Below are 111,370 nucleotides of genomic sequence, written 5' to 3'. Positions count from 1 at the left end.
CGCTGTCGGCTCACTCATTTTTGCGAAACGCCTAAAACAACAGCCCGCAATCCGCCCGGTTGCAACGCGTAAGATGTTCGAAATTTACCGGGCGGCTCGCGCCGTTCCGCTATGAAACCACCCGGTTAATACGAAAGGTGATGGCATTGAACACGTGCCGTTGCGTTACGCTTCATAGCGGTAGACGCGAGGCTTCCGGTTCGAGCAACCCAAAATTGGAAGTTGGTGATGCTCAGTCCATGGACGCGATCGCTGTGCGGGCTTGGGTTAGAAATTTTGGAATGGCTTCGTAGGGATCTTCTTTTTCTTCGTACTCGAGGACCACGTAGCCGCTGAACTGGGCATCTTTCAGAATTTGCAGCAATCGCGGTAAGTCGGCGGGCGTGGGTTTTCCGTTGACGTTCGTCATCACTTTCAGCTGCGCCGTGATTGCATAGGGAGCGATTCGGGCCAGTTCCGCATAGGGATCAGGTGTGGGTTCGAGGTTCGCCGAATCCCATGTCACGCCCAACCAGGGCGAATCGATCTGGCCCAGAATGCGGACGAGATGGTCGATGTTTTTGAGGATGTCGTGGTTTTCCAAACCCAACATCACGCCACGTTTTTCTGCGTACGGCAACGCGATCTCAAGGTTCGCGACGACGTTCTCAATCACTTGCTCCTCCGTCGCCTGTTTGGGTTTGCCGCTACTGGCGAACACTCGCACCGCGGGCGCTCCGAGGTCGGCGAAGTGGTCGATCCATGAGCGGAAGTGGCCCGATGCGGAGCGTCCTTCCTCGCTTTGGGGCTCATACGCAAAACTATTTCCCATCGCCCCGCCGGAGATGTCGATTCCGAGTACGTGGGCACGACGCTTCACCTTATTGAGATACGATTTATCAAGCGGTGCGGGAAAAAAATAAGACGTCAACTCGGCGGCTTCCACTCCGAGATCGGCGCAGTAATCGAGAAAGCCCAGCATGTCCATTTTCCCGGACGTGCGTTTGCCTTTCCACCACTGCATGTGGGGCCTCAACGAATACGCGCTGAGCGAAATCCCCTTGATTCGCGGATTGATTCGTCGAAAGCGTTCGTTTGCATGGATCGGTAGAGCAACACCCGCCGTCATCGCGGCGGCAAACGTTTGGAGGAGATGGCGTCGAGAGAGAGGAATCATGGATCGAGGCGGGGGTGGCAGGTGGGCGAGGGCGCGAAGATGACACTGCCGATCATCTTAACTCAGCTGACGGATGGAAGTGGTTGGTGTCGGCGCGAAAGTGATTGCGCGACGCTCGGTAATTCAATCGATGGATGCCCCTGCTGAACTCGAAGCGACGAGTGGTACAGCGTTTGCGTCCGATGACACGGTATTTGTTATTTTTCGCGGTGATCTTTGTTAGGGCCGCGAACTTCAAGCCGCACGCGAGATAAGCGGATCCTGAAAAGAGGAATGGAACGATGAAGGACACGTTTGAAAAATGGACAGCTGCTTCCACGGAAGAAATTTTGATCGTGGTAATGTCGGCTGCCGTGATCTATTTCGTGATTTTGGCGTACACGCGTATGACTGGACTGCGAAGCTTTTCAAAGATGTCGGCGTCGGATTTCGCGATGACGATCGCCGTAGGATCGCTGTTTGCGTCCACCATTTCGTCGCCAACCCCAACGCTCTCCCTCGGGATCGTGTCTCTGTCATGCCTGTTTGCGGGACAATGGGCGCTCGCGCTTTTGCGCCGCCGGTTCGGATGGTTCAATCGGTTGATAGACAATGAGCCGCTGCTGCTGATGGCGGGCGGTCAGATGATTGACGAGAACCTACGCAAAGCGAATGTGACGCGTGAGGATGTGTACGGCAAATTGCGTGAAGCGAACGCATTCAACCGCAACCAAATTCTCGCTGTCGTCTTCGAAACGACCGGAGATATTTCGGTGCTACACAGTACCCTGGAAGACGCGGAGATAGACCGTGAATTCGTTCAGGGGGTGATCGATCACCAGCGATTGTTCATGGATCGATAGTTGCATCCGGCACGTCGATTCGGTCCAAGCAAAACGGCGAAAGCGGTGAGCCGTTGAAGACAACGTTTTGTGCTAACGGGAACTGATGCGACCGGCTTTCTAGGAAATGCATGAAATATCCCGCGGTATTCGGGAATACAACTAGATCGCCGCGTGAGATCCCGTGCGGGAAATGGAGGCGACGAAGTTGGATGAGTTCCGATTCAGTGCAGTAGGCACCGACGAGGTAACCGGCGATCGGTTGACGTTGGGTCGATTCGCGGGGTTCCGTTTGCGGTAAGACGATGGGGTCGACGAGGAAATCGTCGCTACCCGTTCGGCACTGGGTGCGATTCATTGATAGTCCGTTGAACCAGTCGCCGGTGTGATGACGTTTGGTGAATTCAACCCGGGCAATCGTCATCCCACAACCAGCGAGGCTGCTACGTCCTGGTTCGCACCTCAACTGTAACGTTCGATCGCGGAGTGCTGCGGCTATCGAGATTCCCTCCCGTGAGTCCGCGTCGAGAATCTCTGCGAACCATTGCTCTCGAACGGGTGATTGGTAGTACGGGTACGTGTTGCGTTCGCCGTGAATACCTTCTGCGGTTCGATGTAATCCTAGCCCGTGGTTTCGATACGTGATCGGCGAGGTGTTTCCCAACAACGCCTCGCGATGTGTTGACCAGAATTCGTTCCACTGACGCTCATCTTCGAGATAGCTGATTGGCAACCCGCCACCGATGTCGAGGAACCAAATGTCGTGGCCGCACGAGCGTAGGTAATCGACGATGGGAAGACACTGCTGGATCGCGGAAACGCGTTGATCGGCACAATACCCGTCGAGATGGAAATGAATGCCACGAACACGAATCCGCTCAGCCTCAGGAGATTCGCGAAGGGTGTCCGCGACCATGGTAATCTCATCGACGTCAAAGCCGAACCGCGAATGAAGCTTGTTGCCGTCGTGACGGAAACCGCTCAAACGTAGAGCCACTTCCACGGGCGTGTCGGTTGACGATGCGATGTGAATGACTTGCTTCAGTTCGTCGAAGTTGTCGATCGCCATCGTCGCACCCTGTTTAACGCAAAGTTGGATGAGCGAGGATGACTTGATCGCGGCGGTGCAAATGATGTTCTCAGGGGGGACCCCAAGATCGAGTGTTTGTCGGCATTCTTGTTCGCTGGCGACATCAATGCCGGCGCTGATCTGATTGGCCGCTTCCACAAAGGTAAGGCACTTGTTCGCCTTTCGAGCGAAGAACGCTTGGAACCAAATTCCTCGATCAGCGGCGACGTCGTTGAGAAGGTGAACGTTTCGAGTTAGCGGCGCAGGTGATACGACATGGAGCGGAGACCCGTAGCGCTCGACTAGGTCGCGGACCTCGATTGTGTGGTCGTTCAGTACGTCGACCATCCACGGTTCCAAACACGCGTCCAAGCGTGGCATGCCCTCGCACCAGCGACGCAATTCATTGATTTTTGCGTCCTGGATCGAAGTCGAGGACTGTTCGACAATGCTCATGCCAATATCTCTACGCCGTGGATTCGTTTGATAACCGATTCAGCCCAGCGTTGTGGGTGATCGTGAAGGGTTCGGCTGAGTGTATCATTTCCGAGCACACAACCTTCAGTGGCTCGGCCCATAATCGCTAATCCCTCGGTCACCCCGGTCGAGTTTCTCAAAGGACGTCCTGCGGCATCGACTTCGATGGCCGCGGTGCCGTGCAAACGACCGATTGTTTTTTCGTCCAGCAGAGATTGGAGGGGGCCGAGAGTCGTGCACTCCTGCGGAGACGGCAGTACGGCGTTGATAGCAACGTCGACCGGTTGGGTAGCAATGCCATTGACGAGCAAGCACTTTGGTCCCGCTTCATCGTCAGTCGTCTCGTTCGATTGCAACTGCATTGATCCGGCGAGGTAATGAAGGTCAATGAGCCCGGCGTCCACCAACGCTAGGATGCGTCCCACGTTTTCAGCGGGCGGACCGAACGCAATCCGTTCCATCTCGGCGGCAATCTTACGAAAGTTTGGCCACGCTTCCGAGGACAATCCGCCGTAATTGATGCAGCGGACGAGTGCGGGGTAGAGGTTTCGCCACGCGGCTCCCAACGCCCATGCGATGTCGGGTGCCGATTGGCCTGTTGCAACAGCAAAGGATTGTTTCATCGTCTCGAGTGCGACGCTGGAGTTCATCGGCGATTGACACCAGCGATCAAACCAAGTCGCGACGTCGTCCTGTGACGTGAGCGGTGTTCCCGAGCAAAGGTTGACCGCCGTGGCCGCCGCGTCCGTAAATACGGGCCACAGCTGTTCTTTGAAGGCTTGACCCGTAATGGGGCGAGTGATCGCGTCTAAGGATTGTTTGCCGTGCATCCAGATTTCATTGAGTGCTTGCGGTGGCGCAAACAACGATTCATCGGGCTTGGCCAACATCGGCCGACCGCTACGTGAGACAGGATAAAGGCACTTGGGTTCACGTCCGCTAGCATGGTAGGTCCACGCATTTCCAGCGCGGTGGAACTCTCCACCTCGGCCTTCGGTGAGGGCGAGGGCCGTGTCGATCCAGGTCAGGCCGAAACCTCGCACGGCAACGTCGGAACCTGGCGGAACGCAATGCTCGGTAAGATTTCGTTCCACCGGAAACGTCGGAATGAATGCGGGCTTGGTCGTTTCGGTTTGCTTTTCCGTATCGGTTGCTTCATCTTGCCAGTGACCGTGGCCCACGGTCAAAACGATATCGTCGAAATTGAACAGGGTACGGCCGGTTCGAATCTGCCATGAGTCCGTCAATCTTCCGACGCACGAGACCGCTTCACGGAGAACGTTTACGGTTGCCACGCGTTGGAGTTGCTCGACGACGCGCTGGAAGCAATCATTCAAGTATCTTCCTACCAAGCCGCGGCTGACATAGCCCTCCGGTTGATCAGCGGCGTGACCGTGTTCTTTGAGCCAATCAACGAGATTCAGTCGCGGCGAGTCGGATGGGCATGGCCGCGTCCAGGCGTCGATCTGTTTCGCGGCAAAATTCATTCGCAAAAAGTCCGGTTGGCTGGGGGCGTAGACGTTGCCTGCGCCAGGAAACTCGGACGGTTCAAAGATCACGATGGAGATCGCGGGCAAAGCGACGCTTTGTTGCAGTTGGTCCGCTAGCGACTGTAAACAATACAGGCCACGAGGTCCGCAACCGACGATGCCGATGCGGTAGTCGCGACTGGAACGAACATGATTCACCGGGTTATCGGGTATTGCCGGTTCAGTGTCCTGGGGGGGAGTGAGTTGAGAACTTGTCATCATGCGGCACCATGGAGAGACAAAGCTGGGGCGGACATCTTTGCCAGGACAACGTCCGGGGTGACACCAAGAGCTGACTCGACCCAGTGGTCGTTGAAGACGGTATCGAGGTAACGGGTCCCCGAGTCATGCAAGATCGCGACGCATCGTTTTCCTCGCAGTTCCGATTCCATCGATCGGATGACTTCGAGCACTCCGCCGGCGGAGCCACCGACCAGCATCGCCTCTCGTGATGCGGCCCGGCGGCAACCTACCACGCAATCGATGTCGGATACCCTGACGACGTCGTCAAAAGTTTGGTCGCGAGCTAGAGCCGGCAAATGCCCCGCGCCGATTCCTGGGATCAAACGTTTCCCGGGCGAACCGCCGAACAACACGCTGCCATTGGCGTCGACGGCGATCACCTTGGTGCTGCGATGGTGGTGTTGCAAATAGTCTCGGCATCCCTGGGCCGTTCCCGTGCTGCTGGTTGCGATAAAGAGATAGTCGAGGTCACCGCCGGTCGCCGCATCGATTTCGCGGATGGTTCCCTCGTAGTGTGCGATCGGGTTTTGGCGATTGGCGTACTGGTTCGGCCAATAGCTGTTGGGGATCTTGCGTAAGAGCTCTTGAACACGTTCGAGACGTGCGGCGAGGTAGCTTCCGTTGACGGGCTTCTCGATACGAATCACTTTGGCACCGAGTGCACGCATGATCGCGAGGTTTTGTGGCTGGGCGTGCGGATCAACAACACAAATGAATTTGAGTCCATGAAAGCGGCATGCTTGCGCCAATCCGATGCCCATGTTCCCTGATGAAGATTCCACCACGGTGTGACCGCGACGAACATCACCGGTATTGAGAGCGTGAACGAGCATTTGCAAGGCCGGTCGATCTTTGGCGCTGCCGCCGGGATTTGCCGCCTCGAGTTTCGCGTGCAGTTCGATGGATGAATCGTCGAGATAGCGTCGGAGACGAACCAGGGGCGTTTCACCGACACATTCCAAAATCCCGTCAGCGCTGGCGACTTGGTGACGATTATGGTCGCGGTGCGCAAACGCAATGAGCGAGTCGAATTGGTTTGTAGTGCTAGTTGTTGCAATCATTTGATGTTCATCCCGCCCAAACCGCGGCAATCATTTTTCGAGTTTATCTTTGGCATCATTCGTTTTGTCGCAGTCATGGCTGATGAGAATCAATTTCTTGGTTCAGGCATTTCTGAGATATTCCCACAATGGTGTCGTGGGTGAGTTCAATGCGTATGACCTGTTGGGTTCAGGCCCCGCGGTCATGGGAGTACCGCGGATCGCAAACGTCGTGCCAGAGGCCGTATGGGCGGGAGGGAGAATGAATTTGAAGATGTTCTCAGAGCACGCCGACGAGGCGAGGGGCAGCGATGATCGGCGTTTGATCATTACGAGATCGATCTGGTCGGAATGGTGTCAATCGAAATGACTTGCGGAATGGGGCGGCATGGACGTGGCGCTGCCGTTTGCTTGTTTGGCTGCATCGCCACAGGTCGAACTTGTGAGAGATCGGGTGACGAGATACACTACAGGCATGAAATCGCCCCTCCTCGCGTTGCTGTTGATCGTCAATCTTTTGGCGTGTCCGGTGCGTTGTCTTTCGTGTCAAACGAATGCAACGGCGGGAGAGGAGTCTGCGCCGGTCGCGTGTGCGTGCTGTTCCCATTGCGAAGAGGTACCCGCGTCGGATCTGCCCGAGCCCTGTGGCGAGGAGTGCAATTGTCAAGATTGCATCTGTGAGGGCGCTGTCGTCGAGACGGACATCGAATTGCCCGAATCCGACTTGGTAGTCGAATGGGTATTGCCGACGCTTGTGGATCACGATGTATCGGCTCGGTATGTTGACTTTGCCTCATTACGTTCGTCCCGATCTGACGGGCAACGCGTCTCGGGGCGCGACGTGCGCATCGCGCACCAGTCTTGGCTGATTTGAGCCGGCAAAACGTATGGAATCATTAACGGGCGCTGATGAATAGCCCGTTCGTGTTCCTTTCTTTCGTTTGTTGTTTTGTTCTTGTTTGACTAGCCCCGTCGTTTGATGCTGCGCGCGATGGTCGTGTGTGGACGGACGGATTTGGTTTCGAAGGTTTCTATCAAAAGGATGGAATGCATGTTGAGTTTGACCCGAAGTGGTATCTGTTTGTGCGCCGCTGTGTTGATTGCGGTTTTGTCCCTGAACGCGGCCGCATCCGGTGCCGAACGTGATCGCAATCACATCGTCATGACGGTGGGTGAAATGTGTGGTGGGTGTGTGAAGAAGATCACCACGCGTTTTGAGGACGTCGAAGGTGTCGCAAAAGTCGAATGTAGCATCGAAAAGAAATCCGTGACCGTGTTCCCCGAGCAATCCGTTCGGCTGAGTCCGAAATCAGTTTGGGAGGTTATGGAAGGAATCGGCAAAACGCCGAAGAAGATGGTCTGCGCCGAAGGCACGTTTACGTCCAAGCCCAAGGTATAGGCGAAATCGCAGATGCTACTTCCCTGGGATTACGGCGTACGTAACTTGGCTCGTCGGCCGGTTCGGACTGCATTGACTCTCGTCGCGTTGGCGACGGTGGTGATGTTGGTGTTCGTCGTCGTGGGGTTCATTCGTGGATTAGAACGATCGTTGGCTGTGAGCGGTGATGAAAACGTGGTGTTGGTCTACTCGGTGAACTCGGAAGAGAACATCGAGAACTCGTCGATCGCCGCCCGCAGTCCGTCGTTGTTGACGGCGAGTGTGGAAGGAACGGTCAAACGTTTCGGAGTAACGCACGTATCGCCCGAGTTGTACTTGGGGACACGAGTCAAAACCGAGTCAGGGGAAGGCGGATTGGGATTGGTGCGCGGCGTGACTTTGTCGGCGCCGTTGGTTCGTCGTTCGGTCCAGATCGTGGAAGGCGACTGGCCTAGCGATGGCGAGGTCCTTGTCGGCCGATTAGCGGCGGCAAAACTCGGCAGTTCCGATGAATCGGTGAGGATCGGAAAGACGCTCGAGTTCGAAGGACGCCAATGGACAGTCAGTGGCCGGTTTGCGGCCGGCGGTGCCGCTTATGAATCGGAGATTTGGTGTCGGCTAGGTGATTTTCAGACAGCGACCAAGCGACAAGATCTGAGTCTGGTCGCGATGTTGTTGTCGCCGAGCGGATCGGCCGCCGAGGTGGCACTTTTTTGCAAGGAGCGAACCGATCTCGAACTGCGTGCGATCCGAGAAACCGACTACTACGGTTCGCTGCAGCGGCACTACAGACCCGTCCGATTGTTGGCTTGGTTTGTGGTTGTGCTGGTTTCGGCGGCCGGGATTTTTGCCGGATTGAACATGATGTATGGGGCGGTCGCCGGTCGCGTCCGCGAGATCGCAACTTTGCAAGCGATCGGATTTCGCAGGCGTGCGATCCTGATCAGTTTGATTCAAGAGGGAGTCTTGTTGGCAGCGGCTGCGTCGTTGTTGTCGGGGGTGATTTCACTCACGGTGCTCAACGGAATGGCGGTGCGATTCACGATGGGGGCGTTTACTCTACGGATCGATAGCGCCGCGATCCTGATCGGTTGCGGCGTCGGATTGTTATTAGGTGTCGTGGGTGCGTTGCCCCCGGCGTTGAAAGCGTTGCGAGCTGAAGTCGCAACCAGTTTGAAAGCAGTTTAGTGAAGGCTTCGTATCCAAGACGAAGCGTTTTGTTTTGAAATGTTAGTTACTTAAATTCCAAGGAGAATTGAAATGAAGATTTGCAGTTTGATGTTGATGGGGTTGAGTGTTCTGTTCACGGGATGCGGATCGTCTGAGGTGACCACAGTGACTCTTGATGAGTCCAGTTCGCCGGCGACGCAGTATCTCGCTGAGAGTGAACCTGCCGACGCGATACCCGTTGGCGAGGCGCGGGAAGCGACCGAAGACGGCCAAGACGTCACCTTGGTCGGTTTGATCGGCGGATCGAGTGAGCCGTTCGTCGAGGGGATTGCCGCGTTCACGATCGTCGACCCCAAGGTCCCGTTTTGTGCTGCCGACGAAGGGTGTCCGACTCCGTGGGACTACTGCTGCACGCAAGATCAAGTCAAAGACAACATCGCGACGGTCAAAATTGTGGACGAGTCGGGAAATCCAGTCGCCCAAGATGCTCGCAAAATGTTGTCGGTGAAAGAATTGTCAACAGTCGTGGTCAAAGGCACTGCGAAGCGTGACGACCAGGGCAACCTCACCGTTGCGGCGAATCAAGTCTTCGTTCGCAGTGAATGAGGATCGGTGTGAGAGCCACGCACTCGGCGAACTCATGCGTTTTCGTCAAACGGGCTCCTCGCACGATTCATGAATTGTCCACGCTTCACTCATTGCGGTTTGTCACCATGTCGCCTCCTCTCGATCTCAGCCGATTGGCACTCGATCGCTCGCCTCCAAGCGAGTCGACGTCGGTAAAGCCGCGCCCAAAGCGTTGGCTGACCCGATACGTTGTACCGTTGGGGATCCTGCTCGGATTCATCGCTTTGTTGGGAGCGGCGGCTGGACGACGGTTGATTCCGGCGAAATCAGTAACGGTTGTGCCGGTCGTCGTGAAGCGTGGAACGGTTCAACAAGCCGGTACGACGTTGTTCCAGTCCCCGGGATGGATTGAACCTCGGCCGACGGCGATCAGTGTCGCGGCCTTGGCCCCGGGGGTGATTGAGGAATTGCTGGTCGTCGAAGGACAGCAGGTCGCCAAGGGGCAACCGATCGCTCGGCTAATTTCGATCGACGCCGAACTGATGGTCGAGCAAGCCCGCAATTCGTTGGCGATTCGGGAAGGAGAACTTCGGCGTGCCAACGCGGAGCTCAACGCTGCCAAGATTCGATTCGAGAACCCGGTTCATTTAGAAGTCCAGCGGGCGGATGCGCAAAGCACGCTGGCAAAAGCTCAGACCGAGTTGGCTAAGTTGCCGTACCTGATCGAAGCGGCCGAGGCCGAAACCGAATACACCCGCAACAGCTTTGAGGGCAAGCAATCGGCAAAGGGAGCGATCTCGGGACGTATTATCGCTCGCGCCGAGAGCGACCACGCCGCATCTGTGGCAACGTTGCAGGAACTCAAACAGCGGCGACCCAATTTGGAACGTGAAGTTGCCGCACTCAGCGACAAAGTCAACGCGCTCAATCGACAATTGGAACTCCTGGTCGAAGAAACGCGGCAAGTGGAAGAGGCCAAAGCCAAGGTCCAGTCGGCCGAAGCATTACGTGATGAGGCTCGCTTGCAATTACGCCAAGCCGAATTGGCGTTAGAGCGAAATGTCGTCCGCGCCCCGATCGACGGACGGATCTTACGACTGGTCGCGTCGCCCGGGACTCGTGTGATGGGACTCGATTCGAATGCGGGGCAGAGTTCCAGCACGGTTGTCGAAATGTATGATCCCGAGCGGCTGCAGGTACGCGCCGATGTGCGGCTTGAAGACGTGCCGATGGTGACGCGTGGGCAGCCTGTTGAGATCGAGACGGCGTCCTCGGCAGTAGCCATCCGCGGCCGTGTGTTGCAAACCACGAGTTCAGCCAATATTCAAAAAAACACTCTCGAAGTGAAGGTGGAGTTGATCGACCCGCCACCGACGGTCAGCCCTGAAATGCTGGTGACGGCAACCTTTTTAGCGCCGGTGGTTGAACAAACCAGCGATGAGGAGACCGAAACCGAGCGGATGTTTGTTCCCAATCAGCTGGTTCAATCCGATGGTTCAGGCACGTTCATTTGGATCGTGGACGCAGAGAACATCGCCCGACAAAACCGGGTCACTCTGGGTGGCGAGAACGGTGATGGGTTGGTGGAAATCGCATCGGGGTTGAGGGTAACAGACAAATTGATCGCCAGCGGTACGGAGGGTCTGACTCCAGGGACCGTCGTTCAGGTATCCGGCGACGACCAAATCATAGGGATGAATTAAATGGCATTGGTAGAACTACGCGGCGTGAGCAAGAGCTTTAGCAAGGGCGACGAAACCATCACTCCGCTCGACAACGTCGACATGGATATCGAAAGCGGCGAGTTTGTGTCGTTGATGGGACCGAGCGGCACCGGCAAAAGCACGCTGCTCAACTTGGTCAGCGGTATCGACCGGGTGGACTCCGGAACGATTACCGTGGCCGGAACCGAAGTCACGAAACTCTCGCGAAGCCGATTGGCGGATTGGCGAGCGGCAAACTTGGGATACATCTTTCAAACACATAATCTCATTCCGGTTTTGACGGCTTACGAAAATGTCGAACTCCCGACGCTGTTGCTCAAACTCTCTTCGGCGCAGCGTCGACAACGTGTGGAGTTAGCGTTGGAAGCGGTAGGGCTAAGTGATCGCGCCGACCATTACCCCAGACAGCTCTCGGGTGGACAAGAACAACGTGTCGGCATTGCACGTGCCATTGTGGCTCACCCCAAAGTCGTCGTGGCCGATGAACCAACCGGGAGCCTCGATACGGAGACCAGTGAGCAAGTTCAGGTGCTGTTGCAACGTCTGAACAAGGAGCTCGACATCACCATGTTGATAGTCACTCATGATACGGACGTAGCACAAATCGCATCGCGACAATTGGTGCTCGACCGTGGCAAATTCTTGGAGAAGGGAGACGAAGGTTCGATGTCTTCTCAACCGCAACCTACCCCACACCTCTTTCAACAATGATTGCTTACGTCCTCAAGACACTTTGGCGTCACCGCACGCGGACGCTGCTGACCGTTACCGGCGCGGCAGTAGCGATGTTCGTGTTTTGTTTCGTTGGCTCGGTGCAAGAGGGATTGCATCGGTTGACCAATGGTGCGGACGCGGACCGAAGTTTGATCGTGTTTCAGGAAAATCGTTTTTGTCCGACGAGCAGCCGTTTGCCCGAAGACTACTCACGGAAGATTAAAGAGGTTCCGGGAGTTCGCGATGTGATGCCCATTCAAGTTTGGACCAACAATTGTCGGGCGAGTCTAGACATCGTCGTCTTTAACGGCGCCGACCCGGAACAGATCCAAAGATCCAGGCCGATCAAGTTGACCAGTGGCGATTGGAGTCAGTTTAAGTCACAGCGTGATGCTGCGATCGTGGGACGCAACGTCGCCCAACGACGTGGTTTGAAGACCGGGGATCAATTTTCGATCGGTGAGATTTCGGTGAAGGTGGCGGGGGTTTTTGAGTCAACCGTTCCTTCCGAAGAGAATTTGATCTACACGAGTCTCGCTTTTCTGCAGTACACCCGCGGCCTCGACGCGGCGGGATTGGTCACTCAGCATGAGGTGATGCTGACCGACGATGCCGAGCCCGACCGGGTCGCGGCGGAGATTGACGAGATGTTGCGGTCCGGATCCGTTGCCACGAAGACGCGGCGAAAAGGTGCTTTTCAAGCCAGCACGCTCTCTGACCTGGTTGATCTGATCGGATTTGCCCATTGGCTCGGTTACGCTTGCGTCGGGCTCGTCCTGTCGCTTGTCGCAACGACTACGGTGATGAGCGTTCAGGATCGGATCAAAGAGTACGCGGTGTTGCAAACAATCGGTGTTCGCCCGGCGAGAGCAATGCGATTGGTGCTGGCCGAAAGTACGCTGCTTTGTCTGGTTGGCGGAGTCGCAGGCACGATGCTCGCTCTGGCGGCGTTGGGGATCGGTGGTTTTGCGATTGGAGCGGAAGGTGCCACGATCGCGTTTCGACCTTCGCTAGGGTTGGCGGTTTCCGGGACGATCGTCTCTCTCATCGTCGGTGTCGCCGCGGGTTTGGCGCCGGCGATCCAAGCCGCAACGGTCCCGATCGTGAACTCGCTGCGGCAAGCCTAGCGATCTTGCTGAAGACCGGACGAAATACGGACGCAGAAGTCCTTTGTCAGCATTCAAACTTGGGGGGGCGACCGGAAGCTCACCCCGTTTGGCGCGGCTTCTTAGCGGCAGGCCGCGAGCCCCTCCGGTTCTAAGCAGGTAGGCGGGAATCATTGGGCTAAATCCGATGAGCCATTTGGGCGTTAGCCTGGCCTGCCAAATCTCTGGACTGCCAAAGCGTTGCGAAGACGTGGAAAGACAACGCCGCGCCAGTATTGCTTCCATTCCTAGTCGCGATAGCGACGGCAGGCGAAAGCCCCGGACGCGAGTCCGGGGTCAACGCCCCCCCGCATACACCAAGTCGCGAAGCGATGACAGATGCCGCTTCCGGTGGTTCATTCGTGCGCACACCCGTGTTTTGTGTCGTCGCGTTGCGACTTGATTCGCTTTGTATTCCCAAACCATGGACCCACGTCCGTGGCTATCACATGTTGTCACGATCGTGACTAACCATTCGGGAAACTCTGGAGCCAGCTAAGCAGGTATGCAGGAATCATCTGGCGAAACTGCCGCGAACTGTAGGCCGGACCGAGGCTTTGCGAGTTCCGGCATTCACTTGCTCAGTCGTGCCGGAACTGCGTCGCTTAGGCTCCTTGGTCCGGCCTACGCCGAACCGATCACGATCAGCGGAATTGTCGTTATACCGAATCACTTCTATGTACCTGCTTAATAACCCGCTCGCCTCGGATAGACGAGGAATTCGCATCTGACGCAGCAAGTCGTTGCAGACTTCTGTTATTTTAATCCGCACATTCTGAGTACGAGAACGGCGGCGAGTCCACCCAGGCCCATGCAAAGCGATTGCACTGTAAACGTTTTTAGCAAAACCGACGGAGGCGCGTGATGCAATCGATTCAACAACCAGAAGAAGCTGGAGTTGACGTGAAAGACGCAGAACGAACCGCTGCCAATCAAAGCGGCCGTCATCTCCGGTGAAATGCCGAGTGAGGACATCAGTGGCGCGACGATCGAAGCCGTCGTGATCATGGACACCGTGATCGAACCGGTGGTGGTTGTGAAAATCGATGCCAGCACGAAGGGGAAGAGAAAACCGAACGCTCCCAAATCACTCGCGTAAGCCGAAATCGTTTCAGTCACTCCTGAGTTTTTGATGATGTGTCCAAACGCACCGCCGGCGCCGGTGATCATGATGACCAAAGCTGCTTTCTCGATCGCCCGCTCGGCCACGTTGGATATGTTGCTCATGCGAAAGTTGCGACCATACTGAGCCAAGGCGAGAATGACGCCGATTGAAAGTGCAACCAGTGGCGTGCCGAGGAACTTCATCGTGATGGATGCGGGGCCGGCATTGTCTGTGCCGATAAAGGAGCTGATCGCGATCAATACCAGCGGCACGAAGATGGGCAGCATCGCCAGCCATGTGGAGCCGGACGTTTGTTTGGGGCGATCATCGTTTTCGGCGAGAGCATTATCGTTCGAACTCGCGAACTGATTGCGAAGCTCACGGTCGTACGGCAGTTCGATCCTTCGACAATAAAACATCGCCCAAGCCAAGCCGCCGGCCATCGCGGAAAAAGCGACGAAAAAATTGATCAGGATGATGCGTCCGAGTTGACCTTCCAGAATCCCCGCGACGGCCAGTGGACCGGGCGTCGGCGGCATCAACGCGTGAGTGGCCGTCAGACCGGTGGCGAGAGACAAGCCCACGCCGAGTATGTTTTGTTTGCTTTTCGCCGCGAGTGCCTCCGTTACCGTTTGCATCATGATGTACGCGACGTCAACAAAAACCGGAATCGAGATGATGTATCCGGTGAGGCCCATCGCGTAGGGAAGGCGTTTTTCGCCTGCCAGTTTGAGCGTCGATTTCGCAATTCGTTCCGCACCTCCGGTCTCGTTGGCGATCTCGCCGATCATCGCTCCGAGAACCATGATGACGCCAATCCACTGCAGCGTTTTCGCGAATCCTTCCATTAACAGATCGACGGATTCGAGTCCGCCGAGCCCGCTGCCGATTCCGTAGAGCAGTCCAACGGCCAGTAGCGCCAGGAACGGGTGGACGTTCCAGCGACTGATCGAGAGGAGCAGCAACACGACGCATGAAAACAGAATGAAGAGTTGCATTGACGGATGGGGTGACCAAATGGGAAGTGAATCTTGAGGTTGGTTGTGGGGGCAGTGCCATGATGATATCGCGATGACCTCGTCCCGTTTGGGACGTTGTATCTTGGGAGGCGGTTGTCTATAGACGTGCGGCGATTGTCGACGTTCGTGTTTTGTCGGGTCCAGGTGTTTAGCGGGCTGGAACCGGAGGGCTCCCCGGATGTTTTGATGCTGACGCTCCATTAGCAGGAATTTCGAAGGATGATTTTGATAGCAGAGATCCGTGGAGGCTATGATCTCTGAACCGTTCGACGCACGCGGATTTGAGAATCCTCACCCCACCGTGCCAGTGGCGATATGATGGTGCGTGTCAGTGAGCGATCGCGTTTGTATTGAGACGTTTGCTGACCCGTGCGTCCAACACTGACTCAAATTCAATTCCCTCCCCACAGACCAATCAGTTTAAAAACATTCCCATGAGATTCGTTTTTGCAGCTCTGTTGTGCATGATCGCGTCTTTCGCGGCGGCGGATCAACGAAACTTCGTTTTCATTCTTGTCGATGATCTTGGGTACAAAGACCTGGGTTACAACGGCAGCACGTTCTACGAAACGCCGAACGTGGATGCGTTGGCTGCGTCGGGAATGCGTTTTGACCAAGGGTATGCTGCTTGTCGCGTGTGCAGTCCGTCGCGGGCGAGCATCATGACGGGGAAGGCTACGGCCCGGCACGGAATCACCGATTGGATCGGGGCGGCTCACGGCATGAAATGGAATCGCAACGATCATGTCCTGCCGGCGGAATATGTTCATCAGCTCGATCACGAAGAGGTTACCGTCGCCGAAGCGATGCGTGATGCGGGCTACACCACGTTCTTTGCTGGGAAGTGGCATTTGGGAAGCGAAGGCTCGTGGCCGGAAGATCATGGTTTCATGATCAACAAGGGTGGTTGGGACAAAGGCTCTCCGGCGGGCGGCTATTTTGCCCCGTGGGTCAACCCGCGACTGGAGAACGGTCCCGACGGCGAACTGTTGACCTTGCGATTAGCCAACGAGACCGCGGCGTTCATCGAATCGAATCGCGAGAAACCGTTTTTTGCTTTCCTCTCGTTTTACACCGTTCATGGGCCGATCCAGACGACCGAGCAGCTTTGTCAAAAGTATCGCGACAAGGCAAAAGCGATGGGGCTGGCTGGCGAAGCTTCACGTTTCAAATTTGACCGGCGACTCCCCGTTCGTCAGGTGCAAGACAATCCCATCTATGCGGGCATGGTGGAGTCGATGGACACCGCGGTCGGGATCGTGATGGACAAATTGAAAGAGACCGGACTCGATAAAAATACAGTCGTCATCTTCACGTCCGACAACGGCGGGGTTTCATCCGGCGACGCTTTCTCGACCAGTTTGCTGCCGCTTCGTGGTGGCAAGGGACGTCAATGGGAAGGTGGAATCCGCGAACCTTACATCATCCACGTTCCCGGAATGACGTCGGCGGGTGCGTCATCGAATGTCCCGGTGATCGGGATGGATTTCTATCCCACGATCCTAGAACTGGCGAGCCTTCCCCCGATGCCGAATCAGCATGTCGATGGTGTGAGTCTGGTGCCGGTTTTGGAAGGGAATTCCATACCCGCTCGCGATTTGTACTGGCACTATCCGCACTACGGCAACCAAGGCGGAGAACCGTCGTCCATCATCCGTAACGGTGACTGGAAATTGATCTATTACCACGAGGATGGCCGCAACGAACTTTATCATTTGAGCGAAGACCTTGGCGAGCAGAATGACGTGGCATCCGTCCATCCGGAAAAAGTGACAGAGCTTCGCAAGCGTTTAGACCACTGGTTGGCTGACGCGGGCGCTAAGTTTCCGAAACCCGATCCGCGATTCACTCAAGAGAAGTTCGACGCAAAGATTGAGAAAGCCAAAACTCGTCAAATGGAAGGTCTTGAGCGGCAGCATAAGCAGTTCCTCGACAACGACTGGGAGCCATCGGGCAAACCGGGGTGGTGGGGAAGTGCGGTCGATTGACGCTTGACATGCAGACCCATCAAAGACACGCCGCTCGATAGGTTTAATGGCTGCATCCAAAACGGAAAACTTCTTGTTGACGCATCTGTGACTTCGGTCATTGGCTTGTTGAGTCCGTTCATCGTGGCGGACGATCTCAACACGCCAGGATTGCTCAACGCTCGAACCAAAAGAATCTCTTGGGTCATCAAGTTGCGACCGATTCGCTATGCGAAGTCGTTGGGTTGATTGCCCAGCATCGATCGCGTTTTTGCAGATTTTTGCGTTCATTGCTGAGCTACCACGACGATGTTGATGACCTGTTGCACGACGTCAGGTTGCAGGCGAGCGAATTCGAGATCGGGACCAAAGGTGAACTGACGAACTCGCTGCCTGAAGACACGCCCCGCAAAGATTCGGAACAGCATTACGCGCTGTAGCACAAACGACCAAGTCAACAGACTTGCGTTTTGACTCGGAAATCGTTGGGGCCGAGAGTACCGCTTAAGTCTATATGCTTTGAGTGCTTTCATAGTGGCGGATTCGCTGCTGCAATCGGCCTCCAAGGGGCATGGAATTTTTGTTCGGTTCGACTAATGTTAACATTTTGCAACGCGGTTCATTGCGACCGGGAACACCCATGCATCCAAATCAAACACATACGACATGAAAAATTCGCTGCTACTGATTCCTCTATTTATGCTCCTTTGCGCCCCGTCCGCGATTGCGCAAGAGACAGGGTTTCCGTTTGTTCTGCCGAAGGAGAAACCAGACCGGCCGATGAGTGCGGCAATGCTGCGCAACTACACGCAGTGGTCTGCTCCGCGTCCTGAAGACAACGAGCTTTATACGCAGTTCAAGTACACCAAGCTCAAAGGGTTTGATTATCGCAACCACGATGGCACGGTCTCGAGACGTGATCCTTCAAAGGTGATTTTCGCCAACGGCAAGTACTACGTTTGGTACACCAAGCGAGACACGCCGACGCCGCCGAAAGGAGCTGATGCGTCGACCGATACCATCCCGTCGAGTGATTGGGACCTGTGCGACATCTGGTACGCAACCAGCGTCGACGGATTCACTTGGGAAGAACAAGGCATCGCTATCCCGCGGCCACCGAAGCCGAATGTCGGTTGGCGATCGGTGTCAACGACCGACATTTTGGAGTGGAAGGGAAAATACTACCTCTACTATCAAGGGTTCATGGAGGCGAGTGGAAAACGTGGTGACGATTGTCCCGTTGCGGTTTCCTATTCGGATTCGCCAGACGGACCGTGGACACCACACAATCAGATCGTGATCCCAAACGGAGCACCCGGAGAATGGGATCAGTATTCCATTCATGACCCGTATCCGCTCGTCTATAAGGGAAAGATCTACCTCTACTACAAGTCTGACTTTGATGGTGACCCGCAGTTGGTGCGGATGCAGGGACTCGCGATCGCCGACGACCCGCTCGGTCCGTTCGAGAAGCATCCACTCAACCCCGTCATCAATTCAGGGCATGAGACGACGTTGTTTCCGTTCAAGGAAGGAATTGCTGCTCTCGTGATTCGGGATGGAAACGAACATTCGACGGTTCAGTACGCGGAAGACGGCGTGAACTTTGAGATCGCGTCGATCACGGCGATGATGCCCAACGCAGGTGGCCCATTCATTCCGGATGCGTTTACGGACACGAAATATGGTCGTGGAATCACGTGGGGGATTTCACATTTCACCAACGCGACCACGTGGGACAAGAACCACGCCGTCCTCACGCGTTTCGATTGCGACTTGAGTTTGGATTTAAACGACCCGGTGATGAAGCGGACAGGACTCTATCAAAGTCCTGAGGTGCATTATCAGCAAGGTCTCGGAAAAGCTCAGCTCAAACGGATTGAAGAAGCCAACCGGAAGCTAAGAGAACAATAGCCGTTGCGGGCCAGACGCATTTGTTTGCGTCGGGAAGAAGTGGGAACGTCCAGTGTGTCTGGCAAACTTCAGGAAATGAAATGAATCGGATCGGACTACTCGGAATCGGAATCGCATTGTTCGTGACATCAAGTGTTGTTGCGGATCAACCGGTGATGCATGTGTCTACACCTGATGCAAATCCAAACCGAACGGTGATTGTTGTTGAGCCCCAAACGACCCGCGCGATTCAGGGCATTTCCGAGGTCGAACGCAAACGCTATTTCAACCTCTGCGATCCCGGAACCGGTTTTGAACAACGCGTCAAGGACGATGCGATGTACGACTATCTGGTGAAGGAACTTGGTGTCTCGTTCGGGCGACGTTTGGGAGTAGTGAAGCATCCGGCGATGTCATTGAGGGAAGATCCCGACCGCCCTGGGTTTCCCGATATCACGCCGTTGAAAACAGCGAAGGTGGACAAGCCATCGCAGCGAATGTTGGAAGACTTTGGGCCGAACCTCAACGTGGCGGCACACGGACACCACAACGCGTTCCCTGAATACATGGGGCGATTCGAAACGAAAGATTCGGTCAGCGATCCCAAGCACGCTCAGTTTCTACCGCAGAACATCGAAGCGGCGGCGCTATTGTCCGCAGCGGTTTTGCGGTTTGACTTTAACGACTTCGACCGACCGAAGTTCTACGAGCCGGTGAACGAACCGCATTGGTCGTTTCCAAAAACTCAGCATCTGGCCGATTGGCATCTCGAGACGATGCGGATGGTTCATCGTGCCACGCCGGGAGTGAAAGTGGGGGGGCCCTGCCTTCCGGTTTGTTACTTCTATCGTGGCGACTACAAAAGCTTCGATGGTCTCAAAGGCTTCATCGAACGAACCGATGCGCAGTTGGATTTTTATTCGTTCCACACGTATGACTATCTGCGTTGGCGCGACGGCGAGTTTAAAGGCCGTATCCAGTCCGGTTTGCCCCTCGAAGGGACGCTCGACCTCGTGCAGAACTACACGGTGAATGCTTTTGGAAAAGAAGTGGATATCGTGATCAGTGAACAGGGCGGCTACATCGGCAGCGACCCGAAGGGTGAGTACGACGGCGAATACGTGGCGGCAGAGATTCTGGCCGAGCGTTATCCCGACGCAGACCCCGAGTCATGGGACTACGAGCTAAAGAAACGTTCGATCGTTAGTTTCGGGCATGTCAGCAGTATCGTCGCGAACACGCTGACGTTTTTGGAACACCCGCACTGTGTTCAAAAAACGGTCCCGTTCCTGCTTCCAAACACATGGAGTTGGGGGCCGAAGTATTACGCGCAGCTCTATGTTGCCAAAGACTATGTCGACGAAACACAGTGGGTCGAATCGGACATGACGATGTATTTCAAACTGTTCCGCGGTGTCGCCGGACGACGCGTGAAGGCGTTGTGCAGCGATCCCGATCTGCAGACGCGGGCCTTTGTCGATGGCAGCAAGCTGTTTCTCGCGATCAACAATCAGAGTTTCCAACCGGAGTCGGTTGATCTCAGAGGAATCAAGAGTGATCAAGTTGTGTTGCGTCGATTCGGACGCAATCCCGACTTCACCTGTTCGTATGCCGAAGAAACCATCGCTACACCGACCAGTCTTGCATTGGCTGGACGCGAGACGGTCGTGATTGTCGCCGATAGCGGCCAACCGATTGAGCCAAATCGCATGGTGAATGAAGTGGTTTGCTATGGTGACAAAGTCACGCAGTCGGTGCAGGATGCGACCTTCGTGGTGGGTGTCCCACAAGACAAACCGATCGACTACGCCCAATTGCGGATCGGCCTGACCCGATCACCTGAGTCGATTCGAACGCCAGTTGTTCGATTTAACGGCGAAGTGATAGACGTGGCGCTGGAGGATAGTGCGGAGCGTTTTTTGGATCGCGAATATGCGACGACGAAGTTGATCCCACTCGATCCTGCGAAGGTCAAAGCGGAAAACACGATTTCGGTATCGTTCCCAGACGGAAATGACGGTGCCGTCGGCAGCGTGGTGATTCGAGCGGCCGTCGTTGAGTCATTGTCGGCTGGTTCGTGGTCAAAATCCGCTGTCGCTCCCGACCGATCCAAGACCGCCGGCAGCTGAACTGCGATTAACAGACTCAAACAGTCGTTCGCAACGGAACGAATTTCAAATACGCCTCGTGAACCAGAAAGTTGCCAGTAGGCAAGAATCGATACCGAAAAGGACGCTCCCCATGACACGCGTGATGATGATGTTTTTCGTAGCCTTGACGATGGCGCTAGCGGTCCCAGCGATCGCTGCGGAACCGTCGAGTGAATACAGGGAGTCGTTCAACGACGGCTGGTTGTTCCACAACGGAGAGGCTCCTGGTGCTGAGGCGTCCGACTTTGATGATTCTCAATGGCGACCCCAGGATCTGCCTCATGATTGGGCGATCGAGGGCCCGTTTGATATCAAGTACAACGCTCGCTGCGGCGGGTTGCCGTTTCACGGAACGGGCTGGTATCGAAAAACGTTTGACACCCCGGCGGGTTCCAAAGGGAAAGCGGTCTTGGTCACGTTCGATGGTGCGATGTACGACGCACACGTTTGGGTGAACGGACAGTTTGTTGGAAACCGACCTTACGGCTACATCGAATTCCAATTCGACATCAGCAAATACCTCAATGATGAGGGCGCAAACACGATCGCGGTCAGGCTGACGCCGGAAGATCTCTCTTCGCGATGGTATCCGGGGGCTGGGATTTACCGGAACGTTTGGATCGACGTTCGCAATCCGGTTCGTGTGGATCAGTGGGGCACTTTCGTGACGACTCCACAGGTAACCGATCAGGCCGCAACGGTTTCAGTCGAAACTACGCTCACGGGAGATCTCACGGGAGCTGACGTCCAGGTCAAATACGAGGTGTTCGATCCGAATGGAAAAGTGGTGGCAACGTCGACCAAACCAGCCGCAGAGAAGACGTCGACGCAGTTGACGGTGAATGACCCGATGCGTTGGGACATCGAATCGCCTCATCTTTATCGTCTGAAGACGACGGTTCTCAGCGGTGAGGAAACGCTCGATGTTGTGCAGTCTCGATTTGGTATCCGAACGCTTGAGTTCTCAAAGGACAAAGGGTTTGCACTCAATGGCAAACACACTCGCATTCAAGGTGTGTGTTTGCACCATGACAATGGACCGTTGGGGGCGATCGTAAACCGACGTGCCATCGAACGAAAACTGCAAATCATGAAGCAGATGGGTGTTAATTCAGTCCGCACGAGCCACAATCCGCCCTCCAACGAATTGCTCGACCTGTGTGACGAGATGGGGATATTGGTGCAAGTGGAAGCGTTCGATGTTTGGATGAAGGCCAAGGTGCCCAATGGCTATAACAAATTCTTCGAAGAATGGGCTGAGCGTGATATCAAAGACATGGTCCGACGCGACCGCAATCATCCGTCGGTGTTCATGTGGAGTATTGGAAACGAGATTCTCGAACAAGCCAGTAAAGAGGATGGCAATCGGATCGCTAAGCAGCTCAATGACTATGTGAAGTCACTCGACACGACGCGGCCAACGACTTGCGGATTCAATTGGTATCCAGGGCCGTATGCCACCGGAATGGCCGGTCAAGTCGATATCGCGGGGATGAACTACAAACCGCTGGCGTATGGCGATCCCGTTAACGCGTATTTGCCGAACAATCCGGTTGTCGGCTCGGAAACGTCGTCGTGCACGAGCAGTCGCGGTGTCTACCATTTGCCGATCGAAAAGTATCAAACGCATGAGTCGAAACAGGTCACCAGTTACGACATCATCGGTCCCCCGTGGGCCTACCCACCCGACATCGAGTTCGACGCGTTAGAAAAACATCCCGAGATCCTGGGCGAATATGTCTGGACCGGGTTCGATTATCTCGGCGAACCGACTCCCTACGGCGGCAAAGACAATAACACCAATGGTTATTGGAACGAGGATTGGCCGTCGCGGAGTTCGTACTTCGGTGCCGTCGATCTCTGCGGTTTTCCAAAAGACCGCTTCTATCTGTATCAGAGCCAATGGACCGAAGAGCCGATGGTGCACGTGCTGCCGCACTGGAACTGGGAAAACACTGGGCACGATACGATTCCGGTGATTGCCTACAGCAATTGCGATGAGGTTGAACTGTTCGTCAACGGTGAGTCGGCAGGCCGTCGTATCAAGGGCAAGGATTTGACAAAGATTCCGGTCAAATTCAACAGATACGAAAAAGATCATCTCATGTCGAAGTATCGGATGTCGTGGGACGTGCCGTTTGCCCCCGGCTCGCTACGCGTGGTCGGTTATCTCGATGGTAAACCCGTCGCCGAGAAAGAAATCAAGACTGCCGGTGCTCCTGCACGAGTGAAGTTGACTCCGGATCGGGAAGAGTTGGCGGCCGACGGTTCGGATTTGTCGTACGTCACCGTTCGGATCGAAGACGCTGAGGGTAACTTCTGCCCGCTGGCGTCGAACTTGGTCCGGTTCACGGTGGACGGGGCGGGGACGATTGCCGCGGTCGGCAACGGTAACGCCGCCACCACTGCGCCGTTCATTGCCAACCAACGAGAAGCGTTCAACGGCTTGTGCATGTTGATCATTAAGTCGGCCAAGCACGCCGGCGAGATCACGATCCGAGCAGAGTCGGACGGCTTGCAAGCGGACCACGCGTCGATTGACGCGAAGTAGGCCCTGCGGTCAATCATTGCACCGCGGGACAGCCGCGGTTTCGATCGTGTTCCGTGGTGAATGTGAGCGGTCTGCACGCACGCGGCGGCTCCGTGTGTGGCAGCGATCACGTTTGCCCTATCGCTTAGTGATGATCACAGGGCGTTTTCTGTTTAAACCAATCCCAATGAGATAGAGATGAAATCCCGTTTTGCAATTTTTGCCATCGGTTTGATCGCGATGCTGGCCGCTCACGCCGAGATTTCAGCGAAAGAGATACAAGGCAACCAAAACGTTTCCGCGCGGCAATGGGACGTTCTCGACTTGACGTTCGAGGTCAATGAAGTGCCTCCGCAACCAGTCGATGTCGAGTTTTGGGCAACCTTCACGGATGCCACTGGACAGCAATTGGAGGTGCCCGGTTTTTACAATGGCTCTACCGAGTACGTGATCCGATTCACGCCGCCGACGGCCGGCGAGTGGTCTTACGTGACCCATTCGAAGCTATCACAGCTTGACGGAAACACAGGGGCTGTGTCGGCGGCAGCGGCCAGTGAGGGACGACGCGGCGGTTTGTGGCTGGACCCTGACAATGATCGCAATTTCGTTTACGAAGACGGCACGAATTACTATCCCATTGCGATCGAGGCGGATTGGTTGTTTGCCCTCGATGCCGAAAATCCCGATGGCATCCCCGTGACTCGGATGTTCGTCGATACGTTGGCGGAGAACGGTTTCAATCAAGTCGTCATGAATGTGTTCGCGTATGACGTGAACTGGAAGAAGGACGAAAGGTTAGAAGCAAAATATGATTACGGAAGCCCACGTGTGTTCCCGTTTGGTGGCGACAACGGCCAACCCGATCATTCAAAGCTGAACATCGAGTATTTTAAGCGGCTCGACCGGGTGATCGATTACCTCGATCAAAAGGGACTCGCCGCTCACCTGATGATCTACGTTTGGAACAAGGAGGTGAACTGGCCCGAGGCCGATTCCGAGAACGATAATCGCTATTTTGATTATGTCGTTCGCCGCTATCAGGCGTATCCCAATCTCGTTTGGGACATTTCAAAGGAAGCACTTGGGTACGGGCATAATGATGTCAACTACATCACCAGCCGGATCGATCGGTTGCGCAAGCTCGATCGTTATCAACGTTTGGTTACCGTGCACGACTATGGTTACTGCATGCGTTTTCCAAAGAAGGTCGACTTTATTTCGGTGCAGTTGTGGTTGTCGGAGCTGTACAGCGTGATGCGAAAGGTCGTTTCGCAGTTTCCGGGCAAACCGATTCTCAATATCGAGCACGGCGGTTATGAGAAAGGGCCGTACGTCGTGTTCACCGGCAACTACACGTCTCCGGAAGTCTGTTTGGAGCGTGCGTATCAATGTGTCTTCGCCGGAACGTATCCGACTCATTATTGGCAGGGTGCCGCATGGAATGTGGTTTTTACCGATATCGATGCGATGGCTCCCGAGGATCGCCCGCGTTTGGATTATTACAAACACATGCGGGCGTTTGTGGACAAATATGATCTTGCTAGCTTCAAGGCGGGCGACAAGAAAAGCAATTCGGGCTTTTGTCTGCACAACGACGATGGCCTGTTTATCTACTACGTTCCCAAAGAGAACGTCAGCATCGGAGTGTCGGTTGGCAAAGACAAAGTCGGAGGCATGATGACTGGGAGGTGGTTCGATCCGATGTCAGGAACATACAGCGAACCGATTCGCCAAAAAATCACACAGTGGCCGAGTTTTGCGAAACCCCAGGGAGAGCAGTTCGCGATTCTGATCGTTCAAGTGGATGCAACTGAGGAGGCGGGGAGATAGTGTTTATTCAACGGAGAATCATGACCGGCCAATTGGCAGTGGCTCTGTTGCTCGGTTTCGCATGCGTGGCAGCGGTGGCGGACGATCGTCCGAACTTCGTGTTCATTCTTACCGACGACCAGTCCTACGGGATGATGGGGTGCGACGCCAACGAGTTGACGCAGACGCCTCATATCGACCAACTCGCGCGTGACGGAGTGTTCTTCGATCGTGCGTACATCACCAGTGCGATTTGTACTCCGAGTCGCATTTCCATTTTGCTGAGCCAGTTCGAGCGGAAACACGGAGTGAATTTTAACTCGGGAACGAGTGTTTCACCTGAGGCGTGGGCGAAGTCGTATCCGGTGATCATGCGAGAACATGGTTACTACACCGGTTACGTCGGCAAGAACCACGCACCCATTGGTGAGGGCGGCTACGAGAGTGGTCTGATGGACGAATCGTTTGATTACTTCTATGCCGGTCACGGTCACATCCGCTTCTACCCGAAGGAAATTCACGAGATCTTTCGGGCTGCAAAGTCAGACACACAGGTGGAAGTCATCCAAGAAGGCGTCGATGACTTTCTTTCCAATGAGCACCGCCTCGAAAGGGCCATTCGCTTTCTCGATTCACGTCCAGGCGACAAGCCCTTTTGTTTGAGTATCTGCTTTAACCTGCCCCACGATGCCGGAGCGGGAACAATGGAGTCGCGCCAGAGCGATGACGAAATCTACAAATCGTTGTACGGCGACGTCGAGATTCCGCTTCCTGAGAACTATGTCGCCAAGGCGGACATCACGACGCCAAAGCTGCCACCAAATGTTTTGAAAGTAAGCGAACGTCAGACGGGATACGACTATTCTGACGAACCGCAGACCGCGATCGATCGCATCCGGCGGCGGATGCAAGCCATGACCGGAATCGATCGTCTGGTCGGCAAGGTGCGTGAGAGGTTGAGCTCGCAGGGGCTCGATCAAAACACGATTCTGATCTTCACCTCTGATCATGGACTGTTCACCGGTGAGCAAGGGTTGGGAGGCAAGGCACTTTGTTACGAGCAGACGACGCACGTTCCCCTGATTGTCTACAACCCTCAAGCACCTTCGGCGGCCCGCGGGCGACGGTGTGATGAATTTGCCCAAAGTATCGACATCGCTCCGATGATGTTGGAGTACGCGGGTATCGACCGGCCCGGATCCTTTCAAGGCAAAAGTATCCGGGGGTTGGTGGACGGAGATGCCGTGGCGGTGCACGACTACATCTTTACCGAGAACCTTTGGGCGACCCATTTCGGTAACCCGCGGATCGAAGCCGTGCAAGACAAAGAGTGGAAATACATCCGCTACTACGCCAACGAAAGTTTTCCAGCGTCAATCAAAATCCGAACGGCAAAAGAGCTTGGGATCCCAATCGTCAAGATGCTTTACACGGTCAACGACGATGGTATCGCGGTTTATCGGCATTACGTCGAATCGCCACTCGCGGGCGAACAGCCAATCTACGAAGAACTTTATCACGTTGGCGTTGATCCACACGAGTTGAATAACGTGATCAACGAACCGAGCCACGCGGAGGTGCTCGCAAGACTTCGCGGCGCGTGGTGGGAGAAGTTGAAATATGCCCGGGGCACTGGTAATCCTAAGGTGCTCCGTTACACCGAAGCCAGCGAGTTGGAACGGAAACTCAAAGAATACCAAGTATCAGCACGAATTCGATAAGAGATCAACATGCTACTTAATGTGAAAACGATACACCGTATCGGGTGTGCGATATTTGCTTTTGCTTTCGTCACGGATGCTGCCGACGCGGCCGAAAAGCCGAACATCATTCTGGTGTACGCGGACGACATCAGTGCTCGTGAGCTGCCCATTTACGGTTCTTCGGTTTGGAGCCAGCCGACGCGTGGTGACACGAGTGATGAGAGTGTGCGGGCGAAGACTCCTGTGCTCGATCAGATGGCGGAGGAAGGTTGTTGGGTCAAAACGGCATGGGCGTCGGTCGTTTGTTCGCCGAGCCGTGCGATGATGATGACGGGCCGGTACGCGCATCTGCACAAGTGGTGGAACAACAAAGACAAAGGATTGTACGTCGACGATAACGGAAAAGCCGTGACGTGGCCGTTGTACAAAAGTTCGCCCATGCTGATCGGGCATGTTGCCCGGCAAGCAGGCTATGGAACTTATTGGGCTGGCAAGACTCAGATGGCCGGCGACCTACGCGAGTTCGGATTTGATCAAGGGTGTTTTACACCCGGAAACCTATCGGATACCGATAATCCCTACACCGATTTCAAAATGTACCTAAAGAAGGTGGACGGAACGAAGGTGCTGTTGAACGCGGATACTGACCAGCCACTAGATACCTATCAGCAGCACGGTTGGTATTTCTATCCGCACGTTCGTTTGATGAATCACGACGATAAAGCGTTTCAGTGGTGGCCCAACACACCCGATTCGATCAAGAATTTTGGTGTAGGGACCTATGGTCCTGATGTGGAATTGGATTTCATTTTCGATTTCATGCACCGGCAACATGCTCAGGATCAGCCATTCTTCGTCTACCACACCACGCACCTCGGTCACGATGCGTTTAATTGGTTAGATCCCGATTCAGAGAGTAGTTGGCCTGGAACGCCTAAGATCTCCTGGGATGGTAACGGCTACACGCGAACGCAGCCCCACATTACCGGTGACGAGGGCGACTATGACACGCACGGGACGGTGTCGGAGCCAGGTATCCATTCGCATATCAACTATCTCGACTACCAAATGTGGTTGTATCGAAACAAATTGAAAGAGATGGGGATCGAGGACAATACGGTCATCATTTTCTGTGCGGACAATGGCACCAGCGGTTACGGAAAAAACAGTTCCGACCGCCAGAAAGGGACTCATGTTCCGTTGATTATTTACGCACCAGGGATGACGAAGCACGGTGAGCAAGATGTGTTGGTGAACATGTCCGATATGCTACCCACGATCGCCGAGTTGGCTGGGGTAGAAATCCCCGAAGACTATGAGGTGAACGGCGAAAGTCTCGTTCCGTTCTTGTATACCGACAAACCGAAGCACAGGGACTGGATCTACGCGTACAGTCGCGAGCAGCAAATGATTCGTGGGGAAAAAGTGATGCGGGATGGTCCCGGGAGGTGGTGGGACGTCTCGAAAACGCCCGACGACCTAATCAGTTTCGAGCAGATCGACGATTGGGACTCGGTTTCAGAAGAGCATCGCGTGGAGCGTGATCTGCTCAAAGGAATCCTGCCACAATTCGACCTGCATGCCACACAGCGCAACGCACCCGGATTTGTACCGCCATCGGCTGACAATGCGGCGGCGAAGAAAGCCAATGCGGGTAAGAATCCAAAGCCGACTCAGGCGACGATGAAAACGTTACCTGCCAATCCAAATCGTGTGACGCGTTTTGCGGATGACTTCGAAGGGCGGACGGAAGTTGGCCCGCATTACATGACCGCGCTGGGGGCGGAAGACGCGTGGACGATCGTGGATGGTGCGTTGATCGGCAAGCAAACCAGGGACGATCACGGGGCTGTGATTCGCACCGAGATGAAGTTTGCCGATATCGATCTGGAATTTGATTTTCGCTTTAACGGCGGGTCGCGTTTCAATCTCGTGATGGATGACAAACACGAAAAGTCGGTTCATGCCGGGCACATCTGCCGCGTGTCGATTACGCCGAAGAAATTGACGCTTAGCGATGACAAAATCGGCGGCATGAATTTGAAAGTCCGCGAACAGCGACAGGACAAAAACCTCTCGGTCGAAGACAAGCAATCATTAGACGCTTTGCTTGCCAAGACGCAATCTTCGGCGTCAATCGCCGTCAAGCCGGGAGAGTGGCACCGACTTCGAGCACGCATTCGCGGAGACATCATGGCGGTGTTCTTGGATGGTGAAAAAGTGGCCGCGCTGCAATCGCCCGGATTCGCACACCCGACCAAGACAAAATACGGATTCACGGTCAATGGTGCGACTATCGATTTCGACAACGTCAACGTCTTCTCAACGCCGCAGGAATAGTGGTCATGGTCAGTTGGAACCCGTTTTCATTTGGTAGGCAAGCGATGACTCACACCCTTTGTCGATCGATGATGCTTGTCGCCGTTTTGTGCTCTGGCGTTCACTCGCACGCGGAAGACGAGGCACACGAATTGCCGAATATTCTGTGGGTCATCACGGATGACCAGCGTCCTGATTCGTTGGCTTGTTTCAACCGAGCGACACGTGGAACGAGCGAAAGCGAACTCGGGTATGTGTCCTCTCCAAATGTCGACATGCTCGCCAAAACTGGGGTCATGTTCACGCATGCCTACTGCAATTCGCCTGGATGTGCGCCGTCACGCGGATCGATGATCACCGGTCGCTATCCGTTTCGAAATGGCATCTATGGATTTGAACAAACTCACAACGCGGTCTCGACGTTCAAACCGGTTGTCCCGGAGGTCATGCGAGATCAAGGCTATCAGGCGGCGTTGTTCGGCAAGTCCGGGTATTACATTTTTGATTGGGGCCCAGGGCTGACCTGGAACGGACTGGGCTTCTGGGATTTTGAAGTTGATGCCAAGAATGACTTGCAACGCAACGGGCTGACGGACTGGAGCAAAGAGAAGCGTCGGGCGAAGATCAGCGGAAAAAGTACCGTGGTGGGAACGGAAGAGCGGTTTTATCGCGCTGACGGTTCCTATGAATCTTACTTGATCGATGGCGAAGTGAGCGAACAGGATGTGGCAAAGAAGAAAGCGATCGAAGAGGAATTAGACCTGCTCTACTCCACTTCCGCCGGGCATATTATCGGTGGCCGAAACTCGCAGCCGTCCGACAAGACGCTCGATGGTTGCACGGTCGCTGAGTTTGTCCATTATCTAGAACATGCGGGGCAAGCATACGAAACCGGCTACGGCCTCCAGACGGATGGTGCGTCGCTTGAGCAGCCGGTTTTTCTGAATCTTGGGTTTCACTTCCCACATACCCCCGTGATGCCGCCGCAAGAGTTTCGTGATGCATTCGCTGGGAAGCAATATCGAGTCCCGGAGTTCGACCTTAAGGATCTCAAGCGGCTACCTCCGCAACTGAAAACGCTACACACGAAGAATCGATTTGACGATTTGCAGCCCGCGGAAAAGCAGCAGGCGATTCGTGATTACTACGCGTTTTGTGCGTTTGGCGACTCCATGGTCGGTCAAGCTGTCGACGCGTTCAAAACGTCTAGCAAGAAACAAGAGCGTGAATACCTGATCGTTTACGTGTGCGGCGATCACAGTTGGCATCTGGGTGAGCAAGGTATCGAGTCAAAGTTCGGGCCCTACGACCATTCCAACCATAACGCCGTGATCGTCGTCTCGTCGGACACCGAAGCGTTTCCTCCGGGGACCGTGTGTGAGGACTTTGTCGAGTTCGTTGATTTCGCACCTACGTTTTATGCAGCCGCGGGGTTGGATGTTACCCGCCCCGAGTTTGCCCATCTCGATGGACAGCCGTTGCAGGACACGGTGGCGGGTAATGCCACCAAACGAGACTACGTGCTCGGCGAGATGAATCACGTGTATGGGCCACGTGCCTACATTCGCTCGAAAGACTTTGCCTTTTCAATGCGGACGCGGTTCAAAAACGGGAAAGCTGGAGCGGGCTACTCAGTGAATGAAAAGATTCGTTGGGCACTCGACGCGGCTCCGAAAGAAGTCGAGATGGCATTGTTCGACTTGCGAACGGATCCGAAGGAGCGAGTCAATGTCGCGGATGATGAACGTTATATCGGGTTGGCTGATTTCTTCCGGAGGAAGCTCGGCAACATCGTGCTCGGTGATCGCCGTTTGGAAGTGAATTGGAAAAAGGAAAACGAGTTTGCTGTCAGCGAGTTTGCCATCGGTAGCGATGACAAACGCCTTGAAATTCCGGCTGGATTAGTACCCACGCTCGATATGAAAATCGAGTTCGGAAAGGTGCGGCGGAAGTCGGTCTTTGGCAGCGACACGATGAGTCATTGGGGCGGTTCGCTCGTTCGTGGCGATGACGGCCTGTATCACATGTTTTATTCGCGATGGCCAAAGGATCTTGGTTGGGCTTGGGTCACCGATTCGGAAATCGCGCACGCGGTGTCGGCAAGCCCATTCGGACCGTTTGAGTTTCAAAACATTGCCTTGCCGCGTCGTGACAAAGACTATTGGGACGGATGGTGTACCCATAATCCGACCGTCTACCGATTTGGAGACAAGTACTATCTCTACTACATGGGAAATACTGGCGACGGTGAGATCGTCGGTCATCCCGGCAAACAGTTGCTCAATTGGCAGCATCGTAATAACCAACGCATTGGTGTCGCCGTTGCCGACAGCCCGAATGGTCCCTGGACTCGGTCGGACCAGCCGCTGATTGATGTCAGTCCCGAGCAAACTGCGCTGGATTCGCTAATGACGTCGAATCCTTCCATTTGTCAGCGTCCTGACGGTGGTTATGTCATCGTTTACAAAGCCGTTGGCCAGGAACATCCATTACCCAGCGGTGGGCCGGTTGTTCACTGTGTCGCGACGTCGGACAGCCCGACAGGCCCGTTTGTTAAGCAGGAGCAGCCCGTCTTTGTTTTTGAAGGAGAACGTTTTCCTGCCGAGGATCCCTATATCTGGTTTCAGGACGGGAAGTACCGCGCGATTGTGAAGCGAATCAAACATGAGGGCGGCAGGCGACTGTTTTCATTGGTGCACTACGACTCTCTCGATGGATTGGACTGGAAGCCTGGTAAGCATCACGAAATTTCACAGCGGGAGGTCGAGTGGGAGGATGGAGAGGTGCAGCAGTTCGATCACTTGGAACGCCCTCAGGTGTATGTTGAAAACGGCAAGCCCGTCGCGTTGTTATGTGCGGCGGACACGATCGACGAAAACAACGTCCGCCATTCCTTCAATATTCAGATTCCTCTGGTGATCACATTTGATTAGCAGCCACGTCGTTTTACCAAGCGCACCAAGAATCGGCTCGAGACTGAGCCTCCCGTTCAGACATCACGAAATGAAGCGACCCTCTCCATGAAAACGTCTTTTTCGATATTGGCATGTCTCCTTTTGATCGTGTTGGTCGGAGATTTCGCTCTCGGGGCTGAGGCCGTTGTTGATCGACATCCGAATAACTCGGACAACGGCGGTTTGGCCGTCGACAAAGCGATTCGTGCGAGCGGGCGTGATGTGGCGGGCCGATTTGCGGGTTCCAAAAACCTAATGCCGCTGTTGGTCGCGACAGGAAATATTCAACCGCGAGCCCTCCTCGTGCAGCAAGCCGGTTCGACGCAAGAGGTGATGTATCGCCCAGCGGAGAAACGCCAGTTCAACGCCATTCACTCACCCGAACAAAAATTGCGGGTGGAAAAGATGCGAAACGAGTACATGGAGGTCTTGAACTCGCGGGGTCGGACTACTCATCAATTGGTGCAGGCCAAGGCGACGAAAGCGAACGCGGGGAAACCGGAGAACGAAACACCAATTTGGACAGACGCGAAAACGGCAGCCAAAGAGTTTCCCGGCTTCGCTCTTCTTGGTGAATACGTTCGTGGCGACGACGCGATCCAAGTCGTGCCGTGCGAGGGGCAGTACTACCTTTCGATCTATCGGGGCGGTTTGCCTGGTGCCGGTTGGGATCGTGGCAAGATCTTGCATGAGTGGTTAGATGCGAACGCGGTCAAGCAGCGGCTCAAGGGGTTTCGCAAGGTGGATCGATCGGCCTCACTCGATTTTCCTGAGCCACCGAGTAACGCGATTGTCTTATTCGATGGATCGGGAAAAGAGCATTGGGCGTTTGGGAAAGTTGAAAACGGCTTGCTTCAAGCGGGGGCCAAAACGAAACGAGAGTTTCAAGATTTTCGATTGCACTTCGAGTGCTCGATTCCGCTAAAGCCGGAATTGCCGTTGGCCCATCCAGGCCGCGGGAATAGTGGCGTCTTTGCGGTGGGAGCCTATGAGGTGCAGGTATGCGACACCTTCGGGGTGGACTTTGCACCGGATCGTTGGGAAATCGATCGCGTCATGAAGCATCCGGACACTTGGTGTGGGGCGATCTACGGCATCCGGGCGCCCGACACGAACATGTGTTTGCCGCCGCTGAGTTGGCAGTCGTTTGATATCGAGTTCACCGCCGCTCGCTTCGAAGACGGTATGAAGGTGACGGATGCTCGGATGACGGTGCATCAAAATGGAATGTTGATCCACGACGATGTTCCCTTGCCCGAAGGCACCGGTGGTGGCCCCAGCGGTCCACGTGCGGAAGTACCGCGAGGACCGATCTACGTGCAGAGTCACGGCAATCCGGTTCAATACCGCAACATTTGGGTCACCGAAAACTAGCTGCGTCTGAGGAGTGCCATTTTCCGGTGCATGTAATTGACGGAGACATTGTCAGCGTTCGAAGGAATGTTTTTTGCTGTCATCTTGAGGATGCGTGATTTGCTCGGTAACTCTATGCTGCCGCCATTGTTGGCAGATAGAGTTTTCCGACTCGCACGCTATTGCATTTCGCACTCAGGAGGAATTGATGGAGCTCTGGCCAATTCTTGGGAACATCGTTGTCCTTCTGGGAGCGTCGTTGCTGATTGGAGGTCTGTTTGCCCGGTTTGGTCAAAGTCCTCTCGTCGGCTATCTCTTGGCCGGCATGGTTCTGGGTGGTCCCGGCAGCATTCGGGTAATCAGTTCGGAGCACGAGATCGAAGCGATTGCCGAACTCGGTGTCGCCTTGCTGTTGTTCAGCCTTGGGTTGGAGTTTTCGATCGAACGACTGAGTAAGCTCGGTTCGAAGCCGTTGCTTGGCGGTGTTCTTCAGGTGGTGCTCACGATCGTATTGGCGGCTGCGGCGGTGTATCCCTTTGGGTTTTCGATCCGTGAGGCGATCGCATTTGGTGCGATGATCGCGTTAAGCAGTACTGCCGTGGTCCTACGCATTTTGATGGAACGCGGCGAGATCGAGATGCCACACGGACGAAACAGTTTGGGCGTCTTGTTGACGCAAGACATCGCGGTGGTGCCGTTGGCGTTGATGATGACCATCCTCGGTGGAGAGGGCACGCCCACTGAAATCGCATGGGAGCTCGGCAGGCTATCGGCGATGGCGAGCGGTCTGGTTCTGGGGCTACTTGTACTGGATAAGATCGCGGTGGTCGCGTTGGGAACGTTGACGTTGCAACGCAACCGCGAGCTGACGGTGGTGTTTGCGGTCGTGGCGGGATTGGGAGCGGCGTGGGCGTCCAATTTTGTGGGGATTTCCCCAGCACTCGGTGCTTTTGTGGCCGGGATGTTGTTGGGCAGTTCCGCGTTTGCGACTCAAATTCGTGCCGACATCTCGCCGCTTCGAATCGTGCTGCTGACGCTCTTTTTCGGGGCGGCCGGAATGGTGGCCGACCCGTTGTGGATTCTGGAAAACTGGTACATCGTCGGGTTGGTCGTGGTGCTCATCACGATCGGGAAGCTGCTCGTCACTTGGGCGAGTTTTCGGTTGCTCGGACAGTCAACGCGGGTGGCGATTGCAACCGGGGTTTGTCTGGCCCAGGTCGGCGAGTTTGCCTTTGTGTTGGGGAGCATCGGGCGAGTCAGTGGCGTTGTCAGCGAGGATCTCTACGCGCTGGTCGTTTCGGTCGCCATCGTTTCGTTCTTTCTAAGTGCATTCTTGGTTCCGGCGGCCGCTGAGGTCGGAAATTATGTGGCACAGCTATTTCGATCTGATTTTGCTCCCGCCCGCGAATCTTTCGAGGCAACTTCGGCTCCGGAAGTCATGATTATCGGTTTTGGGCCAGCGGGGCAGATCGCGTCCTGGCCGTTGGTGGACCAGGGCTTGAGAGTTACCGTCATCGACTTAAACCAAGACGGCGCTCGCAAGGCACGGCAGCTCGGGTTTGTCGGCGAGGTCGGTGACGCGACGCAAAGCGAGGTCTTGGAACACGCCCGAGTCCACGCATGCAAAGCCGTCGTGATCACGCTTCCTCATCACAGATCCGCCCTCACCGTCCTGGAGCACGTCAGAAGAGAGTCGCCACAGGCTCACGTGATCGTTAGGGCGCGTTACGAGCGGCATACCGGGGATTTCGTGGACGGGGGAGCTCACGTGGTCACTGGCGATGAGCAGAAAGTGGGCGAAAGCCTTGCCAGCCATCTGATTGAATGGTGTCGGACGGAAGATTCCGTGTCCCTCGAACTGGTTACGGCCTGAGCTTCCCGGTTTCGGAACGTCGATTTAATTACTGCGGGATTTCAAAAGTAGCGGAACGGCGCGAGCCGTCCGGTAACGCGAGACCAGACGGCTCGAGCCGTTCCGCTAAAAAGAGCACTAAAACAATCGACGTCCCCCAACCGGGCAGCGGCACTTTGCGCAAGAAGCACCGTGAACCGCCGGTCACACGTGGCTATTTTCGCCAGCAGGTGGATCCCCGGAGTTTCCCACTTTCCCACGTTCCCGCGTGCGTGACGATGTTACAGTGGCGATTTCCAGCGAACCGCCCAGGCTGACCCACGTTTCACCAGCAGCCTCATGGCCTTATCGGCGTGGATTCCGCGTTTCCCCGGCATGAAGGGTAGGCATTCTATCGCTCGCGGCTTGCGTAGGCTCAAAACCCGTAATAACCCGCCCCGGCTCGACGATTCTGTATCGGCAGTTGAGTTCAGATTTTTTTGTCAGGGTGCCATCTTCCGTTGTCACCAAGGGCACGCCGTTTGCCATGACACGCTTACCAGGTTGAAATAAGACAGTAAGAGTTTCTTTTTTTACGCCAGGGCAGGCCTCTCGGAAGGACACGTCTGATTGATTACAACGGTAAACTCTTCTGGGGGGAATGTTTGGAGGATGCCGCATCGGAAAAACCCAATTTAGCACGGAATGTCTAGACTAGGATGTTAAAGTGCATAAGCTAGGGGATGTTGTTCTGCTGCCCAGGATATGACGGATACAAGAGATAATCGGGGCAAGTTGTCCAGTAGGATTGCGATCGTGTTTATCGCAAAGGTGTTGATTTGAGCACCTGTTTTAATCGTTTGAACTCGCCAAGAACTTTTTTGCGATGAATAGTGTTCCTCCAGACGAATTTCCCCGCGCCGAGGGGCACGATGGGACCACTTTGGTCGACATTTTGATGTCGCGTAGCCGGTCGTTTCCCGACCGTCTCGCTTTTCGGTTTTTAGAAGACGAGATCGATTCCGCGACACTTACCTACAATGAACTGGATCAAGCGGCGCGGCAGATTGCAGCGGGGTTATTGAATCAAGTCAATCCTGGGGATAGCGTTGCATTGGTCTTCCCGCCCGGCCTCGACTTTATCAAGGCGTTTTTAGGTTGCGCTTACGCTGGCGTGTTGGCAATTCCGGCGACCTATCCCAAACCGCGGCGTCCCTCGGCACGTCTGTCGGCGATCGTCGACGACGCGCGTCCTGCGGCGATGTTGGCGACTCAGCGAGTTGTCGAATTACAGACCGATTCGGAGAATTCCGGACACTTGGGGAGCCAGAATTGGCTGAGCATTAGCAAGGTCGGTTCGGCGTCGGCGTCGCAGTGGAAAATGCCTGAGATCGGTCCGTCGAATACCGCGTTCCTGCAGTACACCTCTGGCTCGACCAAAGATCCGCGTGGTGTCGTGGTGAGCCATGGCAATATCATGCACAACCTCGAAATGATTCGTAAGGGGTTTGGGCTTTCGTGTGAGGCTGCGCAGGTCGGTGTTTCCTGGTTGCCCGCGTATCACGACATGGGATTGATCGGCGGTATTTTGGAATCGCTGTATGTCGGCGGGACGACGGTGTTGATGTCGCCGTTATCGTTCTTGCAGCGTCCTTCTCGTTGGTTACGTACGATCAGCAACTACCGCGCGGTTGTCAGTGGCGCGCCGAACTTCGCCTATGAATTGTGTTTGAAGAAGATTAAACCCGGCGAAATCGAAGACATTGACTTAAGCAGTTGGCGGGTTGCGTTTTCAGGTGCCGAGCCGATTCGATCGCTGACGATGCGACGGTTCGCCGAGAAGTTTGGACGGTATGGTTTTTCGGACTCCTCGTTTTATCCCTGTTACGGACTCGCCGAGGCGACGCTGCTGGTTACCGGCGGCCACGGTCCCGGCAAACTAGCCACGTGTGTCGTCGATCCTGAGGACCTACAGAAACGAGGGCATGTCACCATCGCGGACCCCAATGCGGTAGAATCGTTGGATGACGCTCACGACGGAATGGTCCGTAGTCAGCCGATCGAGTTAGTGAATTGCGGACGTCCACCGATGAATGAAGAGGTGCTGATCGTCGATCCTGAGACCCGTTTGCCGTGCGGTGAGAACCGTGTCGGCGAGATTTGGATACGTGGCCCACACGTTGCTCGTGGCTATCACGACCGTCCAGAAGATTCCGCCTTGACCTTCAACGGTCAGCTCGCCGATTCCGGTGAGGGCGGGTATCTCCGCAGCGGTGATCTCGGCTTTATCCGAGACGGTTCGCTGTACGTGACCGGTCGCCGCAAGGAGTTGTTGATTATTCGAGGGCGCAATCATTATCCGCATGATTTGGAAGCGACTGTGCAGAACTCGCACGAGAAGCTGATTCCCGGTGGAGGCGGTGCGTTCCTCGTTGAAAATGATGGTGGAAGTCACTTGGTCCTCGTGCAGGAGGTGGATCGCGGAACCTCGCATGCTGAGCGTGAAGCGATTATCCCTGAGATTCGCCGCAATGTGACGGCGGAGCATGATGTATTCGTCCATGAAGTGATTTTGATTCGGATGGGAACGTTGCCACGCACCACGAGCGGCAAGGTCCGATACGCGGACATCCGGGAACAATATCGCCGTGGCGAATTGCAAAGCGTCTGTCAGTGGTCGTTTGCGTCAACTGCGGGAGCAACGAAAACACAAGAAGGCACCAATGGGCAGTCAAGCGTCGCCGATCTGACCCAGTGGTTTAGCTTGTCAGAGATTGACGACGCGGAAACACTGGGTGAAGAGATTGAGACGTTGTTGACGCGTTGGTTGCGACAGGAATCCGACGCGCACGATACCGATTTCGACCCGCATCGACCGTTTGCGGACTACGGGCTTGATTCGCTCGCGTCGATGGAACTGATCGCGCAGCTTGAGAGCGGTCTCGATTTGAAATTGTCACCGACGATTGCGTGGACCTATCCCAGCCCGTCTACTTTGGCGCGTCATCTCGCCCACATGATCACGCGACGCAAGGAGAGTAGCTCCGCGAACAATCATGAATCTGACACGGACGCCGAAGCCGACGCCATGGATGAGCTGAGCGATCATCAATTTGACCAACTGCTGGCGGAACTCGAGCAGATGCCAGACAGTGCCGCCGCCGCCATGCTCGCTGCACAAGACCAGACGGAGCCTCGTCAATGAGTTCGACCTCGGAGCGAATGGCCAAATTATCTCCCGAGAAACTAGCACTCCTTAAAAAAGCGATGGGCGAGTCCGACCGGATCGCCGAACCCATCGCGGTCGTCGGGCTTGGATGCCGTTTTGCTGGGGCGGCCAACATTGCAGAATACTGGCAATTGATCCGCGACGGTTTAGACATGACCGGTGAGATCCCGGCGTCTCGTTGGGATGTGGACGCGTTTTTTGACGCTACCGGCAAGACGCCGGGGAAAATGACGACGCGTTGGGGGGGATTTCTTGATGACATCGACCTCTTCGATGCGGCGTTTTTTGGAATCTCACCGCGGGAAGCGGAGAAGATGGACGTCCAGCACCGGTTGCTGTTGCAGGTTGTTTGGGAGGCTCTCGAGTTTGGGGGCATTTCTCCAACCAGCCTACGCGAGTCGTCGACGGGGGTCTTCGTGGGCGTCGGCGGTACCGACTATTCACGAATCCCGGTGCAGTTGGACAATTATTTCGAACAGATCACCGCCTATTCGGGAACAGGCAACGCGCTGAGCATCGCGGCCAACCGGCTCTCGTACACGTTGGATCTACGTGGTCCGAGTATGTCGATCGACACCGCCTGTTCGTCTTCGTTAGTCGCTGCGCACTTGGCAATTCGTAGCCTGCGCAGCAACGAGTGTGATGCTGCGATCGTGGGTGGAGTCAACGCGATTCTGACTCCGGAAACGACGCTCGCGTTTACGCAAGCTCATATGTTGTCACCCGATGGCAAGTGTCGACCGTTTGACGACCAAGCCAACGGGTATGTCCGCGGTGAAGGGTGTGGCATCGTCATTCTCAAACGACTGTCCGACGCCGTCAGCAATGGCGACATGATTCTGGCAACGATCCGCGGCAGTGCCGTCAACCAAGACGGACTGACGTCCGGAATCACGGCCCCACGTGGGACTGCGCAAGTTGAGGTGATTCGTCGCGCGCTGCGTGATGCGCGGTGCAGCCCCGATGATGTTTCGTACGTCGAGGCGCACGGAACAGCGACGCCGCTGGGCGATCCGATCGAACTCGGTGCACTTGCGGAAGTGTTTCGTGCTCGGGGAGCCGAAGGGGAACAGCCGTGTTATCTCGGTTCGGTCAAGGCCAACATCGGGCACACCGAGACCGCCGCCGGGATGGCGTCCCTGATCAAGACGGTTTTGATGCTCAGCAATCAGACCATTCCCGCTCAAACGCATTTTCAAAAACTCAATCCACACGCCGGAATCGACCAAAGCCGATTGCAGGTGGCGCAGCAAATGATGCGGTGGAACGGCGTCAAAGGTGCGGCGATCGCCGGGATCAGCAGTTTCGGTTTTGGCGGAACGAACGCGCACCTAGTCCTCGAAGCGGCACGTGCTGCCGAAGTGGACAGCGCGTCAAATGGTCGGGGGACATTGACAGACGCTGCTGAACACAAGGTCGATCGGCCCAAGCATCTGCTGACGCTCTCAGCGAAATCACCAAAACAATTGCGGAACCTGGCGGGGCGTTTCAGCGAGTCGATTACCGACACGACATCCTATCCTTTGGCCGATGTTTGCTACACCGCTGCCGTGGGCCGAGCGGCGTTTAAACATCGGCTCGCCGTCTCGACGGGTGACGCGGCTGAACTGAAACAGATTCTTGCCACCTTTGCATCGGGCGAGAATTCCCGGCGGGTCAAGCAAGCGGCGGTCAAAGGCGACCGTCGGCGCAAGATCGCGTTCCTCTTTCCTGGCCAGGGTGCCCAGTCGCCCGGGATGGGCCGAGAACTCTTCGAGACGCATCCGGTTTTCCGTGAAGCGTTGGAGGCGTGCGATGAAATTCTCGCCGACTTGTTGCCGCACCGATTGTTGCACGTGCTCTACGAGGACCAATCGGACGAGCCGTTAATTCATCAAACGCAGTACACACAGCCTGCACTATTCGCGATCGAATACGCGATGTCGCGGTTGTGGCGTTCGTTCGGTATCGAGCCGACCGTGATGCTCGGCCACAGCATTGGCGACTACGTCGCCGCGTGCGAAGCCGGTGTGTTTTCGCTCCGTGATGGTTTGACCCTGATCGCCCATCGGGGGCGATTGGTTCAGAGTCTGCCGCGAGACGGATCGATGGCTGTCGTGTTTACCGACCGTGAACGTGTCGTCGACCTGATTTTGCCGTATGAATGCGATGTCGCGATCGCGGCGCATAACGGACCCGAGAGCGTTACGATTGCCGGACGGACGGAAGTCGTTACCGATTTGCTGAGTCAGTTCGAAACCGCCGGCGTGAAGACGCGAGCACTCGAAGTCTCGCATGCGATGCATTCGCCGCTATTGGATCCGATCCTCGATGAGTTCGAGCGTTTTGCCAGCGAGGTGACGTTCCAAAGTCCGAAGATCACGTTGATCTCTAGCCACGACGGAAAGAAACTCGACGATCGGGTTTGCCAACCTTCGTACTGGCGAAGCCACCTTCGGCACACGGTCTGTTTCGTTGACGCGACGCGAACACTCGAGGCATTTCCGCTCGAGGCGGCGATCGAAATCGGACCGGGAACCACGCTTTGTGGTTTGGCGAGCAGGATGTGGAGCAGCGAACCGATCGCTTGGTTGCCTTCGTTGCGTGCCGGTCGAGATGATTGGGACGTGATGAACGAGAGCGTCGCCGAGTTATTCGTTCGCGGCGTCAATGTCGACTGGAAAGCGTTCGATAAACCGTTTAGTCGTAAGCGAGTGGTTCTGCCGACGTATCCATTCGAACTGCAGCGACATTGGTACGATATGTCGCATTGGCAAGATCGTCGGACGAATGCGGTGTTGTCGATCGCGACGGGGGAAACCCATCCACTCGTCGGTATGCGATTGCCGATGGCGGGCGACAAGACCATCTTTCAACAAACACTCGAGGCCCAACATCCGGCTTTCCTCGATGATCATCGTCTCGATCAAACACCAGTCGTGCCGGCGGCCGCGTACATGGAACAGTCACTGGCGATCGCGAGGGAGCTGTTCGGCGCTGGTGCGCACCATCTGACCAATCTCGCCATCGACCAACCGTTGGTGCTCACGGGCGAGAATCGGCGTACGGTTCAATTGCATGTTGGTCCCGACCTGCGTGGTGAACGGTCGATTGAAATTTATAGCCGTCCTTACGCCAACGATCAGGACGTCGCCGAATCGTGGACACTGCACGCCTCGGGGACATTAAACAACGTTGCGGAAACCGATAGCGTGCCCGATGCGATGGACCCTGCAGCGATCATGCAGCGGATGACACACCGGATCGATGGTGAATCTTTCTATCGACGAATGGCCGCGTGCGGATTGCAGTACGGGCCGATGTTTCAAGTCGTGACTGAGTTGCATGCCGGCGCGGATGAATGTCTGTGCCAAATGCAGCTTTCCGAGCCGCTGCAGAAAGATCTCAGCGACTACATCCTGCATCCCGCCGTCATGGACGGTTGTTTGCAATCGATCGCCGGTGTCGTGATCGATCCCGAGGACGAGTCGGTTGCGGATTTGGTTTTGCCGACTCATGCCGAACGCGTGCGTGTGTATCGCGATCTCCCGGCGGGGCCGCTGTGGGTTTATACCCGCGGATCGAATGCCGCCAGCGCGACGGATACGTTTGACGCCGACATCGTGTTGCTCGCTGACGACGGGGCAGTCGTCGCGGAGATTTCTGGAGCGAGGGTCCAGCGGGTTGCGAAACAACGGTCATCGCGGCAAGCCAAACCGGAAGATTTGCTCTATCAGACGCATTGGCAAGCGTCGCCGCTCGCCTCGTCGGCGACGGACGATCGTGACCAATCTCGCCGATGGGTTCTATTTGCCGACTCGGCTGGATTGGCCGATCAAATGGCTGACCAATTCCGGCAACAAGGCGACGACGTTTGCGTCGTGCGTCCAGGGACAGAGTTCAGTTTCGCGTCGTCAGACGATGACGAGAAAGCGTCTTCGTGTGTGCTCAACCCACTTGAGCGTGATGACTACGAACGGCTGTTCGCCGAACTGGGGGAACGGTCCGATGGTCAGTTTTCGATCGTCAATATGTGGGGCATCGGAAAGTCGGAGGGCGATCTATCCGACGAAGCTGAGTTGGCTCACTCGATATGTTCACACGCTCTGCTGCTCCTGGCGACACTCGCAAAGACGTCCTCGGTCAAGATCGGACGAATCCACTGGGTAACGCGCGGCGCCAACGCTGTATCGGATATCGATGCCGTGATCCCATCACAAGCGTCACTGTGGGGGCTCGGGCGAACCGCCATCGTCGAGATGCCGCACCTGAAGCTGCGATTCATTGATCTCGATTCCTCTGAGTCGACGGACTCATCGATCGATTCATTGCGCAACGAATTGCTCGCAAACAAAAACGATGAGACTGCCGGTGAAGACCACGTTGCCTACCGAAGCGGTAGTCGGTACGTGGCCCGTCTCGAACGAGTGCCTGAGCTTTTTCAATCCACGCCGGGTTCACGCCAGAGCTTGCCAGCATCGGAGCGATACAGTCTCCGGTTGGGCGATTCGCCGAGCTTTGACGAACTGCATTATGTGCCCGTTGGTGGCAAGACACTTGCACCCAATGAAGTCGAGATTGAAGTCCGCAGCACCGGATTAAATTTCAGTGACGTGTTGAAGGCGCTCGGTTTGTATCCGGGTGTCAAAGACGAAATCGTCCCATTGGGGATTGAATGCGCCGGTGTGGTTTCGCGAGTTGGTGACGCGGTCGATCGTTTCCAACCCGGTCAACGCGTGATGGGCGTCGCACCGTATAGTTTCGCGTCTCACACGACGACTGCGGATTATGCGATCGTTGCGACTCCCGACAATCTGTCTGATGAAGACGCTGCGACGATTCCGATTACTTTTTTGACGGCGCATCACGCACTGTGTTCATTGGCACGATTGGGCAAAAACGAACGTGTGCTCATTCACGCCGGTGCCGGTGGTGTTGGGCTGGCGGCGATTCAAATTGCTCAGGCTGTTGGTGCGGAGATCTTTGCCACCGCCGGTAGCGATTCGAAACGCGAGTTTTTGCGTTCGCTCGGTGTTCAGCATGTGATGGATTCCCGGACGCTTGATTTTGCCGATGAGATACTTGAGATCACGTCGGGGCATGGTGTCGACGTGGTATTGAATAGCTTGCCAGGCGAGGCCATTACCAAGAGTCTTTCTATCCTGGCAGCGTACGGACGATTTTTGGAAATCGGCAAAACCGATATCTACCAAAACCGTCGCATTGGGCTGTGGCCGTTCCAAGACAACCTCTCCTATCACGCGATTGACCTCGACCGCATGTTGCGGCAGCGTCCCGACGATATTCAGCGTTTGTATTCCGAGATCGGGCCGCTGTTTGAAAAGGGCGTGTATCGGCCGTTGCCACTGACGTCGTTTGCGCCCGAAGCGATCGTCGATGCGTTTCGCTACATGTCGCAGCGAAAGAATATCGGTAAGGTCGTTGTTTCGTTCCCAGATCGTCAATCACAAAAGCAGCATGATGTTGCACCGGAGAGTGTCGAGGGCGAATTGCAATCTGGCGAACCTCGCGCCGCTTCACTCGCTGACGGTACCGTACTGATTACGGGCGGATTGGGAGCAATCGGTCGCCAGGTCGCGAAGTACGCGGTCACGCATGGTGCGTCGCATCTCGCGATCTTGACACGCCGTGGTGCGGACGACGTGAAAGAGGAACTGACGCAAATCGAAGCTCCAGGTGTTTCGGTCGTTGTTCTCCAAGGCGACGTGAGTGACCGGAGCAGTCTAGCCGCCGCCCTCGAGCAACTCCCCGCAGCGTTCCCAGCCATTCGCAGCGTCTTTCATGCGGCCGGTGTGTTGCGAGATGGATTAATGCAAACGATGGAACTCGACCACCTGCATGAAGCGATGGCGCCGAAAACCCGTGGGGCCTGGAATTTGCATCTGGCGTTAAGTGAACCGCTCGACTTCTTTGTGATGTTTTCGTCGGTTGCCGGAACAATGGGATCGCCCGGGCAAGGTAATTATGCCGCCGGAAACGCATTTCTCGATGCGATCGCTCTGCACCGACGTCGAATGGGCATGCCAGCGACATCGATCGCGTGGGGCCCTTGGGACGCGGAAGGGATGGCGGCGACGCCCGAGGTTCGCCGGCAGCTGGCCGAACGTGGCATGACTCCGCTTATGCCGCAGACCGCGATGCACGTGCTCGATCAGGCGATTCACCAAGACACGACCCCGTTCGCAGTCATGAACGTCAATTGGAGTGTTTTGCTTAGCAAGATGGTCGGAGGTGGACCGAGTTTGCTGAGCGCATTCCGAAGCAGCACGGAATCCGAGGAAAAAACGAAATCAAGTGGTGGACGCGATGAACGGTTGTTCGCGCGGTTGAAGGCGGCTGAACCCAACGAGCGTTTGATCGAACTCCAGTCGTTTGTTGCGACGGCGCTTGCGGACGTGATGGGAATCGATGCCGAGACGATCGACGCCGATCAGCCACTGGCGTCGCTGGGTCTCGATTCTTTGATGGGGATGGAGCTGCGTTCGAAATTGGAATCGCAGCTAGGTATCGAACTGCCGATGTCCGCGTTGTTTGACAACCCCAGCGTGCTGTCGCTGGCTCGTGTTGCGAGTTCAGCGTACGACGACGTGGCAAGCGACGCGGGCGGGGCGGCGGTGTCACAGACCGATCAGGCGTCGGCTGCGAAGCCAGCTTCATCGGGTGCCGTTCGTGCTGAACCTCGTTCGAAGCCGGGAATCGTGTCGCTCGGCGGGACGCAGGGCGAGGGCGCTCCTGTGTTCTGTTTGCATCCCGTTGGTGGTGACCTTCGTTGTTACGACTCGCTCGCCCGGACGATGAAAGATCGGCCAGTTTATGGGCTGCGTGCGCAAGGGTTGCAGGCCGGTTCGGTGGCACACGAGACGATGGATGCGTTGGTCAGCGATTATATCCAAATCATCCGAGAGACTTATCCCGAAGGCCCGTACAATTTGGTCGGTTGGTCCACCGGCGGTATTTTTGCCTACGAGATCGCGAGACGGCTGCAGGAGAATCAGCACGCCGTGCAATCGTTGATCATGATCGATTCGCCATTACCGGTCGTATTTGAGAGCGTGGATCTGGATGACAACGCGATGTTCTTGGTCGACCTCGTTGAATTCGCTAATTACTTCGCGGGCACATCGATGGAGATCACGTACGAGGCGCTTCATCAGTTGAGCGAAAAGGATGCCCTCGACTTCGTGCTGCGGTTGTCGATCGATCATGGTGTGTTGCCGGCGAAAACGACGCCAATGTATTTGGAACGTCTGATCAACGTCTGCAAACAGCACGTGAAGATTCTGCAGGGCTACCAGCCGCCGCCGAGTGACCTAGCGGCAGAAATGCTGCGGCCCGAAGTTACTGGTTTGCTAACGCACGCCACCGGACATTCGTTCGACGACGATCTCGGTTGGGGTAAGATCGTCCAATTGCGATTGCATCAGGTTTCAGGGCACCACTTCACGATGATGACGGCACCGAACGTTTTCTCCATGGCAGAGAAAATCAGTGACTTACTCAGTGAACCCAGCCTGCCTTCGATGTGAGATCGCGAGCACGCCAAGCTCAGATTGAACGCCGAATATTGACCTATCCTGTTAGACCCATTTATGAATGCTCGCTGGGCGTACATCCAACTGCAGTCGTTGATCGTCAAACGAATGATGGCGAACAATGCGCGATCGCGAGAGATCCAGCAACGCGTGCTGCAGAAAAAGATCCAGATCTGCGCAGACAGCCGGTTCGGCCGAGACCATGGTCTCCGCTCGATTCGCAGCGTCGCTGATTTTCGACGTCAAATTCCCATTACCGATTTCGAATACCTCCGCCCGTACATGGACGAGGTTCGCAATGGGAATCCGAGAGCGATGTTTGGGCCCCAGACACGATTGTTGATGTTCGCGATGACGTCGGGCACAACGGAAAAGCCAAAGCTCATTCCGGTCACGGATGACTTTGTGAAGAGCTACAAGCGTGGCTGGAAAATTTGGGGGCTGAAGGCTCACATCGATCACATGGATTTGGCGAGAAAGGATTACGTCCATCTCGCTGGTGATTGGCAGGAAAGCCGAACGGAATCCGGCGTGTGGTGTGGCAGCATCAGCGGTCTGGCCGCGGAGACGCGTCCCCCGGTCGTTCGCCGACCGTTCATCGTACCACCGCAAGTGGGCAAAATCGGTGATTGGACAAGCCGCCAGTACACGACGCTGCGATTGTCGCTGCCCTCGCGTCGGGTGGGGATGATCATTACCGCAAACCCATTGACCCTGATCAGTTTGGCTAAACTCGCCGATCAGCACAAAGAAACTTTGCTACGCGATCTACGCGACGGAACGATTACGATGCCGGCTGACGGCAACATTTCACTTAATCCGTCTCTCAAAAAACGCATTCGTCCGGTTAATAAGCGACGTTGCGATGAACTCGAACAGATCGTCGAACGCACCGGCCATCTGTTGCCTCGCGACTTTTGGCCTGAGCTGTCGCTCGTGGGAGTTTGGATGGGCGGTTCGGTAGGAGCTTTCGTCCCCGATGTCCGCAAACTTTACGGTAGCTGTGCGTTTCGTGATCATGGATTGTCTGCCAGCGAGGGGCGGATGACGATCCCGATGCAGGATGAATCCAACGCGGGGCTGCTTGACTACACATCCAATTTCTACGAGTTCATTCCGGTTGCCGAATTTGGCAACGACGATCCCACGATTCTCGAAGCTCACGAGTTGGAGGAAGGACAATCCTATTACATCCTTCTGACGAACTCGGGAGGGTTGTTCCGATACAACATTCATGACGTTGTCGAGTGTGTCGGGTTTGAAGGTCAGACGCCATTGCTGACGTTTTTGCACAAAGGCGTGCATTGCAGCAACATGACCGGCGAAAAACTCACCGAGTATCAGGTTGCCACCGCGGTCCGCGAAGCCTTTGTCGATTCCAATCGCAGTGTTGAAACCGTGATGCTCGTTCCCGTCATGGCGAGTGTGCCGAGATACATGTTGTTGATCGAATCGCAGGCGGATCAGGGAGTGGAACGTCTCGCCGAGGCGATCGATACACGATTGTCGAACCTCAACTGCGAGTACGAAAACCGTCTCAAGACAAAACGGTTGCTGCCGATCATGCCCAAAACGATCCCGACAGGGACTTGGCGGCGGTTGCGCGACAAGAAGATCGCCGATCGAGGCGGCACCCAAGAACAATACAAGCACACGTTTCTCGGTTCATCGGATGCCATCCTGGGAGAACTGGGAGTGGGCCCGATCGCAAGCGGTCGCTAACGGTTTGGAGTAATAACGGACCGTTTCGTCGGTACCACTATTTCGCCTGCGTGCTTGGTTTCGTAGCCATTTCGGCAACCTGTTTGCACCACTTCGACAGGTCTTGAAAGTACGGTTCGGGATCGTCCTCAAATTCGAGCGTGTGCGAGGCGCCTTCGTATTCAATGATCGACTTTTCCACGCTGCTCATTCGCTCGACAAACGCCCGCGTCGCTGAGTTGTCGGTGATCGGATCGGTCGAGGCCAGCATCAACAGCACGGGCGTTTGAATTTGTTCTGGGGCTGTCGTCGCGTCTCGTAATAACGCGAGATTATTGATGGCAAATCGAATGGTGATCTCACGCAGCGTGAGAGGATCAAGCTCGATGTAGCGTTGCCATTTCGGCGAGTTGGTAAAGAGTGCCGGATCTTGCAAAGGGACTTGCACCCGTCGATTGACGACACCCATCAGGCCTGCGATCCGAAGTGCCGCTCGCTGGACTCGATTGGCCGCTTTGCTCGAGTACAGCCCGGGGCAGATCAACGCCAGTCCACTCACCAATTCAGGGTGTCGCCTCGTGATGCAGGTAGCCAGGATCCCGCCCCAACTGATCCCCAGTAGGATCTTAGGACGGTCTGACGGTAAGCGTTTGATGTAGTCAACGACGTCGGAAATCCAAGTGGTCCACGTGTCGACGTCGCCTCGAGCTTCGATATTCAAGCCGGAGCCTCGACGCTCGAGAAAGTGAACGTCCATGCCGTTGCACGCCAGATTCGCACTACTCGCTTCGTACCATCCGCCGTGGCTGACGATTCCGTGCAGGCAGATGACGTCGGCGGTTGGTTGTTCGGTGTGCCAAACCCGAGCCGCGAGTTTGCGAGAATCATGACCGGGATAATACTTGAGATCGGGGGGTGTCATGTTCGTTGTGCTCACGCGATTGAGAAGCAGCGGTTTTGTAACACGAAACGTGAGAGTGCTTGCTCGTCGACGGTGATTCCGAGTCCCGGAGCAGTGATTGCGGGTGCCCAACCGCCACGTCCGAACGTAATGGATTCATTGATGATCGAATCCTTCAATAGGTGTCGGTCGGCAGAGCCTTCCCGATAGCGTATTGCCGTGACCGACGTGGCAAAGTGCCGGCCGGCCGCCGATAGGATCCCCGATTCACCGGGATGGCAGCCGAGTTGATAGCCGAGTCCCGCATTGTGCGCCATCGCCGCGAGCTTCAAGCTGGAGATGAAGCCGCCGCATTTAGACAGACGAATATTGAATAGGTCGCAGGTCTCGTTTTCGATCGCCCGTGCAGCGTCGAATTCGCTCGTTAAGGATTCATCGAGCATCAATGGCGTGCGAACTTGCTTGCGCACGGCGGCCAGCGTTTCCACGTCGGCATGATGCACCGGTTGTTCTGCACAACTGACACCATACGGTTCCAATTCCTCGATCCGGCTCGACACTTCGGCGGGACACCAAGCTTCGTTCGCGTCGACCCGCAAATCCATTTTACGACCGACATAACGCCGCATTCGTTTCAAACGCAGCGCGTCACGGTCAGGTTGCATCGCGACTTTCACTTTGCAGTGTCGGAAGCCATAGATCCGCATCGCGAGTGAACTGAGCATTTCTTTGCGAGGACGTCCCGTGCTGATTGCGCTGGAGTACTGTACCCAGTCCGATTTCTGGTGAATCGGTTGGGCGATGGGCAATTGTTGAGTCACGTCGCTGAGCGGTGACTCAAACGCTTTGCCATACGCGTCGAGGATGCTCAGTTCAACGGCGCATCGGTGGGCGTTCGCCAAACAGCCTCGAGGGTTTTTGTCGTGCACAACCGGATGATAACCCTCGCACATTTCGATGACGTCATGCCAGGTCTTGCAGTCGGCAGCGAGTTGTTGGGAAAGGTTGGTGGCCGCAAGCTGTTCCATCGCTCCTTCGGGAGATTCCCCCGTGACATAGGTTCGCGGAATCCCTTCCCCCCACCCGACCGTGCCATCATCCAACCGGCATCGAACGATGAAGTTATCGCTCCAGGAGCGAGAAAACGAAGCGTGCTTGAATTCCTTTCGCAAGCGAAGCCGAACGATCATGCCGGTCAGTTCAGAGATGCGCATTTCTAATCCCGCCTAAGAGATCGAAAGTGCTCGGCGACTTCTTCGCGGCTCATGAATTTCTTTTCGGTTGACCGCTCCATCTCATGCACCATCCGCACGACCTCAGCGTTGTACGGTGCGTTCACACCGCATTCATTGGCGAGTCGCGCGATCTCGCCGTTGACGAATTCAATTTCGGTCGGTCGACCGCGGAGCAAATCTTGGTAGACCGAAAATACCAGCCGGGGCGGAGCAAGTGGCCCGCGGGCGATCATCCGCACGACGTTGTCGAGGCCTGGAACAGCGAGCATTCGCATCAGGCGGCGTAGGCGAATCACATCCGACCCACCGCTCGCTTTTTGCAGCGGAATGCCGGCCGCCTCGAGTACCCGAAACCCTTCGTCTAAGATCGGCATGGCAACGCTCGTTCGCCATGTTCGGTTGAAAATACCGTCGCGTAGGAAATCCGTCGCCGACAGTACCGATGCGTAGCCCATCGTATTGAAAAGCAACTTGTTGTACTGAACGCCGAGAATTGAGTCGGATGCTTCGACGGGCAGCCCCGATGAGCTAAGCGTTTGGGCGGCGTGGTCCACAATCTCGGCAGGCACGTCCGCGGAAGCGGCCCCAATCACGCTGACACCGCGGCGCGTGCAATCGATCACGCCGGGAGCGATGATTCCCATGTTCGTTGCCGTCATACCGACCAGCAGGCGATCAGGACGAAGAAATTTGGAAAGGATCCGTTGGTTGATCCCGTTTTGCAACGAAACGACGACCGCGTCACCAATGGATTCTGCGAATCGTTCCGCCGTTGCGGCGGTGTCTTGCGTTTTCACGGTGAAGAGCACCAGGTCCGATCCCGTGATTGCGGACGGTTCTGATGACGCGGTTACCGGCACGTCGTACTTTCCCCAATCGCCTCGCAGTTCGACGGTGCCGCGGTCCTGCATCGCGGCCAGATGATCACCGCGAGCGATCATGACGACTTCGAGGTTTGGGTTGTGGCGTTTGATCAGTCCGCCGAACATCGCACCGATCGCACCGGCTCCGATGACGCTGATCTTTTTCATTCCGTTCACTGGGGCAACTCGCTACTGGCATCGGTGTCGGCGGCGTCGACGATAAGCGGCAGGCCGGTTCGGCCGAGGATGTCGCCGAGCTTTCCGGCCAACAAGGCGGGGAGAAGTACCAAGTCGCCAAACAGGGCCGTGACCAACATCATCAACAGGATCCAGGAGAAATGTCGTACCGGCAAGAAACCGCTGAAGGAATAAATCATCAAGCCGCACGCGCAAATGATCGTCGTTTGGATCAACGCACCGCCGCACCGTTCATACGCAATTGTAATTGCCGTCTCGTTCGATGCTCCCGCCTTGAGTGATTGAGTGAACCACTTCAGAAAGTGAAACGTTCCGTCAACTGCGATCCCCAACGCGACGCTGGCGGTCATGACGGTGCCGATGTCGATGGCATGTTCGGCCCAGCCCATGACGCCAAAGAGAACCAAGGTCGGAAAGATGTTGGGAAGCATGGCGAGTGCGCCGGCCAGAATGCTGCGAAGTGCCATCATCATCACGATCGCGACAAGGCCCAGGGCTGTCAGAAAACTGAAGAACAGATCAGAGAGCAACATCTTTTGGATCCGGTACACCAGCACCAACACGCCCGTGCTCGATGACGAAATCCCGTGGTATCCGGCGTCTTCGGCTTTCGACAAGACGAAGTCAACTTCGGTTTGCAGCCGATCGAGGAACGTTCCGTAGTCGAAGTGCGCCTGCCCTTTGACGCGGGCGCTGATCCGCCACGCATCCCCTCGTTTGGTCTCTGCGAGGAAGTGCGAATCGATCAGTTCGTCGCGGCTTTGTTCGATCTGCCGAAGGAAAACGGTTTTGCGGATGGTCGACCCGAGACCGGTAAGCCGCGGGAAACTCGGGACGAATGTCACCGCCGACATCGTGCCTTCGAGGACCTCAATTTGGCTGATCTGATGTTGGACCGCAGCGACAATTCGGAGGCGGTCGATCGGATCGACGTTACTGTCATCAGCGAAATAAATCACGACTTCGATCGGAACCAAGGGGCCGACGTTCTTTTCGACCCAGTGAAAATCTTCGACCGCACGGTTGTCTTCGGACAGCAGCGATACGACATCGATCGTGGTCCGCAATCGGACCAAGCCGACGCCGCTGACGATCATTCCCGTAATGCACAGCGTGCGGATCACGAAGCTGTATCGTGAAATGCCCCCGGCGACACTTGCAAACGACAGCCATCGGGATGATGGGTTGGACGTGTCGCTCGGGTTAGGCTTTTGATGGCGGGGCTTGGGGGCGTGACGCCCCGATGAAACTTTGAGCCAAATGACCATAAAGCCTGGCAACATCAGGAACAGCAGAATGACGCAGACAATCGTTCCCAACGCACCGAGGAAACCGAATTGGCGGATCGGTTCGACATCGCTAATGCCGAGCGATGCCAGCCCGATCGCGGTGGTGATGCCTGCGAGGGTGCACGGGCCAGCTGCCTTACGAATCGCCCTCACTGGGGCGTCGCTGCCCGCACCCGCGTCGACTTCCTCGAGGAAGTAATTAGCGAGGTGGATTCCGACGCTCACCGCGAGCACGAAGACCAAGGCGGGCAACACGATCAAGATCGCGTTCATGGTCTCGCCGCTGTAGTAGATCAACGCCAGCAAGAATCCCTGAGCCCAGGCTCCAACGGCCATGATCGGAATCGTCAACCACACCGACCTCAGGCAGACGTAGCAGAGGACCAGCGAAATTAGGATCGAGGGAATGCTGTACTGTTGTATCGAGCGGCTGCTTTCCTGATCGATCGCCATCCCATCGATGGCGGGTCCCGTGGCGATCAAGTCATCAACGGCAAAGCCGATCGATTGGGCGATGGTTTCTTTGAGCAGCGGGATGGTTTCGCGTCGCTGCACCGCACCGTATTCGGTCAGTTCGACCACGAGACAACTCGTTTTATCATCCTGCCCGACGAGCACTCCGTTGAGTCGATCGATCGCGGCTTGTCGTGACAGATCGATCGGCATCGAAGTCAACGTGTCGAGCAACGTCTTGCCCGAGAACACGTTGTTCACCAAACGTTGCTTGCCGGTGGCATCTCGTTCGGCTTGGACGTCCAGGACCGCGTCGGCGGCTGTGCTGAGCCTCTCATCGTCGACTTGGCAGCCTTCCCAGGTCACGACGATCAGGTCGTGGGCACCGAAGAGGTCGATGAACTCATTAAATTCGCGTCTCGCGGGCGCGTCGCGGTCGACCCACATCAGCGGCGCGTTGAACATCGACAGCAGGCCGAGATCCGAGCCGCGGACCACAAACGGCGCAGAAATCAGCAGCACGAGCCCCGTCAGGGCGGCCATGCGAACAAGCGGCGAGCGTAACAAACTCGGGGATGAGGGATCGGGCCGTCTCTGTGTCATTTCCACTTTTTTCGTCGAATCGTGACGTCGTGGGGCGAGGGCTGTCGCGACGTCCGGATGCTCCCGTCATCGTTCGACTTCTGGCCCCGTTTTCACGCCCCTCCGGGAGCCGGAATGTTACGTCATAGCGTCCTTGTACGACAGCCCAAGGGGATTACGATACGACGCGTCCAGGTTTTCCTCCCGCAACCGATTTCATGCACTCCATCTCCCACTATGTTCGGCTCGCGTATCTCCAGTGGCGTCTGCGTCGATTAACGCGATATCTGCGAGGCACCGCCGATTGTCAATCGGTGCAGCGGAGCCGGTTGATGGAGAAAATCCGGCTCAACGAAGACAGCCAGTTTGGCCGCGAACATGGATTCGCCAGTATCCGCAGCGTCGAGGATTTTCGCAGCCGCGTACCGATTGCTAACTACGAAACCTACCGTCCGTATATCGAAGAGGTCAAAAACGGCAACTCGGGAGCACTCTTTGGGCCCGGTACCCAAGTGCTGATGTTTTCGATGACCTCGGGGACGACGAGCCAGTCGAAGTACGTTCCGATTACCAACCATTTCTTCGAAGAGTACCGGCGGAGTTGGAACTATTGGGGGCTTGCGACGTATCGGGATCACAACGATCTACTGTCGAAGCAAACGCTGACGCTCACCAGCGATTGGGACCAATTTCGAACCAACGCGGGAATCCCTTGCGGCAGCATCAGTGGGCTGGCCGCGGAGACTCGGCCTCGAATCACCAATTCGTTGTTCATCCTGCCCAACGCTTTGTTGAAAGTGAAGGGAACCGAGAACAAGCAATACGCTTCGCTGCGCGTGGCGATCGAGTCGCCTCAAATCGGGATGATCGCTACCGCCAACCCGTTGACGCTCATCCATCTCGCCCGGATGGCCGATGAGCAAAAGGAACGCCTGATTCGTGACGTTCACAACGGAACATTGTCAGATCACGTTGAGATTCCTGCTGAGGTCCGGCAGGTATTGAAGCAACGCAGCAAAGGTGCCAACCGGTCACGAGCCAAAGAGCTCGACAACATCGTCGAACGCACCGGGCATTTGCACCCGAAAGATTTTTGGCCCGGGCTGTCGGTGGTCTCGGTGTGGATGGGCGGTTCAGTGGCCGCGTACCTGCCAACGGTTCGCCAGTACTACGGCGATGTGCCGCTGCGTGACCACGGCCTGTCCGCCAGCGAAGGGCACATGACGTCACCGATGCAGGATGAAACCTGTGCAGGGTTGCTCGACTACGAAAGCCACTTTTTCGAATTCATTCCGACCGAGGAGCATGGCACGCCCGATCCTACCGTGCTCGAAGCTCACGAACTCGAAGTCGGGCAAGAGTACTTCTTGCTGATGTCGACATTGAGCGGACTGTATCGCTATGACATTCACGACGTCGTGCGGTGCGACGGATTCATTGGTCGCTGCCCCCAATTGACGTTCCTCAACAAGGGGGCTCATTATTCGAGCATGACGGGAGAGAAGCTCAGCGAATTACAAGTCACGCAGGCGATCGGCCAAGCGTTTCAAGACTGCGGGCTTTCGATCGACCACTACAGTTTGGTGCCTGTGCCCGGCGATCCGGCTCATTACCGGTTGCTCGTCGAAGAATCATTCGATTCCGAAAAGGCTCGACAGATCGCCGCGAGTGTCGACCAACGGCTCAGCGAAGTGAACTGTGAATACGAAGACCGGTTGCAGGGCCGCCGTATGGCTGGCGTGGTCGTCGCCACGGTTCCCCCGGGCACGTGGACCGCACACCGGCAACGCCAGACCGCTGGCGAGGGCAACGATACCTACGCGTACAAGCATCCGTTTCTGGCTGCGAAACCTGAACTCGCCGAGCAGTTTCGGACGCTGTCTGACAATGGCGTGATCGAGTCATGACCAATGCACGATCCCCGCTCCGATCGCCGCCATTAAGAGCGAACCTGGAAAAGTGCCGATCGCCGAGCACCATGCAAACCGCTTCCACCTGACACCCGCTGCTCCGGGGATGAATGATCCGATGTGCATTCCGAGCCAAGGGACTTGGCGGATGCAGATCAAGTACAATGGGTGATCGATTGGGAAGCTTCTGAGCCAGTTCGGAATGTGTTCTGTTTCTTGCTCAAGTTCGAAATCCTTTCGCGCCCGTCGCCCCAATCCGAACTGTAATAGCGCCGCGATCCACCAACCCAACCAACTCAACAACGTTCCGACCGTTACGCCGTAGAGGGCACCATTTGCAATCGAAAACAGATCCGACGGAAACGGGGTCAATGCCATCGCGACGTGCATGGGCAGCAAAATCCCAATGGCGCCCATGCCGTAGACGTCCCGAATCTGCTTCAGCTCGTTTTCCGACATCCACTGCACCAACCACATTCCGACGAAGCACAGCACCAGGATCGCGTAGGACACCGGTGATCGGAGCAGGCGTGTCCAAAAACGACGCAGGGCGGTCATGTGGTAGCACAGTGGGAAGGAATGCACGTTCGTACGTCAGCCATTCTACCGTTCGTCAACGAAACCAGCCAACGAGATGAATCGAACCGTCGAAAACCCTCGCATACTCCTTTCCGAAGGTTCGAGTAACTCTGCAAGGCAAACGCTCTACGGGCTTGCACCTGGCTACCCCGTCGATATTCTCGACCCATCCCCTTGGTGCCAGTGTCGTTTTTCTACACATGTGCGGCGGCGGATCGCGTGTCCGCAAATTGCCAAGGACCCGATCGGGTACGTTCGTTTTGTCGCGCGGTTGGTGAGTGAGGGCCGCTATGACGTGCTGTTCCCGACCCACGAACAGGTTTATGCGTTTTCGCGGTTTCGAGATCTTTTCCAAAAACGAGTCGGGCTCGCAGTTCCGGAGTTTGCCGCCATCCAACGCGTTCAAAGCAAGGCGGAGTTTGCCGTCCTGATGGACGAACTCGGGCTACCGACGCCGGTGACGAAAATCGTTCACACCCAATCGGAACTGCTCGCCCACGACGATTTTCCGTGCTTCATCAAGGTCGCCCACAGCACCGCGAGCCTGGGCGTCGAACGGGTGGGTAACGCGACTGAGCTTCGCCAAACCGTTACCCGTTTTACCGAGGCCGATGTCTGGTGGGAGGGGCAACCGATCGTGATTCAACAGCCCGCGCCCGGACGTCAAGCGGAAGTCAGTGCCGTATTCCAAGATGGAAGACTCGTTGGTGCGGCATGTGCCGACGTTCTGGCCACGGGGATCGGAGGTGGTCCCGCGCTGCGGCGGACCGCCATTCATCCGCCGGTCCTCGAGCATGTCGAGCGATTTGGGAACACGCTCAATTGGAATGGCCCGGTTTCGCTGGAGTACTTCTACGATGCGGAATCCCAACAGCCGTTTTACATCGAGTGCAATCCCCGTATCGGCGAGTCGTTTAACGCCTTACTCGGAGGCGTCAATCTCTGCGAGGCCACCGTCCGGATCGCACTGGGCGAACGGGTCGAACGGTTGCCAGCGGTGCAGCCGGGAGTGCTCAGTCACAACGGTTTTATCGTCATGATTGCCGATGCGTATAATGGGGCGTCGCGAGGACAATTGCTTCGCAAACTATGGCATCACTGGACACGTCAAGACGGATGCGAAAGCGAGATGACGCGGCCGGCTGAGGACTTGTTAAGTCTGATCCCCGCGACTGCGGTCATCACCATGTTGCTGGTGAATCCCAAGTCCGCGCGGGATCTCGCCAAAGGGACCGTCGACAACTACTCGCTGCCCCATGCGGCGGCGCAAAGGATTGATGAAATGCCGCAGGATGTGATCGCTGAAATTCAGACCATTCTCTTATAGTTCTTAAGTTCTATTCTTTCGCTTTTGCCCCTCGGTGAATCATGTCGATGCAAATCGCCTCTCCACACAATCTATTGTCCACATCGTTTGGTGAGGCCGACGTGGATCGGTTAAGGCAAAACGTTCAAGACCGTGTGCCGTTCTACGTGCGGATGCAAATCTCATCGTTTGAGGCACGTGCCGCTTGTTTGCTGCACGCGATGGTCAACGGAGATCGCCCGGACCCGTGTGCGTACCACGCGTTCTTTGGTAGCGGGACTTCCGAGGCGATATCGGGGGCGCTCAAGATCGTGCGCCACAACCATCAAGTTCACAAAGCGGGGCAGCCGTTGGTAACCGCGGTATATGATCCGAGCGGTGATCTTCAACAACTGTTTGACCCGTTTTCAGCCGGTCTGGACGAGGCGCTTGTACCCGGGCTCATCTATTTCGATGACTTTGGTCGGTTCTGTGAAAACGTCAATGATCAGACGCCTTCGAGTCTGTTGTTTCGCCACGGTGGTAGTGTTCCGGTCGAGCAGCTTTCTGAGATTTTGAAGAGCGCTGCCGATCGCGGCATCTACACGGTTCTCGACGAATCGACAACGGATCTGTCCGCGGGAGGGCCGATTGCCGCGCAATTGAAAACGTTGCCGGACGTGATCGCATTTGGTGAAAACCTCGCCGATCATAAGACCCCCGCGGGATGTTTTATGATGTCGAAATCCATCTACAAGGTGTGGGATAACGTCAAAGAGTACAACCTGCACAGCAATACCTGGGGTGGGAACAGTGCCAGCATGGCGGCGATGCTAGCGTTTTTAAAGACGACTCCCGGCTATGCAAGTTTGCCCCGGTCGGTCAGCGAAACGATGGAGGAGGCGAATCAATCGCATCTCGCGGCCACCAAGCTGTATGAGACTCACTGCAGTCCCAAAATGGCGACGATGCTGAATATCAGCGGTTTGAACAAGAACATTCGAACCGCCTATCAAGCCCGAATCACGACCGTGACTCGCCGTGGCGACGAAAGTGTCATCGACGCGTCAGGCACCTATGGTGTGAATCTGCATGGGCATAACCCTGACGATGTGATCGATGCCGTGATGGCTCGGCACGATGTCGAACATGACTATTGGGCGAATTTACACAGCCTGGTCGAACGCAAGACGGGATTTAAACACGTGATTCCCGCGGTCAGCGGTGCAACCGCGACAGAAGCCGCACTGACGTTTGCGTTGTTAGCGGCGGCGCCAAAGAAAAAGATCGTTGCACTCAAGGGCGGTTTCGGAGGCAAGACTCTCATTTCGTTAATTGTGACTTCGCGGGATCGATACAAAGTCCCGTTCGGTCCTTTGTATCCTCACATTCACTATGTCGATCCGTTCGGCGACAACGGGAAACAGGAATTGCTTGACTTGCTCAAGACCGATGATGTGGCGGTCGTCTTGCTGGAAACGGTCCAAGGCGAGGGTGGGGTCAAAGCGTGCCCACAAGATTTCTTGGATTTCCTTTCATCGCAAAAGGAACAGCACGGTTTTTTTATCGCGGTCGACGAAGTCCAAACAGGAATGTATCGGACGGGACAATTCCTCAACTATCAAAGGAAGTTGCCAGCGACCGACATCGTTTTGATGGGCAAAGCGATTAGCGACAATGTTTTCCCCGTCTCGGCTGTTTTGATGACGGATCGAGTTTACGAGCAGGCGGTACAGACAAAGGCGTCCGTCGTCGAGCGACTCGAGAATATGTATCGATGCCAGTTCGGTGCTCACATGGCGGTGCATGCGATTGAAGCAGGTGAGTCGCTCGGATTGGCGGAACACGCGAAGAACGCGGGCGAGTATTTTGCGAAGCGGTTGCGTGAGAAAACAGCTGATCTGAAATTCGTCAAACAGGTGCGCGGCGAAGGTTTGATGATCGGGATCGAGTTTGAGGAGTCGCTGCTTCCACGATTGGTGCGTGGTTCATTTGGCGGCCTGATCGCGTCGCGATGTGTCAATGATTCGAAGCAGCCGATTTTGGTCGCGTTCAATCCGGATAAACCGTTCTTGATCCGTTTCGTTCCGCCGCTGTGTATCACGATCGAGGAAATCGACGCGGTTATCGATACTTTTAATCGGGCGTTGCGTAGCGGATTTTTTGGCTTGATCAAACCGATTGTTGTGAACACCGTCAATTCAAAGCTCGGGCGGTTCTAAGAATCGATCCCGGTGCGGCCATTGCCCCGCGTGGACTGCCGTGTCGTGATCAACGGGCCCGCACAAGTGGGCCAAATCGGGAATCGGGTGCCGATTAGAAGCCGCTTGGTGAGGTGACCAAGTGGGCGTTTTGCGTCGCCCGGCACAGATCCATTAACGTTTGTGTTTCTTTAAACAGTTCGACCCACTCGAGATCCTCATCGGATGCCTGTGCCGCCGCTTCGATGCGACCGGCCGATTCGACGATCGGGGTGAGGAAGTTCGTTGCAGCCACTTCCGCGAGTTCGACCGCAAGCTGTTTCAACGCTTCGACGTCTTGGGTGTCAATCGCGTCGGCGAGCTGTTCGATCTGTTGACCGATTTGTAATGCGGTGTGCTTCGGAACGGCGAGCGCGATTCCTCGGGAGGTGGTGTAACCCAACGAAAGTTCCTTAGAACCGAAGATGGTTTTCTCGAGGAAGTGTTCGACGAGTTCGGCGTCGAATTGGGTTCCGCCACAGCGACGCAGTTCGGCGACAGCCTCTTCCGTGCTGCGGCCTTTGCGATAAGAACGATCGGACGTGATGGAATCGTAGGTGTCGGCGATCTTAAGCAGTCTCGCTGAAATCGACATGCTCTCAAAATCGATCTTACGGCCGTTGATCCGTTCACGCGACATGCTGTGGTGAGAGCGGATGATGTTTTCCAATTCGTCACAGTGGAACGTGCCGGCGATGATATCGAGGCCGACCGTGTTGTGACGACGCATGATCTTCCATTCGCTTTCATCAAGCGGTCCGGGTTTATGCAAGACCGTGTCGGGGACACCGATTTTTCCGATGTCATGCAGGAGGGCGGCGATCTCGAGCACGTATGTTTCACGCTGGCATAACAATCCGTCGGCGGCTCTCACGCAGAGGTCAGCGACTCGGCGGCTGTGTTCGGCCGTCGACGGGTCGCGATAGGCCAACGCCGAGACCAATGCCGTCACGGCATGGAATGGCAGTTTGACCAAGTCGGGATCTTGGATGTGCGACTTTTGCGACTCTTCTTCTTCGCCGAGGACCGAGACACGCTCGGGGTCAAAGACCACGCACTGGTTTCGGCCACCACGCTTGGCAACATAAAGACATTCGTCGGCTTGGTTGATCAGGTCTTGTGTTTCGGTGGCACCGAAGCGGGTTTCGCTGACACCGATCGACGCGGTGAGATGTAGTGCGGCGGGATCTGCGAACCGCACGTTCATGATCGCCAAGCGGGTCCGCTCGGCCTGCTCGAACGCTTGATCGATATCGAACCCGGGTAACACGACGCAGAATTCTTCACCACCGTATCGGCACACAATGTGTTGTTCTTCGAAGAGTTCACGCAGGACCGCAGAAACGCGGCGCAAGACGTCGTCGCCGGTGTGGTGACCGTAGGTATCGTTGACACTCTTGAAGTGGTCGACATCGACCATGAAGCACGACATTGGACGTGCTTCGCGTCGGAACTGTTCGAGCAGCGGTTCCATCCGTTCAAAAAACGCGCGACGGTTCAAACAACCGGTCAGCGCGTCACGGGTGGCCAGAATTTCGAGTTCCTGGTTCTTTTTCTGGATTTCGTCTTTGCTCTTGCGGAGCATCGTCAACATGTTCTCCAGTTCGACACGGTGTTTTTCAACGTGCGTGACGTCTTGGAAGGTGACCAGTGCCCCTTTTTGTTTGTTGTCTTCGCCGATCGGCCCGGCGTTGACGCTAAACACCCGGTGGACGCCGTCGCGTCCCGTCATCCGCAGGATTTCAGCGGTAACGCTTTGGCGTTCTTGAATCGCTCTGCTCCACGGGAACACGCGTTCGGACGCTGCGCCCCCGGTCGCTGTTCCGCCGGCAGCTGTGCCGGGAAAGAACCACGGCAGATCGGAGGCCAATCGATCGATCAGCTCTTCCATCTCGAATCCGTTAATGGTCAAGAAGTTTTCATTGGCGAGCACGATCTTGCCCGAGCCGTCCAGCACCAGCAAACCTTCTGCCAGAGTGTCGAGGGCTTGGCGGACACGATCGGGAACGACCTGAGTTCGCGAGAACACTCCCATGATCCGCATCATCAAAAGCGTGTACGACCCCATGCCGCACGCGATGAAGAAGACGATGAATTTGGTGATACCCGCATCGAGCACGCCACCGAAGAGGCCCGCTGGCGGGTGACGGAAACAGAATTCCAGATTTCCCCAATGCTGGTTCTTCAGCATGATGGGGATTTCTAAACAGATGTTGTCGCTTTCGCGGGGATTCGTCTCGGGTTGGTCGTTGGTGCCGGTCGCGTGAGGGGGGGCGTCCGATCCTGTGAGTTTATCGGCCAGCGAAAGAATTTTGGCCCGGGGGGACGTGTTTTCACCAGCCTTTGCACCGGACCGGATACTGAGGGTGTTGGCGGAAGCCACCGTTGGTTGAACCACGCCGCGGGCCCAATCGGGGACGTCATCGACGACGATGGGTGTCGATCCGTCGGGAGCGGTAAGCTTGCCCGACAGATCGGGGGTGTGCCAGCAACGGACGTGGTCGTCCGTGGCGATACGCAGGACCCCGACTTCGGTGCGGACGCCGATCGATAGCAATTGATCGTCTCGTTTGACGATCGCCCGGAGCATCGTGTCGATCTTCGGCCAGCGTTGGTTCCGGATGTCGTCGAGTGTGCTGATCGCAATATTTTGACATGTCTTACGGCGCAAAATCTCCTGCTCGATGCGCGAGTCCGGGATAAACCCGAACCACTGAGCACCAAGGATCAATCCGATGCCGACGCACACAAGTGCGAACGCAAGTCGGAGCGATGCGAGGATGGCCTTAAACAAGTGTTTTTAGAACGATCGATCGAGGAAGTAGGCGAGAAATACGTGATTCTGAATCGGACCCTCATTCGCTCGGGCATCGGGCCCGAGAGGGACTGTCCGCCAACAATCCAGGTATCGCGTTGAGAATATCTGGCAAACTCTTGGTCACAATTAAGCGTTTGCGTAAAATGATTGGGCTTCCGGGCCGTTGTATGGATCGCCGGCCGGAAGCTGAACGGATCATTCCGGTCGAATCGATTAATCGGTACCGTTTCAGAGGCTAGGCGATCCGGTAACCTGTAGTAGGCGTCCCCATGCAAACTCGCGTTTTGAAGGACGACTGACAGATCCGCTGCGAACCGAATGACGAGTCGCATCGGTAAATTCCGAAAATCCCCCACCCATGGATGGTCCTCCGATCAAACCGTCTGAATCGAAAAATGCCGCCGAAGAGCGTCCTGAGCCTGCTCCGGATCTCGAGGGTCCTGCCGATGTTTCCGAAGACAGCGCGAAGGACGCCACCTTTGAATTCAAAGGGCATGCACACGCGGCAGCTAAGGTGAAAACGTTTCCGCAAGAGCCTGGCGTCTACCTGATGAAGGACGCGGCCGGAGTGGTGATCTATGTCGGCAAAGCAAAGAATTTGCGTAACCGCGCCGGAAGCTATTTCCTGAAGGCCGCTGCGGAAGATGCCCGTACGGCGGATTGGATCGGTGACATCGCCGACATCGACTACGTGCAATGCGAGAGCGAAGTCGATGCGCTGTTGATGGAGTCGCGGTTAATCAAAGACATCCAACCGCGAAACAACAAAGATCTCAAAGACGATAAGACCTTCCCGTACCTGATGATCACGACGCGGGAGGAGTTTCCTCGCATTGAGGTCACGCGCGAGCCCAAGACGTCGGGGGTGAAGTTGTATGGCCCCTTTACCAGTGCCGGCGCTCTCCGCGGTGCGATCCAGGTGATGCAGCGAATCTTCAAATTTCGCACCTGCACGCTCGATATCAGCGAATCGGATGAAAAGTGGAAATGGTTTCGTCCCTGTCTCTTAGCCAGCATTGATCAATGCACGGCGCCGTGTAATTTCCGAATCAGCAAAGAAGACTATCGTCGCGACATCAAACGTTTGCAGACGTTTCTTGAGGGCGGCAAGACGAGGCTGATGAACGAGATGAAAGCAGAGATGGCGGCAGCGAGTAAGGAGTTGGATTTTGAGCGTGCCGCCGTGCTACGCGACGAAATCAAGATGCTCGAACGTCTCTCCGAACGAGGTGAGCTCGATACCCACGCGCAGCCTGAGGTCTTTTACATCGATCCCAAGAAGGGACTGACGGGGTTGAAAAAGGTGCTGCAATTGAGCGAGACACCGCGGATCATTGAGGGCGTCGACATCGCGCACTTGGGCGGAAATGAAACCGTTGCGTCGCTGGTCCAGTTCATCGACGGTTTGCCCTTCAAACCCGGGTATCGACGTTACAAGATTCAAGATGTCAAAGGCGTCGACGATTTTCGCAGCATCTACGAGGTCGTCTCCCGGCGTTTTCGGCGGCTCAGCGATGCGGGGGATCCCTTTCCAGATATTCTGTTGATCGATGGCGGCAAAGGGCAACTGAGCGCCGCAATGGCGGCATTTCGCGATCAAGAAATTTCACCGCCGACGGTGATTTCATTGGCGAAACGCGACGAAGAAATTTTTCGTCCGGGAAATCCGGAACCGCTGAGGCTCAGCAAAAACGCCTTTGCACTGCGTTTATTGCAGTACGTCCGCGACGAATCGCACCGTTTTGCCCAACACTATCATCACATCCTGCGTAATAAATCTACCTTCGAACGTTGAACCTTTCCGGGGGCAGAATGTCCGTTGATCGACTAAAATGTTAACTTAGGAGCGAGCGGAAAATGACTGTCCGATTGGGCATGGGAATTCGCCAGAATCCCTTACCCTGAGGATTTCCGGAGAAATCCACATCGTCATTTCATTTCCGCTCGGTCCTCACGGGCTCGCGGTATCTTTCAACGCTCTGTTCCCATAGAGTTTTGATCTCACTTTTTCAAACGGTTTCTTTTTCTTAAAAACCTGCCCTCTCGCCTGGAGTCCCAATCCACCTCGTGTCTCATCAACACAAATCTTCGGACATGTTTTCCCTCGTCGACGAGGGTCCGGAACGCAGCATTTTGGCGCGTCTTATTCTGCCCGGTTCGGTCGTCGAGGACGATCCACTGGAAGAACTTCACGGTTTGGCGACTACCGCAGGTACCGAAGTCGTCGATGAGTTGACGCAGAAAATGGGGACGCCCAATCACGCGACTTACTTCGGTAAAGGGAAAGTGGAAGAGCTTCGGCTGATGGTCGAGCGGCATGAAGCCCACGTGATCTTTTTCGATAACGACCTGTCGCCGGCGCAAGTTCGCAATCTCGAGAAAGCGACCAACGCCAAAGTGATCGACCGCACCGAGTTGATCCTGGATATTTTTGCGGCCGGTGCGCGGACGCACGAATCAAGGCTGGCTGTTGAGCTCGCTCAACTCGAATATTCTTTGCCGCGTCTTAAACGCATGTGGACTCACCTTTCGCGTCAATCGATGGGCGTTGGAATGCGCGGACCGGGGGAAAAGCAGCTCGAGGTCGACCGGCGGTTGGCGCAGAAGCGAATCCACGACTTAAAGACGGAGCTCAGTAAGGTTGAGTCACGCCGTGAGCGCGAAGTTGCGGGGCGAAATGAAATGCCCACGATTTCGTTGGTCGGTTACACCAACGCGGGTAAAAGCACGTTGATGAATGCGTTGACCGAGGCCAACGTGCTCGCTCAAGACAAATTGTTTGCGACTCTTGAGACCCGTACGCGACGTTGGCATCTTCCCAATAGGGGACACGTATTGTTGAGTGATACGGTCGGTTTCATTCGCGACCTGCCGCACTCGTTAGTCGCGAGTTTTAAATCCACGCTTGAAGAAACCCGTCAGGCGAATTTGTTGATGCACGTCGCCGATGCCAGCAGCCCGAACGTGTTCGAGCAGATCACGGCGGTCTATCAAGTGCTCGAAGAACTCGGGATCCAAGCCAAGGACACGTTGCTGATCCTCAACAAGATTGATTCGATCAACAGCCCCCGTGTGCTCAACCGTGTGCTCGATCGCTATCCACATGCCATTCCGGTCAGCGCCAAAACGGGCAAGGGGTTGGCTCCGCTCTGTGAAGCGGTGGGAGAGGCCCTATCGCGTGAATTTCTCGATGTGGAAATCGATGTCGCCCATCACGATGGAAAATTGCTCGCGTATCTGTCCGCCAAAGGCAAAGTTGAGTCGCGGGAATTTCACGATTCACACGTCACCGTTCGAGTCCGGATGCCCGCCGCAGCGATGGGCGAGGTCAACCGTTCGGCGATTCGGATCACGCCGACCGAACTGAAACTCACCGGCGAGATGGCGGATGCGGATGAGACTCCGGACAACGGAGGTGTGGCGAGCGTGGAAGTCAGCGACACACCATCGAGTGAAGTGGCGTAGCGGCAATGGCCACGCCGACAAAACCGGAGAAGAAACCCTGGAATCAACGAAGGTCGCGTTGGCGGCCCGAGGGCAGTCTCGCCATCGTGACGGGGGCGAGCAGCGGAATTGGTCGTGAACTCACCTTCTTGCTCGTCAGCAAAGGTTGTCGGGTGATCGCCGTCGCCAGGCGGAAAGAGCGACTCGATGAGTTGGTCTCACAGACGCGGCAAAACGCGTCCAACGCCGCTGTCATTCCGGTCGTGGGCGACGTGACCGACATGTCCGTGCGAGAGGAAGCCCTCGAACTAGTCGACCAGCTCGCCGATGGAAAGTTGAATCTGTTGGTTAACAACGCGGGCGTGGGAGGCATCGGCCGCTTCATGGACGCTGATCCTGATCGCATGCGGCAGATCATGGAAGTCAATTTTCACGCACCCGTGCAGTGGACCCGCGGGGCCATGCCGATGCTCCGCCGTGCCGCCGCCGATACCGCCGTCACGCATTGCACGCCTGTGATTTGTAATATCGGCAGCGTACTCGGGCACCGCGCCGTGCCAGATAAAAGCGAGTACTGTGCCAGCAAGTTTGCACTGCACGGATGGAGTGATTCGCTCCGCGCGGAACTCGTCTCAGAAGGGATCGCGGTGGTTTTGGTGAGCCCGAGCACCACCCGGAGCGAGTTTTTTGAGTCTCTCGTTGGCACCGAACCCGGGCAAAAATCGAACAGCGTCGGGAGTTGGCCGGCCAGCCGGGTCGCCCGTGCCACACTCGCCGCCATCGTGGCGTGTCGTGCCGAGGTGATCTTAAGCCTCGGCGGCAAAGCTCTCGTCTACTCCGATCGTCTGACGCCCCCGTTGGTTAACGCGGTGCTGGCTCGAACGGCAGGCAAGCCGAAATAACCTTATCGGCGGAGTGCATTTTTTGCGGTCAGAGGCGGGAACCGCGGGCTCTTCAATTTGAGCGTAACGTGGCTGTTGTGAGTCACGCGGGAAAGGGCGAACACTGCCGAGAAACGCCCCCTTTCCTCCGGACGCATCATTTTCTTAGGAGTGAAGGCGGGAAAAACAAAACTTTTCTGTAATTTTGGGGGACGATCGGGTATAAACGGTCCGTGAAGGTGTTTAATCCCCCGATATCACCTTTCTATCCCGCCCCATATTGTTTGAGTCCGTTGTGTTCTTTGTCATGCAAAGATCACTTCCGGTTGCTCTCCTACCTGTGATTTAGTGAGTATTGCGATGAGACCTGCGCAGTCGAATACGCCCCAATGGATTGCCCTCGCTTCTATCTGTTTCGCGGTCATGATCGCCGGAATGGCGTCGGCCGAACCCGGTCCCGCGAATTCTCGCGAATCGGCCAAACGATCCGGTGACCAGAGTCAGCTCGCTTCGGTCAGTGAATCCATGTCGGTGCGGTTCTCTGATGCGGAAACCAAGGAAGTCCCCGATTTTCAAAAGCACGTCATGCCGTTGCTGGGCCGACTCGGGTGTAACGGCCGGTCCTGTCACGGATCGTTTCAGGGCCGAGGTGGTTTTCAGCTCTCATTATTTGGGTACGACTTCAAGGCCGACCATGCCGCATTGTTGGACGAAAACTCAGGCCGGGTCGACGTCGACGATATCACAGAGAGTTTAATCCTCGCCAAGCCGATCGATGCTGACATGCACGAAGGCGGCAAGCGGCTCGACGAAGGCAGTTGGCAGTTCAACACCTTGTATCGTTGGATCGAATCAGGGGCCGTTGCAAACGCTTCGATTCAGACGCTCGACCGTTTGGAGATCCAACCCGCTGAGATTCAGTTCGATACGGACGAAGAAGAGTTGCAGTTGACTGCCATCGCCCACTGGGCCGACGGGACTGTTGAAGACGTTACCGAATTGTGTCGCTTTTCCAGCAACGACGATGCTGTTGCGGCGATTAATGAAAACGGTCTTGTGCATAGCGGACTGTCAGGCGACACGCATGTGGTGGTCTCGTACGACAGAGCGGTTGTACCCATCGCCGTGACGCGTCGTGTCCAAGTCGAGTCGTCGATCGATGTTCCCCCGCGTTCGGAGCACCCCGTCGATCAACTCATTGCGATCAAACATGCCAAACTCGGCATCATTCCATCGCCCTTGTGTAACGATTCCGAGTTCATTCGTCGAGCGAGTTTGGACATTACCGGCACGCTGCCGGCGGCCGAAGAAGTCCGCCGTTTTCTCGTCAGTGATGACCCGAACAAACGCAACCAGCTGATCGAAGACCTGCTCGATGCCCCAGGCTACGCCGCCTGGTGGGCAACCCGCATTTCGGACTGGACGGGTAACAGCGACGCGCAGCTCAATAACGTTTATCCGATGCGTGGTGCGGCAAGCCGTTTGTGGTACGAATGGCTTCGTGTGCGGCTCGATGATAACGTGCCATACGACGAGATCGTCGAAGGCATCGTGAACGCCCAGAGCCGTCAGGAAGGCGAAGACTATCGTGAATATTGCAAGGAGATGACCCAGGCGTGCATGCCTGGCAATGAAGAGATTTTCGCCGCTCGCGACGGGATGCCGTTGTTCTGGGCACGTCGTAATTTCCAGAAGCCAGAAGAACGGGCGATCGGATTCGCGTACGCGTTCTTGGGTATCCGAATCGAGTGTGCTCAGTGTCACAAACACCCGTTCGATCAATGGTCCAAGGATGATTTCGATCAGTTCGCCAAGATCTTTCAAAACATCAACGCTCGTGCCAATGCGGTCTCCAAGGACTCCAATCAGATCCGCAAAGAACTACTGGAGTCGATCACTGACGGTAAAAAACTTAACAACGGTGAACTTCGGAAACTCGTTTATCGTGCAGCCCAGAATGGACAGGTTGTTCCGTTTCCTGAGCTGACTTACGTGGATCAAACCGCTTCCGCACGCCAACGGCTTGCCAAGCAAAAGAAGAGCAAGAAGGGCATGACGGCGACCATCAAGGTCCCGGAAGGATTTGTGCTCGGACAGGCGGAACCGGTCAAGCTCGACAAAGATCCGCGATCGGAATTGATGCGATGGATGCGTGACGCTGACAATCCGTATTTTGCTCCCGCGATCGTGAACCGCGTCTGGTCGAACTACTTCGGCGTCGGGATCATCAATCCCACCGACGATATGAATCTGGCCAACCCGGCGAGTAACCAACCGTTACTCGAATACTTGTCGACAGGTTTTCGTGATAGCGGATTCGATTTGCGATGGTTGCACCGCGAAATCGTGACGAGCCATGCGTACCAACGCAGCACGCTGACGAATGCGAGCAATGCCCGCGATCGACTCAACTTTAGCCGACACGTCCCGCGACGTTTGCCCGCCGAAGTGATTCACGATGCCGTGTTGTTGGCGACTCAATCAACGGTTCAATCACAAAAGATGCGATCGACAATGTCGGACATGGCGATCGCCGCGGATATCAATCAAGGCCGCAACCAACGCAATTTTGCGTTGCAAGTGTTCGGCCAATCGGAACGAGAAAGTAACTGTGATTGCGATCGCAGCGACTCGCCGAGTTTGTTGCAGTCGATCTATCTCCGCAATGACATTGAGATGTATCAACAGCTCGCTTCGAAGAATGGCTGGGTCGCTCAGGCGTGTGCCAGCCTGGGAGAAGCGGGGCCGGCAGCGAAAGATAATCCGATCAAAGATCAGATTGCACGCAAAGCCGATCAGGCTCGCCTGCAAACGATCGCCCGGGTCAAGCGTTATCTTGCACTCAATGAAAACAGACGCGAGTCGCAGCGACCCAGTCTCGAGAAAAACTACGTCGATCTCAAGAAGCGATTGAAGCAATTCGGATTTGAAACCCCGAGCTTGCGAGAATTGCTGGCTGATCCCGATTCATGGCAATCGGTGTCGAGGGACGAGGCGGCGACACGACGCGTTTCTGACTCGTTGGAGTCCGTCATTGAAGATGCGTACTTGCGGGCTCTCTCGCGTACGCCTGATCAAGAAGAACTCGCGATCGCGATGCAGTATATCAACGACTCCGAATCTGTCGCCGATGGTTTGTCCTCCGTGATGTGGGCATTGGTGAACACAAAAGAGTTCATCATCACGCACTAATTTCCCTTCCTTCTAGCCACCAAATGAATCATGCGGTTACATAAGACTTGTGATGGCGTTCGTCGCCGAGATGTTATTCGAATGGGTTTGCTCGGTACCGGCGCAGTCGGAATCGGTGGGCTCTCGTTGCCGAATTGGTTGCAGATGGCCGAGGCCGGTGAGATCAATCCGACGCGTGTCAAACGGGCTATTTTCATCGAGCTCGTCGGTGGCCCCTCGCACATGGACACGTTCGATCTGAAGCCGGATGCACCGGATGCGGTTCGGGGCGCGTTCCGCCCCATCGATACCAACGTGCCTGGAGTCCAGATTTCTGAGCACCTGCCGCGGCTGGCCGGAGTTGCCGATAAATTTGCCATCCTCCGTGGCGTATCCCATACCCTGGCCGCTCACCAACTCGGCCGTGAATACGTGAACTCGGGTAGTCGTCCGATCCCCGCACTGCAGTTTCCCAGCTTCGGTTCGGTCGTCTCTGCGGAGCGGGAATGCGACGTCAACATCCCACCACACGTCGCGATTCCGCGGGCCGGTCACGGTCCCGGGTTCCTCGGATTGGAGAACGCGGCGCTCGAAACCAAGGCGGCTCCGCAGTTCGGTAGGCCGTTTTCGGTACGCGGTATTTCGCTTCCTGGCGATCTGACGGTCGATGAAGTCTCACGCCGACAGGAACTGCTCAAAGGCCTCGATCGGCGGTTTGCCGAATTGGAATCGAACGATCAATTGCTGCAAGGCTTGTCGCGTTTCGGCGAACAAGCGTATGCGATGATTACGTCGCCACGGGCGCGCAAGGCATTCGACATCAGTAAAGAACCTGAGAGTTTCCGCAAACAGTTCGGCGAAGAAGCCTTCGGTCAGAGTTGTTTGCTGAGCTTGCGGCTGGTTGAGTCAGGAGTCAACTTTGTGTCCTTGCAGCTTGGTGGTTGGGATACGCACCAGGATAACTTCACGAAACTCAAAACGGATCTGCTACCGAAACTCGACTATGGTTTGAGTGGCTTGTTGAACGGACTCGAACAACGCGGTCTGCTCGAATCGACAGCCGTGATGGTAACAGGCGAATTCGGACGGACGCCTAAAATCAACACCCGCAGTGAAGAAGGTGGCCGGGATCACTATCCTCGCTGCATGTTCATGCTGATGGCTGGTGGTGACGTCCGTGGTGGCCAAGTGATCGGTGAAAGCGACGACACGGCATCGGCGCCGCGACACGATGCGATCACGCCGGATGACGTCGCGGCGAGTTTCTATCACAACCTTGGCATCGATCCGACGAAAGAGTTCAACTCGGATACCGGACGGCCGATCACTCTGGTTCGCAACGGTACGGTGATCGACCGTTTGTTCGCGTAAGCAACTCGGCTCACGCCCGACAAATCGCTCTCTTGCAACGGCCGATTCGTGAAAACGAAGCGGCCGTTTTTTTAACGCCGTCCTGGGTTTGGCCGCGACGGCGTCTTGTGTTTAGAACAGGCTCGCGGGTTCGGCCTTGAGCAGTTTTCGCAGGGCGAAGACACCCGCAGCGTTGCACATCAAAAGCGATAGACCCAGCACGAGGAACATCCAAGTCGTCGTCATCCGGATCGGGATGTGTGAGTAGTGCGACGTCAGGTAGTACAGCACGTATGCCATCAACAGTGACGGTGGGAACGCGAGGATTGCCAACAGCGTGGACTGTGTCAGCAGCGTTCTGACGAGATAGCCGTTGCTGTAACCGATTGCCTTGAGCGTCGCATATTCGCTCAAGTGTGACGACAGGTCCGACGCCAACACCATGTAACTGATCACGCCCCCGACGACAACGGCCAACACGACCCCGATTCCAAAGATCAATCCGATCGGTGTTTGGAAGTACCATTGGAGACGTTCGGCTTTCATCACTTCATTGAGCGTCATCGCGTGGGCCTGCGACGCGGGACCACCAAGAGATCGCAATCGCTGCTTAATCGCATTCAGTCCGGCCTCGACATTCTCGGAATCTTCGAGCGTCACGAGAATTAACGAGACACGGTTCCCGCGTCGGCCGGGCGTGAGTTCTTCGAAGGTTTCACGCGATGACAATAACGCACCATTGGCTGCGAGGCCCGTGCCCATTTCGAACGTGCCCTTCACTGTCGCTTGGCTACCGGCCACGTCGGTTGTTCTGCCGATGTCTGCAGGGCCAAACTTGATTCCGTCACTCGGGCCAAAATCATCGGTGCTGGCGTCGTCGATCAAAACGGCGCCCGTGGGTCGGAGTTGGGCTCGGGTGGCGGGAGTGAGTTCGGGCAAGTCAAACGCGGGTTCATCCAAGTCGATCCCCATCAGCGCGATCGCACGGAATGAGTGGTCGAGCGGGTTTTGCCACTGGGTCACGCCGATGTCCAACGGCACGACCTGCCGAACTTCGGGAAGCCCTTCGAGCCATTGCGGCAGGTCTCCGGGTAACGAAGACGGATCGTAGAGATGCAGGTAATCCTGCGACCGTACGACGACATCGCAGTCCATGCGATTGAAGACGACGGTGGCGGTATCTCCGACGCTGCCAAGAAAACCCAACTGCATGAACATCAGCAGGATCGCGAATCCGATTCCGCTGAGTGAGACCGTCGTGCGGATCGGAGCGTCAGTCAGGTTCTTCCAAGCCAACGACGTCCGTCGGGGCGACCGCCCGTAACTCAGCGTCGCGCGCTCGACAGATTCTGCCGCTTGGGAGCCGGATTCACTCGAGGGTCTCGGTGACACGCCCGCACTCATGTGGATGTGGCATCATCGGTCGTCGTCGCTGGCGGCGAAGCGGAAACCGCCGGGGTAATCGGTTGAGCAAAAATGGTGATCTCAACCTGCATGTGAATTCGTTCGGCCGCCGCGGCGTTATCTTTCGGTGCAATTTGGATCGTAACCTCGGCGGTGTGCCGATCGACGGGCTCCATCGGAAACGGGCTTGGCATTGTCGGGGATGCAATCATTTGGTTGATTCGCCGCACAGTGCCGGTGAGTTTGTCAGACAATCCGGGGCTCGTGATTTCCGCTGTTTGTCCTACTTCGATCCGTCGTAGGTCGGCCACGTTGACTTCGGCGATGCAAACCATTTGGCTGGTGTCCGCCATATGCAGCAGCGGCATCGTGGTGGTGGCTTGGCCGGTCATCGTGTCGAGTTTTAAAATCCGGCCAGCCGTGGGGCTGATCAATTTGGCGGTCTCGATGTTCAAACGGAGCAGTTGGATTTGCTTTTCGAGCGAACCCAGGGATGCCGAGGCGCGTGCCGCAGCGATCGATTTTTCGGCCGCAACGATGTCTTGCTTTGCTGCCTCAACGGCGAGCTCGGCAGTCTCGATGGCGTTTCTAGCATCCACACGGGCGGCTTCGTACTGGGCCCGCGTTTCGCTGATCTTCAGCGATTCTTCTTCGAGTTTATTCTCGGAGACCAGGCGCTGCATGTTGGGGTTGTCGGATGCCGTTCGCAGGCGATCGAGCTTGCGTTCTCCCAATTCCGCGGCCCGTCGGAGCAAATCGAGACTGCCGCCCGGTCCCTCAGCGATTCTCAGTTTCTCGCGTGATTGCTCCAGCTGAGTTTGAGCCTGCTCGAGTTTCATCTGAGCGACTCGCAAGCGGGCGTTTGCAGCCGCTTCTTCCGCTTCGAGCCGTGCTTTTCCTTCGGCGAGCTTCATTTCCGCTACGTCGAGTTCGATCGTTTTAGCTCGCAGGCTTTCGAGCTCTACCAACAGGTCGCCCTTTGCCACCGTTTCGCCTTCGGAGACGGCCACGCGAGCGACGCGATCTCCCGGAGGTGCCATCACCGACAGGACGCCGCCGAGTGGTTGGAGTTGTCCCTGGGCGACGACTTGGGCCTGCGATTCGGCCTTTTGACGCGCGTTGGCAATTTCGGTCGCTTCGCGTTTCGGGTCTGAGCCAAATTTTGACAGACGGCCATCGCAACCAACCTGCGTCATTCCGCAGGCCGCGGCAAGCAGCGGGCCGATCAGCAATCTGCTGTGGACGTTAGGAAACCGCATGGAAACTCAGTGAACCGAAAGAAAAACGAGTGGAATCAAAAAAAGCCCATACCTGATCCGATAGAGTAATTCAGAATGGGGACGCGCGGCAGAAAATGACGAAAAGTCTGTACCAGCACGGCCAATGCTAAGTTAACGTAGTCTCACTGCTTTTTATATTCCCGTTCCATGAAAGACAGCGTGAACCGCGAAAACGTCAAAACAAGAGCCGCAGATACTGTTCGATCGGCCCGTGATTCGGCGACTGGCAAGCTTTTTCGCCGCTTTAAGTCGAAAAGTGTCGAGGCAGATCGCAGTTTTGACGGGTCCGCGCTCATTAACGTTTGCGGCGTCAACCATTTTTTCGGTACCGGCGACGCCCGCAAACAGGTCCTCTACGACAACAATTTGCAAGTCCAGCCTGGCGAAATCGTGATCATGACCGGGCAGAGTGGCTCGGGGAAAACGACACTTTTGACCCTCATCGGCACGATCCGCCGAATCCAAGAGGGCCAGATTCACATTCTCGGCCAGCCTCTGAGAGACGCCCGCACGGCGGAGATCAACTCGATCCGAAAGCGGTTGGGGTTCATTTTTCAGGCCCACAACCTGTTCGGCTCGCTGACCGCACTTCAGAACGTCCGAATGGCCCTGGAATTGCAGCCCGACCGGTTGCCCCGTAGCGAACAAAACCGGCTCTGTGAAGAGATGCTGGTCGCCGTGGGGCTGGGCGAGCGAATTCATTACAAACCCCGAAGCCTATCGGGTGGCCAGAAGCAGCGGGTTGCGGTCGCCCGGGGGCTTGTTCACCGGCCCGAAATTCTGCTCGCCGATGAGCCGACCGCGGCGTTGGACAAGGATTCCGTGCGGCAGGTCGTCGAACTGTTTCAAAAAGAGGCGCGGGAGCGAGGGACTGCGATCGTGATCGTCACGCACGACAACCGAATCCTCGATGTCGCCGACCGAATCGTCAAAATGGATTTCGGAAATATCGCCCAAGACACGAACCTCGACGAAGCCGCGTTGCTCGGTAAAATGCTGCATCGCTGCGATCTGTTTTCGCTGGTTTCGGTCAGTACGTTGACGACGATCGCACGGAAGATGAAACGCGAAGAGCACGCTCCCGGCGACCGGATCGTGACCTATGGCGACGTCGGCGATCGTTTTTACCTCATTCGAGAAGGTGAGGTTGTCGTCCGCCGTCCGCCGCTGCCGAGCGATCCGGCGAGCCGTAGCAGTAAGGAGTTCACCGAAGTCGCACGGCTTACCGAGGGTGATTTTTTTGGTGAAACCGCCCTTCTGACTGGTGACACCCGAAACGCTCACGTTGACGCTGTCACCGACACGGTGACCTACAGTCTCGATGCCGCGACGTTTAACGAAGTCAAAGCGGGGCAAAAATCGCTCGAAGAAGAAGTCCGCAGCAGCGTCTTCTCCGAATAGCGCGTATTTTCAGAAGACGGCCGCCCCATCTTGACGATTACGAAGATGGCGTCAAAATACTACGCCGCAGACCGGAGACGGTTTGTGACCAAGGAGGATAAGCGAATTGGCAAGCAGGTTGATTCGAAATCAATTGCTCCGTAAGGAGTTGCGGGTTCGAGTCCCGTGTCCTCCGCTGCTAAAAAACACCCTCAATTACAAATGTTTTTGAGGGTGTTTTTTTTATGCGCCTTCGCCCTGAGCAGGGACCTGTTCGTTGCCGGTTTGGTCGGGTGACCCGACCGGCCCCGATGATGATTCAGCGGTTGGTTGTCGCGGCTCTAAAATCGTGGAAACGCCCGTGTGATCGCTGCTTCTAAATCAGGGCCGCTGATCGGTTTGAGGAGGAAGTCGGCGATGTAGGCCGAGTCTTCCGCAGCAGGACGTTCATGTGACGACACCACGATGACGGGGATCGTGTGCGTTTTCGAAATCACTTTCGCCGCGTCGATGCCCGACATCTCTGGCATGCGGATATCGGTAATGACGAGATCGGGATGCTCGGACGAGCAAAGCTTGACTAGCTCACGACCGTTCGTCGCTTCCCCGACCACGTCACAGCCGATCTTGCAAAGCAGACGACGGAACCCTTGCCGGATGTCATCTTCGTCGTCGGCGATCACGATTCGGAGGCGGGTTGTCATTGTCTGGGGGCGAGTGGTTGTCGCAACCGAGTCCTGTTTGAGGCGGGATGGATCGTTGGGGGATTTGATCTAAGCACGCGGCATCTTGATGACGAATTCAGCGCCATCATTACCATCGTTTCCGATTTCAATCGTGCCTTGGTGTGCTTCGATGAGTCTCTTGGCAATTGCCATGCCTAAACCGGTTCCCTTGGCTTTGGTCGTGTGAAACGCTTCAAAGACGTGAGATCGAATCTCCTCAGGCAGTCCCGGTCCATTATCGTGTACCGAAATGGACAAACTGGGCACACCCTCAATGTCCATATTCTGACACCTTACGGTAATCCGAACCGGATCTGGACACGCGGCCAGCGAATTCTCGAACAGGTTGCGGAACACTTGTTCAAAACGAAAAGCATCGAAGTGGCAGTCCAAATCGACATCAGGAATCATTTCGACGAGTTCGGCATCACGGTCGGCTCGCGAGACGCGGAGGTTCGTCCAAGCTTGTCGCCAAGTTTCCGCCATGTTGCCCGCCGACGTGTTTAATTGAATCGGTCCCGCAAAACTGCGAAGTTCGTCGTGGAGGCGTTCCAGGTCGGCTCTGGCTCGGCTGATCCGCTCCAGGTCCTCGCGAGCTTCACTGCCCGCCTCGATTTCGTACTGCAGCACGTCCACGCTGACTTGGATCCGCTGCAGCGCATTGCGGCTCTCGTGCGCGATCGCTGAAACCATCTGGCCCATCGCCGCGAGCCTTTCGGCTTGAACGAGTTTCGATTGGCTCTCGGCCAACTTGGCTTCGGCAATCTTGCGATCGGTAATGTCACGGATCAAACCCATGTATCCGAGTGGCTCGCCATCTTCATCACGGATTGTCGTGCCAACAATTTCGCCGGGAAACGTCTCACCCGATTTCCGACGCCATTGAATCTCCGTCGCGGCAAGTGTTTCGCCCTGCTCGGCGTTGAATCGCATTTTTAGCAGCCGATCGTAGTCGTCTGGGTTCGCGTAGAGGAACGCGGTCTGTTTCCCAATGACTTCTTCCGGATCGTAGCCAAAAATACGGCCGGCGCTGCGGTTAAAGTGCGTGATCTTGCGGTCGAGATGGCCCGAGATGAGTGCATCGGGAACACTGTTGAGGATGGTTTTTAGCATCGCCCGTTCACGCTCGACGGAGTTCTGATAGCGGACACGCTGAATGGCCAACGCGGCAAGATTCGCGCTGCTGGATACGAACTCCAGTTCGTTCTCCGTGGGGGCGCGAGGGGTCTGATAGTACATCGCAAACGTCCCGAGCACCTCGCCACTCGAGCCAATGATGGGTTCTGACCAGCAGGCTCGCAGCGACGCTTCTGCGGCGACGTGCCGAATAGCTTCCCACAAAGGGTCGGTGCTGATGTCTTCGACGACAACGCGTTGGCCCGTGAATGCCGCTGTTCCACATGAACCGACGTTCGGACCCGGTTTCACCCCCTCAACGGCGGCGCAGTAAAAGTCCGGCAACCGGCGGGAGGCGCCGTTGTGCAAACACCCGGTCTTTTCATCGAGCAAAAGAATCGACGCGATCATTTCCGGACGCGATTCTTCGGCAACTTCGACGAGAGTATCGAGTACTTCGTCGAGTGAAGCTCCTTGGGCGAGTCGTTTGAGCACGCGTGTCTGGCCACGCAGATCACGCTCCAGCAGCTCGCGTTGATCGAATGTTATCGGATCGCTCATAGGGGGCTTGTGTTAAAGAGTTCGTGTCGTTGGACGACAACACGGCGGGCAACGGCATCTATCCAGCAAATCTAATCATATCTGTGAGTGTCGACTATTCATCATACGACGAGCCGGCCGGTGACAACGCTTCAAATTCCTCTCCCCCGATGACTCCCGATTTCGCTTCGAACGGCTAAAATGCACCCATGCGAAATGAAACCTTCGAAATTCTGTTTGTCGACGACGATTCGGATTTTGCCGCGGGTTGTGTTCGTTGGTTCCAAAAGAACGGCCATCGAGTCACCCACACGTCCAGCGGTCAAGATGGAATCGGTCAGTGCGAAAAGCGAGATTTCGAGATTGCGGTGCTGGATTGGAATCTGCCCGGACTTAGCGGTCTGGAGCTCGTCCAACGGATGCGGGACATCAACCCAGAAACCGAGATCATCGTCTTAACCGGCGAAGGCACGATTGAAAACGCCGTCGAGTCGATGCGCCGTGGTGTGTTCGATTTTCTCTCCAAACCGTTCCCAATGGCCGAACTGGAGAGGCGTTGTTTGGGGGCGCTTGAACGAAGAAAGCTCCGCAAGGAAAACGCTCAGTTACGTGAGGTCATCGACCGAACGAACCGCCATACCGCGAAGATGATCGGGGAATGCGAGACGATGCGAAAGGTCTTCCGGCTGATCGATCGTGTCGCACCCACGGATAACCCGGTGCTGATCCAAGGCGAAAGCGGAACGGGTAAGGAATTGGTCGCTCAAGCGATCCATCAAGGGAGCACGCGAGCAAAATATCCGATGGTGACGGTGAACTGCGCGGCACTGCCTGAGCAGTTGGTCGAAAGTGAACTGTTTGGGCACGAAAAGGGTTCCTTTACGGGCGCCACCGCCGCGAAACCAGGCCTGTTCGAAGTGGCGGATAACAGCACACTTTTTATCGACGAAATCGGAGAGATGCCGCTCGCACTCCAACCCAAATTGCTGCGAGTTCTAGAAGACGGATCGATGCGTCGAGTCGGCTCGGAAAAGGAACGTCGCGTCGATGTGCGGATCGTCGCCGCAACCAACCGCAACTTGAAACAGGAGGTCGAAGAGGGCAGGTTTCGCGAAGACTTGTACTACCGTATCAATGTTTTGATCCTTGATCTTCCGCCACTTCGCGAGCGCGGAAACGATGTCGGTTTGCTGATCGACTATTTTCTCGCCGAGGGGTACGAATTGGCTGAAGATGCCCGCTCGGCACTTGAATCGTATGATTGGCCCGGCAACATTCGCCAACTCATCAACACGATCAAGCGAGCACAGATTCTGTCTGATGATGTGATTACGATGGACGACTTACCCGATGAGTTCGAGCCTCCGCCTAACGATTCCGATTCGTCGAGCCCAGAAGGATCCCTCATCGCTTTACAGCGGCAACACATCGCCGAAGTCCTTGAAAGAGAAAAAGGCAACAAGTCCGCCGCCGCCCGCATTCTCGGTGTCGAACGCCGGAAACTCCATCGAATGATGAAGCAACACGGGATCGCGGAATGACTCGCGATCGGCAGCCACCCACAGACGCTTTCACGATGCTGTCCGCCTTCTGACATACGCCATCCGCTGCTTTGACGCGTTCGCCGTCGGAATCCGAAGGCACCGAAAGATCGACAGAGTTTCGGCTCTCTGTTGTCAATCACTTGACCCGAAACGACGAGACATCCAATGAATAAGATTGCAGTGACGGCGGCGAGCGGCCAGCTTGGTTCTGAAATCGTGAAAGCCACCGTCGAGATGGTTGGCCCGGATAACGTCGTCGGGCTCGCGCGAACGCCCCATAAAGCAGAGTCGCTCGGCCTCGAAGTCCGGCCCGGCAATTACGAATCACCGAGTGACCTGGAAAGCTCGCTGCAGGGCATCGATACGGTCTTATTGGTATCCGGAATGGATGCTCCGGAAAAACGGATCGGTCAGCATCGCAACGTGATCGAAGCGGCGAAACGGGCCGGGGTGACCAAGATCGTTTACACCAGCATTCAGGGCGCCGAACAAAACACCGCGTTTTCGCCTGTGGTTCAGAGCAACCGACAAACCGAAGAAGATGTCCGCATCAGCGGTCTGCAGTGGGTGATCGGTCGTAACGGGATCTATATGGAACCCGACGTCGACTACATCGAGACATACAAGCAACGAGGCGAGATCGCGAACTGCGCTGGTGAAGCACTGTGCGGGTACACGACCCGTTCTGAACTCGCGGCCGCGTACGCGAACATGTTGGCGCAGTCCGAGCACAATGGTCAAACCTACAACCTGCACGGTGAAGCGATCACGCAGCAACAATTGGCCGACTACCTCAGTGCCGCATTCGGGACCAATCTGAAGTACCGAGAAATGTCGGTGCAAGAGTATCGAGAGGATCGGGTCGCGGAACTCGGCGAATTCTTAGGCAATGTGATCGCTGGCATCTATGAAGGAATCCGAAACGGTGCCTTCAATAACGAAAGTCATTTCGAGAAAGCGGCCGGGCGTCCTCACGAAAGTTGGGACGAATACTTTGGTCGAGTTACCAATTAAACAGGCTGACTTGGTAACCGCTTGGAGACACCCGCCCTCGGGACGTCGATTGCTTTAGTGCTCTTTTTAGCGGAACGGCGCAAGCCGTCCGGTCCCGCGTTACCAGACCGTTCGCGCCGTTCCGCTCCATTTGAAATCCCGCAGTAGTTCAATCGACATCCCCTGGGAGGTTCGAGTGAAGCCGGGAAATCGCTTCCCCTCTCCGACCCCTTTGAGGTGAATTTTCCCCAGAGAAAAAGGGGTTTGAAAACACGTGTTGCTGTTGCGATCGTTCGGCCACGTCACCCGCTGACAAGAGATCGACAACTGGGGCCAGAACATTTGCACGTTTCATGTAGCGGTGGCTTCTATTCGCCAATGCTCGACCGATGGCGGCTGGAAGCCACCACTGGTTCGGTGGAAAGCTATCGCAGATCAGCTGGGCCGAGTGTGCTCAGCACTCTGCGATGTTAACGGCCAGCCCGCCTTGAGACGTTTCTTTGTAACGAGATGACATGTCCGCACCCGTGCGTTTCATGACACGGATCACGCGGTCGAGCGAAACCGTGTGTTTTCCGTCGCTGCGGAGTGCGAGTCGGCTTGCGTTGATTGCTTTGACAGCACCCATCGCGTTGCGTTCGATGCACGGAATTTGGACCAATCCTTTGATCGGATCACACGTCAAGCCGAGGTTGTGTTCCATCCCAATTTCAGCCGCTTGTTCGACTTGTTGGGGTGTTCCGCCGAGCACTTCGGTGAGCGCGCCGGCCGCCATCGAACAGGCCACGCCCACTTCGCCTTGGCACCCGACTTCTGCACCGGAGATGGACGCATTGCGTTTGTAGAGGGCGCCGATCGCGGCGGCCGTCAAGAAGAACCGCTCGATTTTGTCCTCCGTGGCTCCGAGACAAAACCGCGTGTAATAGTGCAAGACCGATGGAATGATGCCTGCCGCACCGTTGGTCGGCGCCGTGACCACGCGTCCGCCAGCGGCATTTTGCTCATTGACCGCGAGTGCGTACAGGTCGACCCAGTCGAGTACCAGCATCGGGTCGGTCGGTAGTTGCCCCTTGCTTGTGAGTAGTTGGAACAGCCGCGGTGCTCGACGCACCACGCCCAAACCGCCGGGGAGCACTCCTTCCGTTTGGCAACCCAATTGGACGCACTCCTGCATCGTTTGCCAAATCGTTCGCAGCCCCTCGCTGATCTCCGCGTCCGAACGAAAGACGCGTTCATTCTCCCGGATCAAATCACTAATGCTGCACGAGTGCTGCTGGGAAAGAACGAGCAGGTCATTGGCGGACGAAAACGGGTAGGGAACATCGACTTGATCCGCGACGTCGGGTTCTTGCCCTTGGCGAATGACAAAGCCGCCGCCGATCGAGAAATAAATGCTTTCATGCAGGAGGCGACCGCGATCCGCATCTCCGAACGCTTGCATTCGCATCGCGTTGGGGTGCGTGTCGAGCGTGATCCTGCGGTTGAAAATCAGATCTGTTTTCTGGTCAAACGGGACCGATTGAAGCCCATCAAGTTCGATCGAACTCGCTTGCCGAATGGTTTCGAGCTTGGTTGGAATCGTTTCAGGATCGATCGTCTCGGGCCGCTCGCCCGATAGTCCCATTAGTACGGCGGTGTCAGTTCCGTGGCCGAGGCCGGTTAACGCGAGCGATCCGTAGAGATCAATTTGGATCCGAGTGACCGATCCAAGCGAGTTTTGGTTCTGCAACTCCTCGACAAACAGCTTGGCCGCCCGCATGGGACCCACCGAGTGCGAACTCGATGGACCGATTCCGATCCGGAAAAGATCAAAAACGCCGCAGTAGGGACTTGGCTGATTGCCGCCAGCATTTTGGATCGTGGAAGGCAATTGGTGTTCCTCTTTCAATGGACCGCATCGTATCCATTGATTCTATCCTAAAAACGAGAGGGCGAAAAAGGAGTTGCGTCGATGTGAGTATCGACGCCCGTAATCAGCTCTGCGATTAAGCGTCCCGTCGATGGTGCGAGGCTAAGTCCCAACATGTTGTGCCCGGTTGCCAAAAACGCGTTTTCCAAACTTGACGATGCACCGATGATCGGCAGGCTGTCCCAGGTCATCGGACGCCATCCATACCAAGTCTCTTCGGCTGCTCCGTCGACCGGTGCGACGAGGTAGGGGCGTGCTGAATCGCGGAGTTGCTGGATGCGTTCTTCCCGGATGGTTGTGTCGTAGCCGGCAAATTCCATCATCGACCCGAGCCGCAATCCGTTCTCAAACGGTGACACACCGACTTTGTGTTCAGGGAAAAGTATCGGGTGCCTTGGTAGCGGTTCGACACGCTTCATCGTTACCGAATAGCCTTTGCCCGGTTCGATCGGGATTCGACATTCAAGTTCGTCTGACCAACGCGTGCTCCACGCGCCCATCGCAAAGACGAAATGATCGGCTCGCATTTCGCCGTGCGACGTTGAAACACGCTTGATGCGTCCGCCCGCTTTGTGGACTTTGGTTAGTTCACAATTCTCGATGAATTGCACCCCGTCGGCTCGCAAACGTTCAACCCACTGCTTATTGAGAAGGTCCGGCCGAACCGACGTGTCGCCCGGATAGTGAAATGCACCGGCAAGTCCGGGTTTCAAACCCGGATCAAACTCAGGGAGTTGATCTCCTTCGATTCGATCCGCCGTGACGCCGAATTCTTTCGTCAACATGCTGTCGTTTTTCGAGAACGCTTCCATCCCGCGGGCGGTTTGGAAGACGTACAGCAGCCCGTTCTCTTTCCATTCGCAATCCAGCGATTCGTCTTGAACCAAATCCCGATACTCGGTCATCGATGCGTCAAGGATCGATTGCAGATGCTTCCCAGCGGTCAACACTTGGCGATGATTACAGCGGCGGGCGAACTGCCACATCCAATTCCACATCGCGGGGCTCATGCGAGGCTTTACGCGAAAAGGAGCCTGTGGGTTGAACAGGGATTTCAACGCTACCGCGAAGGCACCCGGTTCGGTCAACGGCGGCACATGACTCGGGCAAATATAGCCACAATTACCATGCGAGCAGGCCGACGCCACGGTCCCGCGATCGATCACCGTGACTTCTAATCCGGCTTTCTTGAGATAGTGAGCACAAGCGATTCCGATCGTTCCCGCACCGACCACGACGGCAGATTCACCGCTGACATTACCGGTCATAGGGAGATCCCTTCGGAGGTCGGCGAGTGTTCACTTCGGATGCCATGCATGAACGGATCGTGAGGTTGCCGGATCAATCTGCCTTCGCTGCAAACGAACGCCGTGCCCACAATCGTAGGGACGACGTTGTTTTCGTCGAGACGTTCGTAGGTTGCGGTGAACCGACTGCCGATGATGCTCTCTTGGACCCAAGTTTCTTCGGGTTGTAATTTGCCATCCGCTGCTAGGCAAGCTAGCTTCGCACTCGTCCCGGTGCCGCACGGCGAGCGATCGTATTCACCGCCTGGGCAGTAGACAAAGTTGCGACTGTGGGCATCGGTGCTGAACGGTTTGTCAAAGAATTCGACGTGATCAATCTCGTCCCCGTTTGCCCCGGTGATGCCGTTTTGTTGCAAGGCTTTCCGGACACGACCGGCGGCGCGAGAAAGCGAGTCGACGTTGTCGAGTGTCAATCTCGCCGGGCTGCTGCCGACGAGGAAGAACCAATTGCCTCCCCACGCGACGTCGCCAACGACCGTGCCCAACTCTTCAACCTCGACTTCGATGTCCCGGTGAAGGCGATAGCTGGGTACGTTTTGGATTGCAACTCGATTCGATTCCAGCAACTCGAATTCCACAACCCCGACAATCGTTTCGAGACGGTGTTTCCCGATGCCGATTTTGCCGAGGTAGTGCAGAGCCACGGCAACACCGATGGCGCCGTGCCCGCACATGCCGAGATAGCCAGCATTGTTGAAAAAAATCACACCGGCGGCACAAGTCGGATCGGTAGGTTCGCACAACAACGCCCCGACAACCGCGTCATAACCACGCGGCTCGAGAATGACGCATTGTCGAAAGTCATCTGCGTTTTCACGGAATCGGGTGACCCGTTCTTTGATCGAACCACTTCCCAAGTCGGGACCACCGTCGACGATGATCCTCGTGGGTTCGCCTTCGGTATGTGCGTCGACAAATCCGATCGGGTTCAAGATGCTCTCCCGGGCCAGTTGTCCCACCATGTTCGGAAGCATTTCCATTGGTCTTCGAGAAACGCTTTTTGCGATTTGCTGAGCGCATCGGTGGCATTGAGTTGGAAACCGTATTCCGGGTTCCCTTCCAAAACCATCAGATGTTTGTAATGAAGAACCAAGTCCGGTCCGTCATCAAACTTCGCCAGAACCGCGAGGGCGTTGTCAAGCTCTTCGGCGAGCCGTCGTGCTTCGACGTCACCGGCCGCAGCCTGTTGGCACAGTTCGACCAATCGAAGGATCTGTTTGGGCAACGCGTTTCCGACACCCGTGATCGCACCCGCTGCACCACAGCGAACGAATCCGTGGAAGACTTGAGTGTCCACGCCAACCATCAGCGTGAGGTCTGGATCGCCGCTGGTGATGTGTTCCGCGGCGTAGCTAAGCGATGCGGCGCCGCCGAATTCCTTGAAACCGATCAGGTTCGAAAACTCAGCACGGAGATCAAAGAAGAGATCCGCTTTGGTTTCGAAGCCATAGTAAGGACTGTTGTAGATAACCGAGGGAATCCCTTCTCCTGCCTTGAGGATTCCGGCGAAGTGAGCACGTTGGGCGGCGGAAGAAGTGCCTCGCGAAAGTACCCGTGGGATCACCATCAGCCCGGCCGCACCGACCTTCCTGGCGTGAGCCGCGTGGTCAGCGGCGATCTGCGGGTTCTGGGCACCGGTTCCAACGACAACCGGTACACCGGCTTCGGCAAGAAGCTTGACACCTTCTTGACGCTGTGCATCGGTTAATAACGGCCAATCGCCCATTGACCCACAGTACACGACGGCTCGCATGCCCATGTCGATCAGTTCGCGACCTTTGCGAACCAGGGCGTCAAAGTCTGGCTTGCGATCTTCCCCACAGGGGGTCATCAAGGCCGGGATGCAACCACGGAAAACGTTTGAACTCTCAGGCACACATCTCTCCAAAAATGATTAAAGGGCCGCTTGGGGGCAGTCGAATAGGCGACCGCATCGATTAACAAGTGTTTGTGTCTGTCTCGCGATCGGTGCGTCACCGACGAATCCTTCGCAAACTGTTCGACACGGACGCAAATTTAGAAGATCGGCACTGGCGAATCTTGGCATCTTGGATGCCATCGAACGCTAAATGCGCACAATTTGGAAAAATATGGGTGCTGGCCTCTGGGTAAATGCTTGATTGGTTTTGACGAAAGCACCCTTTTCGGCTTTATTCTAGGACGATGCGAGATTGCGGGGCCCGGTTCGGGACGCGTCGGCATTCATTCTAGAAATGCGCATAATCGCGAATCGGAGACCGTCGATGATCAGTGAACTGTTGAGTCAACTGGATGAACCGTTTACCGGCGAAGCCTTGTTCGACCATCTGTCCGATAGTGTGTTTTTTATCAAGAACACCGAGGGGAAGTACCTCGTTGTGAACCAGACATTCGTCGAGCGATGTGGCGTTAGGGACAAACAAGATGTTTTGGGTTACACGGCCGAACAATTGATGCGTCCGCCACTCGGGGCGAGATTCACCGCGCAAGACCAGCAGGTGCTTCGGACCGGAAGACCGCTGCTCTCACAACTTGAATTGCACCTTTATTCTTCCGGGACGGTCGGATGGTGCATGACGACCAAGTTGCCGCTTAAAGGACAGGGCGGAAAGGTGATCGGGTTGGTGGGGATTTCGCAAGACTTGCGACTACCCAACTATGACACCGACGAGTACGGACACATTGCAACGGCCCTCGAATTTGCCGAAAAGAATTTGTCATCGCCTCCGTCGGTCGACGAGCTTGCGGTGATTGCCAAAATGTCTCGCTATCAACTCGATCGTCGGATGCGCCGAATCTTCGGGCTCACGGTTGGCCAATGGCTGATGAAAGCGCGAATCGATCTGGCGCAGCGGCTTCTCTCCGATACCGAACTACCAATTGCCACGATCGCTCTTGAAGCCGGCTATTCGGATCAGAGCGCGTTCACTCGCCAGTTCCGCGTTGCAACCGGTCTTTCACCGCGTGAGTATCGATCGGTGAGGGACCAGGGTTGATGGCGTGTGCCTCGATTCGTTTGCAGTGAGCCATCCAGCCCTCCGAATAAGATGTCCGTTGACGTTAATACCGGACGCGTGGTTATGTGGCGAAGGTGCTAGAACCTGAAATGGAAGGCGGCCCCACCGGGGCGACCACGCCGGACCGGTGCCCGATAGATTGGTGTCACCACTCGGACTGCGGGCCTCGGGTTCACATAGACCACGCTAGGTGACGCGACGCTTTGGTCCACGTATTGGTGGGGCTTCGATGCGTTCTGTACGGCGACGATCACCGCATCGGAAACGCCGTTGGACTTCAGCAGAATCAAACCATCGGGAGTGAGATCGAAGATGCCTCCACGTGTCTGCACGGTATTGATGATCACGTGGTCCCCGAGCCCTGATTGGGCCATCCTGATCAGGTCGTTATTTGTGAGTGCCGGTTCAGGTCCGGGATAGCTCGCTTGTCTGAGGGCTGCGTCGCGCTCGTCGCGTGCGTCCTTAGCATCACCGATCAATGCGCCTGCGACAGCACCGGTGGCTGCCCCGATCAACGCCCCTTCACCGGCGTGACCGGATTGGTGACCAATGATTGCCCCAGTTGCCGTCCCTAAAAACGTTCCCACTGCGGCGTCTTGATGGGCATGGCTGGTCGTTTGACAGCCGGAAAGCATGCAGAGTGAGATCATCGTCATCGAAGAGCAGACGGTTAGCATCCGGTCGGTTTTCGTGAACACAGTGGATCCTCCATGGACTTGCATTGGGGTATGCCTTCGTAATGTCTTATGTATCGCCTTGAAGCGAACGCACGGCGTGACTGGTGACGTCGATTCAGCGCCGCGGATTGAGCCCAGCGATCATGCTGACTTTTATCGGGCCAGTCGTTTCGGGAAATCGATGGAATTGTGATATGCGCACTCCGCCCGGTGTTCTCCGCAACCTCAAACACTCTTCCGGTGCGGTTCGCCATCTCCGTCTTGGCGAGCGGCGTTCATGTTGGACGCCTCTCAAAGTGTTATCGGGCGACTTTGCCAACGTCAGCACTCCCGTCCCAATCCACGGTTTCATGCTGATCACGCGTTAGTGATAGTAGGTGTCCTGGAGGATTGGCCACACCAAGTTGCCGAGCAAAGTCATAAAAAGGCCGTGCAATTGCTCGTGATTTTACGAATCGGACAACCGACTTGATGGTTTGGACAGGTCGCCGGGTGGGGGTATACGCAGCTACAGCAGTTCGAAGGACGCGGAGTCAAACGCCTGGCCATTGATTTGTAGAGTCACGTGATGTGTTCCCGGATAGAGCGTGTAGGTTGTGGCATTGGCTCGCAGGACGTGCTTCTTGTGCAATGTTACCGCATTGTCTTTTGCCAGCTCAATCTGCTTGAGTTTGTGCACCTTCGTCGAACGCTTTCCGTTGGCTTTTACAAAATCGATGACGTAATCGATCAACAATGCTTCGTCGCGAAGTGCGCGTACGGAGAATGAGAATTCGATCGCTTCCCCCGGTTTGATTCGCCTTTGCGTGATCGAAAACTGGGACACTTCGATGGATGGTTTGGAACGAAACCCGAGGAGTTTGAGTGCTTGCGGATGTCCTTGTTTGATCAATGTTCGGAGGGCGTGTTTCGTCATCCATGCGAGTTCATTAGGCGATTGGAGTTTTTGGGCTTGCCACCGTTTTAATGTCGTCAGCACGTCTTTGGGATGTGATTTGGCAATGTCGTTGAGGTGATTGGCGACCGAGCGGGTGACCAAGCGGGTAGGATCCGCGTGGAGAGTGTCGAGGATCGGGATCGCAGCAGTCGGATCGAGTTCCAAGCGTTTCGACCACGGCAGCAACGGACGCGTGCCCTCGCTCGCCAGACGCCGGACGTGATAGTGCGAATCGGTTGACCATTTGGCCAGTTCGTTCATCGTCTCGGCGGGATACGCGTTGATGAAGTAGCGGATCGCGTCTTCCATTGAGAAACGCTGCGTGATGGCTTTAAGCGTTCGCAGGGAAAGCTTGAGGTGTTTTTTGTCCAACCCGTTTCGCACCACAAACTCACCCAGCGGTGCGAAGATGAAATCGCCAAAGTCGTTGTCGGTCTTGGCGGGGTCCAGTGGCGGAGGAAGTGCCGTGACGATCTGTTTCGCGGCGACGCGATAGTCAGCGGCGAGATAATTTTCAAGGTTGGCTGCAATGTGAACGATCCGCTCTTTGAGTTCGAGATCGGTCAGTCGTCTCATCGTGTCACGAACAAATGATGTTCCATCGAAATCGTTGTCGGCAGCGTGAAACAGTGCAGCTAGGTATTCAACACGATCGCGGTTGAACAATTGATCCTTGAGACTGAAACCTGAGCCGGATGTGTCTTGTGGCATGATCGGGTCGGCTCTCTGGTTATGCTTCGCAATTGGATTGGACTTGATAGGTCGACTGCACGAAGCCGAAATCGAAAGATGTCGTGTTTCGATGGATCAATCGAATGTCGTGGGGTAGAGAACCAAATAGCGGGATCCCCGATCCGATCAATACTGGGATGACGGTAATGGTCAACTCGTCGATCACCCCCGCCCGCAGGAATTCCTGAATGGTTGTTCCGCCGTCAATGTAGAGATGTTTCGCACCTTCATTAGAGAGCCGTCGGTGCAGGTCCGCGGGTGACTCCGATGAATGCGACACCGAACTTGAAAGCTCATCAGGAATTTCCAACGGGTTTCGACTCAACACGATGACGGGCGTGTTGCCATAGGGCCAATTTCCGAAGGAACGTACCGTTTCATAGGTGTGTCGACCCATGACCAAGACGTCCACGGATTTCATGAAGGCGTGGTAACCACAATCTTCTTCGGCAGGAACGCTCCGATTTGCTTGATCGAGCCAGTCGAGCGAACCGTCGGGGCGAGCGATGTATCCATCAAGGCTGGTCGCGATGAACACCGACGATTTGGCAGGCACGGTTCGATTTTCCGAAGAGGTTGTTGACTCGACTGACGTTCGATCGACGCCGAACGAGGCGGGCCTCACGCCACAGGTGCACAAATATTACTCTGACGCGAGTCGATTATCAGACAGAGTAACCGTCCGGCGAGCGACGGATCGGCCGCACCATTATTTGCGGTGGATCAGTTTCTGCAAGACGATGAAGCCGAGCAAGAGGACTCCGATTGCGATGGTTGCCAGCGACGACCGCAGGCTCGCGAAGAAGGTGATCTGATAGATCGTCGCGTAAATCAGCAGGCCCAACATGGTGCCCGCGACGTATCCGACGCCTCCAGTCAAAAGCGTACCGCCAATGACCACGACCGCGATCGCATCAAGTTCCAAGGCGGTAGCGTTAATCGGATTTCCCGAATCCATGTAAAGCGTCATCGTGATGCCTGCCAAAGCCGACAAGAATCCGTTCGCGGTGTAGACGAAGATCTTGGTTCGTGCGACTGGTAGACCCATCAACAACGCCGACTCTTCGTTGCCGCCGATCGCGTAGAGGTTACGTCCGAATCGCGTGAAATGCGTGATCACCAGAACGATGACAAAGACACTTAGGAAGATCAGTGGAGCAACACCGAGTTCAGCTCCACCGCCGATCGGAATCGCGATGTCGCCCAAGGAGTCGTAGATCGGATGATCGATCTGCACGGCTTCGGGTTTGACAAAAAACGCCATGCCGCGGGCGAAAAACAATCCTCCCAACGTAACCAGGAAGGCGGGTAACTTGTAAACCTGGATCAACGCTCCCATCAACGCCCCGAGACTCGTTCCCAGCAACAACGCCATCATCCAGACGGCGATCGGGTTCATGCCACGGTCGGTAATCATCGTGGCAACAAAGATCGATGTGAAGCCAATGACGGACCCGACCGAAAGATCAATTCCACCGGACAGAATCACCAACGTCATGCCGATCGCCGTGATGCCTAGGAATGCGTTTTCTGAAAACAGATCCGCCACAACGTACATCGAGGCAAAGCCTTCGTATTGCCACGATGCGGCGGAGAACAGCAACACGAAAACGGTTGCGGTCGTTAGGAGCGGGATCCATTTTTTCGGGATGAAGTTCATCTTCCGCCTCCCTTCCCTGCGAGTCGTTGGAGTTGACCGCGGAAGACGGGAGATTGAAGCAGGCAAACGGCAACAATGACCAACGATTTGGGAACGGGGGCGACATCCGAAGGAACGCCATAGGTGTAAAGCGTTGTCATCAATGTCTGCAACAGCATCGCTCCGATCAGCGATCCGGTTAATGAAAAACGGCCACCGGTTAGTGCCGTGCCACCAACAACAACGGCAAAAATCGCGTCCAATTCGGTAAAGACGCCCGCGTTCATCGTGTCGGCGGCGTTAATGTTGGACGCATCGATCAATCCGGCAATCACGGCGCAGAAAGCAGCAAAAACATAGACCGCAATCTTCACACCCTTGTCATGGATGCCGCTGGCACGACTCGCCGTTTCATTCGCCCCGACCGATTCAATGAACAATCCGAGAGACGTCATGCGGACGAATAGACTCGTGACGGCGAAGAGCGTGACAAAGAGGGTGACCGTAAACGGCAGGCCGAACAGATGCCCTTTGCCGATGAAGTCAAAGTAGAAATTGTAGGAGTCGTCGCCAACGGTAATGATTTTTTCTCCGGTGATGAACTTGGCGATCCCACGTCCAGAGACCATCAATATCAACGTCGCGATGATGGGTTGGATTTTCAGATACGCGACCAGGACGCCGTTCATCAGTCCCGCCGCCAACGCGGCGAAGAGCACACAGGGCACGATTCCTAACATGCCCAACTGTGTTTCGGTCAGTATCAATGCCGCGATCGCGCCCGATATCGCCATCACTGATCCGACGGACAGATCCACGCCGCCAGTGGCGATGACGAGGGTCATCCCCATCGCGAGAATGACGCCGATCGAGCCACGATTGAGGACATCAATCAGGCTGCCGTAGAGTTGCCCGTCTCGCACTTCGAGCGTGAAGAACGATGGAATGAAAATGGCGTTAAATAGCAGGACAACGGCGAGGCCAAGCACCGGCCATGTGATTCGGCTGCCGAAAAAACGCGTAAGGGCCGATTTAGAATTGCCGCTTTGACGATCGGTTGAGTTCGGGCTCGCATCACTCATGGCTGCTGGCGATCATCTCCATAATGCGATTTTCCTGCACGTCGTCGCCGGTCAGCTCGCCAACGACTTGTTGGTCACGTAGAACCGTGACACGCTGGCAGGTTCGGACGACTTCATCGAGCTCCGAAGAAATGAAAATAACCGCCATGCCTTCGCTGCGGAGTGACGCGACGAGCGATTCAATTTCAGCTTTCGCCCCGACGTCGATTCCTCGAGTGGGTTCGTCGAGGATGATCAATTTGGGGCTCATCACCAACCATCGGGCCAGCAACACTTTTTGCTGATTGCCGCCTGACAAAGTTCCCACCGCTGTTTCGGTCGAAGGCGTCTTGATCTGAAGTGCGTCAATGTAGTGTTGGGCGAGAGCGAGTTGCTTTTTCATCGGCAGTGTCCGCACCACAGACCGGTTGGCCTGCATTGCCAATACGATGTTTTCTCGTACAGAGAGTTCCGCGATCACCCCATCGACTTTTCGATCCTCGGGACAGAACGCGATGCCGGCTTCAATCGCCCTTCGCGGAGTCCAGCGAGAATGGTGAACACCATCAACACTTAGCGATCCGCTTGAGGGCGAGTCCAATCCGAATAGCAAACGAGCGATCTCGGTACGTCCGCTGCCGAGTAGTCCCGCCAGCCCAACCACCTCGCCCTTGCGGATCGACAAATCAAACGGTTGGATCGAACCCTGACGTGAATATTGGTTAACTTGCAGCACCGGCGGATTGTGTTCGCCCTTTTCGAGCGTGATCGCGTCTTGATGGTGTGCCGCGGCGGTTGCCGCTTCCATCGATTCGATATCTGCCGGCTCTTTTCCGAGCATTTTGGCAATCAAGTCGATCCGGGGCAAATCCGCGGTGACGTATTCACCCACCGTTTGTCCGCCTCGCAGCACCGTGATGCGATCACAGATTCTGTAAACCTGTTCCAAAAAGTGGGACACAAAAACGATCCCGAGTCCCTGGCTCCGCAGTCGATTCATGACGACGAAGAGTTCGTCGACTTCCTTTTCATCAAGGCTCGAAGTGGGTTCGTCAAGGATCAGCAGTTTGGCATCCAAGTTGATTGCGCGGGCAATCGCTATCATCTGTTGGGTGGCGACCGAGTACGAACACAGTTCACGATTGATGTCCAACGACAAACCGAGTCGCGCGATCGCGGCCTGAGCGGATTCGCGAACGCGGCGCCAATCGATGAACCCGAAGCGGCGCGGTTGACGTCCGAGTGTGATGTTTTCTGCAACGGAGAGGTGCGGGATCAGGTTGACTTCTTGGAAAACCGTGCTGATGCCCAATGCTTCGGCTTGGACGGGCGCACGAGGTTCAATCGATTGGCCGTCGAATCGCACTTCACCGGCGTCTCGGGAGTGGACGCCCGTCAGGACTTTGATCAGCGTCGATTTTCCGGCGCCGTTCTCTCCCATCAAGGCATGAATCTCGCCTCGTTGCACGTTGAAGTTCGCACCCGCGAGCGCTTGCACGCCCGGGAATCCTTTCCGCAGGTCGCGAATCTCGAGGAGCACTGGCGATGTCATGCGGTCTTAACCAAGTCGTCTGTCAAGTTTGCAGAAATGTGGCATTGGCCGGAGTGTCTACCGGCCACGCACGCACGAAAAAAGAACGAGCGGCCAATCATTGAACCACCAATCGTCGAACCCGGGAAAGGCAACGATAACAGCATGGTTAGTACTTGCGAGAATCGATGACCTCTTTCGCCGAATCGCGATCGTACACCCGGTCCTTGATCATTTGTTTCTTAGGCATGTCACCGATGTCACCGGCCAAGATCTTTTTCATTGCATCAAATGCCATCGGTCCTTGTAGCGGGTTGCATTCGACGGTGCAGTTGAGTTTGCCTTCCACCATCGCCTCGAACGCGGCGCGGACTCCATCGATCGATACCAGAATGATATCGTCGCCAGGTTTTTTGCCAGCGTCTTCGATCGCTTGGATGGCACCGATCGCCATGTCGTCGTTGTGGGCGTAAACGACTTCGATATCATCGCCGTGCTTCTTTAAAAATGCTTCCATGACCTCCTTGCCTTTTGAGCGACGAAAGTCACCGCTTTGTGAGGCGATGATTTCGATTCCGGAATGGTCCGCGATCACGTCGCGGAATCCGTTGTATCGATTGATCGTGGGGGAAGCACCGGGTGTGCCCTGGAGTTCGACTACTTTGGCTTTGCCGCCCGTTTTTTCGATCAGCCATTCGGCCGCGAGCCGCCCTTCATTGTAGGTATCGGCACCGATGTAGGTGACGTAGAGCGAGTCGTCTTTGACTTCGACTTGGCGGTCGAGAATGAGCACCGGGATGTTCCGCTTTTTGGCTTTTTCGAGCACATTATCCCAGCCCGTTTCGACTAGCGGAGCAAGGATGATTCCGTCGACGCCTTGGGCCACGAAGGAACTGAGCGCTTTGATTTGGTTTTCTTGTTTTGCCTGCCCGTCCGCAAAACGCAATTCAAATCCCGCCTCCTCAGCCGCTTCACGGACCGATTCGGTATGGGCTTTTCGCCAGTCACCTTCCGAGCCTGTTTGCACGAATCCGATGATGGGCTTCGATGTCCCGTCACCGCCGTTGTCTCCCTTCATGGCACCGTTGTCGCTCTTGGAGCTGCATCCGATGAGGATCATCAAAGCGAGCGATGCTAAGAGAGTGCGTCGAAGGGATTTGCGAGCGTATGAATTCATGGTTAGTCTCACGGAACGTTGATGAGTAGATGAATTGTGGGGAATGGAACGCTACGGTTGTGGATTTCGAGCGGACGCTTCGATGCGTTTGCGTTGTTCTTCGCTGAGTCCGAATTTGAAGTTGATTTCGGGATCATTAAAGATATCAGTTTCCTTCATCTCGATGTCGTGGACATCGAGGCTTAAATCACAATCGAATCTCGCCAGCATGCTGTGACTCTTGCCTTCGTCCCGCTTCAAATTACGGAAGTGGCAAAGCCCCCAGGTGATCCCACGCCCGTTCTGCGTGTCCGTGAACGCATCGGGGACGTAGGCTCCCGGTGCGATCGGCATCAGACCGGTGATTGCGGCAATCTCAAAGTTAACCCCATCGGGTGAGTACTGGATCGTGTTGTGTTCCAGTCCGTGCCGGCTGACCAGGGCCGCCACGCCGGTCTGAAACGGGAACAACGATGTCTCGTGCCCTGAGTTGATAACCGGATTGAGCGGGTGTTTTGTGAAAGGGCCAAACGGATGATCCGCGATTGCGAGACCTTGCGCTCGTACAGGCAAAGGCTCGCCCCCCATTTCACCTTTGTAGTACAGATGGATTTTGCCGTTTCTCACGAGGGCATACGGATCGTGAATCACGTATTGATCCCATGATCCGGGAGGTCCGTTGTCGACCACGATTTTGTTTGACGGGGTCCAGGGCCCATCGGGCGAGTCGGCGACCGATGCGGAAACCGGGCAATCATCTCCGTTGGTGCCACTCGATTCGCGGCTACCCGGCATGAACAGGTAGGCTTGGTAGTATAGGTAATACTTGCCCTTCCAGAACAAGATGTCGGGTGTCGAAACGGAACGCCAACCGGCAAGTGGCTTTTTCATCCGTTTGATTGCGACGCCCTGCTCCTGCCAAGTGAATCCATCTTCGCTGGTTGCGTACCAGATCTCCGACAAATCCCAGTCGCGTGATGGGATCGTGTCGTTCGCCCCGCCGTCGTAGTCGGGTGGCGTTGGCGTGTCACGTTTGGTGTACCAGACGTAGTACTTACCGTTAACGCGGATGATCTTGGTCGCATCACGACGCGAGACCGTACCGTCGTGGTTGTGGTAGTCGAATCCTTTTAACGGCGTGTACTTGAATCGCGAGAACAGTTCGTTGTGGACACAATCCAGACCGGTGTACGTGCCCTCGTAAACACGGCTCATCGCCGCACTGAGCGGCATGTCCGGTTTCTCTCGCGGCACACTCCCGTAGGGAAAAACGCTCGGCTCGTCCGCGATACTGAAACCCGCCAAAGCGAACTGAAGCAGTAATACGATTTGCGTTAATCGGAGACTCATCGGATCTCTTCAAAGTGAGGCGGTGGGGAATGCCGAGCCATCCGCCGACGGTGCCACGTGACCACTCCACGCGAGCTATCTTCATGGCGACTGAATCGGTTCGGGAGAGAACGCTGGAAGAGGCTGCATCACCTTTTCACATTGATCCGCACGCCTGGCGTCATCATGAGCGCCAGGGCTGTCGATTGGAGACGCAGGCAGTTTCGAGAGCAGCGGTCCAGCCGGCAGGTGCCAGCGTTAGTAGGTGCTTGCCAGCGTGCAGTCATCGGAGAATGAAATGCGGTGCGTGGCGATTTTCTCCCAATCGATTTCGACGCCGTGGCCTGGACGATCGGATGCGTACGCGTAGCCGTCTTTAATCTCGAGTGGGTGAACCAAGAAATCGTCCAAACGGAACGCATGGATTTCCAACAAGGATGCGTTCGGGATCGCCGCGAGGCAACTGACGTGCATCTCCTGGATACCGTGAGTCGTCAGGTTGCGGTTGTAGGCTTCGGCGATGTGCGCTACTTTCATCAAGGCCGAAATGCCGCCGAGATTGGAGATGTCAGCATCGGGGAAGGAGACCCCACCTTTGGAGATCATTTCTTTGAATTCGTAAATCGAATGCAGGTTTTCGCCAGTGGCAACTGGGATTGGACCTTCCATTTCGATCCGGCGGTTGCCTTCGATGTCATCGGGGATCGTTGGCTCTTCGATCCAGTAGAGGTTGTATTTTTCGAACGCGCGAACGGCACGGAGTGCTTTTTCAACGCTCCATTTCATATTGACGTCGACCATCAGTTTTCGGTCCGGACCGATGAACTCGCGGATTGCGGAAATCCGCTCGCATTCTTCCGCGATGGAGTCACGGCCGATCTTAATCTTGATCGCGTTGATGCCCGCGTCGAGAAAACCTTGGGTTTGCTGAAGCAGTTGTGGGATCGTCATGTCAAAGTCGATGCCGCCACCGTACGCTTCGGCTTTGTTGTCGTGGCCGCCGAGAAAACGCCACAGCGGCTCGTCGGCCATGCGGGCTTTGAGGTCCCACAGGGCCGTGTCCACGGCGGATAATCCGAACACGGCGATGCCGCTGCGGCCGACGTAGTGCAACGCCCACCACATCTTTTGCCACAGATGCTCAATGCGACGTGGGTCTTGACCGATCAACAACGGCACGAGATTGTCTTTGACGAGCGTGGCGATCGAAGTGCCTCCGACCTTCCCGACGCTGTAGGTGTACCCCATGCCGGTTGCCCCATCGTCAGTTGTGATTTTGACAACGATTAAGGAGAACTCTCGCTGTACGCCGTGGATCGCGTCCACGACGGGTTTAGCGAGTGGAACGTGATACAGTTCGGTTTCGACTTTTTCGATGATCATCGTGCTGAAGATTGGTTAGGCGTGAAATGCGTTGTGATTTGAGTATGGGCTGGAAACGCGCGGGGGACTACTGCGAAAAATTGACGTACATGGTTTTCTTTTCGAGGTAATTATCCATGCCGTATTTCCCGTCCTCACCCCCCGTACCGCTGAGTTTGTGTCCGTTGTGGAAGCCCTGACGCTGTTCGCCCATGGGACGATTGACGTAGATCTCACCAAACTCAAGTTCGAGGACGGCACGCTGGATCAGCCGCATGTCGTGAGTGAATAGAAACGCGGCTAATCCAAAGTCGCTATCGTTGGCGAGTTCGAGAGCCTCTTCGTAGCTGCCCACCCGCATGATCGGGCTGACCACGCCGAACACTTCGTCACGCATGACCGACATCTCATGAGTGCACTCGGTCAGGATGGTTGGTTCGTACCAGTGCCCCTTCTCGAACTGTTTCCCTTCAGGACGCTTGCCACCGACGACGACTTTAGCCCCGGCCTCGACAGCGGCATTGACGACCTTTTCGAGTTCGTTCGTTTCGTGGGCGTTCACCTTGGGACCGATGTCGGTGCTTTCGTCCATCGGGTCGCCGATTTTGAGTTTCGAGACGGCGGCGCTGTATTTTTCGAGGAACTCGTCGTAGACGGCGTCATGGATATAGAAACGTTCGGGACACGTGCATACCTGACCGCTGTTGAGGTGTCGCGAAACCACTGCGGCTTCGACCGCTTTGTCGACATCGCCATCGGCGAGCAAGATGAACGGTGCTTTCCCTCCGAGTTCCAAACGCACGGCCGTCAATCGTTCAGCGGCTTTGCGGAAGATCTCCTGACCCGTTGGTGTTGAGCCCGTCATTGTGACCAGACGTGTGATTTTGTTGGTGACCAACTCCTCGCCCATTGTCGAACCCCCGCCGGTGACAAGATTCAAAACTCCCGGTGGGATCCCGGCTTGCTGAGCCAGTTCACCGAGTGCGAGTACCGCGACGGGGGTCACCGATGGCGGTTTGACCACCATCACGTTTCCCGTCGTGAGGGCCGGGCCGATCTTTCGACACGTGAGCGCGAGAGGGAAATTCCACGCCGCGATTCCGACCGTGACTCCGTATGGCACCTTGTGGATCATGATGTGTTCGTTCGGCAGGTCCGAAGGCAGAATGTCGCCTTCCAATCGACGAGCCGCTTGTGCCGGAAAGTTAATGAAGTCCGCCGAAACATCGACTTCGCCGAGAGCGAGACTGTAGGTCTTGCCCATCTCACGTACCAAGATTTTCGCGAGACGTTCGCGGTTTTCTCGAATCAGGTCCGCGAATTTGGCCAGGATGTTTCCACGCTCGACGGCGGGTGCGGCCGCCCACGCTTTCTGCGCCGCCTGAGCGGTCTCGAGAGCCAGCACTGCATCCTGTTCGTTACCCTTGGGGACCGTGTAGAGAACCTCTTCAGTCGTCGGGCTTTCGACATCGATCGTTTCACCGGATACCGAGTCTCGGAACTCGCCATTGATGAACATTCGATAGTGTTCGACGTCGCCGTCGGATGTCTTCATTGACAATGACATGATGAAATTGATTCGTTAGAGGTTGTGATGAAAATTGGAGGGAGACGCTTAGCGGCCCATCCATCCGCCGTCGACGAGCAAGGTCGTGCCATGGACGTACTGTGCCGCGTCGGAGGCGAGGAAAATAGCTGGACCTTTGAAGTCGTCAGGATTTCCCCAACGTCCGGCCGGGATTCTTGCCAAAATTTGTTCGCTGCGGACCGGATCGTCTCTCAACGCTTCGGTATTGTCGGTTGCGATGTAACCCGGCGCGATCGCGTTGACATTGACCCCTTTGCCCGCCCACTCGTTAGCCAGAGCCATCGTCAATTGGCCGATGCCTCCCTTGCTGGCCGCGTATCCGGGGACGGTGATTCCGCCTTGGAATGTGAGCAAAGAAGCGGTGAAGATGATCTTGCCGCTGCCTCGCGAAACCATCTCTTTGCCGAACTCGCGTGCGAGCACGAATTGAGCGTTCAGGTTGACCTCGATCACTTTGTCCCAGTACTCGTCGGGATGTTCCGCGGCAGGCTTACGAAGAATCGTTCCGGCGTTGTTGACCAGAATGTCAATTTGTGGGTGATCCGATTTTGCCTGTTTGATAAACGCGTACACCGCGGTGCGATCGGCGAAATCACATTGATAGCCTTGGAAGGATCGTCCCAACGCCGTGACGTCCTTTTCGACGTCGCTGCCGCTCGTCTCCAGCGACGCGGAAACGCCGATGATGTTCGCGCCGGCTTCGGCAAGGCCGACTGCCATCGCGCGGCCGATCCCGCGTTTGCAACCGGTTACCAGGGCGGTTTTTCCGGTTAGATCAAATTGTTGTAGGTTAGACATGTGAGAGAATGTGTCAGTGGGGAGTGAGAGGGTTTAGCTGCACTGGATCAAATACTTGATGCCGTCGGGGTTGGCATCGATCGATTCGAAGACCTCTTGGACTTGGTCGAGCGGGCTGACCTTGGTGATCAGTTTGTCTAAGTGCAATTTGCCGGTGGCGGCCAATTGGATCGCTTCGTCGAAATCTTGCTCTTCGTAAAGTCGAGCCCCAATCATCTTGATTTCCGACCAGAAGAACTTGAACAGATTGACCGGCTTGGGTTGAGGATGGATTGCCACCATCACGATCCGGCCACGGACATTCGGAAGTTCGGTCATGACTTCGACACCGGGTGCCGAGCCGGATACTTCAAAAACACAATCGGCCATCTTGCCATCGGTTAGTTTGCGTACGGCCTCGGGCAGATTTTCCTTGGCCGGGTTGACGCCCTGGATACCGAGAGACGCAGCCAAGTCCAAACGGGTTTGGTTTACTTCCGAAAGAATCACCTTGGCACCCTTTTCCATCGCCACCAATGCGATTAACAATCCGATCGGGCCGCCCCCGATCACGACGCAAGTCTCTCCCGCGGTCACTTCACCGAGCCGTACGTCGTGACAGGCCACCGCCGCCGGTTCGATCATCGCACCGTGCTGCAGGTCCATCGATTCGGGTAAATGGTGCAATGTGTAGGAGGGAACGGTCCATGAGGATTGCATTCCGCCGGGCATGTCGATGCCGATGAATTTGAGATTCTTGCCGACATGAGCGAATCCGTTGTCAAAACGTGAGGGTTCGCCAAAGAACAAGGGGCGAACGGCAACGCGGTCGCCCACGGTCACGTTCGTTACCCCTTCACCGACTTCCGCAACCACAGCGGAGGCTTCATGGCCGATGATTTGTGGCATGTGAACCCGCTGGTCCATCGCACCGTGAAAAATGTGTATGTCGGTTCCGCAGATACCGCAGTAGGCGACTTCCAAACGGGCTTCACCCGGTCCCGGAGAGATCGCTTCGCTCGTGCCTACGTCGACCGTGCGGTTGCCTTTGTATTGTGCTGATTTCATCGAGAATCGGATGGGGAGATGGGAGAGTGAGTGGGTATGGTGTGTGTTTTCTGTCGCCGGGAACCGTATCAGTTCGCGGCGACAGCCGAATGCGTCAATGTTTGGTTCGGTCGACTCTGAATGCTGTCGACCGGTTCATCAGGTTGAGGCCGGGTGTCAGACTCCCGCCGGTTTGAGGACGGACACCAAGTCTGCGACCGCCTCGGTCGGTGGTGCTTGGTCGAGTGTTTGCCCAAATGCGAGTACCAATACGCCAGCGACCATGCAGACCAGTCCGGTGTATAACCAGCGTCGTGCACCGGGGGAAGCTTTGGTCCATTCGCCGGTCAAAATCCCGCTGAGAACGGCAACGACAAGGCAAGTCGTGTTGAAGATTGCGTAGACGACGACGGGGCCATTGGCGCCTAGCTTATCGGCGGCAAACGCGTACATCGCCGAAGCCGCGTAGTGAAAGAATGCCATGATGAATATCAAGACAAAGTTCTTCCCAAAGGCGGGCGTTTTGAATTTGCCCCAGGACTTCTTTTGTGACAGCTGATACAAGAAGTAAAACGTCATCACCACACCGCCACTGAGAAAGACCGGCAGCATGACGGCCATCGCTGTCATCCATCCCGGGTTACCGTTGGCGGTGACCGCATCACCGAGTGGTCCGGCGCCATACGTGAATGCCACGTTGAATCCGGTTGCCAGCAGTCCACCGACGACCGCAATCGTAATACCCAATGCGTATGACTTTGTTTTGGCCGATGCGTCGAGGCTGGACTCAGGTCCCTCATCCGATTTCATTGCCGCTTCGTCCGCTTCACGAGTCAAACCAGCTTTGCCGTTGGAAAGCACTCCGAGCAACACGATCGCGATTCCCGACAGGATGGCGACCAAGGCGGGAGTCGAAGGAAGCGACTGACCTTTTGAAATCGCAATCCCAAGCGGCAGGATGCTGCCGACCAAAATCACCGTGCCGATAAACAATGAAAAGCCCAAGGACAATCCGATGTGATCAATCGCTTTGCCCCACATCATCACGCCGACGCCCCACAAGAAGCTGGAGATGATCATGGTCAACAAGATGTTCGTTTCGATGCCGGAATAGATCGAACCGACGCCTTTGAGCAATGAGAACGTGGCGACCAAGGGCACGACAAACATGGTCAGCACGAAGAATAAACTCCATTTATTCTCCTCCTCAAAATCGCTGGTGTATTTGCCGGGAAGAGCGTATAGGCCGAGCATGGTCCCTGCGACGAGAGCGGCGGCAATACCAATGAACATGTACCGTATCCGGTGGAAGAACGTGGGGAGGGTAAGCGAGCGATGGGCAGCTATTGAATGTTGGCTACGATCGCCTCAACGGTCGATTGCGCGTCTTTGTTGGAAAGCGGTGTGAAAATCTCAAAGTGCTCTCGATAGGTGTGAGCGTAGTCTTGGTGCCGTGTGTAGGTGAGCAACATGCGTGAACAGAGTTGTCGCCACGCACCCAACATGTCATCGCCACCACAGGCGACGAGAATGGATTCGTGAAATTCAACGTCACGCAGCGCGATGGTTGTTGCTTTCCCTTCGTCGCACGCCACCTTTAATCGGTCTAAAGCGGATTCGACGTTCTTGAGTGAATTGTCGGTCAGATGCGGCGTGCCTTTGAGGATCACATGGGTTTCAATCTGCTTGCGAACCGAAGTGATGAATCGTCGATCGTCCGGATTCGGCGGCCGACGCACCGTCACCCCACGGTTGGCCTGATAGGCGAGGTAGCCCTCGTTGGAGAGTTGAATGAATGCGTCACGGACTGGCCCCCGACTGACTCCAAAACGGCTGGCCAATTCGATTTCGCGTAGCATCGAGCCCGCTTCGAAGCGGCCCGAGAGAAGATCGTCGCGAATTTGATTGGTGACCTGCTCTCGAACGGTCTTGGGTTGCATACGCATCAAACGATCACTGTATATTTGAAAAGGCATCTATCGGATGCTTGGTGTTAATTGTTAACATTGTACGGTATCGGGTTTCGTAATACAAGTGATTGCTTGTAGAAGTTTCTCGTGCCGAGCTTTTACCCCCTGGAGAGATGCATTGACTGAGAATATTGAGAAACTGAGGATCGTTCCCGTCGTTGCGATTGACAGCGCCGACGACGCCCTGCCGTTGGCCGACGCGCTCAGCCAAGGGGGGCTACCCATCGCTGAAATCACGCTTCGCACCGAGGCCGGGCTGGAGGCGATTTCCAAGTTATCTTCGCAATATGGGTTTTTGGTGGGTGCGGGCACGGTTCACAGCGTCGACCAAGCCAAGCAGGTCGCCGACGTGGGAGCCAAGTTCGTCGTCTCGCCCGGATTCAATCCGAAAACCGTCCAGTGGTGCCTCGATAACTCGATGCCGATCTTTCCGGGTGTATCGAGCCCCACGGATTTGGAAACGGCCCTGGAGTTTGGGCTGAGCGTGGTGAAATTCTTTCCTGCCGAACAGATCGGCGGCGTCAAAATGCTCAAGGCACTCCAAGGGCCCTATGGGGGCATCCGGTTCATTCCGACCGGCGGTATTAGCGCCGCCAATCTCAGCGAGTACCTCGCTCTTCCTTCGGTCGTCGCATGTGGCGGCAGCTGGATGGTAAAACCAGAGCTCATCCGAAATAAACAATTTGACGAGATCGCCCGCCTCACTCGCGAGGCGATGGCGTCGATTTGACGATACCCGCTGCCTCAATTCGGCTTTTCCTGACGAGAGATCGTAAGCTTGTCTCCACTGTGCCCCGTGATTTGCACCCAATTCCATGTCGAACAATAAACTCAACATCAAACCTGCCGCCGACTGTCGTTTTGATCTGGTATCACTCGGGGAGGTCATGATTCGGCTGGACCCGGGGGAAACCCGCATTCGCACCGCGCGAGAGTTCAAGGTGTGGGAAGGCGGCGGCGAGTACAACGTGGCTCGAGGGTTGAGGCGTTGTTTTGGAATGCGAACGGCGCTCGTGAGTGCATTCGCCGACAATGAAATCGGACGGCTAGCCGAAGATCTGATTCTGCAAGGTGGCGTCGACATGAGCTTTGTCAAATGGATGCCCTACGACGGTCTCGGTCGTACCATTCGCAACGGGTTGAACTTTACCGAACGCGGGTTTGGCATCCGCGGCGCGGTAGGCTGCCCCGATCGCGGGTTGACCGCGGCGAGCCAACTCAAGCCGGGTGACATCGATTGGGAACATCTTTTTGGGACGCTCGGCGTTCGGTGGTTCCATACCGGTGGCATCTATGCGGCACTGAGTGACAGCACACCGGATGTGGTCATTGAGGCAGTCGAGTGCGCGCGGAAGCACGGAACGATCGTCAGCTATGATCTGAACTATCGGCCTTCACTTTGGAAAGGAATCGGCGGACATGAAAAGGCGCAACAGGTCAATCGCGAAATCGCTAAGTCGGTCGATGTGATGATCGGAAACGAAGAAGATTTCACCGCGTGTCTTGGGCTTGAAGTCGAAGGCGTTGACGAAAACATCTCCAACATCGACGTCGAAAAATTCAAACAGATGATCGAAAGAGCGGTGAAGGAGTTTCCAAACTTCATGGCCACCGGAACAACGCTTCGCGAAGTCCATTCGGCGACCGTCAATGACTGGAGCGCGGTCGTTTGGTGCGATGGCAATTTCTATGAATCTCAAGCGTTTCCCAAATTAGAAATTCTCGATCGTGTCGGCGGCGGAGATAGCTTCGCCAGCGGTTTGATCTATGGCTTTCTCACCTCTGGAGATCCCGAGCGAGCGGTCAACTATGGCGCCGCGCACGGGGCCCTCGCCATGACAACCCCCGGTGACACCACGATGGTGACGGTTCAGGAAGTCGAAAAAGTGATGTCGGGTGGTGGGGCACGCGTGGTTCGCTGAGTCGCACCTCGCCGAGACACCGACATTCCTTTTCAATGCGACGGTAAGTCGCGGAGGGATGAAGGCCAAGCCATCTCGTCGCCAGTGATGCGATCATCGCCAACGCCGGCTTCGCCGGTGAGTAGGTTTTGTCGCTTAGTCGACTTGGTTGTCCGTGGCGGAGTTCTCCCGAATCGTGATCGCGTTACGACGTAACGCATGGGGGTGCACCGAAAACGCCATCAAGCTGTTGACTTCCGGATCGCACTGGCTAGATTGTTAACAATTGACAGTCTGGCGGCGTGAGCGTGCGGGCTGGCAAGCGAGCCGGGACACGAACAGACCCGCCGATTCCTCCCCACGATCCTTCCGAGACAGAATGAGACTCTCATTACCCGCTATCCGGCTGTCCCTGCGTCGCGAGCGCATCTGTCAGAGTCACACGCATCGGAGGTCAGCCGATGTTCCTGTTAGCGAAGGTTCGCTAGCAAGTTGTTCACGTGGTTGTCGACGATTGAACCTGCGCAGTCTCGCGGCCATTTGTCTCGTCCTGGGGGTGTTGTCATCCGGTGCCAAGGCGGAACAAGCTACAGACAGTTTGGTGCTCTTTCATTTTGACGATGACAGCCAAATTGCACGCGTTGAATCGCGTGACATTCGACTGAGTCGAGTTGCCAATGACTCGGGCTCCGCACTGCTGCTTCAAACCGGACACGAAATCGATTGGCCGGGAATCACACTCAAGCCCACCGAAGGGTTTTGGGACGGTTCACCGTTCCAGCGTCTTGCGCTGGATCTCGTGAATACTGGCGACAGCGCCTTCGAGCTCGGACTGCGGATCGACAATCCAGGAGGGGATGGCCAGAACAAGAGTGTCACGGTGATGACGTTTGTCAAACCCGGTGAATCACGAGTGGTGTCCGCAAACCTTTCGGATACCCCATGGCAGTTTTCGAGTCCGCTGAAGCTCGAAGGCATGCACGCGGCACCTGGCCAACAAGCGATCGATCCGGCAAAGATCCAAGAGGTGATTTTGTTTCTTCGCACACCGAATTCGGATCATCAATTCACGATCGACAACGTGCGTTTCGAGAAACGAGTCCAAGTTCTAGATCCCGATACGTTTCTACCGTTCATCGACGAGTACGGGCAATTCATTCATGCCGATTGGCCAGGGAAAATTCATTCCGATGAACAATTGCGCGAGAACCGTGAAAAAGAACTGGCCGCTCTCGCGGAAGACCAGCGACCGGCCTCGTTCAATCGTTTTGGCGGATGGAAAGACGGCCCCAAACGTGATCCGGCTAAGTTTTTCCGGGTTGAAAAACATGATGGAAAATGGTGGTTCATTGATCCAGACGGTTGTCGATTTTGGTCGCACGGCATCGATTCGGTTTCCACACGATTTGGCGGGACGGGAACCGAGCATCGCGAAAGCTACTTTCGTAACTTGCCGACCAAAGCGGAACCATTGGGGAAGTTTTATTCTCGCAGCACGTGGGCGTTTGGTTTCTACGCCAGTCGTATCCCATTCGAAACATACAATTTCTACGCTGCGAACTTGTATCGAAAGTATGGTGAGGATTGGGCGGACGAGTTCGCGACCGTCGCTCACCAGCGGCTGCGAAGTTGGGGCATGAACACGCTCGCGTCGTGGTGCGACCCGGACGTTTACTTGCAACGCAAGACGCCCTATGTGGCGTTCTTTCGGGCCGAAGATTGTCCGACGTTACAGGGAGCCGAGAAACGCTGGACTACGTTCGTCGATGTGTTTGATCCGCAATTTCGCGACGCGGTCGTCGAGGGGATTGAGACCTGTCATGAATCGTTGGGCGACCCTTGGTGCATCGGCTTCTATGTCGACAACGAACTTTATTGGGGCGGGAACGAATCACTAGCATTGTGGACGTTGGCGTGTCCACCCGAGCAAGTCGCCAAGCAGGTATTTCTCAGCGACCTTCAAGCCAAATACGAAAACATCGCCACATTGAACGAGGCTTGGGGAACCAGCCATGCAACTTGGGACGATCTTGCCGCCGAAACACAGCCTCCTGATGTGAAGAAGGCAGCAGCCGATTTGCGTGCTTTCTCAGTCAAATTCGCTGAAACCTATTTTGGTACCGTCAAAGCGGAACTCGCCAAAGCGGCACCGGACCAGTTGTATTTGGGATGTCGTTTCATTTGGGATTCCGAGGTCGCGTTGCGAGCGGCGGCGAAATACTGTGACGTGGTCAGTTTCAACCAGTATCGCTACAGCGTCGCGGATCTCAAATTGCCCGCCGGTGAAGACAAACCGATCATCATCGGTGAATTCCACTTTGGTGCTCTTGATCGAGGAATGTTTCATCCGACGAAAGTGCCGGCAAAGGATCAGAAGCATCGCGCCGAGTGTTACAAGAACTTCCTGCACAGCGCCCTCGCAAACCCGCGAGTCGTTGGCACGCATTGGTTTCAGTACACGTCCGAGCCGACAGCGGGACGTGGCGACGGAGAGAACTATCAAGTCGGCTTTGTCGACAACTGCGACACGCCATATGTCGAAACCGTGAACGCGGCGCGAGAGATCGGCGACGAGATGTATCAGTATCGAGCTGCGAGTGAATGAGCCAATGTCGCGAACGTCGTTCCGCCCCGCAGCCGCTCGCAACAACCGTAACACAACTGCCTGAAGGAAAACCATGAAGTTCATGTCACTTTTGATATTCACCTGCATGCTGAGTACCGGCATGGCACAAACGCAACCCTTCTTTGCCGAAGGAGAAGACCCACGGCCAGTCGGAAAGGTTTGGCAACAGGTCGATCTGCTCTCAGATGAATTCGATGGCGACTCATTGGATGCGACAAAATGGGACAAAAATCCCGCTTCCAAGCACTGGGGCTGGATAGGTCGTCCTCCAGGCCTATTCCAAGAGGAAAGCGTCGTCGTCGAAGAAGGCAACCTACGGGTGACGGTGGGCGTGCTGGACTCGCCCGTCGTAATCAAAGGGAACGAGTTCAAGTATCACGGCGGTATCGTTCGATCGGTCAATCCCGGAACCGTGGGCTGGTACTACGAATGCCGCATGAAGGCCAACAAGACCGAAATGTCGTCGACGTTCTGGTTGATGCCCCGCCCCAAAGATGCAAGGAGATTGGAGTTCGACATCCAAGAATGCGTGGGGCGGACGACCGAACAAACAGCTAGCTGGGGGCGAAACTGGGATCAGATTTTCCACTCCAACGCGATCCAACACGCCACAAAAGAAGGGCCCGAAAAGATCCAGATCCAAAGTTCGGTGAGAACGGAAACCCCGAACTGGGAACGCTATTACGTCTACGGCGCCTGGTGGAAATCACCGCGAGAACTCCGGTTTTATCTCGACGGAAAATACGTCTATTCGCTGAAGCCTAGCGTCGATTGGGACGTGCCGTCTTACTATCAGATGGCGATTGAGACGTACGACTGGAACCCGGTCCCCGACGACGGAGGATTAGTTGCCACGGCGACGAAGGAAGAACGCACGACGCAGTACGATTGGATTCGAACCTGGCGTCTTGAATAGTCGTTGGTTTTTCCGGCCATTAAGTGGCAGTCTTCAGTCGCCTCGGGTGTACAGAGGCGACACGTAGGAGATTTCATCCGTTTCGGTCAACGCGTTGTTGAACGAACCCGCGTAGTTCGAATGTAAAGCGTTCCTCTCAATCGAAAGCATTCCCGTGTCGTATCGAGCCGTTTTGTTCTCTGCCGTTTCGATGTTTCTCACCACGGTTGCATGTGGTCAGGGATTTCAAGGTGTCGTCTCCGATTCCGAATCGGGGAGCCCGCTGGCGGGTGTCTCTGTGCTCGTCGTGGAAGACAACGTTTCGGCCACGACGCGTGACGATGGTGGATTTGCTATTTCGATTGGCAATCGTGATCCCAAGACTCTGCGTTTCGCAATCGACGGATACATGTTCGCTGAGAAACGCGGCGTCGAACCGGCAACCGGTCTAGCGATCGGATTGAGGAAGGCGAAAAAAAGTGCTGCGACCATTCGAGAAGAACGCTACCGGGCCGATGGATGTGAAATCGACAACCCGATGAATCCAGACTGGAACATCCGTTTCAAATCGTCTTTGTTGAAAGGTGATTTGGCTCCTGATCCGACCTACACACGGCGGGATCCGAGTGCGGTTATCCAGGTAAACGGGAAATACTACGTTTGGTATTCCTACAGCCTCACTCACGACACAAAGAAACTAGCTCCCTGGGACCTGAACGATCTCTATTTCGCAACCTCAACGGATGGAGAAACGTGGGAAGAACAAGGTCCAGCGGTCACACGAGGTCCCGAAAGCTCTTTTGACCATCGCTCCGTTTTCACAACCGAGATCTTCGTCCATGACGGCGTCTACTATCTCATCTATCAAGCTGCGGGTGACGTGGACGGCATCTACAATCGCAATGTGATCGGGATGGCCAAATCCGAATCACCGGACGGCCCATGGACAAAAGTTGACGAACCGGTCCTACGACCGACCTACACGAACGAGCAGTATTTCGACAACAACGCGGTTCACGATCCATGTCTGATTCATTACCGCGACAAGTTCTATCTTTACTACAAAGGTGAATGCATTTGTTTTGAAGATGAAGATTGCCAGCGGTGGTGCAACCCGTGCTGCGGTCTCAAGAAACAGGTGAAGTGGGGAGTCGCGATTGCGGATCACCCGACCGGACCGTTCATCAAATCAGAATTCAATCCGATCACCAACACCGGACATGAAGTCATGGTCTGGAAATATGGAACCGGAATCGCGATTCTCCAACACCAAGACGGGCCCGAAGCGAAGACGATTCAGTACGCCGAAGACGGTGTCAATTTTGAAATCATGGGTTCCGCTATCGACATGCCCGAAGCCGCGGGGCTGTTTCGTCCGAACGATCCTGAGAATACACCTCATGGCGGGATCGAATGGGGACTCAGTCACGTCTTGAAATGGAACGCGGGCCCCAAAGGTTGGATGTACATCCAAAAGTATCAAAAGGTGAAATAGAACGCTCGATCCAATTGGCATCGTAAATCACTCGGCGACACACTACCGCGGTTCACCTTGGCTATCTGAAGCAAGCATTTTCCGAAAACATGAACATGAGCCACCTCCGTTCGTCGCTGCGACTTTTCATGTTCGTTGTCGCGGCGTTGACAACGGCCTCCAACGTTCACGGCGGTGACTCAGGCGCGGTCGACTTCAATTCCGGTTGGCTCTTTTCACTTCAAGAACAACCCGCTCACGACGTCGACGTTGACGATACCGCATGGCGGCATGTGCAATTGCCTCATGACTGGAGCGTCGAATCACCTTTCGATCAACGCTTGGAAGGGTGCACGGCCTATCTTCCAGGCGGAATCGGATGGTACCGAAAACACTTTGAAACCAACGTCGATGACGATCACGTTACCTATGTGTACTTCGATGGGATCTACAACCGAGCCGAGATCTGGCTCAACGGTGTCAAACTCGGGTTTCATCCTTACGGTTACTCGCCATTCTTCTTCGACGTCACCGAATATCTCAACGCAACGGGCGAAGACAACGTCCTTGCGGTGAAAGTCGATCACTCGCGATACGCGGACAGCCGCTGGTACACTGGCTCGGGCATCTATCGCGACGTCAAACTAATCCGAGCGAACAAACTGCATGTTCCGATCGGAGGAACCTTCGTAACGACGCCGACAGTATCCAGGGAAATATCCGAAGTTGCCATCGACGTCGAAGTTCGAAATGCGTTCGATCGTCCCAAAACGTTTCAACTCTTAACGAAAATAGTTGACTCATCCGGAGACGTGGTTGCGACCGATGAATTGACAGCCGAAATCTCGGCTGAAGCCACGCACACGTTCCATCAAGACCTTTCGGTGACCTCGCCCCGCCTTTGGAATCTCGATGATCCGTCTCAATACGTCGCCGACACGACGATCATGCACGACGGCGAGGTGATCGATTCCTATCAAACTCCATTCGGGTTTCGCGAAATCAAGTTTGACGCGGAATCAGGTTTCTATCTCAATGGCGAACATACGCTGATTCAAGGGGTGTGCCTCCATCACGACGCTGGACTCGTCGGAGCCGCAGTTCCGACAGGTGTTTGGGAACGCCGTTTATCCAAGTTGAAGGCAGGCGGTTGCAATGCGATTCGAACCGCCCACAACCCGGCCTCGGAGAAATTTCTCGACCTCTGTGATCGGATGGGCTTTCTCGTCCAAGAAGAGTTCTACGACGAATGGGATAACCCCAAAGACAAACGTCTCAATATGGCCGAACAGCATGACGATCGGATTACCCGTGGCCATGCGGAGTTTTTCCAAGACTGGGCCGAACGAGACTTGAAAGCGACGATGCGTCGTGACCGCAACCATCCTTCGATCTTTCAGTGGAGCATCGGAAACGAGATCGAGTGGACTTACCCAAAATACCGAGAAGCATCGGGATATTTTGATGCAGACGCGTCAGGGAATTACTTTTGGACACCTCCGCATTTGACGCCTGACGAGGTTCGCGAACGGTACCAAAGCATTCCGGATGGCACCTATGTTCTCGCCGACACCGCTAAAAAACTCGCTCAGTGGACGCGGGAGATGGACACGACTCGTCCGGTGATCTCCAACTGCATCCTTCCCTCGGTGAGTCATGTGACTGGCTACACCGATGCACTCGATGTGGTCGGTTATAGCTACCGAAGAGTTGTCTACGACTATTCGAGAAAACACTTCCCTGGAAAGTCGGTCATGGGAACCGAGAACGTTGCCCAGTGGCATGAGTGGAAAGCCGTGTTAGAGCGACCGTTCATCTCAGGCGTGTTTCTTTGGACGGGCATCGACTACATGGGCGAAGCCCGCGAAGACTGGCCGCGAAAAGGAGTCCTCAGTGGTCTTTTAGATACCGCGGGTTTCAAAAAGCCGTCGTACCACATGATGAAAACGTTGTGGTGTGACGAACCTCACCTTTACCTCGCAACCCAAACGTTGCCTCAAACGGATTATCACGTCGATGCGACCTCGGGAGTCATCGGCACCGAAAGTCCGGACGCATGGACCAAACGCACTTGGGTTTGGCATTCGGTCAATCATCATTGGGACTACACACCGGGTGATGACGTCGTTGTGGAAGTCTATTCCAAC

General features: G+C 55.7%; 73 protein-coding genes and 1 tRNA gene (1 of these 74 running past the window's edge). 41 read left to right on the top strand and 33 right to left on the bottom strand.

Going from position 1 to position 111,370, the window contains the following annotated elements:
* Positions 1-232: 232 nt before the first annotated feature.
* A complete protein-coding gene (locus NB063_RS00960; protein ID WP_250926855.1) occupies positions 233-1,156 on the bottom strand; it encodes a sugar phosphate isomerase/epimerase family protein in 924 nt (307 codons plus the stop codon).
* A gap of 281 nt (positions 1,157-1,437) precedes the next feature.
* Here NB063_RS00960 and NB063_RS00955 point away from each other — a divergent pair, with 281 nt between their 5' ends.
* Entirely contained in the window at positions 1,438-1,998 is a 561-nt protein-coding gene (locus tag NB063_RS00955; RefSeq protein WP_250926854.1) for a DUF421 domain-containing protein, read from the top strand.
* Here the strand turns inward: NB063_RS00955 and NB063_RS00950 are convergent.
* From NB063_RS00950 to sbnA, 3 genes are read right to left on the bottom strand one after another with little or no spacing between them, the layout of a single operon-like run.
* Positions 1,985-3,502, bottom strand: a complete 1,518-nt coding sequence (locus tag NB063_RS00950; protein ID WP_250926853.1) for a Y4yA family PLP-dependent enzyme — start codon at positions 3,500-3,502, stop codon at positions 1,985-1,987. The genes NB063_RS00955 and NB063_RS00950 overlap by 14 nt on opposite strands.
* A complete protein-coding gene (locus NB063_RS00945) occupies positions 3,499-5,211 on the bottom strand; it encodes an FAD/NAD(P)-binding protein (protein ID WP_250926852.1) in 1,713 nt (570 codons plus the stop codon). The genes NB063_RS00950 and NB063_RS00945 overlap by 4 nt, the downstream gene beginning before the upstream one ends.
* A gap of 59 nt (positions 5,212-5,270) precedes the next feature.
* Positions 5,271-6,356, bottom strand: coding sequence for a 2,3-diaminopropionate biosynthesis protein SbnA (gene sbnA / locus NB063_RS00940; protein ID WP_250926851.1), 1,086 nt, complete (start codon positions 6,354-6,356; stop codon positions 5,271-5,273).
* 454 nt (positions 6,357-6,810) lie between these two features.
* On the opposite strand from sbnA, the gene NB063_RS00935 reads away from it, so the two are divergent.
* The 7 genes from NB063_RS00935 (at position 6,811) to NB063_RS00905 (ending at position 13,015) form a co-directional block, all read left to right on the top strand.
* Positions 6,811-7,209, top strand: a complete 399-nt coding sequence (locus tag NB063_RS00935; RefSeq protein ID WP_250926850.1) for a hypothetical protein — start codon at positions 6,811-6,813, stop codon at positions 7,207-7,209.
* A gap of 177 nt (positions 7,210-7,386) precedes the next feature.
* Positions 7,387-7,734, top strand: coding sequence for a heavy-metal-associated domain-containing protein (locus tag NB063_RS00930; RefSeq protein ID WP_250926849.1), 348 nt, complete (start codon positions 7,387-7,389; stop codon positions 7,732-7,734).
* Positions 7,735-7,746: 12 nt separating this feature from the next.
* Positions 7,747-8,901: an ABC transporter permease gene (locus NB063_RS00925; protein WP_250926848.1), complete on the top strand. Its 1,155-nt coding sequence runs from the start codon at positions 7,747-7,749 to the stop codon at positions 8,899-8,901.
* Positions 8,902-8,973: 72 nt separating this feature from the next.
* A complete protein-coding gene (locus NB063_RS00920) occupies positions 8,974-9,489 on the top strand; it encodes a hypothetical protein (protein WP_250926847.1) in 516 nt (171 codons plus the stop codon).
* Between the two features lie 107 nt (positions 9,490-9,596).
* Complete coding sequence (locus tag NB063_RS00915) at positions 9,597-11,153, top strand: efflux RND transporter periplasmic adaptor subunit (protein WP_250926846.1); 1,557 nt, start codon at positions 9,597-9,599, stop codon at positions 11,151-11,153.
* Positions 11,154-11,885 (top strand): ABC transporter ATP-binding protein, encoded by a 732-nt coding sequence (locus tag NB063_RS00910; protein WP_250926845.1) that lies wholly within the window; start codon positions 11,154-11,156, stop codon positions 11,883-11,885.
* Positions 11,882-13,015 carry an ABC transporter permease gene (locus NB063_RS00905; protein WP_250926844.1) on the top strand — a complete coding sequence of 378 codons (1,134 nt, stop codon included), beginning with the start codon at positions 11,882-11,884 and terminating at the stop codon, positions 13,013-13,015. Before NB063_RS00910 ends, NB063_RS00905 begins: the two co-directional genes overlap by 4 nt.
* A 774-nt stretch (positions 13,016-13,789) precedes the next feature.
* Here NB063_RS00905 and NB063_RS00900 read toward each other — a convergent pair.
* The gene (locus NB063_RS00900; RefSeq protein WP_250926843.1) at positions 13,790-15,136 is read right to left on the bottom strand and encodes a GntP family permease; all 1,347 of its coding nucleotides are present in this window, start codon (positions 15,134-15,136) and stop codon (positions 13,790-13,792) included.
* Positions 15,137-15,591: 455 nt separating this feature from the next.
* Between NB063_RS00900 and NB063_RS00895 the strand changes: the two genes are divergently transcribed.
* From NB063_RS00895 to NB063_RS00830, 14 genes are all read left to right on the top strand, one after another.
* Entirely contained in the window at positions 15,592-17,145 is a 1,554-nt protein-coding gene (locus NB063_RS00895) for a sulfatase (protein ID WP_250926842.1), read from the top strand.
* Positions 17,146-17,324: 179 nt separating this feature from the next.
* Complete coding sequence (locus NB063_RS00890) at positions 17,325-17,564, top strand: hypothetical protein (RefSeq protein WP_250926841.1); 240 nt, start codon at positions 17,325-17,327, stop codon at positions 17,562-17,564.
* A 352-nt stretch (positions 17,565-17,916) separates the two neighbouring features.
* Positions 17,917-19,038, top strand: a complete 1,122-nt coding sequence (locus NB063_RS00885; RefSeq protein ID WP_407652517.1) for a glycoside hydrolase family 117 protein — start codon at positions 17,917-17,919, stop codon at positions 19,036-19,038.
* Positions 19,039-19,118: 80 nt separating this feature from the next.
* On the top strand, positions 19,119-21,146 hold the full coding sequence (locus NB063_RS00880; RefSeq protein ID WP_250926839.1) for a beta-agarase: 2,028 nt from the start codon (positions 19,119-19,121) through the stop codon (positions 21,144-21,146).
* Between the two features lie 112 nt (positions 21,147-21,258).
* Positions 21,259-23,718, top strand: coding sequence for a glycoside hydrolase family 2 TIM barrel-domain containing protein (locus NB063_RS00875; RefSeq protein ID WP_250926838.1), 2,460 nt, complete (start codon positions 21,259-21,261; stop codon positions 23,716-23,718).
* Between the two features lie 177 nt (positions 23,719-23,895).
* Positions 23,896-25,527, top strand: a complete 1,632-nt coding sequence (locus tag NB063_RS00870; RefSeq protein ID WP_250926837.1) for a DUF5060 domain-containing protein — start codon at positions 23,896-23,898, stop codon at positions 25,525-25,527.
* 20 nt (positions 25,528-25,547) lie between these two features.
* A complete protein-coding gene (locus NB063_RS00865) occupies positions 25,548-27,227 on the top strand; it encodes a sulfatase-like hydrolase/transferase (protein WP_250926836.1) in 1,680 nt (559 codons plus the stop codon).
* Positions 27,228-27,236: 9 nt separating this feature from the next.
* Positions 27,237-29,549: a sulfatase-like hydrolase/transferase gene (locus NB063_RS00860; protein ID WP_250926835.1), complete on the top strand. Its 2,313-nt coding sequence runs from the start codon at positions 27,237-27,239 to the stop codon at positions 29,547-29,549.
* A 44-nt stretch (positions 29,550-29,593) separates the two neighbouring features.
* Positions 29,594-32,461, top strand: coding sequence for a sulfatase-like hydrolase/transferase (locus NB063_RS00855; RefSeq protein ID WP_250926834.1), 2,868 nt, complete (start codon positions 29,594-29,596; stop codon positions 32,459-32,461).
* Positions 32,462-32,548: 87 nt separating this feature from the next.
* Positions 32,549-33,856: a 3-keto-disaccharide hydrolase gene (locus tag NB063_RS00850; protein ID WP_250926833.1), complete on the top strand. Its 1,308-nt coding sequence runs from the start codon at positions 32,549-32,551 to the stop codon at positions 33,854-33,856.
* A gap of 187 nt (positions 33,857-34,043) precedes the next feature.
* Positions 34,044-35,708 carry a cation:proton antiporter gene (locus NB063_RS00845; protein ID WP_250926832.1) on the top strand — a complete coding sequence of 555 codons (1,665 nt, stop codon included), beginning with the start codon at positions 34,044-34,046 and terminating at the stop codon, positions 35,706-35,708.
* Between the two features lie 844 nt (positions 35,709-36,552).
* Positions 36,553-38,871, top strand: coding sequence for an AMP-binding protein (locus NB063_RS00840; RefSeq protein ID WP_250926831.1), 2,319 nt, complete (start codon positions 36,553-36,555; stop codon positions 38,869-38,871).
* Positions 38,868-46,421: a type I polyketide synthase gene (locus tag NB063_RS00835; RefSeq protein ID WP_250926830.1), complete on the top strand. Its 7,554-nt coding sequence runs from the start codon at positions 38,868-38,870 to the stop codon at positions 46,419-46,421. Before NB063_RS00840 ends, NB063_RS00835 begins: the two co-directional genes overlap by 4 nt.
* Before the next feature lie 63 nt (positions 46,422-46,484).
* On the top strand, positions 46,485-48,149 hold the full coding sequence (locus NB063_RS00830) for a GH3 auxin-responsive promoter family protein (RefSeq protein WP_250926829.1): 1,665 nt from the start codon (positions 46,485-46,487) through the stop codon (positions 48,147-48,149).
* Between the two features lie 37 nt (positions 48,150-48,186).
* Here NB063_RS00830 and NB063_RS00825 read toward each other — a convergent pair whose 3' ends face one another.
* The 4 genes from NB063_RS00825 to NB063_RS00810 are packed head-to-tail and all read right to left on the bottom strand — an operon-like array spanning position 48,187 to position 53,610.
* Positions 48,187-49,050: an alpha/beta fold hydrolase gene (locus tag NB063_RS00825; RefSeq protein WP_250926828.1), complete on the bottom strand. Its 864-nt coding sequence runs from the start codon at positions 49,048-49,050 to the stop codon at positions 48,187-48,189.
* 11 nt (positions 49,051-49,061) lie between these two features.
* Positions 49,062-50,243, bottom strand: a complete 1,182-nt coding sequence (locus tag NB063_RS00820; RefSeq protein WP_250926827.1) for an enolase C-terminal domain-like protein — start codon at positions 50,241-50,243, stop codon at positions 49,062-49,064.
* A gap of 2 nt (positions 50,244-50,245) precedes the next feature.
* Positions 50,246-51,295, bottom strand: a complete 1,050-nt coding sequence (locus tag NB063_RS00815) for a ketopantoate reductase family protein (protein WP_250926826.1) — start codon at positions 51,293-51,295, stop codon at positions 50,246-50,248.
* A gap of 5 nt (positions 51,296-51,300) precedes the next feature.
* Positions 51,301-53,610 carry an efflux RND transporter permease subunit gene (locus NB063_RS00810; protein ID WP_250926825.1) on the bottom strand — a complete coding sequence of 770 codons (2,310 nt, stop codon included), beginning with the start codon at positions 53,608-53,610 and terminating at the stop codon, positions 51,301-51,303.
* A 257-nt stretch (positions 53,611-53,867) separates the two neighbouring features.
* Between NB063_RS00810 and NB063_RS00805 the strand changes: the two genes are divergently transcribed.
* Positions 53,868-55,556, top strand: coding sequence for a GH3 auxin-responsive promoter family protein (locus NB063_RS00805; RefSeq protein ID WP_250926824.1), 1,689 nt, complete (start codon positions 53,868-53,870; stop codon positions 55,554-55,556).
* On the opposite strand, the gene NB063_RS00800 is transcribed toward NB063_RS00805, so the two are convergent.
* Positions 55,551-56,117 (bottom strand): TVP38/TMEM64 family protein, encoded by a 567-nt coding sequence (locus tag NB063_RS00800; RefSeq protein WP_250926823.1) that lies wholly within the window; start codon positions 56,115-56,117, stop codon positions 55,551-55,553. The genes NB063_RS00805 and NB063_RS00800 overlap by 6 nt on opposite strands.
* Positions 56,118-56,193: 76 nt before the next feature.
* On the opposite strand from NB063_RS00800, the gene NB063_RS00795 reads away from it, so the two are divergent.
* Together NB063_RS00795 and NB063_RS00790 are read left to right on the top strand one after the other, a co-directional pair.
* Entirely contained in the window at positions 56,194-57,465 is a 1,272-nt protein-coding gene (locus tag NB063_RS00795; RefSeq protein WP_250926822.1) for an ATP-grasp domain-containing protein, read from the top strand.
* Between the two features lie 41 nt (positions 57,466-57,506).
* Positions 57,507-59,645 (top strand): aminotransferase class III-fold pyridoxal phosphate-dependent enzyme, encoded by a 2,139-nt coding sequence (locus NB063_RS00790; RefSeq protein WP_250926821.1) that lies wholly within the window; start codon positions 57,507-57,509, stop codon positions 59,643-59,645.
* Positions 59,646-59,739: 94 nt separating this feature from the next.
* On the opposite strand, the gene NB063_RS00785 is transcribed toward NB063_RS00790, so the two are convergent.
* On the bottom strand, positions 59,740-62,391 hold the full coding sequence (locus tag NB063_RS00785) for a diguanylate cyclase (RefSeq protein ID WP_456061982.1): 2,652 nt from the start codon (positions 62,389-62,391) through the stop codon (positions 59,740-59,742).
* 448 nt (positions 62,392-62,839) lie between these two features.
* Between NB063_RS00785 and NB063_RS00780 the strand changes: the two genes are divergently transcribed.
* The 5 genes from NB063_RS00780 (at position 62,840) to NB063_RS00760 (ending at position 71,348) form a co-directional block, all read left to right on the top strand.
* Positions 62,840-64,276, top strand: coding sequence for an excinuclease ABC subunit UvrC (locus tag NB063_RS00780; RefSeq protein WP_250926819.1), 1,437 nt, complete (start codon positions 62,840-62,842; stop codon positions 64,274-64,276).
* 299 nt (positions 64,277-64,575) lie between these two features.
* Complete coding sequence (gene hflX / locus NB063_RS00775; protein ID WP_250926818.1) at positions 64,576-65,946, top strand: GTPase HflX; 1,371 nt, start codon at positions 64,576-64,578, stop codon at positions 65,944-65,946.
* Positions 65,947-65,951: 5 nt separating this feature from the next.
* Positions 65,952-66,827, top strand: a complete 876-nt coding sequence (locus NB063_RS00770; RefSeq protein WP_250926817.1) for an SDR family NAD(P)-dependent oxidoreductase — start codon at positions 65,952-65,954, stop codon at positions 66,825-66,827.
* Between the two features lie 339 nt (positions 66,828-67,166).
* Positions 67,167-69,998 (top strand): DUF1549 and DUF1553 domain-containing protein, encoded by a 2,832-nt coding sequence (locus NB063_RS00765; protein ID WP_250926816.1) that lies wholly within the window; start codon positions 67,167-67,169, stop codon positions 69,996-69,998.
* 30 nt (positions 69,999-70,028) lie between these two features.
* Positions 70,029-71,348 carry a DUF1501 domain-containing protein gene (locus NB063_RS00760; RefSeq protein ID WP_250926815.1) on the top strand — a complete coding sequence of 440 codons (1,320 nt, stop codon included), beginning with the start codon at positions 70,029-70,031 and terminating at the stop codon, positions 71,346-71,348.
* Positions 71,349-71,459: 111 nt separating this feature from the next.
* Here NB063_RS00760 and NB063_RS00755 read toward each other — a convergent pair whose 3' ends face one another.
* Positions 71,460-72,719: an FtsX-like permease family protein gene (locus NB063_RS00755; protein ID WP_250926814.1), complete on the bottom strand. Its 1,260-nt coding sequence runs from the start codon at positions 72,717-72,719 to the stop codon at positions 71,460-71,462.
* 8 nt (positions 72,720-72,727) lie between these two features.
* Positions 72,728-73,990, bottom strand: a complete 1,263-nt coding sequence (locus tag NB063_RS00750; protein WP_250926813.1) for an HlyD family efflux transporter periplasmic adaptor subunit — start codon at positions 73,988-73,990, stop codon at positions 72,728-72,730.
* Between the two features lie 168 nt (positions 73,991-74,158).
* On the opposite strand from NB063_RS00750, the gene NB063_RS00745 reads away from it, so the two are divergent.
* Positions 74,159-75,412 carry an ATP-binding cassette domain-containing protein gene (locus NB063_RS00745; protein ID WP_250926812.1) on the top strand — a complete coding sequence of 418 codons (1,254 nt, stop codon included), beginning with the start codon at positions 74,159-74,161 and terminating at the stop codon, positions 75,410-75,412.
* A 92-nt stretch (positions 75,413-75,504) separates the two neighbouring features.
* A tRNA-Ser gene (locus tag NB063_RS00740) sits at positions 75,505-75,587 on the top strand.
* Positions 75,588-75,732: 145 nt separating this feature from the next.
* On the opposite strand, the gene NB063_RS00735 is transcribed toward NB063_RS00740, so the two are convergent.
* Both NB063_RS00735 and NB063_RS00730 read right to left on the bottom strand, forming a co-directional pair.
* Positions 75,733-76,095, bottom strand: coding sequence for a response regulator (locus NB063_RS00735; RefSeq protein WP_250926811.1), 363 nt, complete (start codon positions 76,093-76,095; stop codon positions 75,733-75,735).
* A 69-nt stretch (positions 76,096-76,164) separates the two neighbouring features.
* Positions 76,165-77,793 (bottom strand): PAS domain S-box protein, encoded by a 1,629-nt coding sequence (locus NB063_RS00730; RefSeq protein WP_250926810.1) that lies wholly within the window; start codon positions 77,791-77,793, stop codon positions 76,165-76,167.
* Positions 77,794-77,981: 188 nt separating this feature from the next.
* Here NB063_RS00730 and NB063_RS00725 point away from each other — a divergent pair, with 188 nt between their 5' ends.
* Complete coding sequence (locus NB063_RS00725; protein ID WP_250926809.1) at positions 77,982-79,313, top strand: sigma-54-dependent transcriptional regulator; 1,332 nt, start codon at positions 77,982-77,984, stop codon at positions 79,311-79,313.
* Between the two features lie 168 nt (positions 79,314-79,481).
* Positions 79,482-80,330, top strand: coding sequence for an SDR family oxidoreductase (locus tag NB063_RS00720; protein ID WP_250926808.1), 849 nt, complete (start codon positions 79,482-79,484; stop codon positions 80,328-80,330).
* 433 nt (positions 80,331-80,763) lie between these two features.
* Here the strand turns inward: NB063_RS00720 and NB063_RS00715 are convergent, their stop codons facing one another.
* Genes NB063_RS00715 through NB063_RS00700 form a run of 4 tightly spaced genes read right to left on the bottom strand, consistent with a single transcriptional unit; the run spans position 80,764 to position 85,401 of the window.
* Complete coding sequence (locus NB063_RS00715; protein WP_261367155.1) at positions 80,764-82,179, bottom strand: L-serine ammonia-lyase; 1,416 nt, start codon at positions 82,177-82,179, stop codon at positions 80,764-80,766.
* Positions 82,180-82,226: 47 nt separating this feature from the next.
* On the bottom strand, positions 82,227-83,486 hold the full coding sequence (locus NB063_RS00710; RefSeq protein WP_250926807.1) for an NAD(P)/FAD-dependent oxidoreductase: 1,260 nt from the start codon (positions 83,484-83,486) through the stop codon (positions 82,227-82,229).
* Complete coding sequence (locus NB063_RS00705; protein WP_250926806.1) at positions 83,483-84,499, bottom strand: proline racemase family protein; 1,017 nt, start codon at positions 84,497-84,499, stop codon at positions 83,483-83,485. The genes NB063_RS00710 and NB063_RS00705 overlap by 4 nt, the downstream gene beginning before the upstream one ends.
* Positions 84,454-85,401 (bottom strand): dihydrodipicolinate synthase family protein, encoded by a 948-nt coding sequence (locus NB063_RS00700; protein ID WP_250926805.1) that lies wholly within the window; start codon positions 85,399-85,401, stop codon positions 84,454-84,456. Before NB063_RS00700 ends, NB063_RS00705 begins: the two co-directional genes overlap by 46 nt.
* 367 nt (positions 85,402-85,768) lie before the next feature.
* Here NB063_RS00700 and NB063_RS00695 point away from each other — a divergent pair, with 367 nt between their 5' ends.
* The gene (locus NB063_RS00695; RefSeq protein ID WP_250926804.1) at positions 85,769-86,500 is read left to right on the top strand and encodes an AraC family transcriptional regulator; all 732 of its coding nucleotides are present in this window, start codon (positions 85,769-85,771) and stop codon (positions 86,498-86,500) included.
* Positions 86,501-86,598: 98 nt separating this feature from the next.
* On the opposite strand, the gene NB063_RS00690 is transcribed toward NB063_RS00695, so the two are convergent.
* The 14 genes from NB063_RS00690 to NB063_RS00625 all read right to left on the bottom strand — a co-directional run bounded on the left by NB063_RS00690 (position 86,599) and on the right by NB063_RS00625 (position 102,333).
* Positions 86,599-87,219, bottom strand: a complete 621-nt coding sequence (locus NB063_RS00690) for a YMGG-like glycine zipper-containing protein (protein ID WP_250926803.1) — start codon at positions 87,217-87,219, stop codon at positions 86,599-86,601.
* Positions 87,220-87,706: 487 nt separating this feature from the next.
* A complete protein-coding gene (locus NB063_RS00685; protein WP_250926802.1) occupies positions 87,707-88,846 on the bottom strand; it encodes a DNA alkylation repair protein in 1,140 nt (379 codons plus the stop codon).
* A 19-nt stretch (positions 88,847-88,865) separates the two neighbouring features.
* Positions 88,866-89,423 carry a dihydrofolate reductase family protein gene (locus NB063_RS00680; protein ID WP_250926801.1) on the bottom strand — a complete coding sequence of 186 codons (558 nt, stop codon included), beginning with the start codon at positions 89,421-89,423 and terminating at the stop codon, positions 88,866-88,868.
* 153 nt (positions 89,424-89,576) lie between these two features.
* Positions 89,577-90,527, bottom strand: coding sequence for a galactofuranose ABC transporter, permease protein YjfF (gene yjfF, locus NB063_RS00675; RefSeq protein WP_250926800.1), 951 nt, complete (start codon positions 90,525-90,527; stop codon positions 89,577-89,579).
* Positions 90,524-91,588, bottom strand: a complete 1,065-nt coding sequence (locus tag NB063_RS00670; protein WP_250926799.1) for an ABC transporter permease — start codon at positions 91,586-91,588, stop codon at positions 90,524-90,526. The genes yjfF and NB063_RS00670 overlap by 4 nt, the downstream gene beginning before the upstream one ends.
* Complete coding sequence (locus NB063_RS00665; protein WP_250926798.1) at positions 91,581-93,119, bottom strand: sugar ABC transporter ATP-binding protein; 1,539 nt, start codon at positions 93,117-93,119, stop codon at positions 91,581-91,583. The genes NB063_RS00670 and NB063_RS00665 overlap by 8 nt, the downstream gene beginning before the upstream one ends.
* 148 nt (positions 93,120-93,267) lie before the next feature.
* Positions 93,268-94,275: an ABC transporter substrate-binding protein gene (locus tag NB063_RS00660; RefSeq protein WP_250926797.1), complete on the bottom strand. Its 1,008-nt coding sequence runs from the start codon at positions 94,273-94,275 to the stop codon at positions 93,268-93,270.
* Between the two features lie 51 nt (positions 94,276-94,326).
* Positions 94,327-95,604 carry a glycoside hydrolase family 117 protein gene (locus NB063_RS00655; protein ID WP_250926796.1) on the bottom strand — a complete coding sequence of 426 codons (1,278 nt, stop codon included), beginning with the start codon at positions 95,602-95,604 and terminating at the stop codon, positions 94,327-94,329.
* Positions 95,605-95,841: 237 nt separating this feature from the next.
* A complete protein-coding gene (locus NB063_RS00650) occupies positions 95,842-96,966 on the bottom strand; it encodes a mandelate racemase/muconate lactonizing enzyme family protein (protein ID WP_250926795.1) in 1,125 nt (374 codons plus the stop codon).
* 67 nt (positions 96,967-97,033) lie between these two features.
* Positions 97,034-98,512 carry an aldehyde dehydrogenase gene (gene aldA, locus NB063_RS00645; protein WP_250926794.1) on the bottom strand — a complete coding sequence of 493 codons (1,479 nt, stop codon included), beginning with the start codon at positions 98,510-98,512 and terminating at the stop codon, positions 97,034-97,036.
* 48 nt (positions 98,513-98,560) lie between these two features.
* Complete coding sequence (locus NB063_RS00640) at positions 98,561-99,331, bottom strand: SDR family NAD(P)-dependent oxidoreductase (RefSeq protein ID WP_250926793.1); 771 nt, start codon at positions 99,329-99,331, stop codon at positions 98,561-98,563.
* A gap of 33 nt (positions 99,332-99,364) precedes the next feature.
* Positions 99,365-100,378, bottom strand: coding sequence for a zinc-dependent alcohol dehydrogenase (locus tag NB063_RS00635; RefSeq protein ID WP_250926792.1), 1,014 nt, complete (start codon positions 100,376-100,378; stop codon positions 99,365-99,367).
* A 156-nt stretch (positions 100,379-100,534) separates the two neighbouring features.
* A complete protein-coding gene (locus NB063_RS00630; protein WP_250926791.1) occupies positions 100,535-101,650 on the bottom strand; it encodes an L-rhamnose/proton symporter RhaT in 1,116 nt (371 codons plus the stop codon).
* 50 nt (positions 101,651-101,700) lie between these two features.
* Entirely contained in the window at positions 101,701-102,333 is a 633-nt protein-coding gene (locus NB063_RS00625; RefSeq protein WP_250926790.1) for a GntR family transcriptional regulator, read from the bottom strand.
* Between the two features lie 112 nt (positions 102,334-102,445).
* Between NB063_RS00625 and NB063_RS00620 the strand changes: the two genes are divergently transcribed.
* The 6 genes from NB063_RS00620 to NB063_RS00595 all read left to right on the top strand — a co-directional run.
* Positions 102,446-103,057 carry a bifunctional 4-hydroxy-2-oxoglutarate aldolase/2-dehydro-3-deoxy-phosphogluconate aldolase gene (locus NB063_RS00620; RefSeq protein WP_250926789.1) on the top strand — a complete coding sequence of 204 codons (612 nt, stop codon included), beginning with the start codon at positions 102,446-102,448 and terminating at the stop codon, positions 103,055-103,057.
* Positions 103,058-103,142: 85 nt separating this feature from the next.
* Positions 103,143-104,249, top strand: coding sequence for a sugar kinase (locus NB063_RS00615; RefSeq protein ID WP_250926788.1), 1,107 nt, complete (start codon positions 103,143-103,145; stop codon positions 104,247-104,249).
* A 493-nt stretch (positions 104,250-104,742) separates the two neighbouring features.
* On the top strand, positions 104,743-106,833 hold the full coding sequence (locus tag NB063_RS00610; RefSeq protein ID WP_250926787.1) for a beta-galactosidase: 2,091 nt from the start codon (positions 104,743-104,745) through the stop codon (positions 106,831-106,833).
* Between the two features lie 73 nt (positions 106,834-106,906).
* Positions 106,907-107,770: a LamG domain-containing protein gene (locus NB063_RS00605; RefSeq protein WP_250926786.1), complete on the top strand. Its 864-nt coding sequence runs from the start codon at positions 106,907-106,909 to the stop codon at positions 107,768-107,770.
* Between the two features lie 154 nt (positions 107,771-107,924).
* The gene (locus tag NB063_RS00600) at positions 107,925-109,244 is read left to right on the top strand and encodes a family 43 glycosylhydrolase (protein WP_250926785.1); all 1,320 of its coding nucleotides are present in this window, start codon (positions 107,925-107,927) and stop codon (positions 109,242-109,244) included.
* 95 nt (positions 109,245-109,339) lie between these two features.
* A protein-coding gene (locus tag NB063_RS00595; protein WP_250926784.1) for a glycoside hydrolase family 2 TIM barrel-domain containing protein crosses the window boundary here: on the top strand, positions 109,340-111,370 show its 5' portion. Its footprint extends 504 nt past the window's final position; only the first 2,031 of its 2,535 coding nucleotides appear in the window; it begins with the start codon at positions 109,340-109,342; its stop codon lies beyond the right edge, outside the window.

Source organism: Aporhodopirellula aestuarii (genome assembly GCF_023701485.1).
GTDB lineage: Bacteria > Planctomycetota > Planctomycetia > Pirellulales > Pirellulaceae > Rhodopirellula > Rhodopirellula aestuarii.
Note: the sequence above shows the minus strand (reverse complement) of the source record. Positions and strands in the feature narration are given on the sequence as shown.

What these genes read in the sequence shown, in the direction of transcription:
- NB063_RS00710 (WP_250926807.1), bottom strand. Translation starts at nt 83,486, where the DNA reads ATGACCGGTAATGTCAGCGGTGAATCTGCCGTCGTGGTCGGTGCGGGA.
- NB063_RS00955 (WP_250926854.1), top strand. Translation starts at nt 1,438, where the DNA reads ATGAAGGACACGTTTGAAAAATGGACAGCTGCTTCCACGGAAGAAATT.
- NB063_RS00915 (WP_250926846.1), top strand. Translation starts at nt 9,597, where the DNA reads ATGTCGCCTCCTCTCGATCTCAGCCGATTGGCACTCGATCGCTCGCCT.
- NB063_RS00665 (WP_250926798.1), bottom strand. Translation starts at nt 93,119, where the DNA reads ATGACATCGCCAGTGCTCCTCGAGATTCGCGACCTGCGGAAAGGATTC.
- NB063_RS00705 (WP_250926806.1), bottom strand. Translation starts at nt 84,499, where the DNA reads ATGCTTCCGAACATGGTGGGACAACTGGCCCGGGAGAGCATCTTGAAC.
- NB063_RS00860 (WP_250926835.1), top strand. Translation starts at nt 27,237, where the DNA reads ATGCTACTTAATGTGAAAACGATACACCGTATCGGGTGTGCGATATTT.
- NB063_RS00875 (WP_250926838.1), top strand. Translation starts at nt 21,259, where the DNA reads ATGACACGCGTGATGATGATGTTTTTCGTAGCCTTGACGATGGCGCTA.
- NB063_RS00960 (WP_250926855.1), bottom strand. Translation starts at nt 1,156, where the DNA reads ATGATTCCTCTCTCTCGACGCCATCTCCTCCAAACGTTTGCCGCCGCG.
- NB063_RS00660 (WP_250926797.1), bottom strand. Translation starts at nt 94,275, where the DNA reads ATGAATTCATACGCTCGCAAATCCCTTCGACGCACTCTCTTAGCATCG.
- NB063_RS00765 (WP_250926816.1), top strand. Translation starts at nt 67,167, where the DNA reads ATGAGACCTGCGCAGTCGAATACGCCCCAATGGATTGCCCTCGCTTCT.
- NB063_RS00825 (WP_250926828.1), bottom strand. Translation starts at nt 49,050, where the DNA reads ATGACACCCCCCGATCTCAAGTATTATCCCGGTCATGATTCTCGCAAA.
- NB063_RS00865 (WP_250926836.1), top strand. Translation starts at nt 25,548, where the DNA reads ATGACCGGCCAATTGGCAGTGGCTCTGTTGCTCGGTTTCGCATGCGTG.
- NB063_RS00935 (WP_250926850.1), top strand. Translation starts at nt 6,811, where the DNA reads ATGAAATCGCCCCTCCTCGCGTTGCTGTTGATCGTCAATCTTTTGGCG.
- NB063_RS00850 (WP_250926833.1), top strand. Translation starts at nt 32,549, where the DNA reads ATGAAAACGTCTTTTTCGATATTGGCATGTCTCCTTTTGATCGTGTTG.
- NB063_RS00800 (WP_250926823.1), bottom strand. Translation starts at nt 56,117, where the DNA reads ATGACCGCCCTGCGTCGTTTTTGGACACGCCTGCTCCGATCACCGGTG.
- NB063_RS00760 (WP_250926815.1), top strand. Translation starts at nt 70,029, where the DNA reads ATGCGGTTACATAAGACTTGTGATGGCGTTCGTCGCCGAGATGTTATT.
- NB063_RS00950 (WP_250926853.1), bottom strand. Translation starts at nt 3,502, where the DNA reads ATGAGCATTGTCGAACAGTCCTCGACTTCGATCCAGGACGCAAAAATC.
- NB063_RS00745 (WP_250926812.1), top strand. Translation starts at nt 74,159, where the DNA reads ATGAAAGACAGCGTGAACCGCGAAAACGTCAAAACAAGAGCCGCAGAT.
- NB063_RS00885 (WP_407652517.1), top strand. Translation starts at nt 17,917, where the DNA reads ATGCTGCGCAACTACACGCAGTGGTCTGCTCCGCGTCCTGAAGACAAC.
- NB063_RS00790 (WP_250926821.1), top strand. Translation starts at nt 57,507, where the DNA reads ATGTCGATGCAAATCGCCTCTCCACACAATCTATTGTCCACATCGTTT.
- NB063_RS00640 (WP_250926793.1), bottom strand. Translation starts at nt 99,331, where the DNA reads ATGTCTAACCTACAACAATTTGATCTAACCGGAAAAACCGCCCTGGTA.
- NB063_RS00855 (WP_250926834.1), top strand. Translation starts at nt 29,594, where the DNA reads ATGACTCACACCCTTTGTCGATCGATGATGCTTGTCGCCGTTTTGTGC.
- yjfF (WP_250926800.1), bottom strand. Translation starts at nt 90,527, where the DNA reads ATGAACTTCATCCCGAAAAAATGGATCCCGCTCCTAACGACCGCAACC.
- NB063_RS00605 (WP_250926786.1), top strand. Translation starts at nt 106,907, where the DNA reads ATGAAGTTCATGTCACTTTTGATATTCACCTGCATGCTGAGTACCGGC.
- NB063_RS00870 (WP_250926837.1), top strand. Translation starts at nt 23,896, where the DNA reads ATGAAATCCCGTTTTGCAATTTTTGCCATCGGTTTGATCGCGATGCTG.
- NB063_RS00650 (WP_250926795.1), bottom strand. Translation starts at nt 96,966, where the DNA reads ATGATCATCGAAAAAGTCGAAACCGAACTGTATCACGTTCCACTCGCT.
- NB063_RS00840 (WP_250926831.1), top strand. Translation starts at nt 36,553, where the DNA reads ATGAATAGTGTTCCTCCAGACGAATTTCCCCGCGCCGAGGGGCACGAT.
- hflX (WP_250926818.1), top strand. Translation starts at nt 64,576, where the DNA reads ATGTTTTCCCTCGTCGACGAGGGTCCGGAACGCAGCATTTTGGCGCGT.
- NB063_RS00655 (WP_250926796.1), bottom strand. Translation starts at nt 95,604, where the DNA reads ATGAGTCTCCGATTAACGCAAATCGTATTACTGCTTCAGTTCGCTTTG.
- NB063_RS00815 (WP_250926826.1), bottom strand. Translation starts at nt 51,295, where the DNA reads ATGAAAAAGATCAGCGTCATCGGAGCCGGTGCGATCGGTGCGATGTTC.
- NB063_RS00805 (WP_250926824.1), top strand. Translation starts at nt 53,868, where the DNA reads ATGCACTCCATCTCCCACTATGTTCGGCTCGCGTATCTCCAGTGGCGT.
- aldA (WP_250926794.1), bottom strand. Translation starts at nt 98,512, where the DNA reads ATGTCATTGTCAATGAAGACATCCGACGGCGACGTCGAACACTATCGA.
- NB063_RS00695 (WP_250926804.1), top strand. Translation starts at nt 85,769, where the DNA reads ATGATCAGTGAACTGTTGAGTCAACTGGATGAACCGTTTACCGGCGAA.
- NB063_RS00670 (WP_250926799.1), bottom strand. Translation starts at nt 91,588, where the DNA reads ATGAGTGATGCGAGCCCGAACTCAACCGATCGTCAAAGCGGCAATTCT.
- NB063_RS00820 (WP_250926827.1), bottom strand. Translation starts at nt 50,243, where the DNA reads ATGCGCATCTCTGAACTGACCGGCATGATCGTTCGGCTTCGCTTGCGA.
- NB063_RS00770 (WP_250926817.1), top strand. Translation starts at nt 65,952, where the DNA reads ATGGCCACGCCGACAAAACCGGAGAAGAAACCCTGGAATCAACGAAGG.
- NB063_RS00720 (WP_250926808.1), top strand. Translation starts at nt 79,482, where the DNA reads ATGAATAAGATTGCAGTGACGGCGGCGAGCGGCCAGCTTGGTTCTGAA.
- sbnA (WP_250926851.1), bottom strand. Translation starts at nt 6,356, where the DNA reads ATGATTGCAACAACTAGCACTACAAACCAATTCGACTCGCTCATTGCG.
- NB063_RS00780 (WP_250926819.1), top strand. Translation starts at nt 62,840, where the DNA reads ATGGATGGTCCTCCGATCAAACCGTCTGAATCGAAAAATGCCGCCGAA.
- NB063_RS00900 (WP_250926843.1), bottom strand. Translation starts at nt 15,136, where the DNA reads ATGCAACTCTTCATTCTGTTTTCATGCGTCGTGTTGCTGCTCCTCTCG.
- NB063_RS00735 (WP_250926811.1), bottom strand. Translation starts at nt 76,095, where the DNA reads ATGACAACCCGCCTCCGAATCGTGATCGCCGACGACGAAGATGACATC.
- NB063_RS00685 (WP_250926802.1), bottom strand. Translation starts at nt 88,846, where the DNA reads ATGCCACAAGACACATCCGGCTCAGGTTTCAGTCTCAAGGATCAATTG.
- NB063_RS00795 (WP_250926822.1), top strand. Translation starts at nt 56,194, where the DNA reads ATGAATCGAACCGTCGAAAACCCTCGCATACTCCTTTCCGAAGGTTCG.
- NB063_RS00635 (WP_250926792.1), bottom strand. Translation starts at nt 100,378, where the DNA reads ATGAAATCAGCACAATACAAAGGCAACCGCACGGTCGACGTAGGCACG.
- NB063_RS00910 (WP_250926845.1), top strand. Translation starts at nt 11,154, where the DNA reads ATGGCATTGGTAGAACTACGCGGCGTGAGCAAGAGCTTTAGCAAGGGC.
- NB063_RS00905 (WP_250926844.1), top strand. Translation starts at nt 11,882, where the DNA reads ATGATTGCTTACGTCCTCAAGACACTTTGGCGTCACCGCACGCGGACG.
- NB063_RS00730 (WP_250926810.1), bottom strand. Translation starts at nt 77,793, where the DNA reads ATGAGCGATCCGATAACATTCGATCAACGCGAGCTGCTGGAGCGTGAT.
- NB063_RS00895 (WP_250926842.1), top strand. Translation starts at nt 15,592, where the DNA reads ATGAGATTCGTTTTTGCAGCTCTGTTGTGCATGATCGCGTCTTTCGCG.
- NB063_RS00625 (WP_250926790.1), bottom strand. Translation starts at nt 102,333, where the DNA reads ATGCCTTTTCAAATATACAGTGATCGTTTGATGCGTATGCAACCCAAG.
- NB063_RS00920 (WP_250926847.1), top strand. Translation starts at nt 8,974, where the DNA reads ATGAAGATTTGCAGTTTGATGTTGATGGGGTTGAGTGTTCTGTTCACG.
- NB063_RS00725 (WP_250926809.1), top strand. Translation starts at nt 77,982, where the DNA reads ATGCGAAATGAAACCTTCGAAATTCTGTTTGTCGACGACGATTCGGAT.
- NB063_RS00810 (WP_250926825.1), bottom strand. Translation starts at nt 53,610, where the DNA reads ATGGCCGCCCTGACGGGGCTCGTGCTGCTGATTTCTGCGCCGTTTGTG.
- NB063_RS00830 (WP_250926829.1), top strand. Translation starts at nt 46,485, where the DNA reads ATGAATGCTCGCTGGGCGTACATCCAACTGCAGTCGTTGATCGTCAAA.
- NB063_RS00615 (WP_250926788.1), top strand. Translation starts at nt 103,143, where the DNA reads ATGTCGAACAATAAACTCAACATCAAACCTGCCGCCGACTGTCGTTTT.
- NB063_RS00845 (WP_250926832.1), top strand. Translation starts at nt 34,044, where the DNA reads ATGGAGCTCTGGCCAATTCTTGGGAACATCGTTGTCCTTCTGGGAGCG.
- NB063_RS00750 (WP_250926813.1), bottom strand. Translation starts at nt 73,990, where the DNA reads ATGCGGTTTCCTAACGTCCACAGCAGATTGCTGATCGGCCCGCTGCTT.
- NB063_RS00630 (WP_250926791.1), bottom strand. Translation starts at nt 101,650, where the DNA reads ATGTTCATTGGTATTGCCGCCGCTCTCGTCGCAGGGACCATGCTCGGC.
- NB063_RS00925 (WP_250926848.1), top strand. Translation starts at nt 7,747, where the DNA reads ATGCTACTTCCCTGGGATTACGGCGTACGTAACTTGGCTCGTCGGCCG.
- NB063_RS00880 (WP_250926839.1), top strand. Translation starts at nt 19,119, where the DNA reads ATGAATCGGATCGGACTACTCGGAATCGGAATCGCATTGTTCGTGACA.
- NB063_RS00835 (WP_250926830.1), top strand. Translation starts at nt 38,868, where the DNA reads ATGAGTTCGACCTCGGAGCGAATGGCCAAATTATCTCCCGAGAAACTA.
- NB063_RS00930 (WP_250926849.1), top strand. Translation starts at nt 7,387, where the DNA reads ATGTTGAGTTTGACCCGAAGTGGTATCTGTTTGTGCGCCGCTGTGTTG.